This is a genomic window from Lapidilactobacillus concavus DSM 17758, assembly GCF_001435835.1.
GTDB lineage: Bacteria > Bacillota > Bacilli > Lactobacillales > Lactobacillaceae > Lapidilactobacillus > Lapidilactobacillus concavus.
Genome location: NZ_AZFX01000036.1, coordinates 57,672 through 164,938, shown reverse-complemented (window position 1 = coordinate 164,938; position 107,267 = coordinate 57,672). Strand labels below are relative to the sequence as shown.

The 107,267-nt window shown below is 45.0% G+C and carries 89 protein-coding genes, 1 other RNA gene and 1 pseudogene (1 of these 91 only partly in view); 61 read left to right on the top strand and 30 right to left on the bottom strand.

The annotated features are described in order from the left end of the window. Positions 1–63: 63 nt before the first annotated feature. A complete protein-coding gene (locus FC15_RS03775) occupies positions 64–1,401 on the bottom strand; it encodes an N-acetylmuramoyl-L-alanine amidase family protein (protein ID WP_057824111.1) in 1,338 nt (445 codons plus the stop codon). Between the two features lie 617 nt (positions 1,402–2,018). On the opposite strand from FC15_RS03775, the gene hisS reads away from it, so the two are divergent. The 5 genes from hisS to FC15_RS03750 all read left to right on the top strand — a co-directional run bounded on the left by hisS (position 2,019) and on the right by FC15_RS03750 (position 7,739). After that, positions 2,019–3,305, top strand: coding sequence for a histidine--tRNA ligase (gene hisS / locus FC15_RS03770; RefSeq protein WP_057824109.1), 1,287 nt, complete (start codon positions 2,019–2,021; stop codon positions 3,303–3,305). 96 nt (positions 3,306–3,401) lie between these two features. Next, positions 3,402–5,174: an aspartate--tRNA ligase gene (aspS, locus tag FC15_RS03765; protein WP_057824107.1), complete on the top strand. Its 1,773-nt coding sequence runs from the start codon at positions 3,402–3,404 to the stop codon at positions 5,172–5,174. 119 nt (positions 5,175–5,293) lie between these two features. Further along, entirely contained in the window at positions 5,294–5,824 is a 531-nt protein-coding gene (gene msrA, locus FC15_RS03760; RefSeq protein ID WP_057824105.1) for a peptide-methionine (S)-S-oxide reductase MsrA, read from the top strand. 113 nt (positions 5,825–5,937) lie between these two features. Continuing rightward, positions 5,938–6,816 carry a YitT family protein gene (locus FC15_RS03755; protein ID WP_057824104.1) on the top strand — a complete coding sequence of 293 codons (879 nt, stop codon included), beginning with the start codon at positions 5,938–5,940 and terminating at the stop codon, positions 6,814–6,816. Positions 6,817–6,827: 11 nt separating this feature from the next. Further along, the gene (locus tag FC15_RS03750) at positions 6,828–7,739 is read left to right on the top strand and encodes a deoxyribonuclease IV (RefSeq protein WP_268872200.1); all 912 of its coding nucleotides are present in this window, start codon (positions 6,828–6,830) and stop codon (positions 7,737–7,739) included. Positions 7,740–8,430: 691 nt separating this feature from the next. On the opposite strand, the gene FC15_RS03745 is transcribed toward FC15_RS03750, so the two are convergent. Next, positions 8,431–9,249, bottom strand: a complete 819-nt coding sequence (locus tag FC15_RS03745) for a pyruvate, water dikinase regulatory protein (protein WP_057824102.1) — start codon at positions 9,247–9,249, stop codon at positions 8,431–8,433. Between the two features lie 187 nt (positions 9,250–9,436). Between FC15_RS03745 and rpsU the strand changes: the two genes are divergently transcribed. From rpsU to FC15_RS03690, 11 genes are all read left to right on the top strand, one after another. Beyond that, positions 9,437–9,616, top strand: coding sequence for a 30S ribosomal protein S21 (gene rpsU / locus FC15_RS03740; RefSeq protein WP_057824099.1), 180 nt, complete (start codon positions 9,437–9,439; stop codon positions 9,614–9,616). Positions 9,617–9,692: 76 nt separating this feature from the next. Next, a complete protein-coding gene (locus tag FC15_RS03735; RefSeq protein WP_057824097.1) occupies positions 9,693–10,136 on the top strand; it encodes a GatB/YqeY domain-containing protein in 444 nt (147 codons plus the stop codon). Between the two features lie 176 nt (positions 10,137–10,312). Further along, positions 10,313–11,311: a PhoH family protein gene (locus FC15_RS03730; RefSeq protein ID WP_057824122.1), complete on the top strand. Its 999-nt coding sequence runs from the start codon at positions 10,313–10,315 to the stop codon at positions 11,309–11,311. Next, the gene (gene ybeY / locus FC15_RS03725; RefSeq protein ID WP_057824095.1) at positions 11,292–11,771 is read left to right on the top strand and encodes an rRNA maturation RNase YbeY; all 480 of its coding nucleotides are present in this window, start codon (positions 11,292–11,294) and stop codon (positions 11,769–11,771) included. Before FC15_RS03730 ends, ybeY begins: the two co-directional genes overlap by 20 nt. Then, complete coding sequence (locus tag FC15_RS03720; RefSeq protein ID WP_083479075.1) at positions 11,749–12,150, top strand: diacylglycerol kinase family protein; 402 nt, start codon at positions 11,749–11,751, stop codon at positions 12,148–12,150. Before ybeY ends, FC15_RS03720 begins: the two co-directional genes overlap by 23 nt. Positions 12,151–12,162: 12 nt before the next feature. Continuing rightward, positions 12,163–12,573 (top strand): cytidine deaminase, encoded by a 411-nt coding sequence (locus tag FC15_RS03715; protein WP_420835679.1) that lies wholly within the window; start codon positions 12,163–12,165, stop codon positions 12,571–12,573. After that, on the top strand, positions 12,570–13,472 hold the full coding sequence (era, locus tag FC15_RS03710) for a GTPase Era (protein ID WP_057824091.1): 903 nt from the start codon (positions 12,570–12,572) through the stop codon (positions 13,470–13,472). The genes FC15_RS03715 and era overlap by 4 nt, the downstream gene beginning before the upstream one ends. Then, positions 13,472–14,287: a DNA repair protein RecO gene (gene recO, locus FC15_RS03705; protein WP_057824089.1), complete on the top strand. Its 816-nt coding sequence runs from the start codon at positions 13,472–13,474 to the stop codon at positions 14,285–14,287. The genes era and recO overlap by 1 nt, the downstream gene beginning before the upstream one ends. A gap of 342 nt (positions 14,288–14,629) precedes the next feature. Beyond that, positions 14,630–15,538 (top strand): glycine--tRNA ligase subunit alpha, encoded by a 909-nt coding sequence (glyQ, locus tag FC15_RS03700; protein ID WP_057824086.1) that lies wholly within the window; start codon positions 14,630–14,632, stop codon positions 15,536–15,538. Beyond that, the gene (gene glyS / locus FC15_RS03695) at positions 15,538–17,616 is read left to right on the top strand and encodes a glycine--tRNA ligase subunit beta (protein ID WP_057824085.1); all 2,079 of its coding nucleotides are present in this window, start codon (positions 15,538–15,540) and stop codon (positions 17,614–17,616) included. Before glyQ ends, glyS begins: the two co-directional genes overlap by 1 nt. A 291-nt stretch (positions 17,617–17,907) precedes the next feature. Further along, positions 17,908–20,421 (top strand): excinuclease ABC subunit UvrA, encoded by a 2,514-nt coding sequence (locus tag FC15_RS03690; RefSeq protein ID WP_057824083.1) that lies wholly within the window; start codon positions 17,908–17,910, stop codon positions 20,419–20,421. 86 nt (positions 20,422–20,507) lie between these two features. Here the strand turns inward: FC15_RS03690 and FC15_RS03685 are convergent, their stop codons facing one another. Genes FC15_RS03685 through trpX form a run of 3 tightly spaced genes read right to left on the bottom strand, consistent with a single transcriptional unit; the run spans position 20,508 to position 23,174 of the window. Further along, positions 20,508–21,287, bottom strand: a complete 780-nt coding sequence (locus tag FC15_RS03685; RefSeq protein WP_057824081.1) for an ABC transporter ATP-binding protein — start codon at positions 21,285–21,287, stop codon at positions 20,508–20,510. After that, a complete protein-coding gene (locus FC15_RS03680) occupies positions 21,280–22,179 on the bottom strand; it encodes an ABC transporter permease (protein ID WP_057824079.1) in 900 nt (299 codons plus the stop codon). Before FC15_RS03680 ends, FC15_RS03685 begins: the two co-directional genes overlap by 8 nt. Beyond that, positions 22,176–23,174, bottom strand: coding sequence for a tryptophan ABC transporter substrate-binding protein (gene trpX / locus FC15_RS03675; protein WP_057824077.1), 999 nt, complete (start codon positions 23,172–23,174; stop codon positions 22,176–22,178). The genes FC15_RS03680 and trpX overlap by 4 nt, the downstream gene beginning before the upstream one ends. Positions 23,175–23,856: 682 nt before the next feature. Between trpX and dnaG the strand changes: the two genes are divergently transcribed. The 11 genes from dnaG (at position 23,857) to FC15_RS03620 (ending at position 36,008) form a co-directional block, all read left to right on the top strand. Beyond that, positions 23,857–25,692 carry a DNA primase gene (gene dnaG, locus FC15_RS03670; RefSeq protein ID WP_057824075.1) on the top strand — a complete coding sequence of 612 codons (1,836 nt, stop codon included), beginning with the start codon at positions 23,857–23,859 and terminating at the stop codon, positions 25,690–25,692. 20 nt (positions 25,693–25,712) lie between these two features. Continuing rightward, complete coding sequence (gene rpoD, locus FC15_RS03665; protein ID WP_146979088.1) at positions 25,713–26,831, top strand: RNA polymerase sigma factor RpoD; 1,119 nt, start codon at positions 25,713–25,715, stop codon at positions 26,829–26,831. Between the two features lie 192 nt (positions 26,832–27,023). Next, positions 27,024–27,752 carry a tRNA (adenine(22)-N(1))-methyltransferase gene (locus tag FC15_RS03660; protein WP_057824073.1) on the top strand — a complete coding sequence of 243 codons (729 nt, stop codon included), beginning with the start codon at positions 27,024–27,026 and terminating at the stop codon, positions 27,750–27,752. Continuing rightward, on the top strand, positions 27,724–28,539 hold the full coding sequence (locus tag FC15_RS03655) for a Nif3-like dinuclear metal center hexameric protein (RefSeq protein WP_057824071.1): 816 nt from the start codon (positions 27,724–27,726) through the stop codon (positions 28,537–28,539). Before FC15_RS03660 ends, FC15_RS03655 begins: the two co-directional genes overlap by 29 nt. A 41-nt stretch (positions 28,540–28,580) precedes the next feature. Beyond that, positions 28,581–29,822 carry a peptidase T gene (pepT, locus tag FC15_RS03650; RefSeq protein WP_057824069.1) on the top strand — a complete coding sequence of 414 codons (1,242 nt, stop codon included), beginning with the start codon at positions 28,581–28,583 and terminating at the stop codon, positions 29,820–29,822. 2 nt (positions 29,823–29,824) lie between these two features. Beyond that, entirely contained in the window at positions 29,825–30,685 is an 861-nt protein-coding gene (locus FC15_RS03645; RefSeq protein ID WP_083479073.1) for a shikimate dehydrogenase family protein, read from the top strand. Positions 30,686–30,696: 11 nt separating this feature from the next. Next, a complete protein-coding gene (gene aroF / locus FC15_RS03640) occupies positions 30,697–31,785 on the top strand; it encodes a 3-deoxy-7-phosphoheptulonate synthase (protein ID WP_083479072.1) in 1,089 nt (362 codons plus the stop codon). Further along, complete coding sequence (gene aroB / locus FC15_RS03635; protein WP_057824065.1) at positions 31,778–32,860, top strand: 3-dehydroquinate synthase; 1,083 nt, start codon at positions 31,778–31,780, stop codon at positions 32,858–32,860. Before aroF ends, aroB begins: the two co-directional genes overlap by 8 nt. 3 nt (positions 32,861–32,863) lie before the next feature. Next, positions 32,864–34,093, top strand: a complete 1,230-nt coding sequence (gene aroC, locus FC15_RS03630) for a chorismate synthase (RefSeq protein ID WP_057824063.1) — start codon at positions 32,864–32,866, stop codon at positions 34,091–34,093. Next, positions 34,093–35,475, top strand: a complete 1,383-nt coding sequence (gene aroA, locus FC15_RS03625; RefSeq protein ID WP_057824062.1) for a 3-phosphoshikimate 1-carboxyvinyltransferase — start codon at positions 34,093–34,095, stop codon at positions 35,473–35,475. Before aroC ends, aroA begins: the two co-directional genes overlap by 1 nt. Further along, a complete protein-coding gene (locus FC15_RS03620) occupies positions 35,460–36,008 on the top strand; it encodes a shikimate kinase (RefSeq protein ID WP_057824060.1) in 549 nt (182 codons plus the stop codon). Before aroA ends, FC15_RS03620 begins: the two co-directional genes overlap by 16 nt. Before the next feature lie 10 nt (positions 36,009–36,018). On the opposite strand, the gene FC15_RS03615 is transcribed toward FC15_RS03620, so the two are convergent. Continuing rightward, on the bottom strand, positions 36,019–37,440 hold the full coding sequence (locus FC15_RS03615; protein WP_057824058.1) for a C69 family dipeptidase: 1,422 nt from the start codon (positions 37,438–37,440) through the stop codon (positions 36,019–36,021). 81 nt (positions 37,441–37,521) lie between these two features. Here FC15_RS03615 and FC15_RS03610 point away from each other — a divergent pair, with 81 nt between their 5' ends. Then, a complete protein-coding gene (locus FC15_RS03610; protein WP_057824056.1) occupies positions 37,522–37,710 on the top strand; it encodes a 2-hydroxymuconate tautomerase in 189 nt (62 codons plus the stop codon). Between the two features lie 129 nt (positions 37,711–37,839). Here the strand turns inward: FC15_RS03610 and FC15_RS03605 are convergent, their stop codons facing one another. Continuing rightward, positions 37,840–38,643: a Cof-type HAD-IIB family hydrolase gene (locus FC15_RS03605; RefSeq protein WP_057824054.1), complete on the bottom strand. Its 804-nt coding sequence runs from the start codon at positions 38,641–38,643 to the stop codon at positions 37,840–37,842. A gap of 238 nt (positions 38,644–38,881) precedes the next feature. On the opposite strand from FC15_RS03605, the gene FC15_RS03600 reads away from it, so the two are divergent. Continuing rightward, entirely contained in the window at positions 38,882–39,193 is a 312-nt protein-coding gene (locus FC15_RS03600; protein WP_057824052.1) for a metal-sulfur cluster assembly factor, read from the top strand. Positions 39,194–39,320: 127 nt separating this feature from the next. On the opposite strand, the gene FC15_RS03595 is transcribed toward FC15_RS03600, so the two are convergent. Then, positions 39,321–39,506 (bottom strand): LBP_cg2779 family protein, encoded by a 186-nt coding sequence (locus FC15_RS03595; protein WP_057824050.1) that lies wholly within the window; start codon positions 39,504–39,506, stop codon positions 39,321–39,323. Positions 39,507–39,582: 76 nt separating this feature from the next. On the opposite strand from FC15_RS03595, the gene FC15_RS03590 reads away from it, so the two are divergent. Then, positions 39,583–39,903 carry a hypothetical protein gene (locus FC15_RS03590; protein WP_057824049.1) on the top strand — a complete coding sequence of 107 codons (321 nt, stop codon included), beginning with the start codon at positions 39,583–39,585 and terminating at the stop codon, positions 39,901–39,903. Here the strand turns inward: FC15_RS03590 and FC15_RS03585 are convergent. Beyond that, positions 39,900–41,225 (bottom strand): hypothetical protein, encoded by a 1,326-nt coding sequence (locus FC15_RS03585; RefSeq protein ID WP_057824047.1) that lies wholly within the window; start codon positions 41,223–41,225, stop codon positions 39,900–39,902. The genes FC15_RS03590 and FC15_RS03585 overlap by 4 nt on opposite strands. A 176-nt stretch (positions 41,226–41,401) precedes the next feature. On the opposite strand from FC15_RS03585, the gene FC15_RS03580 reads away from it, so the two are divergent. The 5 genes from FC15_RS03580 (at position 41,402) to FC15_RS03560 (ending at position 45,527) form a co-directional block, all read left to right on the top strand. Next, complete coding sequence (locus FC15_RS03580; RefSeq protein WP_057824045.1) at positions 41,402–42,163, top strand: hypothetical protein; 762 nt, start codon at positions 41,402–41,404, stop codon at positions 42,161–42,163. Between the two features lie 22 nt (positions 42,164–42,185). Beyond that, a complete protein-coding gene (locus tag FC15_RS03575; protein WP_057824043.1) occupies positions 42,186–43,196 on the top strand; it encodes a hypothetical protein in 1,011 nt (336 codons plus the stop codon). A gap of 9 nt (positions 43,197–43,205) precedes the next feature. Beyond that, complete coding sequence (locus FC15_RS03570; RefSeq protein ID WP_057824040.1) at positions 43,206–44,681, top strand: RsmB/NOP family class I SAM-dependent RNA methyltransferase; 1,476 nt, start codon at positions 43,206–43,208, stop codon at positions 44,679–44,681. A 141-nt stretch (positions 44,682–44,822) separates the two neighbouring features. Further along, positions 44,823–45,293 (top strand): DUF2975 domain-containing protein, encoded by a 471-nt coding sequence (locus FC15_RS03565; RefSeq protein WP_057824039.1) that lies wholly within the window; start codon positions 44,823–44,825, stop codon positions 45,291–45,293. Positions 45,294–45,308: 15 nt separating this feature from the next. Continuing rightward, on the top strand, positions 45,309–45,527 hold the full coding sequence (locus FC15_RS03560; protein ID WP_057824037.1) for a helix-turn-helix domain-containing protein: 219 nt from the start codon (positions 45,309–45,311) through the stop codon (positions 45,525–45,527). Positions 45,528–45,651: 124 nt separating this feature from the next. On the opposite strand, the gene fni is transcribed toward FC15_RS03560, so the two are convergent. The 4 genes from fni to mvk form a co-directional block, all read right to left on the bottom strand. After that, on the bottom strand, positions 45,652–46,743 hold the full coding sequence (gene fni / locus FC15_RS03555) for a type 2 isopentenyl-diphosphate Delta-isomerase (RefSeq protein ID WP_057824035.1): 1,092 nt from the start codon (positions 46,741–46,743) through the stop codon (positions 45,652–45,654). After that, positions 46,740–47,822 carry a phosphomevalonate kinase gene (locus tag FC15_RS03550; RefSeq protein ID WP_057824033.1) on the bottom strand — a complete coding sequence of 361 codons (1,083 nt, stop codon included), beginning with the start codon at positions 47,820–47,822 and terminating at the stop codon, positions 46,740–46,742. The genes fni and FC15_RS03550 overlap by 4 nt, the downstream gene beginning before the upstream one ends. Positions 47,823–47,845: 23 nt before the next feature. Continuing rightward, positions 47,846–48,817: a diphosphomevalonate decarboxylase gene (gene mvaD / locus FC15_RS03545; protein ID WP_057824030.1), complete on the bottom strand. Its 972-nt coding sequence runs from the start codon at positions 48,815–48,817 to the stop codon at positions 47,846–47,848. An 89-nt stretch (positions 48,818–48,906) separates the two neighbouring features. After that, positions 48,907–49,875, bottom strand: coding sequence for a mevalonate kinase (gene mvk / locus FC15_RS03540; protein ID WP_057824029.1), 969 nt, complete (start codon positions 49,873–49,875; stop codon positions 48,907–48,909). Positions 49,876–50,128: 253 nt separating this feature from the next. On the opposite strand from mvk, the gene FC15_RS03535 reads away from it, so the two are divergent. The 8 genes from FC15_RS03535 to nth all read left to right on the top strand — a co-directional run bounded on the left by FC15_RS03535 (position 50,129) and on the right by nth (position 65,908). Next, positions 50,129–51,928: a DUF262 domain-containing protein gene (locus tag FC15_RS03535; protein WP_057824026.1), complete on the top strand. Its 1,800-nt coding sequence runs from the start codon at positions 50,129–50,131 to the stop codon at positions 51,926–51,928. 194 nt (positions 51,929–52,122) lie between these two features. Next, the gene (locus tag FC15_RS03530) at positions 52,123–55,710 is read left to right on the top strand and encodes a PD-(D/E)XK nuclease family protein (protein ID WP_057824025.1); all 3,588 of its coding nucleotides are present in this window, start codon (positions 52,123–52,125) and stop codon (positions 55,708–55,710) included. Then, positions 55,703–59,488: a helicase-exonuclease AddAB subunit AddA gene (gene addA / locus FC15_RS03525; protein WP_057824023.1), complete on the top strand. Its 3,786-nt coding sequence runs from the start codon at positions 55,703–55,705 to the stop codon at positions 59,486–59,488. Before FC15_RS03530 ends, addA begins: the two co-directional genes overlap by 8 nt. A 386-nt stretch (positions 59,489–59,874) precedes the next feature. Then, on the top strand, positions 59,875–62,628 hold the full coding sequence (locus FC15_RS03520) for a helicase C-terminal domain-containing protein (RefSeq protein WP_162258397.1): 2,754 nt from the start codon (positions 59,875–59,877) through the stop codon (positions 62,626–62,628). Between the two features lie 78 nt (positions 62,629–62,706). Beyond that, positions 62,707–63,183 (top strand): cell wall elongation regulator TseB-like domain-containing protein, encoded by a 477-nt coding sequence (locus FC15_RS03515; RefSeq protein WP_057824019.1) that lies wholly within the window; start codon positions 62,707–62,709, stop codon positions 63,181–63,183. Positions 63,184–63,199: 16 nt separating this feature from the next. Then, a complete protein-coding gene (asnS, locus tag FC15_RS03510; protein WP_057824017.1) occupies positions 63,200–64,498 on the top strand; it encodes an asparagine--tRNA ligase in 1,299 nt (432 codons plus the stop codon). Positions 64,499–64,598: 100 nt separating this feature from the next. Next, positions 64,599–65,219: a DnaD domain-containing protein gene (locus FC15_RS03505; RefSeq protein WP_162258396.1), complete on the top strand. Its 621-nt coding sequence runs from the start codon at positions 64,599–64,601 to the stop codon at positions 65,217–65,219. Between the two features lie 41 nt (positions 65,220–65,260). Continuing rightward, the gene (gene nth, locus FC15_RS03500) at positions 65,261–65,908 is read left to right on the top strand and encodes an endonuclease III (protein WP_057824013.1); all 648 of its coding nucleotides are present in this window, start codon (positions 65,261–65,263) and stop codon (positions 65,906–65,908) included. An 83-nt stretch (positions 65,909–65,991) separates the two neighbouring features. On the opposite strand, the gene FC15_RS03495 is transcribed toward nth, so the two are convergent. After that, positions 65,992–68,283 (bottom strand): PBP1A family penicillin-binding protein, encoded by a 2,292-nt coding sequence (locus FC15_RS03495; RefSeq protein ID WP_057824011.1) that lies wholly within the window; start codon positions 68,281–68,283, stop codon positions 65,992–65,994. A gap of 83 nt (positions 68,284–68,366) precedes the next feature. Continuing rightward, the gene (gene recU, locus FC15_RS03490; protein ID WP_057824009.1) at positions 68,367–68,990 is read right to left on the bottom strand and encodes a Holliday junction resolvase RecU; all 624 of its coding nucleotides are present in this window, start codon (positions 68,988–68,990) and stop codon (positions 68,367–68,369) included. Positions 68,991–69,058: 68 nt separating this feature from the next. Here recU and FC15_RS03485 point away from each other — a divergent pair, with 68 nt between their 5' ends. The 5 genes and pseudogenes from FC15_RS03485 (at position 69,059) to FC15_RS03470 (ending at position 72,318) form a co-directional block, all read left to right on the top strand. After that, a complete protein-coding gene (locus tag FC15_RS03485; RefSeq protein ID WP_057824007.1) occupies positions 69,059–69,625 on the top strand; it encodes an SLOG family protein in 567 nt (188 codons plus the stop codon). Positions 69,626–69,749: 124 nt separating this feature from the next. Next, positions 69,750–70,097, top strand: a pseudogene (gpsB, locus tag FC15_RS03480) (cell division regulator GpsB); the annotation flags it as partial. 161 nt (positions 70,098–70,258) lie between these two features. Next, positions 70,259–70,615: RNase P RNA component class B (gene rnpB, locus FC15_RS08980), an RNA gene on the top strand. Between the two features lie 103 nt (positions 70,616–70,718). Continuing rightward, positions 70,719–71,861 (top strand): THUMP domain-containing class I SAM-dependent RNA methyltransferase, encoded by a 1,143-nt coding sequence (locus FC15_RS03475; protein WP_057824005.1) that lies wholly within the window; start codon positions 70,719–70,721, stop codon positions 71,859–71,861. A gap of 247 nt (positions 71,862–72,108) precedes the next feature. Next, complete coding sequence (locus FC15_RS03470) at positions 72,109–72,318, top strand: hypothetical protein (RefSeq protein ID WP_057824003.1); 210 nt, start codon at positions 72,109–72,111, stop codon at positions 72,316–72,318. A 161-nt stretch (positions 72,319–72,479) separates the two neighbouring features. On the opposite strand, the gene FC15_RS03465 is transcribed toward FC15_RS03470, so the two are convergent. The 3 genes from FC15_RS03465 to FC15_RS03455 form a co-directional block, all read right to left on the bottom strand. Next, a complete protein-coding gene (locus FC15_RS03465) occupies positions 72,480–73,397 on the bottom strand; it encodes a magnesium transporter CorA family protein (protein ID WP_057824001.1) in 918 nt (305 codons plus the stop codon). 101 nt (positions 73,398–73,498) lie between these two features. Then, a complete protein-coding gene (locus FC15_RS03460) occupies positions 73,499–74,374 on the bottom strand; it encodes a DegV family protein (protein ID WP_057823998.1) in 876 nt (291 codons plus the stop codon). A gap of 72 nt (positions 74,375–74,446) precedes the next feature. After that, positions 74,447–74,842, bottom strand: coding sequence for a reverse transcriptase-like protein (locus FC15_RS03455; RefSeq protein WP_057823996.1), 396 nt, complete (start codon positions 74,840–74,842; stop codon positions 74,447–74,449). 178 nt (positions 74,843–75,020) lie between these two features. Here FC15_RS03455 and FC15_RS03450 point away from each other — a divergent pair, with 178 nt between their 5' ends. The 9 genes from FC15_RS03450 (at position 75,021) to FC15_RS03410 (ending at position 85,800) form a co-directional block, all read left to right on the top strand. Next, a complete protein-coding gene (locus FC15_RS03450) occupies positions 75,021–75,416 on the top strand; it encodes an EbsA family protein (RefSeq protein ID WP_057823993.1) in 396 nt (131 codons plus the stop codon). A gap of 3 nt (positions 75,417–75,419) precedes the next feature. Next, a complete protein-coding gene (locus FC15_RS03445; protein ID WP_057823991.1) occupies positions 75,420–77,087 on the top strand; it encodes a formate--tetrahydrofolate ligase in 1,668 nt (555 codons plus the stop codon). A gap of 69 nt (positions 77,088–77,156) precedes the next feature. Then, on the top strand, positions 77,157–77,633 hold the full coding sequence (gene lspA / locus FC15_RS03440; RefSeq protein WP_083479065.1) for a signal peptidase II: 477 nt from the start codon (positions 77,157–77,159) through the stop codon (positions 77,631–77,633). Then, positions 77,630–78,589 (top strand): RluA family pseudouridine synthase, encoded by a 960-nt coding sequence (locus FC15_RS03435; protein ID WP_057823990.1) that lies wholly within the window; start codon positions 77,630–77,632, stop codon positions 78,587–78,589. Before lspA ends, FC15_RS03435 begins: the two co-directional genes overlap by 4 nt. Beyond that, entirely contained in the window at positions 78,579–79,124 is a 546-nt protein-coding gene (locus FC15_RS03430) for a GNAT family N-acetyltransferase (RefSeq protein WP_057823988.1), read from the top strand. Before FC15_RS03435 ends, FC15_RS03430 begins: the two co-directional genes overlap by 11 nt. 298 nt (positions 79,125–79,422) lie before the next feature. Then, positions 79,423–79,938, top strand: coding sequence for a bifunctional pyr operon transcriptional regulator/uracil phosphoribosyltransferase PyrR (gene pyrR, locus FC15_RS03425; RefSeq protein ID WP_057823986.1), 516 nt, complete (start codon positions 79,423–79,425; stop codon positions 79,936–79,938). A 146-nt stretch (positions 79,939–80,084) separates the two neighbouring features. After that, on the top strand, positions 80,085–81,386 hold the full coding sequence (locus tag FC15_RS03420) for a uracil-xanthine permease family protein (RefSeq protein WP_057823984.1): 1,302 nt from the start codon (positions 80,085–80,087) through the stop codon (positions 81,384–81,386). Positions 81,387–81,523: 137 nt separating this feature from the next. Beyond that, a complete protein-coding gene (locus tag FC15_RS03415; RefSeq protein ID WP_057824115.1) occupies positions 81,524–82,606 on the top strand; it encodes a carbamoyl phosphate synthase small subunit in 1,083 nt (360 codons plus the stop codon). Then, positions 82,606–85,800, top strand: coding sequence for a carbamoyl phosphate synthase large subunit (locus FC15_RS03410; RefSeq protein WP_057823982.1), 3,195 nt, complete (start codon positions 82,606–82,608; stop codon positions 85,798–85,800). Before FC15_RS03415 ends, FC15_RS03410 begins: the two co-directional genes overlap by 1 nt. 129 nt (positions 85,801–85,929) lie before the next feature. Here FC15_RS03410 and FC15_RS03405 read toward each other — a convergent pair whose 3' ends face one another. Beyond that, a complete protein-coding gene (locus FC15_RS03405) occupies positions 85,930–87,681 on the bottom strand; it encodes an Rqc2 family fibronectin-binding protein (RefSeq protein WP_057823980.1) in 1,752 nt (583 codons plus the stop codon). Between the two features lie 227 nt (positions 87,682–87,908). On the opposite strand from FC15_RS03405, the gene FC15_RS03400 reads away from it, so the two are divergent. The 3 genes from FC15_RS03400 to FC15_RS03390 all read left to right on the top strand — a co-directional run bounded on the left by FC15_RS03400 (position 87,909) and on the right by FC15_RS03390 (position 90,630). Beyond that, a complete protein-coding gene (locus FC15_RS03400) occupies positions 87,909–88,325 on the top strand; it encodes a MarR family winged helix-turn-helix transcriptional regulator (protein ID WP_057823978.1) in 417 nt (138 codons plus the stop codon). A gap of 212 nt (positions 88,326–88,537) precedes the next feature. Continuing rightward, positions 88,538–89,401: a DegV family protein gene (locus FC15_RS03395; RefSeq protein WP_057823976.1), complete on the top strand. Its 864-nt coding sequence runs from the start codon at positions 88,538–88,540 to the stop codon at positions 89,399–89,401. Positions 89,402–89,622: 221 nt separating this feature from the next. Next, positions 89,623–90,630: a sodium:calcium antiporter gene (locus tag FC15_RS03390; protein ID WP_057823974.1), complete on the top strand. Its 1,008-nt coding sequence runs from the start codon at positions 89,623–89,625 to the stop codon at positions 90,628–90,630. A 380-nt stretch (positions 90,631–91,010) separates the two neighbouring features. Here the strand turns inward: FC15_RS03390 and FC15_RS03385 are convergent, their stop codons facing one another. From FC15_RS03385 to parE, 10 genes are all read right to left on the bottom strand, one after another. Continuing rightward, complete coding sequence (locus FC15_RS03385) at positions 91,011–91,595, bottom strand: GNAT family N-acetyltransferase (RefSeq protein WP_057823973.1); 585 nt, start codon at positions 91,593–91,595, stop codon at positions 91,011–91,013. A 111-nt stretch (positions 91,596–91,706) separates the two neighbouring features. After that, entirely contained in the window at positions 91,707–93,680 is a 1,974-nt protein-coding gene (locus FC15_RS03380; protein ID WP_057823971.1) for an acyltransferase family protein, read from the bottom strand. Next, positions 93,677–94,093, bottom strand: coding sequence for an MORN repeat-containing protein (locus FC15_RS03375; protein WP_057823969.1), 417 nt, complete (start codon positions 94,091–94,093; stop codon positions 93,677–93,679). The genes FC15_RS03380 and FC15_RS03375 overlap by 4 nt, the downstream gene beginning before the upstream one ends. Before the next feature lie 235 nt (positions 94,094–94,328). After that, positions 94,329–95,618 (bottom strand): aminoglycoside 6-adenylyltransferase, encoded by a 1,290-nt coding sequence (locus FC15_RS03370; RefSeq protein ID WP_057823967.1) that lies wholly within the window; start codon positions 95,616–95,618, stop codon positions 94,329–94,331. Between the two features lie 354 nt (positions 95,619–95,972). Beyond that, the gene (locus FC15_RS03365; RefSeq protein ID WP_057823965.1) at positions 95,973–96,902 is read right to left on the bottom strand and encodes a manganese-dependent inorganic pyrophosphatase; all 930 of its coding nucleotides are present in this window, start codon (positions 96,900–96,902) and stop codon (positions 95,973–95,975) included. Between the two features lie 97 nt (positions 96,903–96,999). After that, positions 97,000–97,959: a LysR family transcriptional regulator gene (locus FC15_RS03360; RefSeq protein WP_057823963.1), complete on the bottom strand. Its 960-nt coding sequence runs from the start codon at positions 97,957–97,959 to the stop codon at positions 97,000–97,002. 169 nt (positions 97,960–98,128) lie between these two features. Then, positions 98,129–98,923 carry a pyruvate formate-lyase-activating protein gene (gene pflA / locus FC15_RS03355; RefSeq protein ID WP_057823960.1) on the bottom strand — a complete coding sequence of 265 codons (795 nt, stop codon included), beginning with the start codon at positions 98,921–98,923 and terminating at the stop codon, positions 98,129–98,131. A gap of 206 nt (positions 98,924–99,129) precedes the next feature. Beyond that, complete coding sequence (gene pflB, locus FC15_RS03350) at positions 99,130–101,391, bottom strand: formate C-acetyltransferase (RefSeq protein WP_057823958.1); 2,262 nt, start codon at positions 101,389–101,391, stop codon at positions 99,130–99,132. 421 nt (positions 101,392–101,812) lie between these two features. Continuing rightward, positions 101,813–104,281, bottom strand: a complete 2,469-nt coding sequence (parC, locus tag FC15_RS03345) for a DNA topoisomerase IV subunit A (protein ID WP_057823956.1) — start codon at positions 104,279–104,281, stop codon at positions 101,813–101,815. 5 nt (positions 104,282–104,286) lie between these two features. Continuing rightward, positions 104,287–106,308, bottom strand: a complete 2,022-nt coding sequence (parE, locus tag FC15_RS03340; protein WP_057823953.1) for a DNA topoisomerase IV subunit B — start codon at positions 106,306–106,308, stop codon at positions 104,287–104,289. Between the two features lie 194 nt (positions 106,309–106,502). Between parE and plsY the strand changes: the two genes are divergently transcribed. After that, complete coding sequence (gene plsY, locus FC15_RS03335) at positions 106,503–107,135, top strand: glycerol-3-phosphate 1-O-acyltransferase PlsY (RefSeq protein ID WP_057823951.1); 633 nt, start codon at positions 106,503–106,505, stop codon at positions 107,133–107,135. 63 nt (positions 107,136–107,198) lie between these two features. Here plsY and FC15_RS03330 read toward each other — a convergent pair whose 3' ends face one another. Further along, a protein-coding gene (locus FC15_RS03330) for an aldose 1-epimerase family protein (RefSeq protein ID WP_057823949.1) crosses the window boundary here: on the bottom strand, positions 107,199–107,267 show its final stretch. The gene runs 813 nt beyond the window's last position; the window shows 69 of its 882 coding nt (coding positions 814–882); the start codon falls outside the window, past its right edge — the gene reads right to left on this strand; it ends in the stop codon at positions 107,199–107,201.

Below are 107,267 nucleotides of genomic sequence, written 5' to 3'. Positions count from 1 at the left end.
TTTGACCATTTTTTGATCAATCAACATGGGTGGCTAACTTGATTATAAAATTCGCGTGATTGATTATTTGAAATAAGCCGTCAAGCCATTCACGATTGCGCTAGCAACTTCCGTTTGGTAGGCAGTTGAACGGATATAGCTGAAATCAGAATTGTTATTGATGTAACCCAATTCAAGTAAGACTGAAGGGCGTTGATTATCGCGCAACACTTCGAAATTACCAAACTCGAGGCCACGATTCTTAAGTGGTAATCCAGCTAATTGAGTATTCAGACTTGTCGCAAGTTTCGTATCTCGATTCTTATTATAGTAATAAGTGGTGATTCCGGTGGCACCGCTGTGTGAATCTGCAGAATCAAGGTGAATACTGATAAAGGCATCCGCGTTTTGGTTGTTTGAGACTGTCGCACGACTGGAAAGATTCATGGTACTATCACTACTACGAGTCATGATGACATTTGCGCCAGCAGCACGGAGGTGACTTGCGACAACTTTGGCAATCTGAAGTGTATAGGTCTTTTCGTAATAATCACTCTGTGAAAGTGCCCCAGAGTCCGTGCCACCGTGACCGGCGTCGAGGACGATAGTTGATTCAGCTAAGTTGGAAGCAACTTTTGGCGTCGTGGTGTTATTCGTAGACTTGTTTTGAAGTGACACGACCCAACTTGCCACGTAGCCGGTCTGACCGGTGCTAGTCTTGACTTGATACCACTGGTTGACTGTTTTAACGTAAGTCAGTTTCGTATTCGCGGCTAAATTAGCGACGACTGTGGCACTGGAGTTCGGTTGTTGACGCAGGTGAGTATTGTTCGTCTTGACAAGGACAACTTCACTCGATTTGGTTGCAGTTTGCGTCGTTGTTTGCGTGTTTTGTGGCTCGGTTTGCGCACTCGCGTCGATTGTTCCGGTGACGTGAACCGCGTTACGCTTGACCCAAGCCACGGAATCGTTGTGTTTGATTTGATACCAACTACCATTCGTATAGAGAATCGTGACGGACTTACCCGCTTGCAATAGGCCCATTTTAACTGAAGATTCGCTGTTGGTCAGGTAGATTGGTGTATTATTGCTGTCAACACGCGCAACTTGATAACTCGTCGCACTGACTTCAGTATTCTTGACCAGCCAGCTGGCCACCCAACCAACTTGATTATTGCTGATTCGAACTTGATACCATTCATTTCGTTTACTAATGACCGTCAGCTTTTGCCCACGTTTCACCTGTGCACTCACATCATAAGCCAAGCCGGGTCCCTTGCGGATATTTAAAACACTCGCTTGAACCACAACTTGTTGACTGTATGCTAAAGCCACCGTCGTGCCAATTGAAGTCATGATTGCTAAGGCGATGATAATTAAAATGCGCCAACGCCATAATTTTTTTAAGTAAGTTTTTATCACAGTAATTACCCCTCGTTGCTGAGATAGATGTGAATCTCCATAATTACTGTTAATTATAGTCGTCATTTACCGCTTACAGTGACGTCAGACTTGAATCTTAAATAAATACTAAGAAATGGTCGATTTGAAGACGAATTGAGGTCAAACTTCGTCGATAAAGCTTAATTTAACAGTATTAACAAGATGGCGATGATAGATCTTTGAACTTCCTATTAGGCCATGTTCCTTCAATACTTCGTAGGATTGGTTGACAAACGGCTTGATTTGCAACTTGACTTTTACCATAATTATCGTTATTCTTGAGAAGAATATTTAGCCCGTGATGAATGAGAAGTAATTCCACCCACAGAGACTGTTGGCAGCTGAGAAGACAGACGGAATGAAACGACCATTTTGAGGCCAGGTGTAAAACCTCGTCTATCAGACGTTATCAATCAAGTTATGATAAGGTGGTACCGTGCCTCAAGCACCCTTAGTCGCAATTGCGATTAAGGGTGCTTTTTATATTCGAGTCATCATACAATCGCTGAGGTTTGATTGTGATGACTTTTGGAATCATTGTGGATTGGTCGAGAGACGACTAGCTAAATGATAAACAATTAGTAGGAGGAAATTTCATGCGTTATCAAAAGCCTAAGGGCACAGCAGATATTTTACCAAGCGATTCGAAGAAATGGCAATTTGTTGAACAAACTGCACAGGATGTTTTTGAATCATACAACTTCCACGAAATCAGAACACCCATTTTTGAATCTTACGATGTGTTCGAACGTTCGTCTGGCGAGTCTTCAGACGTTGTTTCTAAGGAAATGTACGATTTTTATGATAAGGGTGAACGCCACATTGCTTTGCGTCCAGAGGGAACTGCCGGTGTTGTCCGCGCCTATGTTGAGAATAAACTCTTTGGGCCAGAGCAAGTTAAGCCGTACAAAGTTTACTATCATGGACCGATGTTCCGTTACGAGCGTCCACAGTCTGGACGTCAGCGCCAATTCCATCAGATTGGCGTGGAAGCATTCGGATCCACATCACCACAATTAGACGTCGAGGTCATGGCGATGGCTGAGCAGCTACTCTCGAAGCTTCAGATCAACGGGATGAAATTGGTCATCAACAGTTTGGGTGATGCGAAGACACGCGAAGACTATCATCAGGCGCTAGTTGATTATTTGACGCCATTTGAGGGCGAATTGAGTGAAGATTCGAAGCGGCGTCTAGGCACGAATCCATTGCGAATTTTGGATAGCAAGGATCAGCACGATCAAGAAATCGTTCAAAACGCACCGACAATTTTGGATTTCTTGACGCCTGAATCAGAAGCTCACTTCGAAGCCGTCAAAGATGGACTGAGTGCGTTGGGGATTGATTTCGATGTTGATCATACGATGGTCCGCGGATTGGATTATTATACAGACACCATCTTTGAAATTATGGTGACTTCGCCCGCATTTAATAATAGTGAAATGACCGTCATTGCCGGTGGCCGTTACGATGGTCTCGTCAAAGAATTTGGTGGCCCTGAAGAAGCCGGCATTGGTTTTGGCATTGGTGTTGAGCGGCTACTGTTGTTATTGGCGCAAGATAACGACGAAGTCACACCGGCACCGTTGGACTGCTACGTTGTCAAAACGAGTGACAACGTCACAACGCCTGCCTTTGAAATTCTTCAGTCGATTCGTCGCGCTGGATTTTCAGCAGACCAGGACTACCTTGATCGCAAGGTAAAGGGCCAGTTTAAGAATGCTGATCGCCTACAAGCACGATTTGTCATTACCGTTGGTGAGAGCGAATTAGCCCAACAACAAGTGCCAATCAAGAATATGGCTACTGGCGTTCAAGTTGATGTCCCCGTTGAAGAAATCAAACATGATTTCAAGGCAGTGATGGCAAAACTTAGCGAATAAAATCAGATTGCACGGATCGAATTGTTGATCATCATGATGAAGAATGACGTTTAGGGTTGCTGGTTTCGATCACAAACGGCATGAGGAGGAAATACAATGGTAAAACGGACAACATATTGTGGGTTAGTCAATGAAACCTACTTGAATCAAGAAGTTGACTTAGCAGGTTGGGTCCAGAAGCGACGCAGTCTGGGAAATTTAGTCTTTGTCGATCTACGTGATCGCGAGGGCATCGTTCAGTTAGTCTTCAGTCAAGAAATCAATGCTGAGGCATTAGCACTTGCGGAAACATTACGTAACGAATACGTGATCAGTGTTCACGGTAAAGTCGTTGCTCGCGATGAAAGGGCAATTAATGAAAGAATGAAGACTGGTAAAATTGAGGTCGAAGTGACTGACATCACTGTCTTGAACGAATCTAAGACACCACCATTCGATATTACTGACAACGTCACCGCTTCCGAAGATACCAAGTTGAAATACCGCTATTTGGACTTACGTCGTCCAGAAATGATGACAGGATTGCGCACGCGTGCCCAAATTGTGAAGTCGGTTCATCATTACCTCGATGACCACGGTTTTATTGAAATTGAAACGCCTGATTTGACGAAATCGACACCTGAGGGCGCTCGTGATTACCTCGTTCCTTCACGTGTTTATCCAGGTAGTTTCTATGCTTTGCCGCAGTCACCGCAATTATTCAAAGAGTTATTGATGGCTTCTGGCTTCGATCGTTATTATCAAATCGCGCGTTGCTTCCGTGATGAAGACCTACGTGGTGATCGTCAACCTGAATTCACACAGATTGATTTAGAGACGAGTTTCTTGTCCGCTGAAGAAATTCAAGACTTGACTGAAGGCGTGATTGCTCAAGTGATGCATGATGAAAAGGGCATCGGCGTCCAATTGCCATTTCCGCGCTTAACGTGGAACGATGCAATGGCTCGTTTTGGCTCGGATAAGCCCGATTTGCGTTTCGGGATGGAATTACAAGACTTGAGCGAATTCTTCAAGGACAGTGCCTTTAAAGTCTTCAAGAGTGCGATTGAAAACGGCGGCCAGGTCAAGGCCATCGTTGCCCCACAAGCTGCAACTAAATATTCCCGTAAGCAAATCGAGGGTCTTCAAGACTACATCAAGCGTTTCGGTGCCAAAGGCCTTGCTTGGTTGAAAGTTGAAAACGGTGAGGTTGCTGGCCCAATTTCTAAATTCGTCAAGGAACAACAGGCAGAATTGTTAGCTCAACTTGATGCTCATGACGGTGATCTCTTATTGTTTGTGGCAGACACTCAAAAGGTCGTGGCGGATAGTTTAGGTTACTTGCGCAATTACTTTGGTAAAGAACTCGATTTGATTCCTGACAACCAATTTGCCTTCACCTGGGTTGTTGACTGGCCATTGTTCGAATACGATGAAGGCGACCAGCGTTGGGTTGCTGCTCACCATCCGTTCACCATGCCTAATGAAGAAGACATCCATTTGTTAGACACGGATCCCCATTCGGCCCACGCACAAAGTTACGATATTGTCTTGAATGGCTATGAAATTGGTGGCGGTTCGATTCGTATTCATACACGTGAAATCCAAGAGAAGATGTTGAAGGCTCTCGATTTCTCGAAGGAAAAAGCACAAGAACAGTTCGGCTTCTTGCTTGATGCTCAAGATTACGGATTTCCACCACTCGGCGGCTTAGCCATCGGACTTGATCGTTTCGCCATGTTACTTGCGGGTCGCGATAATATTCGTGATGTGATTGCCTTTCCTAAGAATTCTAAAGCAACAGAACCAATGACTGAAGCACCATCTCGGGTAGCAACAGCGCAATTAGATGAATTAGGCTTAAACGTTGAGGATGAGTCTGAAAAGTAAGCAGATTTATTCTTGGACATTTCAGAAAAAAACGCCATAATAAACACTAAAGAACATCGCTGACATCATTTTGACTGCGGTGTTTTTTAGTCAGAAAACAATGATGACAAGATAGGAGAATGATAATGAAAAAAGAAACTGCAATATTTGCTGGCGGTTGTTTCTGGTGTATGGTCAGTCCTTTCGATCAGCAGCCCGGGATTATTAAGGTTGTTTCGGGTTACACAGGCGGCCACGTCCCAAATCCGACGTATGAACAAGTCAGCTCGCACACGACGGGCCACACCGAAGCTGTTGAAATCACTTACGATGCAGATGTCATTAGTTATCAAGATCTTGTTGAAATCTATTGGAAAGTTACCGATCCTACCGATGCCATGGGGCAGTTCCAGGATCGCGGGGACAATTATCGACCGGTGATTTTTGTGAACTCTCCAGAACAGCGCGCTGTCGCAGAAGCTTCACGTCAACATCTTGCCGACTCAGGTGTCTTCAAGGATCCCATTGTCACAAAGATTGAGAACGTCCAACCATTCTATGTGGCTGAAGATTATCATCAAGACTTCTATCGTAAGAATCCTGAACGCTATGCTATGGAAGAACGCGGTGGCCGAGAACAATTTATTGCTGACCATTGGCACAAAGCTTAAACTGAAAACTTTTCATATTTATTCGTCTCGCTTACATTTTTTCCTATCCGTGGGTCAATTGCTTGTGTTACAATATGGTCAAATGTTTGGGATAAGAAGGTAGCGGGCAAAAAATGTATAAAAATATCGAGCGTATCATTCAACGACATTCTAACTTCACGAAGTTATCAATGGCGTTTTTCTATGCCATCTGTGTCTCCATTGCGATGAATTTTTTCTGGCAGCCAGGGCATATTTATTCATCGGGAATTACAGGGGCGGCTCAGTTAGTCGCGAGTCTAATTGAGAAGACGGGTATGCCATTGACGACTCCCGTGCTATATTTCGTGTTCAACATTCCCTTATTCATCGTTGCTTGGTTCAAAATTGGGCATCGATTTACCATCTTTACATTCTATGCGGTTATTTTTTCAACGGTCATGATGCATTTAATTCCACCGGTGCGGGTTCATTTTGACCCAATTATCTGCGCAATTTTTGGTGGGTTGATCAACGGGATGGGAACTGGGATGGCCCTGAAGAATAATATTTCGACGGGTGGTCTCGACATTATCGGGATTGTTCTGCGCAAGAAAACGGGTAAAAGTGTCGGTAGTATCAATATCGCCTTCAATTTGTTGATTATCTTTGGCGCCGGTTTCGTCTTCGGATGGGTCCACGCACTGTATAGTGCCATGGGAATCTTCATCAACGGCGCAGTGATCGATGCTGTTTACACGAGCCATCAACGTTTACAGGTGATGATTGTGACTGATCAACCCAAAGAAGTGATCAATTGCGTTCAGAAGTCCTTGCGGCGAGGGATCACGATCGTTCACGATGCCGAAGGTGCCTTCAAACATGAAGAAAAAACAATTTTGTTTACGATTATTTCGCGTTATGAAATGCATGACTTTGAGGAAGCTATTCATTTGTCGGATCCCTATGCATTTGTCAGCATCACCGAAGTTTTCAAACTGATGGGTCATTTTTACGAACCAAAAGTAGAATAGGAGTGGATGATTTGACTGAACCTGAATTATTAATCGGCTCACACGTTAGCATGAGTGGCAAAAAAATGTTGGTTGGCGCCGTCGAAGAGGCACGGGGATATGCTGCCAATGCGATGATGATTTTTACCGGTGCGCCTCAAAACACACGGCGCAAGTCAACGGACGACATGAATATTCCTGCTGGCTTGGCCTTGGCAAAAACAGCTGGGATCAAAAAAATTGTCATCCACGCGCCTTATATTATTAACTTGGGTAACACAATTAAACCGGAATCGCTACCGTTCGCTATCGAGTTCATGCAAGGCGAAGTTCAACGCGCAGATGCAATCGGTGCTGACATGATGAGTTTTCATCCTGGCGCGCATGTTGGCGCCGGTGCAGATGCAGCGCTGACGCAAATTGCACACGCCTTAGACCAAATCATCAGTCAAGATCAACAGGTGAGCATTGCGCTGGAAACCATGGCTGGTAAAGGGACAGAGGTTGGACGCACTTTCGAGGAACTCGCGACGATTATCGATCGAACTCAGCACAATGAGAAACTATCAGTGACCTTTGACACCTGCCACACCAACGATGCTGGTTATGATGTTAAAAACGACTTCGACGGCGTGTTGAACGAGTTTGATCACGTGATCGGTCTCGACCGGTTGAGCGTCATTCATCTCAATGATTCGAAGAATGCCATTGGTGCACACAAAGATCGGCACACAAATATTGGTTTTGGGACGATTGGTTTTGACGCACTCAATGCAGTTGCGCATCATCCACAATTGGCGGAAATTCCGAAGATTCTGGAGACGCCCTATGTCGGTGTGACGGATGATGCCAAGGGGACGATTTCGCCGTATGGTGCGGAGATTGCGATGTTGCGTGCACAGACGTTTGATCCTCTGATGAAGGAGAAATTACGACAAGCGTAGTGGTTGTTTTGTTTTGAGGTGCAGTTGTCTTTAAACTCATCAGTCCACTGCGTGGAAAGTTGTTGCCTTTGCCGTGTAGTCGTCTCCGCCCAAGTTGCTGCGGAAAACAGTCGTTCTTGCTGTGGGGCCGGCTTTCGCCTTTTTGCAGCGCGCTTTGCTTGCTTCACGCTCTCGCAGCCTAACAAAACTTTCACAGCATCACAACCGTTTTCCTCCGCAACTTCTGATTTAATCTTAACAATTGAATAACTGGTTCAGTAATCTATGCTAATTTCTACTTCTTAATTTCACAACCACAGTTTCGCCTTACCGTCTGAGTCAGGGAACGGAGTGGAAAGTTGTTGCTGTGCTGTGAAAATGTTGTTAATCCGCGCGGGCCATGCGGATTTTACAACATTGGACAAACATTAGACTTCGAGAAACGAAGGCTAATGTTTGAGGCGGAAGATTTATTCACCGAGTGCGAAGCACGAGCCGAATAAACCTGAAGCCGGTCCCACAAGCGAAGGCAACAGCTTTCCACGCAGTGGACTGACGGGCCTAATGGTTTGATAGATATGTGAAGCAGCCGGCCCCACATGCAAACATGCCCATTGTCTGTAGCAACTTGGGCGAGACAATGCAGAACCAACCAAAAAAAACACCGATTTGAGTAAAAACTGCTCAAATCGGTGTTTTTAAACTGGGATCATTAATAATGATCCAGGCCCAAGTGCTCTAAGATCAGTGTGGCGGTCTCTTCAATTGAGCGATTGGCAACATTGATCACGTAACAACCTAATTTCTTATAGAGGTCCTGCGCGAAGGCGAGTTCAGATTTAATGGCATCCATATCTGAATAGGTGGTGTCTGGATTTAATCCATAGGCAATCATCCTTTGCCGGCGAATGTTGTTCAGGACTTGTGGGTCGTTGGTTAGCCCGATGATCTTCTTAGGATCAACTTGATACAGTTCTTCTGGAATGTGTGCTTGTGGCACGATCGGAAGATTGGCGACTTTGATGTTGCGGTTAGCGAGGAATAATGAAATTGGCGTCTTCGAGGTCCGTGAGATGCCAAGCAAAATCACATCTGCTTCCAAGAAGCCTCGTGGATCTTTGCCATCATCATAGAGGACGGCGAATTCCATCGCAGATATACGATCAAAGTATTTTTCAGTTAAATGGTGTAAAGCACCGGCTTCATGGGTAGGTTGGAGGTCGAAGCGCTTACTAACGCTGCGAACGACAGGGGTGATGAGATCAATCGCCACAATTCCAAGATTGGCGGCTTGGACTTGTAAATATTCGCTGAGTCCCTGGGTGACCAAGGTGTGGGTGATGATTGCATTTTTTTCTTGGGCAATTTTTAGAAGTTCATCGATTTTATCGGTGGAATTAACGAAGGGGAATCGCTCATAGAACGGTTTGATCTCAGGAAATTGGGCCATGGCCGCCTGTGTGAGCTTAAATGCCGTTTCACCAACGGAATCAGAAATTAAACAGAGATACAATTGTTTGGGTTCAGACATTATTTTTACCTCATTTTTTTCTTTTATCATAGCATATTTGATAAATGATAACTATTTTCTTTAAATAAATTCGCAAACGTTATTGACCCCTTTTTCAAGTTTCGCTATAATGATGAGGAACCACTGTGATGTAGTCGAAAATTTTGCAACAGAGTAGTTACATGGAAACTGGAAGGAGGGAAATCACATGGCTAAGACAATTGTCCGCGACAACGAGTCTCTTGATGATGCTCTTCGACGTTTCAAACGTTCTGTTTCAAAAAGTGGTCAACTCCAAGAATACCGTAAACGTGAGTTCTACGAGAAACCAAGCGTTAAGAAGAAATTAAAGTCTGAAGCAGCACGCAAACGTAAGAAATTTAGATAAATAAATGTCCCTCTTGTTTTTGGATTGCTAAGCAGTCTTTCAGAGCAAGGGGGTATTTTTTCGGGAGGAATCATAAATGTCTCTAAATGAGCAATTAACTGCCGATTTAAAAGCAGCGATGAAAGCCAAAAATAAGACGCAATTAAACGTCATTCGGATGATCAAGTCTGCCTTAATGAATGCCAAAATTCAAAAGGGGAGTGACTTGAGTAATGAGGACGAATTACAGGTCATCACCACCGAAATGAAGCAACGCAAAGATTCTTTGAGTGAATTCGAGAAAGCTGGTCGTGAAGACTTGGTTGCCGAAATCAAGGCAGAGATCGAAGTCGTTGAGAAATACTTACCGGCACAACTTAGTGACGACGAGTTGTCAAACGTTATTCAAGCCACGATTACTGAGATTGGTGCGACTTCAATGAAGGATATGGGCAAAGTGATGTCGACTCTGATGCCAAAAGTAAAAGGTCGTGCTGATGGTGGTAAGGTCAATCAAGTTGTTAAACAGTTATTAAGCTAGTCAGCCGGAAGTTAACTGTTTGGCGTTCATGTCCAAGTGCTAACGGGTCACAAACTTCAGGCACAGTTAACTTAAAATGTTCATCTGAAAAAGCATAGGAATTTCCTATGTTTTTTTCGACCCCCAATTGTGCTAAAATTCAATTAACAGATGCTTTTTTGAATGGAGCGAATTATTTGATAGATCAACCGAAGATCGAAAAATCCTATCTCTTGCCAAATCCGGAACAAGCCGTTAGTTTGTTGGGTGTGAACGATGAATTCTTGAAGCTACTCGAAGAAGGTATGTCGGTCAGCATTCGCGCATTTGGTGACAAAATTGTTGTTGAAGGACCAGCAGTCGCTGTCGATCGCACCATTAATATTTTTGCTGAGCTAGCGACCTTGCTCACACAGGGCGTCTCCATTGGGGCGGCTGATGTTCTCAGTGCAATGAAGATGGCCGATCGTGGGACACTTGCCTATTTCAGTGATTTATACACGGAAGAAATCGTTCGTGATGCGAAAGGCCGCAGCGTGCGGGTCAAGAATTTGGGCCAACGTCAATACGTACAGTCTGTGAAGCACAACGAGATCACTTTTGGTATCGGGCCAGCTGGGACGGGTAAGACTTACCTAGCAGTGGCCTTAGCAGTTGCGGCACTCAAGGCGAATCAGATTTCACGAATTGTCTTGACTCGACCTGCAGTGGAGGCGGGTGAGAATCTTGGTTTCTTGCCGGGGGACCTGAAAGAGAAAATCGATCCCTATCTTCGCCCAATCTATGATGCCCTCTATGCAATTATGGGGACGGAGCATGCGAATCGATTGATGGAACGTGGCATCATCGAAATTGCCCCGTTAGCGTACATGAGAGGCCGTACGCTCGAGGAGGCACTCGTGATCTTGGATGAGGCTCAGAACACCACACCCGCGCAAATGAAGATGTTTCTGACGCGATTAGGTGTCGGCTCGAAGATGATTATCAATGGTGATGTCACCCAAATCGATTTGCCGCGTCACCAACGCAGCGGGTTGATCCAAGCCGCAAACGTCCTGCAACAAGTTCCGCATATCGGGTTTGTAGAGCTTTCTTCTGCAGATGTGGTGCGCCATCCCGTTGTTTCAAGTATTATTGACGCCTATGAAAAATATGATCAGGAGCAATTGAGGAAAAATGAATCTGGAAATCATTAATGATGAACAACTTATTCCCACAGCGCGTGAAACATGGATCGATCAATTAGTCGATTATGCCGCCAAAAAATTAGATTTGCCTGACGACACGGAAATGTCGATCAGCTTGATTACCGATGAGAAGATTCGCGAGATCAATCGTGAGTATCGGCAAAAAGATCGCGTCACCGATGTGATTAGCTTTGCCATCGAAGACGGTGAAGATGATGATCTGCCTAACTTTGAAGAATTGGCTGAAGAGCTGGACATTCCTCGCAATATCGGCGACTTATTTATTGCACCCAATCACGTGGCTGAGCAAGCGAAGGAATATGACCATAGTTTCGATCGTGAATTCGGATACACTGTTGTGCATGGTTTCTTGCATCTTAACGGTTATGATCACATTGAACCTGAGGACGAAAAAGTGATGATCAAACTTCAAGAGGAAATACTAGATGGCTATGGGCTTAAACGATAATTCACACCAAACGAAGAAAAACCGGCGCTTTACCCAGTCGCTTTTCCATGCGCTTGAAGGATTACGCTGGACTTTTCAGGATGAGACGAACTTCAAACGCCATCTGGTCATTGCCGCCATTGTTATCTTGGTTGGCTTCTTATTTCAGGTGAGCAAGCTCGACTGGTTATGGTTGATCGTGGTTATTTTCCTAGTCTTGATCGCCGAATTATGGAATACTGCAGTTGAATATATTGTTGACTTGCTGGTCCAGAAGCATTACGATCCACTCGCAAAAAAAATCAAAGACGTTTCCGCTGCGATTGTGCTGGTTGCCGCTTTGCTGGCTGTCGTCGTTGGTTTGATCATCTTTGCGCCACATTTAATTAAGTTGTTTTAAGCATTTATTGAATTGGAGGTCATGAAGTTGAATGAATTGATCGAGAAAGCAAAGCAAGCACGGGAGCAGGCTTATGTTCCATATTCTAAATTTGCCGTTGGTGCGGCGGTCTTAACTGATGATGGCCATATTTTTCAAGGTTGTAATATTGAGAATGGATCCTTTAGCATGACCATTTGTGCTGAACGTTGCGCTATGTTTGCCGGCGTTTTGGCTGGTTACCATCATTTCAAGGCGATTGCTGTGATTGCTGACACGAAGGGTGGCGTCTCTCCTTGTGGAGCTTGTCGACAAGTGATGACCGAATTTATGAATCCAGACGACCAAGTCATCTTGGCAAACTTGCAAGGTGATCAGATTGACACCACTGTTGAAGGCGTCTTACCATACTCTTTTTCACTGAAGGATGATCCTATTAAATGACAGAATTTAAATCAGGTTTCGTGGCTTTGTTGGGCCGCCCCAATGTGGGAAAATCAACACTCATGAACCGCCTTGTTGGCGAAAAAGTTGCGATTATGTCGCCTAAAGCACAGACCACACGCAATAAAATTCAAGGTGTGATCACCGATTCGGATGCGCAAATCGTCTTTTTGGACACACCAGGTATTCATAAACCGAAAAACGATCTCGATCAATATATGGATAAGGCAGCTTTTTCGTCATTGAATGAAGTTGACATCGCGATCTATATGACGAGTGCCGATGATAAAATTGGCCCTGGAGATCGTTATATTTTAAATGAATTAGCTAGTTTGAAGACACCACTGTTTTTAGTGATCAATAAGATCGACTTGATTCATCCAGATGATCTCTTAACGCAGATTTTGGCTTTTAAAGACGAAGCCAATTTTGCCGAAGTCATTCCGTTGTCCGCAACTCAGGGGAATAATGTCGAAGAATTAATGACCGAAATCAAGTCTTATTTACCCGTTGGTCCGAAATATTATCCAGACGATCAATTGACGGATCATCCGGAATATTTCATCGTTGGCGAGTTGATTCGCGAGAAGATTCTCGAATTTACTCGCGATGAAGTGCCACACTCCACCGCCGTGATTGTCGAAGACATGAATACACATCAACAAGGCAAGCTTGTGATCAACGCGGTAATATACGTGGATCGCGATAGCCAGAAGGGCATTGTCATCGGTAAAGGTGCGGCAATGCTGAAGAAAATTGGCATTGGTGCGCGCCGCGAAATCGAAGCTTTGTTAGGTGAAAAGGTCAATCTGAAGCTACAAGTGAGTGTACAACGCAACTGGCGTGATAATCCGTTATTCTTAGCGAGAGCGGGTTACAACCAAAAGGATTTGAACTGATGTCACTGATTCGCGATGCCGAATTTCGCGGCTTGGTCATGTATCGTCGTGATTATCGCGAACGCGATCTATTGGTTCAGGTTTTGACCGATAAGTATGCCGCTAAAATGTTTATGGTTCGTGGCGCAAAAAAACCGCGATTCAAGATGCAAACGGCAATTTTGCCATTCACAGCAGCGAGTTACGTTGGGCAAATTAATCCAAATGGTCTGTCTTATTTGACCACCACAAAACGGACAACGCTATTGCAACAGATTTCATCGGATTTGGTTTTACAAGCCTATGCGTCATATTTATTAACGTTGACGGCTGCTGCATTCGATGAGAACACGGCGATGGGGCGCTATTTTGACTTGTTGGAAACGACGCTGACTAAAATGAATGAGGGCACAGATCCACAATTGCTGACCAACTTGGTTGAGATCAAGCTGCTAGGACTCTTTGGGGTCGCGCCACATTTGCAAGATTGTGTGATTTGTCATCGTCGCGATTTACCCCTGGATTATTCGGAAACCTATGGCGGATTGCTCTGTCAGAATCATTGGCCACTCGATAGTCATCGTTTGCATGCGCAACCCAAATCAGTTGCTCTCATGCAAGGCCTTGCGCGAATCATGCCAGAACAACTCGGTAAAATTGATCTCCAACCGCGAACGAAGCGGGAATTGCAGCGTATCTTGGACAATATTTATCAGGATCAGGTCGGTCTGCAGCTCAAAAGTAAGAAATACCTGGACGAAATGACGCGCTTGCCAGATTGGTCGCAGTCAAATTCAAACAAGCCCTCTGAATCAGCCTCAACTGAGAATGATTGACATTTTCATTAAAAACGACTAAACTACAAAATGAATTTGAACTTTGCTTCAGGTTGATTGCGGAATAAGAATCTTCAACCCAGCGAGTGTGGTCAGTGGAAGCACACACGAAGATCAGGCACCGCAATTTTAGAAAACAAATTAAAAAACAATGAAGTGCAGATGCAAGCATCTGAATTAGGGTGGAACCGCGACGCGACTAACTCGAATCGTCCCTATGCTAGGCTTATTCAGCTTAGCATAGGGATTTTTTTGTGTTTTTGACAGCGTCTAAGTTTAAATCCAGCATCATTGTCATGATTGATGACTCAAAAGTGAAGTTAAGAAAGGTGTGTTGAATGAATGGTCAAAAAATTAAATGTTCAAGAAATGATTCTGACCTTACAGAAATTCTGGTCTGCTAAAGGCTGTATGTTAATGCAAGCTTACGATACGGAAAAGGGGGCGGGTACCATGAGCCCTTATACGTTCTTGCGTGCCATTGGACCCGAGCCTTGGAACGCCGCTTACGTTGAACCTTCACGTCGTCCTGCAGATGGTCGTTATGGTGAGAATCCTAACCGATTGTTCCAACATCATCAATTCCAAGTCGTTATGAAGCCTTCGCCTAAGAATATTCAAGAGTATTATTTGGATAGCTTGCGTGAATTGGGAATTGAACCCTTGGAGCATGATATTCGCTTTGTCGAAGATAATTGGGAGAACCCTTCAATGGGTTGTGCCGGTGTGGGTTGGGAAGTTTGGCTCGATGGGATGGAAGTCAGTCAGTTCACGTATTTCCAGCAGGTTGGTGGCTTGACTGTTGACCCAGTGACCTCTGAGATCACGTACGGGGTTGAGCGTTTGGCATCTTACATCCAGGATGTTGATTCCGTTTTCGATCTTGAATGGGGTGACGGCGTGCTCTACGGCGATATCTTCCAAGAGCCCGAGTTTGAGCATTCGAAGTACGCATTTGAAGAAAGCAATCAAGAGATGTTGCTCGCATTCTTCAATGATTATGAGAAAGAAGCCCTGCGTCTAATTGGCTTGGGTCTCGTTCATCCTGCCTATGACTACGTCTTGAAGTGCAGCCATACCTTTAATTTGCTCGATGCGCGCGGTGCCGTGTCGGTGACTGAGCGTGCTGGCTACTTATCGCGAATTCGTCGGATGGCTCATCAGATCGCTCAAGCCTTCGTTGCCGAACGTGAAAAACTCGGCTTCCCATTACAACAACATGCCCAAGAACAGAAGGGGGAAGAAGCCTAATGACTGCAACTTATTTATTTGAAATTGGCCTTGAAGAAATGCCCGCACATGTCGTTCGTCCTAGCTTGGATCAATTAATTGAAAAAACAACGGCGTATTTAAAAGAACAACGTTTAGACTTCGAAGAAATCAAACCATTCGCCACGCCAAGAAGATTAGCGTTCTTAATCACAGGTTTGGCTGAGAAACAACTCGATCAAGTTGAAGAGGTCAAAGGCCCCGCAAAGCGGATCGCACAAGATGCCGAAGGTAATTTCACGAAGGCAGCGTTGGGTTTTGCACGTGGCCAGGGTGTCAGTGCTGATGCAATTACCTTTAAAGAATTCAAGGGTGAACCTTATGTCTTCGTTGAGAAGAAGACGATTGGACAATCAGCAGCGACGGTTTTGCAAGGCATTGAAGCAATTGCCAAGGGATTAACTTTCCCAACCCGGATGAAGTGGGGCAGTTATCATTTCGAATATATCCGCCCGATTCACTGGTTAGTCAGTCTGCTTGATGATCAAGTTGTACCGATGCAAATTCTTGATGTTAAAGCGGGACGGACAACTCGCGGTCATCGTTTCTTAGGCCACTCGATCGAATTGGCACAGGCAACTGATTATGAAGCGGCATTAGCCAACGATCACGTTATCGCCGACCTCGACAAACGTCAGGCTAAAATCGAAGAACAGATCAAAGTGATTGCCAGCCAAAATCAGTGGCAAGTCGATTTAGATCCAGATTTACTGGAAGAGGTCGTTAACTTAGTCGAATATCCAACCGCCTTCACGGGCCATTTTGATCCGAAATATTTGTCGGTACCTGAACCTGTCTTGATCACATCGATGAAGGACAATCAACGTTATTTCTACGCGCGCCAACAGGATGGTCGCCTAGCACCTAACTTTATCGGTGTTCGCAACGGGACCGATCACAAATTAGAAAATGTGATCTCTGGTAACGAAAAAGTTCTCGTCGCACGTTTGGAAGATGCTAAATTCTTCTTCGAGGAAGATCAGAAGCATTCACTGGATGCCTACGTTGAAAAGCTGAAGACCGTTAGCTTCCATGATAAAATTGGGACAATGTTTGAAAAGATGCAACGCGTCACTGTGCTGGGTCAAAGCTTAGGCCAATTATTTGGTTTGAATGATTCAGAATTGGCCGATCTTAAACGAGCAAGTCAAATTTATAAATTTGATCTGGTAACGGGTATGGTTGGTGAGTTCCCTGAATTACAAGGTGTGATGGGTGAAATTTATGCGAAGATTTTTGGCGAGAATGCACAAGTCGCTCAAGCTGTTCGCGAACACTACCTCCCAACTTCTGCCAACGGTGAATTACCTGCCTCTCGTGTGGGGGCCACGTTGGCGATTGCCGATAAGATCGATACGATTCTAGCCTTCTTCAGCGTTGGCATGATTCCAAGTGGTTCAAACGATCCTTATGCACTTCGTCGTCAATCCTTTGGTGTTGTGCGGATTCTCGTCGCTAATCACTGGCATCTCTCTTTGCGTTCCCTTCAAGCAAAAGTGGCAGAAACACTCGCAACTCATCGTTTGACGTTCGATTTGAACTGGACGGATCATCGTGATGATTTTCTTCACTTCTTTATGGATCGGCTTCGCCAGTTCTTGAGTGAGCAAGAAGTACGTCATGATTTCATCGATGCGATTACAGATTCAGCGACTGTCGATCCAACGACGGTCCAAGAAATTGCGCAAACTTTGGCTGCTCATCGTGAAGACCAAGATTTCAAATCGACGATCGAAGCTTTGACACGAGTACTTCGTCTAGCGGATCAGGCAGACTTGAAACTTACTGATTTACAAGTTGATCCAGAACTATTCGAGAATCCTTCTGAGCAACAATTAAATGACGCGGTTCAAAAGATTCGTCAAGATTTTACCGCTCAAACGATTGAACAAAATTATCAAGAATTACACGATTTACGTCCGATTATTGAGGCTTATTTCGAGGAGAATATGATCATGGCCGAGGATCAGAACGTACGTCGCAATCGACTGACTCAGTTGTTGATTTTACAAAAATTAATTCGCGTTTTTGGTAATCTAAATGAATTGATCGTGAAGTAACTGTGATCACGGACAGCTTAGAATTTTAAGCGCCCCACCATTGTTGAGATCTTTGTCTCACAATGGTGGGGCGCTTTAGATCTACATTTATTCTTTGATCGGGTCTGTTGAAGGTGTGTTTGACTAGCTTTAGCTGACGTTTGATGACTCTTATCTCAACTGGAACACAATTGTCGGTCAATGTTATACTTGATGTGTCAACTCTCGGCTGATCAAGGTAAAGATGGCCAGCTTTTTTGGTAATCTGTGATGAGTGAGGGAACACTTTTTTGGTAAAAAGGAAGCTAAATGATGACACAATCTAAATTACCCATGCAAATTGAAGTGCGTGGCGCACGCGTTCATAATCTAAAAAATATTGATGTTAACATTCCGCTACATCAATTCGTCGCGATTTCTGGACTGTCTGGTTCAGGCAAAAGTTCACTTGCCATGGGTATTTTGTACGAGGAAGGCTCCCGTCGCTATCTAGAAGCGCTGTCGACTTATACACGCCGCCGTATCAAGCTTGGGGCGCAGGCGGAAGTCACGAGTGTTAAGCATATTCCATCCGCATTGGCACTGAAACAGCGGCCAACTGTGCCATCAGAGCGTGCGACCGTCGGAACAATAAGCGAGATTTTCAACGTGATTCGCCTGATTTTCTCACGATTAGGCTCACCCGTTTGTCCGAATGGTCATCGATTGCCCCCGAGTTTAAAACTTGCACAGGCAATGAGCAAGACCGGTGAACAAATGGGGCGGCTAACTTGTCCAACCTGTGGAATCTCTTTCAACACCTTTAGTGCTGAGGACTTCGCGTTCAACGCCGGTGGTGCTTGTACGAATTGTCAAGGCACTGGCTTAGTCAGATCTCTCGACGAAAGCAAACTCATTCTAGATGAGAACTTAAGCTTAGCAGAAGGTGCAGTGGCGTCATGGCATTTGCCCGGTCGTAATTTTATGCCTAGTGTTGCCGAGCAAGCTGGTGTTCGCATTCACGTGCCTTATCGTTTGTTGTCGGACAAAGAGAAAGACTTCGTTCTGAATGGCCCGCAGCAGAAATTCAAGATGGATTTTCGCTCAGGTACTGGCCGTGTCTTTCATGATTTCAACGCGCTATACGAAAATGCGCATCAAGCCGTCTTGGCTTCTGCCAAGTCGAGCAAGAGTGAACGAGCTCAGCAAAAAATCGGGACCTTTTTTCATTACGCAACTTGTCCAATCTGCCAAGGGACGCGGTTAAAGCCGGAATTGCTTCAACAATTAGCCGGGCAACTAAATATTGCCCAAGTTAACGACTTGAGTCTGCGTGAGCTAGCAGATTGGAAACAGACCGTGTTGGAAACTCTGGCGCCGAATATGACGCAATTAGCCAGGTCGCTTTTTCATGAATTTGATGAGAATTTACGGCCGTTACTCGAATTGGGGTTGGATTATCTCACCTTGTCACGAAATGGAAATTCATTATCCACCGGTGAGCTTCAACGAATCCAATTAGCACGAACATTGCGGACCCAAACAACGGGTGTGCTTTACATCTTGGATGAACCGTCGATAGGGTTACATCCTGACAATATTAGTGGTCTGTTAAACGTCTTCAAAGCGCTAGTGGCACAAGGGAACTCGCTAGTCGTCGTCGATCATGATGTCGATATTATCAAGGCTGCCGATTGGATTATCGAGATTGGACCGGGATCAGGCGAGGCAGGCGGAAAGATTTTAACCGCAGGCACGCCCGCAACCGTCGCACAAGATCCGCAATCAAAAATCGGCCCCTATTTGAACGGGCAAGCAACGTTATTGGCGAGACCGTTGGCGGAGCGAGTTGCCGTCGAAACGATTGATTTTGAAGTGGCTGATTATTATAATTTGAAATCTGTCCATGCTAAGTTGCCGATCAATCAATTAAGCGCGATTACCGGGTTCTCAGGCGCAGGCAAAACGAGCTTGATTCTGAATAGCTTAGTCCCAGCAATTGAGGCGCGGGGTAAGGGGCAGCAATTGCCAACTCAGGTCAAACAACTTCAGACTTCATTGGTTGACGTGGTGAGCGTTGACGCCGCTCCAATTGGCAAAACAGCACGCTCGACCGTTGCGACCTACACGAGTATGATGGATAATTTACGACGCCTCTTTGCGAGTCAATCACTCGCTAAAGAGAAGCATTACACGTCGAGCTATTTCTCTTACAATAATAAACAAGGCGCTTGTCCGAATTGCGGGGGGACTGGTGTAGTTACCCTCGACATCCAATTCTTGCCTGATATGCAGCAAGTCTGTCCTGTTTGCCATGGTGATCGCTATAATCAAGCGGTGCAAACGGTCAAATGGCATGATCAATCTATCGTTGATCTCTTGAAGCTGGACGTCCGATCAGCGTTGCCAATCTTTAAAAGAGTTCCGAAAATTGAGCAAGATCTCAAGTTATTGCAAGAAGTCGGCCTTGATTATTTGCATCTCGGCGAGAGCACCCCTAGTTTATCTGGTGGGGAGGCGCAAAGGCTGAAATTGGTCAAACACTTGAACCATGATCAGGCAACGACGCTGTTTGTTTTTGATGAGCCAACAATTGGTTTGCATCCGCTCGATGTTAAGGTGCTATTAGGCGTCATGCAGCAGCTACTCGATCAAGGCGCAACCATCATCACGATTACGCATGATTTGAATCTCATTATTAACGCCGATTATGTTTTGGATATGGGGCCTGGCGGGGGCAAGAATGGGGGTCAAATCGTTGCAGCTGGTCGGCCAATCGATTTGATCAAACACCCGCGTAGCTTGACCAGTCAATATCTTGCTGGATATTGGCATCAATTTAACTAAATTCAACGCAAAAAAGTATCTCTTCATCGTTACTTTGAGCGGTAAAGAGATACTTTTTTGAGGCGTGGCGCTTCTAGATGCATCGGTTATTCGATCCGTCCGAAAAATTCGAGTAACTTGGTTTTGGTGAGGGCTGACTTCTCTTCGCCACGAACATCAAGCGTAATTTCACCGGCGTTAAGGACAATCAAACGATTACCATATTTGAGCGCGTCATCCAGGTGATGCGTGATCATCAAACAAGTCAAGTGCTGTGACGTGATGGTCTGATTGGTTTGCGTCATTAATTGATCACTCGTTTTTGGATCAAGTGCAGCAGTGTGTTCATCGAGTAGCAGCAGATCGGGGCGCTGTTGAGTTGCCATCAAGAAACTCAAGGCTTGACGCTGACCACCAGAGAGATCTTCCGTCGCCGTATCAAGATGTTCCTCCAGACCGTTACCCATTGTGGCGAGTAATGTTTTGAAGCCGGCTTGATGTTGCTTAAGGCGACGTGGACTGAAGCTGCGGCGTTGACCGCGTTTGAGTGCTAATAATAAGTTTTCGCTGACGGTCATTCTGGGTGCAGTTCCCAATTTAGGGTCTTGGAAAACACGAGCCAAAAATTGAGCACGTTTCTCAGGACTTACTTTTGCCAAGTCATGGCCAAGATGTAGGACCCGTCCGCCATCGATGGGGATCGTTCCAGCAATGACATTGAATAAGGTCGACTTACCCGCACCATTCGTTCCGAGCACTGTCACGAATTCGCCAGCTTCGATCGTTAAATTCAAATTTTTGAGAATAGTGGTCTGATTGGGTGTATGTCGATTGGCATAGGTCACAATGTTTTCTAAAGTTAAAATTGCAGTTGCAGATTCAGTCATGTTTCGCAACTCCTTTCTGGATGACATGGTCGAGTTTCAAAGATTTACTGAGATTTGGCAGCATCAGACAGAGCGCGAGGATGATTGCTGAAATCAGATTCAAGTCGTTAGTGCTGAAGCCGAGTTGTAAGACGATCAAGATGACGAAACGATAGATGATACTACCGAGTGCGACGGCAATTAATCGCTGATTTAGCGTCAATTCGCCGAAGACGACTTCGCCGATAATGATCGAAGCGAGGGCAATCACGATAATCCCGATGCCCATGTTGATATCGGCGTAGCCATTGCTCTGTGCAATCAATGCGCCGCTGAGACCGATCAGACCGTTGGAAATCATCAAACCCACAATCGTCATCCGATCAGTATTAATGCCGATCGATTGAGCCATTGTTGGATTATCGCCGGTCACGATAAAGGCTTGGCCAAGATCGGTTTGCAAGAAATAAATCAGTAGGCCGGTGATGATTGAAATTGTAATCAGACCAACAACGACTGAATCGAAGTAACGTGGCAAATGGGCAAGAAACGCGTGACTAAAAATCGTGCGTTCACCCATCAATGAAATCGTCGAGCTACCCATAATTCGTAAGTTGATCGATAGACAAGCCGTCATCACGAGAATGCCGGCCAGTAAAATTGGAATTTTCCCTTTCGTGTAGAGCAACCCTGTGATCAAACCTGCTGTTGCGCCAGCGAGAAATGCCAAGGTGATCGAAACGCTAGGTGAAAGGTGATGGGTTAAACTGACAACAGCCACGGCCGCCCCTAATGGAAAAGTGCCCTCGACAGTCATATCTGGAAAATCGAGAATCCGGAAGGTCAGGAAGAGTGCAACTCCCAAGATAGCCCATAGTAACCCTTGACCAATACTAGATACAATCATACTCATTTGAAAATCTCTCCTTTAGTTTCGGCATCTTTCATGATGTGTTCGGGAATTTTGACGCTTAAAATCTTGGCTTCTTTTTCGTTGATCACGTAATTGCCCTTTAAGACATAGGCAACGGGGTAAGTCTTCGTTGAACGACCATTGAGGACACGTGCGGCCATTTGTCCCGCCACTTTACCTAAATCGAATTGTTTAATGGCGTATGAAGCGAGGCCACCATCTTTTACCATCGTATCTGCCGAGGCAACGATGACTTTCTTCTCTTTATTTGCGACGTTGGTCAGTGTTTTCATGGCTGAGGCAACACCATTGTCTTGAGGCGCGTAGATAGCATCAACTTCACTGACCATTTTCTGAGCGACCTGTTGCATGTCGTTCGTATTGCTGATCGTATACATTTTGACCTTGACACCGGATTTGATGGCTAATGCTTGGAATTTCTTAGCGTTGTACTCACCACCATGATCACTTGAAGTATAGATGACGCCAATCGTCTTAGCAGTTGGAACGAGCTCGCGTAGCAAGCTGAGAAGCTTTGGCAGCGGGGACTCACCTGAAGTTCCAGTGACATTTGTGCCAGGGCGCTTGTCCGACTTCACAAGTTTGGCACCTTTGGGATCGGTCACGCCGGCGATAATAATCGGTGTTTTACCTTTGGCTGCGTTTGCGGCTGCTTGAGCAGAAGGGGTTGCGATTGCACCAATCAGGTCCGCCTTTTCATTGATAAACTTCGTGCTCATCGTTTTCAGATTACTTTGATCAGCTTGAGCGTTTTGAAAATCAACTTTGATATTTTTGCCGGGTGTGTAACCTTCAGACTTTAAGCCGGCGATGAATCCTTGATGAATTTCATCTAGCGCAGGGTGCGATTGGAGTTGTAAGAGCCCGATGACAGGGATTTGTTTAGCTGCGGGTTTCTTGGGATGTTGGGTGTAAAAAAAGGCGAATCCTAAAAATACGACAAGTGCGGCGATAAATCCAATCATTCTTTTCATTTGAAAAACCTCGATTAATTTTATTAGATTTAGTTAATGGCTAAGACATAAAAAAAGGCAAACCAGCATGCTCTGGTTTGCCATAAAGGTTTTCCGGAAGCCTGCTGTGGAAATAAATCCATGCAGACCTCTTTGTTGAAGGAACACAAAAGTGAGTCGGCACAGATACAAACTGTTTGCCAGATTGTATCCGTGTGATTGCAGGTTACAATCGGCTGTGCCGGCTTTGCCATGAACGATTAACATTGGACATGAACGTTAACTTTTGCATTTCACTCAAACTCCTTTGACTTGAATTAAGGAATTGACATCAGTATAAGCAAAATATAAAACAGTGTCAATCTTTTTTTTAAATCTTTTTTTAACGCATGCGATTGATCCCTCTGTCACAGGTATCAAGCCACTGTTTCTGTGATGAAGCTGGGGTATACATAGACATACTTTGCGGCAGTATTGTCGAGCACCACATCTAAAAGTAATGATTGCGAGTTTTTGCAATCGTCTCACTGATTTTGAACATGATATCATTAGGCCTAAGCGGTCACAAGTGGTGAGTGTCTTTTCATTGTTTTCTTGGTGAAAACGTGGTATATTATATCTTGCATAAATATGTATGATGGGGCTGACTTTGGATACCAACTTGTCAGCCTATTTCTTGCTTATACTGAGGGAAGTGAGAAGCGTGGCCGGAAGAATTCCTACTGAGTTCATCGAAGAAGTCCGGGAGAAGACGAATATTGTTGACGTTGTGAGTCAATATGTCCAGTTGAAGAAACAAGGTAAAAACTTATTTGGCTTGTGTCCCTTCCATGAAGAAAAAACACCTTCTTTCTCGGTTGCGGAAGATAAACAAATTTTTAACTGCTTCAGTTGTCATCGTGGGGGAAATGTCTTCAAGTTTTTAATGGAGATCGAAGATATTTCTTTTCCAGAGGCGGTTCTCAAAGCAGCCGACTTTAGTGATATTGCACTGCCTCAACAGTTGTCTGAGCAAAAATTTGGTGACGTCGAGCACTCACAAGCGCAGCAATTGCGCCAGGTTTATGAGAGTGTGCAGCAGTTATACTCGCACGTGTTACTGAAGACCAAAGTTGGCGAGCCAGCACTCACTTACTTGCAGAAACGTGGGTTAGACGAGTCGGCAATCGATGAGTTTGGGCTAGGCTTTGCGCCAAATGAGACGAATCTGGTCTTGAATTTTCTCGAAAATCGTCATGTTTCACGAGAGTTATTGGTTCGTTCCGGATTGTTCGTGCAGCGGCAAGACGGTCAATTGATGGACCGTTTTCGTGGCCGCGTGATGTTTCCCATTTTAGATCAAGGTGGGCATGTCATCGCGTTCTCAGGTCGCTTATTAGCTAAGTCGGAGACGGAACCAAAATATTTGAATTCGCCTGAGACAGAGCTTTTCCAAAAGCGTGAAGTGCTCTATCATTTTTCTCAGGCGAAACAAACGATACGACAAACTGCGACGGCCTATTTATTCGAAGGATTCATGGATGTCATCAGTGCCTATCGTGCCGGAATCAAAAACGGCGTCGCATCAATGGGAACGAGTTTGACCTCGCAGCAACTCTACTTGTTATCTCGTGTCACGCGTCAGCTGGTTATTTGTTATGATGGTGATGAACCTGGACAAAATGCCATCGCGGATGCACTTGAGTTGGTGAAGGATCGACAGTTCGACGTTGGCGTGGTTATGTTGCCGGATGGACAAGATCCAGATGAATATATCAAGGCACACGGCAATGAGGCATTTCAAAAACAACTGAACGATCATGTCTTGACCCCTTTTGCGTTTCAACTTCAACGAGTTGCCGGGCAATATAATTTTTCTGTAGATAGTGAGCGTTTGGGCTACGTTCAAGCGGCATTGCAGTTATTGGTGACAGTTGAATCGACGGTTGAACAGGATCTCTATTTACGCCAGATTGCTGATCAAGCGACGATTGATTTGACGGCGCTCAAGAGTGAATTTGAGAAGGCACGACGTCAGTATCAGCGCAAGCAACGCGCTGAGAAACGACAAACGCGTTTCGCACAGCCGACTAATGTCCAAACCAGTCATGCACCATCGCCAGTTTTTAGTACCGTCTTGAATCGAACGGAGATTTCCGAGCGACGGTTGCTGAGTCTGGCAATGACGGATCGAACATTGACGCAACAATTGATCGATGATCCTAATTTTGCTTTTAGCAATGCGCATATCCAGGAATTATTCTTGCAGTGGCAGGACTATCTTGAGCAACCAGTTGAACATACTGTCGCGGGATTTACAGATTATTTGACGCCAGAGTTGCAAAAATTACTCTTAGAGATTGAAATGGCAGAATTACCAGATCAAATCAGCGATGATGAAGTTCAAGATTATATTCAAAATATTCAACGTGCACGAATTAATCAACGCATGCAGCAAGCGCAACAACAAGTTAAATTGGCAACTGCACAAGGCGACACGGATGCACAAACAAAGTGGCTCATTGAACTGTTACAACTTAAGCGTCAGTTAAGTCAATAGTAGACACAGGGGGTACAAATATGGTGGCAAAAGAAACTAAGAAACAACACGAAAAAAAATTAGAAACAGCAGTCAAGGCATTGGTTCAGGCACATAAGATCGATAAAGAAATTACCAATGATGAATTAGTCTCGAAAATCGTTCAACCATTTGAACTCGAAGATCAGGCCGTTGATGAACTCATGCAGCGTATGGAAGACCAAGGCTATGCTATCGTCGACGAGAATGGTGATCCAAGTGAGCGTTCCCTCAAAAAGGAAACTAAAGTCACTAAGAAAGACTTAACGAATTTATCCGCACCAACAGGCGTCAAGATCAACGACCCCGTCAGAATGTATCTCAAGGAAATTGGTCGTGTGCCATTGTTGAAAGCCGAAGAGGAAGTCGCACTAGCTTTGAAGATCGAAGAGGGCGACCAAATTGCTAAGCAAAAACTAGCAGAGGCTAACCTACGTCTGGTGGTTTCTATTGCCAAACGTTACGTTGGTCGTGGCATGCAATTCTTAGATTTGATTCAAGAAGGTAATATGGGCTTGATGAAGGCCGTTGAGAAGTTCGATTATCGCAAGGGATTCAAGTTTTCAACGTACGCCACCTGGTGGATCCGTCAGGCAATTACCCGTGCGATAGCCGATCAAGCTCGGACAATTCGGATTCCAGTGCACATGGTCGAAACAATCAATAAGTTGATTCGAATCCAACGTCAATTACTGCAAGATCTTGGCCGTGAACCCACACCCGAAGAGATTGGTGCAGAAATGGATATGCCGACCGAAAAAGTTCGTGAGATTTTGAAAATTGCTCAAGAACCGGTTTCCTTGGAAACACCAATTGGTGAAGAGGACGATTCACATCTTGGCGATTTCATCGAAGATCACGATGCGACGAGTCCCGAAGAGCACGCGTCATACGAGCTGCTCAAGGAACAATTGGAGAGTGTCCTCGATACGCTGACAGATCGCGAGGAGAACGTTTTGCGCTTACGCTTTGGACTTGACGACGGTCGTACTCGGACGTTAGAAGAAGTGGGTAAAGTCTTCGGTGTCACTCGTGAACGAATTCGTCAGATTGAAGCCAAGGCCTTGCGCAAGCTTCGACATCCTTCACGTTCAAATCAATTAAAAGATTTTCTTGAATAGTCGACACAGCAGTTGACGTCATTCAAACCATGGTTGCTCACTGGGCCATGGTTTTTTCTGTGCATGATCTGAGGATCGCACGAATAAACGGCAGATCAATCATTGCGAAGAATGGCAGATTTTTGGTAGAAATTCAGACTTTCTCAGTCGAATATTTGTTATAATTGTGGCATGACTATCTCATCCTGAGGAGTGAAAGTAATCATTAAATTATCCAAACGTTTACAAGCAGTTGCCGCATTAACGACGCCCTGGCGGCGAATTGCGGATATTGGCTCCGACCATGCCCACTTGCCAATCTATTTAAAGGCAACGGATCAAATCGATTATGCGGTTTGCGGAGAAGTTGTTGAGGGCCCTTATCGAATTGCACGCGATCATGTTCAGACCAGCGGTTATGCGGACCAATTGATTGTCCGGCTGGCTGATGGCTTGGCTGCCATTGAACCTGCGGATCAGATTGAATGCGCCGTGATTGCCGGCATGGGTGGCATGTTGATCACTGAAATCTTGAATCAAGGGACGCAACCCTTGCAATCGTTAAAGGCACTTGTGCTACAACCTAATCAAAATGTGGATGTTGTTCGCCAATGGCTAGGGCAACATCGCTGGCGGATCGTGGCAGAAAATTTGGTGTTCGACGAGAATCACTATTACCAAATGATGCTAGCCGTTCCTGATGCCGACCGGATTGATTACCAGCCAATCGAATTATTGATGGGACCGGTGATGCTTCAACAGGTTCATTCGGAAGAGGATTTTCGGGCTTACTGGCAGTTCCAATTGAAGCAGAAACAACAATTATTAGCACAGCTGATGCGTGCGAGCGAACCAATAACGGCCAAGATCCAAAAAGTTCAGACAGAGATTCGTTTCATTAAGGAGGGATTAGATGCGACCGACCGTTCAACAAATCATTGATTTCATGGACACGATTTTCCCACCTGCAAATGCGGAACCTGACGATCCGATTGGTCTGCAGATTGGCAATCGTGCTCAGACTGTTCGACGAATTTTAGTGACGTTAGATGTCCGTCCTGAAGTCGTTCAAGAGGCGATTGAAGTGGGTGCGGATCTAATTATTGCGCATCATCCATTGATGTTTCGACCCGCGCCACAATTGGACTATGCGGATCCACAGCAGCGCATGTACATGGAACTGATCAAACACCAGATTTCTGTTTTTGCAGCACACACGAATCTTGATGAGACGCCAGATGGGATGAATCATTGGTTGGCGGACCAGTTGGGCTTGATTGAACAACAACCCTTTAATCTACGACCAAAATCGTTCCAGCTACCGACGATTTACCTTGGAGTAATCGGCGAGCTACCGCAAATGATGACCGTACATCAATTTGCGGATCATTGTCGAACGGCATTTTCAGTCGATGGCTTGCGTTTGATGACGCAACAGCCTGACCAACTGATTTCTCGTGTTGCAGTGATTGGTGGCGATGGTGGTAAGTTTTATCCAGAGGTTTTGCAGGCAAAGGCACAGGTTTTCGTGACCGGCGATGTTTACTATCACACGGCGCATGACATGTTGGCAAATGGCCTCAGTGTGATCGACCCAGGTCATCACATTGAAGCCATCATCAAGCAGAAATTACCGCCAATTTTGCAAGCAGCTTTTGAACAAGCAGACTGGCAGGTAGATCTCTTGAGCTCGCAATTAAGTACAGATCCCTTTCAATTTATAAACTAAGACACTTTAAAAAAATGATCAACAATTTGGAGGCTTTTACAATGACAAACTATGAAGATCTCATTCCACGCTTTTTAAAGTATGTGAAAACAGAGACACGTTCTGATGAAGAGTCAAACACCGTTCCTTCTGCACCAAACGAAGTCACCTTTCTCCATGAACTTGAACAAGAGTTAAATGACCTAGGACTAGCAGAAGTCAAGTATAACGAGGCCAATGGTTATGTAACTGGATTGTTGCCAAGTAATCTCGATAAGAACGTTCCAACGATTGGCTTCCTCGCCCACGTTGATACGGCTGACTTCAATGCGAATGGTGTCAACCCTCAATTTGTTGAGAATTATGACGGTCAATCAATCATTAAACTCGATCCAGCGGGCGATTTTGTCTTGGATCCCGCAGAATTTCCAAGCCTGAAAAAGTATGCAGGACACACCTTGATTACGACAGATGGTAGTACCTTACTCGGATCTGATGATAAGTCAGGCGTCGCCGAAATCATGGCGATGCTGTCATATTTGTTGGCCCATCCAGAAATTAAACATGGTGATTTGAAGGTTGGTTTCGGCCCAGATGAAGAAATTGGGACGGGTGCCGACCGCTTTGACGTCGCTGATTTCGACGCTGACTTTGCCTATACCGTTGATGGCGGCCCACTTGGCCAACTCGAATACGAAACCTTCAGTGCAGCTGCCTTTAAACTGCATATCCAAGGCAAAAACGTTCATCCAAGTGGTGCAAAGGGTATTATGGTCAACGCGATTCAATTAGGCGTCGACTTCCAATCGGCTTTTCCTGCCAACGAAACACCTGAAACCACGGAAGGACGCGAAGGTTACTATCACTTGCTGAGCTTTAACGGGACCGTCGAAGAGGCTGATCTTGATTACATTATTCGTGATTTTGAAACAACTGGGCTTGAAGCTCGGAAACAATTTGTGACCGACCTGGTTGCCAAAATGAACGCACAATTTGACGAACCACGATTGACACTCAAGATGTGGGATCAATATCAGAATATGATTGACGTCATGAAGGACCACATGTCAGTTGTTCAATTAGCAGAGCGCGCAATGAACGCACTGGGCATTACCCCGGATGAGGAACCCGTTCGCGGCGGCACAGATGGCTCAAAAATCTCGTTCATGGGCTTGCCAACGCCGAATATTTTTGCTGGTGGTGAAAACATGCACGGTCGATATGAGTATGTCTCAACACAAGTGATGTCTCAAGCCGTCGACGTCTTGCTGAAAATCAACGAATTAAATGTCACAGAAAACTAGTCATGTCTGATCTTACACAACAATATACCTTGTTTGCCCATCCAGCCAAGCACAGTCTCTCACCGCAGATTCATAATGAGGGGTTTCGAGTGAATCGTCTAGATGCGGTTTATTTTGTGATCGATACCGAAGCAGCCGGCTCAGAGATTGCGGCGGAGATTCGAACCCGACCATTGGCAGGCTGCAATCTATCGTTACCACTCAAAGAAACGCTGATCCCAGAATTAGACGAGATCAGTCCAACCGCACAATTAATTGGAGCGGTCAATACGGTCAAAAATATAGCCGGTCGCTTGATTGGCACCAATACAGATGGTGAAGGTCTGATTGCAGATATCCAGGCTAACAACGTCAACCTTTCCGGTAAACGAATTTTATTACTAGGTGGGGGCGCCTGTGCTCGCGCCATCCTCGTTGCGTTGGCGGCTCGGCAGCCGCTGGAAGTGACGGTGATTCAGCGTGCAAATCGGCCTCATTTTCAACAGGTCCAGACACTCATCACTATCCTCCAATCGGCATCAGAACCACTAGTTAGCAACTTAACGTGCGTCGATTGGTCGTGGCTCGCGTCCGCTGAATTAGAAAGTTACGACCTGGTGATCAACGCAACTAGCTTAGGATTTGGTGCCCATCACGCACAGGCGCCGCTTTCAATCGAGCAATTACGTCGATTCCAACCAACCACTCAAATTTGGGATGTTATCTATGAACCGCGTGAAACGCACTTCCTACAAGCAAGTCGAGAATTGGGATTAACCACACACAATGGCCTGGGCATGTTGCTACAGCAAGCCGCACGATCATTCGACTTCTGGACCGGTCACAAGTTACCGCTAGCAGTCATTGAAAAAACTTTGAAGTGAGGGAATAATTGATGATCATTCAATTTAAGAAACCTTTAGATCAAGAAATTTTGACAGATATTTTAGCATCACTGAAACAAGCCCATCATCACGGTGTTTTGGTCGAAAATCACCTCGTCGTTTTCGACACCGATACCTTTGATTTTACTGAACGTCAAAAATCCGCTATTGCACGGCTTGAGTCCAAGCAGCCAAGATATGTCTTGAGTAGTCGTGCTTTTAAGCCAAATGACACTATCGTGAAGACACCACATAACCAAATTGGTGGGCACAACTTAACGTTAATGGCTGGACCATGTTCTGTTGAAAATGAGGAAATGATTCATCGTGTTGCCGCGGCAGTTAAAGCTGCTGGCGCGTCTGTTTTGCGTGGCGGTGCTTTCAAACCTCGCACCTCACCATATGACTTTCAAGGCTTGGGCGTTGAAGGCCTAACTTATTTAAGAGAAGCCGCAGATGAAAACGGTCTGGACGTCATCACTGAGGTCATGTCGGTTGAGGAAATTGATGCGGTTGGTCAGTACACCGATATTTTTCAAATTGGAGCGCGCAACATGCAGAACTACGAATTGCTGAAGGCTGTGGGTCGAACCCACCAGCCGGTTGCGTTGAAACGCGGGTTGTCTGCAACCATCGATGAGCTGTTGAACGCAGCAGAATACATCGCAAGCCAGGGAAATTTCAATATCATGTTGGTTGAACGGGGAATTCGTTCATTCGATGGCACATACACCCGTAATGTTTTAGATGTTGGTGCCGTACCGGTTCTCCATCAGTTGACGCATTTCCCTGTGATTATTGATCCAAGCCATGCTACTGGACATGCCGATCTCGTGACGCCATTAGCTGCCGCTGGGGTTGCAGCAGGCGCCCAGGGACTCTTGGTCGAAGTTCACGAAAATCCCGCACAGGCGCTCTCAGACGCCGCACAACAATTGACGCCAGCACAATTTGCGAAGCTGGCCACTCGTGCTCAAAAAATTCATGAGCTAGATGGCGCGATTGCTGAGGAAAAGAAAGCCATCGTCAAAGCGGCTGTGTCAGAGGATAATCACGAGAGTCACCACTCTGCCACGAATCCAGACGAGAACCATGACTGAATGGCAATTGAAGTTGGCTGACCGGCAGACGAACATCCTGATTGAAATCAACGCGAGTCAGCACTTGTTCGATCAACTCGTCTCATTGAAAGGTCACCAAGTTTTGTTGTTGACCGATGAGCACATTGCACCGTTGCATTTGCAACGCATGCAACAACAATTGAGCCAATATTGTCAGGTGGTTCCCGTTGTTCTACCGGCAGGAGAAGCAACGAAAAATTTGGATCAGGTTAAACAACTCTACACCATTTTGATGCAACATCAATTCACACGTACCGATGCGATTGTTGCATTAGGTGGCGGCGTCATTGGCGATTTAGGCGCGCTGATTGCCAGCACCTACATGCGAGGCATGACTTTAGTCCAAGTACCGACCACAATTATTGCCCAGTCTGATAGCAGTATTGGCGGTAAAACGGCGATTGATTTTCAGGGGATCAAGAATTTGATTGGAACCTTCTATCCTGCACAAACAGTGATTGTAGACCCTAAATTATTGTTAACACTGCCAAAACGTGATCTAGCTGCGGGCATGGTCGAGATCATCAAGTGTCTGTTAATCAGTTCGCGGCAACCAGAAGACGCGCAACTTTTGGAACAGTTATTGCTGGCCACTAAGTCGAGTGTGAGACTGTCACTCGATTTGCTTGCAGTTTTGGTGACTCGCGGTTTACAGATTAAGTCGGCGTTAGTCAGCCGTGATTTTTATGATTATAAAGAACGTCGCTATCTGAATTTTGGACATACGATTGGCCACGCGGTCGAAGCTTTGGCTCAGGGTGACCTTCTGCATGGCGAGGCGGTTGGAATTGGAATGATTGCACTGATGCGGGCTGCAGTTGACCATCACGAGTTGCCGCTTAATACACTCGTGATGACAGAAACGTTGTTCAAACAATTAGCGTTGCCAACAGAAATTCCACGGACAATTTCACACGAGGCGATTCTAGCACGCACCAGGCTCGATAAAAAAGCGGATGATCATGGCTTGACACTCGTCAAAATCAATGATGTCGGCCAACCTTTCTTGGTACCCATGACTCACGCCGCGTTTAAAAAATGGTTAGGGTGGTAATCGATGGAATATGTGACAGCAGGGGAATCTCATGGTCCCTATCTATCTGCGATTATTTCTGGCTTTCCGGCGAATGTCCAACTAGATCAACAGCGACTATTGGCTGACTTGCGTCAACGTCAAATTGGTTACGGTCGTGGTGGCCGGATGCAAATTGAAACAGATCAAGTCCAGATTATTTCAGGGGTTCGTTTTGGCAAGACTTTGGGTTCTCCAATTGGGTTGTTGCTGCCCAATCGTGATTTTGAGAATTGGCATGCAGTGATGTCGGTTTGGCCAACCACGACGCAAAACAGCGCGACTGTCACTAAGCGAATCATCACTCGGCCGCGTCCTGGACACGCGGATTTAGTGGGCGGTTTGAAATACGATCAGTTGCGTGATCTTCGCAATGTCCTTGAACGTGCGAGTGCACGTGAGACGGCAATGAGGGTTGCGATTGGCAGCCTCTGTCAGCAATTTCTGGCACAATTCGGAATTGTGATCGCGGGTGTAGTGACTCAAATTGGAGCAGCATCTTTATCACAAGAGTCTTTGCGACAAGCCTCACGCCCCCAATCGCGACGCGACTTCGAACGAGAAGTCATTGCACCGATTCGCCAACAATCAACCCGAACACTTGACGTGGAAACCAACTCACGGATGCAGGCCACAATCGATCAAGCAAAATCAGATCAGACCACACTAGGCGGCCAAATTCGGGTGATCGTTCAAGGTTTACCCTTAGGTTTGGGAAGCTATGTCAGCGCGAATCGCAAGTTAGACGCACGTTTAAGTTCAGCCTTAATGAGTATTAATGCAATCAAAGGTGTCAGTTTCGGCGACGGGTTTGATTTTGGACACGAAACCGGTCGAGCTGCAGTTGATGCCATCTTCTGGCAAAACGACAGCTACCAGCGATCAGAGAACCACCAAGGGGGTCTAGAAGGCGGGATGACCAACGGGATGCCGTTAATTATTGATCTTGTGATGAAACCCATTCCGACCCAACCAACGGGGGCGCCGACCGTTGACATTCGGACTCACGAGTTGACACGTGCGACCGTTGAACGTTCGGATACAACGGCAGTGCCGGCAGCTTCGGTGATTGCAGAGGCGATGACGGCAATAACAGTGATGCAGGCCTTCTGTGAGATGTTTGGTGAAGATGAGAATCAGCGCATTCAGCAAAACTTCGCACGCTATCAACGTTACCTCAAAGGTCAGCGGACTGAAGGACAAGAGCGATCATGATGACCACGAATCTCATTTCACAACAATATCAGATGCAACTTCAAATCAAACCAGGTCAATCGATTCAAGGCACGTATCAAACGCCGGCAGACAAGAGTATTTCTCACCGGGCGTTGATTTTTGGCGCGATTGCTGCTGGCAATACGGTGATCGACAATCTACTGGTTTCTGATGATGTCGAACGCACACAGCAAGCGCTGCAAGCGCTGGGTATTCAGATTGAAACTCGACAACACCAAACCGTCGTGCATGGCCTAGCTGGTTTTAATTTTCAACCTCAGCATTCACTCACACGCTTAAATTTGGGAAATTCTGGCACGACAGCGAGATTATTAATGGGCCTTCTTGCTAAGCAACCTCATACAATCCAACTGAGTGGGGATCTGAGCTTGAACCAACGACCGATGGCACGTGTCATTTCACCGTTGACCACAATGGGTATGCGAGCTGAATATTTAGCAGATCATGGAATGTTGCCGTTGCAAATTTTACCAACGACGCAGCTACGCGGGATCAAGTATACGTTGCCGGTTGCCAGCGCACAGTTGAAATCCGCCTTGATTCTTGGCGCACTACAGGCAGATGCACCTTCACATTTCCGACAACCCGCAGTAAGTCGGGATCATACAGAAAAAATGCTGTGGCAATTTGGTGGGTGCTCAAATCTTCATGTGGAGGGAAATTTGTTGACCGTTTCACCGCTCCAGCGTCCACTACAAGCACAACATGTCGTTGTCCCTGGTGATCCATCGAGCGCCGCCTTCTTGATCAGCGCAGCGTTGTTACTGCCGGGAAGTCAGTTGCTTGTCGAAAATCAAAGCTTGAACGAAACACGAACAGGATTTTTAAGATTGGTGCAACAATTAGCACCGCAAGCGATTGAAGTGTCCGTTTCGCGAGACGACACTGCAGGTGAACCTCGAGGAGATATTTTAGTTAAGCATGCCCATCAACAATTACCAGCTTTTCAAATCAATGGTCGGTTATTGGGATGTTTGATTGATGAAATCCCGATCTTGAGTTTGTTGGCAACGCAATGTCAAGGAACCACCATTATTCGTGAGGCAACTGAATTGCGTTACAAAGAAACCGATCGACTACACGTGATCACCACCGAATTGACCAAGTTAGGGGCAATCATTCGTGAACAACCTGATGGTCTAATCATCGAAGGACCCACAAAGTTGCACGCATCGGATGATGAAGCAACTGTATCTGCACACGCCGATCATCGAATTGCAATGATGTTGGTGATTGCGGCCATCTTGAGTGGTCAACATTTTTCAATTGAGGGATTGGACAGTATTGCAATTTCTAATCCGACTTTCATCACTGATCTTCAACAATTGTTGCGAGTTGAATCGCAATGGGACCAACTTTAGAAATCTATTCATTGGAACAAAGGACAGCTATCGTGGCAATCATCTTAATTGGTTTTATGGGCGCGGGCAAGACAACATTGGCGCGCACACTTGCACAGCAACATCGACTGACTTTTATCGATACGGATGAACTACTCGGTCGCCAATTTCAGACAACAACCGGTAATTTATTTAACCAGGTCGGGGAAGAAAAGTTTCGTCGACTTGAATTTGAAACTTTGCGGCAGACGTTATCGACGGATGTGCCAATTGTGGCAACGGGTGGTGGCATTATTGAGTCATCAGAGAGTCGTCGTTTGCTTCAACAAGCTGCAACTGTTTTCTGGTTAAACGTTGATTACTCAACCTGCTATCGGCGAATTGCAGCAGATACGACCCGTCCACTGGTGACTCAGTCGACCTCAGATGCCCTGTATCAACGATTCTGCCAACGCGAATCCATTTATCGGCAGGTTGCGACTCATGAAATTACGGCCACAAAAAAATCTCCTCGGCAGTTGGCCGAAGAGATCTGGCAGTTGAAGACGTCATGATTATTGCCGTCTATAAATTTGGATCAACTCTGAAATTAAGTGGTGAGGCGGCAGTTTGCGCTGTGATTAAATCAGTCACTAATTTTTGATAGCCTTTGATGGCAATGCTAGCAACTTTCAAGTTAGCTTCATCAATGGCTTTTTGTTTGCCTTCATTTGGAAGTTCGGCAATGACCTGATCACTTTTAACCAGCTGTTGCCACATTCGTTGGTTAACTTGATCTTGAGTAGACATGAGTTGGCGTTGGTAATGCTGCCAATTGCGGTCCAGCAAAACGCTGGCCTGCTTAAAGAGCCAGTAAGCAGAATTGTTGGTGTAAGTTTCCTTACCACGCGTATACATCATTGGCACCTTTACACCGGTTGAATAGAATGGAACGTAGACACTTTGTGCACTGACACCCATCGCTAACCAATGGATTCCTACCAATGACTCATCAACCCCGCTGCGGAGTTGTAGGAGATGTGATTCTTGAGTGGTTGCGACACTAATTGGGCGATATCGAATCGTTGCTTGAGGATTTGCGACGAGGTCAAAATCTGTGCCTTGGAAGTGATCGGATAAGACGCGTTCGGCTTGGGCAATCGAAATCGGATCATCAGGTCGACGGGTGAAGGGAAGTTCGAATGAATGAGGTTGTTGCGTCACGGATGGTGTCAAGAGGCGCTGGCCGCTCCAGACACGAGGCGTGTTGTAGACCAAGTCAGAATCATCGGCGGTTCCGAAGATCCGACGAAAATTAAACGGACGATCAGCTGGCCAGAGGTGATGGTCTTGAACGAATGATTCTAAATTTGGTGATGTGATAAATTGATCCGCATCCTTAAAGTCAACGACTTGAATGGCTAGCTGGTTGGCAACTACCGCGTATTGATCGTCAGGGATCCGTTGTGCGACCCATTGGTGACCGGAACCAACTTCGAAGTACCAAGCCTCATCCTGATCCGCAAACAAAATGCCATTCGCCTCGGCACTGCCGTGTTCGTCGATGATTTTGCCTAAGCGGCGGACACCTTCACGCGCAGTTTTGACGTAGGGGAGCACTACGGTGATGATGGCCTCCTCAAGGAGACCGGTCTCGAGTTCGAATGGATCTACTGCTAGCACACGCTCGTTTGCATAGGCACTCTCTGTGGCGCTGATTGCAACATGATACTCGTTGATGCCATCCTCGGCAAAGATACCATAATGATCCGTCCATTCTGGTGTGGCAGAGTATTGATAGGCAACTTCTGGTAGCGCTAAGCGAAACTTATTCGCTTTGGAAATAAATTCGGCGTTAGGTTGTTGACGGTGTGGATTGAATTGCAAGTGTTTCGGCCAGGCAGTACGGCTGTCTTCGTTACGACCAATGATTACCGTCCCATCTAGACTGGCTTTTTTACCAATGAGAATGGAAGTGCAAGATGATCTAAAAATCGGTTTCGTCATGATTAAGTCTCCTTTGAACGGCTAATTATGCTAAAATAAATTGAATAATAATTCTAACTCACAAGAAAAGGAGCGACACTTATGCCTTTAGTTCATATTGATTTAATTGCAGGTCGTAGTCAAGAACAATTGAAAGCTTTAGTCAAAGACGTTACCGACGCCATTGTAAAAGATACGGGTGCACCTGCAGAACACGTTCACGTGGTACTCAACGAAATGCAGAAAGATCGTTATTCGGTCGGCGGTATTTTAAAGAGTGACGAGCAGTAGTTCATTGGGCATCAACAATTTTGAATGTCACTGATTAAACACACGGTGATCAACCGCTGTGTTTTTTTGATGTCATCAATTGTTTCCAGCAGACCAGAACCGCGCGTCTCAAGAATGCACGAAGGCCGCCTAGATGGCTAGATATTGGGCCAAATAATCGGCTAAGCCATCCTGATTGTTGTTCAACGTCGTAATATCGTTGGCTGCTTTTTTGATGGCGGAGGTCCCGTTAGCCATGGCAACGCCCCAGCCGACATTGGTTAACATTTCCAAGTCATTCGATTCGTCACCAAATGCAATAATATCGGCGTTCGGAATGTTGAAATAGTCAGCAACATATTGGACGCCGGCATATTTGTTGATGCCTTCATGGACGATTTCGATGGCATTCACTTGCCCACCCCAGCTATTCAATTCAATATGTGGATATTTCTGTTTCAAGAAAGTTTTGATGGCAGGTTGATCCTGATTATCAACAAAAATCGTCAACGAAGTTGGATTGGTTTGTAACGACTGCTCACTCAGGATTTGATTGCTCTTCAATGTGGTCGGGAAGAAGCCAATATCAAGATCGACGATTTGATCGGCGAAGAGGAAGTTTTTACCTTCCGCAGCAACCATGTGGATTGGCAAATCTTGCTTCATCTTTAGCACATCAAAGACGAGATCACGTGGGATCGTTGAACTTTTCTCGCCGGCCCATTCTTGATCGGGAACGTGGATCAAACCACCGTTAAAGTTGACCATCGGGCTTTTCAGTCGGAGATCGTGATAATAATTGACGCTAATCCGATTCGGGCGACCGGTCGCAATTGCCACGATATTGCCTGCATCTTCCGCTTTTTTCAGTACTGCAGCCGTTCGTGAACTGATTTGAGATTGATTATTCAAGGTGGTGCCATCTAGATCAAGTGCAATTAATTTTTTTGTCATTTTAAATGTCCTCTGAAATGGTTTAATTTCATTCGACGAGCCAATTTTTAGGGCGAGGTCGAAGCTAAAAATACATATTATCTCATTTTATCAAAAAAACCTCGTGCAATAAAGCCCGACGTCAATAAACTGCTGATCATCTCATGAATTCCAGGGGATGCACTGGTTGAAGCTTTGGACTGATTTCCGTTGCTCTTTGATCCTTTTCTCGGTATAATCGGGGACAGGGAGTGAGTTTATGGCCACTGATGAACAGAAAGAAAAAATATTGACCGCCCTCGAAAACGTGATTGATCCCGAATTGGGTATCGATATCGTTAACTTGGGCCTGGTTTATGACGTTGACTTAGATGAAGATGGTTTGGCGACCGTCAATATGACGTTGACCACGATGGGCTGTCCGTTGACCGATTATTTGTCCGATCAGATCAATACCGCGCTTAAGGTTTTGCCTGAAGTTGATGATGTTGATATCGAATTGGTCTGGTATCCGCAGTGGACGCCGGAGATGATGAGTCGCTATGCTCGCATCTCGCTCGGAATCGGTTGATCCTCGCTTGAGTATGTTCCGCTTCTAGTGAGTACGGGCTTTTCATAATAATCGATCAATCTCGTGATGTTTTTTAGGTGATACAAAAAAACGACCCCCAGTGAGGTCGCTGATGAATTTGGTAAAATTACTTTTTGCTTGCTAAGTATGCAGTCAAATGATCGATGTCTTCTTGACTTGGTTCGAGTTCTCCAGCCTTGATCTGGTGAATCTTCTCGACACTGAAGTGACTTTCAAACGCAATTTGTGTATCGGTTAATTCCTTGCGTTTCTGTAAGTCGATTAATTCTTCTGCAATTTTTGACAATGACATATCAAAACCTCCTTGAGTAGCACAGGTTAATTTTACCATTAATCAGAAAAATAGAGAAAGTAAAACAGGTGAAAAAATGGAAGTTAATGAATTAGCCAATTTTCCAACAACAGAGTTTGCCGCTTTTTCGACCGCTAAAATGACTTATTTCTTGCCATACACGGCCAAGACTAGCAAAGAGACTATCGAACAATTCTTCGGTGAAGATTTCGGTAAGAAGGCCGATATCATTAATCATCAATTGGTTGTTCTTGGGAGCGAAGGCTGGTCCCCAGTACAAGAGGGCCGGATCATCGCTAAGTTCACCAATAACAAATACAAGGTGATTGATGTCAACTATTATCGCCGAAACTTTAATGATCCCATCATCGACGAAAAAGGTCAGGGAATCTATTAATTTAACCAGGTATGAATTTCATCGAGATCTAGGGGTGGAATTGGTGCCAGCTCGATTGATTTGAGTCGTGTCATTGCGCGTGGCGGCTTTGCGTTGATGATCTGGCGTAGAATTTGGATAGATTCAAAATCTCGTTTACCATCATCGCGTCCGGTAATGCTCTCCAGCACAAATTCAGGGGTTAAATAAGCATCAAGTGGGGCGATCACAAGTTGTTTGTGGTCGCTCTTTTTATTTGCGAGAAGGAGCGGGGTGGCAGCAACTGCCGTTGTCACACCTATCGTGTAATTTGTTGCCATTTGAAATTGCTTGATCGTCTGTTTTGCTTGTCCCTTAAAAACGACTTCAAACGTGCAAAAGTCTTGGGCTGTCATTAACCGCTGAAGTTGACCGGCGTCAAATTCAATCGATGGCGTTGCATCTGGCAGTAACTGATGCATGAGCGCGTTCAATAAATGTTGTGTGGCTTGAGGTAGCCGGACTGATTCACCAGCGATTAGTCGTGCAAAGGGCGTCTGGGCCAATGTGCTAACGTTGATATGTCCGAATTGGGTACCGGCGCTATTCAACGTGTTCGCATAACCAGCGGCGACAGCGAGTTCTAAGTGATCAGCGTCGATTGCCAAATCGAGTGGTTGATTGGTAGGCGCGTCGACTAACAATTGTCGTAACGCTGCGACAACAGGCATCAAACTCAGCAACTCATCAACATCAACCACTTGCAAATTTTCATGGCTCGTTAACTCAACGCATGCTGTGGTAGGTGATGAGCTATCGAAAATCTGACAATTCGCTTGGTCGGCGATTGCGTTCAGCTCAATTTGTCTGAAGGTATCTAACTGACTTCCGTCGACAATTCCCAACAACTTCTGCGCCGAGGTCAGTTGATGGCCTAACGCAATCAATAGATCAGGGTTAGTGCTGACGAAGACATGCTGTGTAGTTATTAATTTATCGGCGAAAGTGGTCATCAACAGACTGGCGATATCGGCTAGCGTCATCGTTGCGCCATGAAACATTTCACCAAAGCTTACTTCAGAGGCGGGGTCGTCTTCATGACCAAGCACGTGATCAAAAGTGACCCAGGTCGCCAATTTCTTTTGTTTGAAGGTATTCGCAAGTGCAATTTGGATGGCGTCTTCGACTTGTCCTGGTGATAATTCTGGCATGAAGGCGGCAACAACTGTTTTCAAAATTGAAGCCGTCTCGGCCGTGTCGTCGTTTGAAAGTGGTGGTTGGTCGGCGAGTGTCAGTTGATCAACAGGTTGCCAGAATCGGGATGAACCGTTATTTGTTGATGGTGTTGTCACTTGATCGTTCATTTAATCGCATCCTTCTTATTAGTTAACATTCAGGTTGTGAAGTCAGGTACTCACTCAGGTCCATTGTAACGTAACCGGTTACAAATTTACAGTTGCAATTCATCAAATTCGTATTAATTCCGTAAAATCACGGGGATTTTTTGCTATTTTTGGGCTGGTTCGCTAAAATATAGGCTATGGATTATTTAACACGTTTATCAGAACTGACACAGCCATACGCAGCAGTCCTTAATTTACAGCTGCAACTTGACGAAGTGCATCGCTGTCTGGATGAAATCGGCAACGAACAGCTGCTTTCACGACCATTTCCTCGATTAGGCTTAACCCAAGACGATTGGTGGTTATTCATTGAAACCGCTAGCCAGCAACGATCACAACGCCAAATCGATACGGATTTTGCTGCGATTGATCATTTGCTTCGAAACTTTCGAAAGTTCTTACAATATCGTTTCGGTCAGTGGACGCTTATCAGCCAGCAAGCCCTCGACATTTGGTCTAAATATTGGCCGAGTCGACGTTATCTAGAACTGATGGCGGGCAACGGTGCGTTGTCAAAGGCGCTGCACCAACGAGGACAAGCCGTGATTGCAACGGATAGTTTTTCATGGCAAAGCGAGAACGTGACTGGACGCCATCTCGTCTATCCCGTGGAAAACTTCACGGCGTCTGCAGCAGTCGCCAAGTATGGTCAACAAGTCGACGCCATTATTCTGAGTTGGAGTCCAGATCGTGATCCGCTGGATTGGGCGTTGCTTAATCAGATTCGTCAACTAACACCACAACCGGACTTACTCGTGATTGGCGAGAAATTTGGCGTCACGAATAGTGAACTATTTTGGCGAACACAAGCCCCACGTTTTTCGCCGCAGGTTCAGCTGATCAATCGTTATCTACCGCAACATGATCAGATTGCCGAACGACTTTTTCTTTTTCGTTAACCAGATTTGGAGCGTATTCAGAATGAAAAAAAAGCTTTTCATCGACTTACTTTTAGTGGTCCTCAGCGGACTCATTTTTGTCAGTTTTCGGCAGAATGAGCAACGCAATAATGAGAGTCGTCTCAACCGAAACGACTTGTCTGTCAATAGTTTGATTGTTTCGGGGGCTAAGAACCAATCTGTCGAAACTGCGATTCAAAAACTGGCTAAGCATTCGGTGACTGACTTTCAACTGCAGCTCGTCAGTCGTAAAGATGCTAACCTATCGTATGTTTATGCCAAAGGAAAGACGCGCTATACCTTACCTTTGACTTCCGGACGGACCTTTAACGAGAATGATTATCGTTCCAAGGTGCCATTCGTGATCCTGGGTTCTGACCTGAGTAAAGAGGCCTACCAGCCCCAATCGCAGATGTATTATCATTTACGTGAGACTTATCTGGCGGTCATCGGTGTGACTGGTGATAAAACTGACTCGGCAATTAATCATCACCTCTTCATTTCGTTGTCGCCGAATCAGACAGATCTTGGCAGTTTGCGGACAGCTGATTTTCGGATCATCTATGATCCAACCACGCCTCAGAAGCATGACACCAAGTCGATATTACGATTGTTTAATGCCCATTCGACCAAACGTCTGGTTGATGTCTCAACAGTCAAGCGTGAACGACAAGGGTGGTTCGAGCGTTCAGGGATGATCTTGACCCAGGTGATTTTGATCATGGTTCTAATGATCATCTTGGCATGGATTTTAGGGTATCTGATTATTTACTCGACGAAGAATTTCCAGATGCGGCCGTTTTTCAAAAATCAATTGTCACTTAGCATGGTTGGTCAATACGCGACGCACCTCGTCCTTGCAACCGTCATTGGTTGGCTGATCGGTTGGCGAGTGCAATCAATCGAACAGCCGGCCGTGATTTTCTGGCTATTGGTGGGATTTGATGTCTTCGCCACATTGGTTATTTATCTCTACCTGAGTTATTCGAAGCACTATGCGCATTTACGTGCGGTTATCAAGAAGAAAGATTGAGTTGAAATGATGGAATTACCAGCAGTCTTTATCGAAAAATATCAACGATTACTCGGCTCCGATGAAGCCCCGGCCTTTTTTGAGAGCTTTGAGCAACCGGCAGAAACCGGATTTCGAATCAATCCCAAGAAGACGACCTCAAAACAGCTCGCTGATTATCAGCGGAATTTTGAAGGGATTCCTTGGAGTCCACTGGGCTTTTATGGGAAGAGTCGCGGTCATTCATTGCCACAAGTGTCAGGTGCAGTTTATTCCCAGGAACCTAGTGCTCAGGCGGTGGCTGCATTGGCTGATCCCAAACCGCAGACGCGAGTTCTCGATCTCTGTGCTGCCCCGGGTGGCAAGACGACTCAATTAGCCAGTTTGTTAGCTGAAACCGGCTTATTAGTTGCTAACGAAATCGACGGTCAACGGGTTAAAGTATTGTCAGAAAATGTCGAACGTTTTGGCGATAATCATGTTGTGGTCACGAATCACGATCCTGACCGTCTCGCTGAATTATTACCTCATTTTTTCGACTTGATCGTGATTGACGCGCCCTGTTCGGGTGAGGGCATGTTTCGGAAGGATCCCAACGCGACTCAATACTGGTCACCAGATTATGTTCAGCAGTGTCAAGATCGCCAACGTCTGATTTTAACGGCTGCATTGAAGATGTTGCGTCCAAACGGTCAACTAGTGTATTCGACGTGTACGTTTTCACCAGAGGAAAACGAACAAAATATCAGCTGGCTGCTTGAACAATATCCTGCGCTATCGACAATTGCACCAGAACAGACGTGGCCGAATGTTGACACTGGCCGTCCAGAATGGGCTGACGGCAACGAGCAATTGCGTCATGCGCGCCGTTTCTGGCCACATCATTTACGAGGCGAGGGCCATTTCATGGTCAAGCTTCAAGCACACGACCTGACCATTGCAGTGCAATCCGAAACTGCTAGCACTAACAGCAGTCAGCCCGCACGACGTCAAAAAGGCACGGCTCAAAAGAATCGACGTGGCGGCACTCGTGGACGAGGTAATTCTCAATCACAGACTCAGCAGATCCATTTGAATCGAGTTCAGCAAGATTTATTGTCGCAATTCATCAATGCAACCTTCGTTCAAACACCGGTATGGGCGAGTTTGTCTGATAAGTGGCAACTCGAGCTGCATGGCGATCAACTATTTGCCGTACCTGCTGAACTTGTGGATCATGCAGGACTCAAGTTTGTCCGTCGAGGACTTTGGATCGGAGAGTTTCGTAAACAACGCTTCGTCCCGAATCACGCGCTCGTGATGGCGACGCCTGTGTCTGAGTTTATTCATGTCGTCGAGCTTGCTGATGCAGATCTTGAGCATTATTTGCACGGCGAAGCACTGCGATTGAACACTGAATTGACTAAAGGTTGGTATCCAGTCGCTTCAGAGCAACGAATTTTCAGTTGGGGTTATCTCGTCGATGGCACGTTGAAGAACTTTTATCCAAAAAACTTAAGATTTTAGTGATTTCAAGCAAGCCAAGTGGAAAACTTGGCTTTTTTTAAAAGTTAAATTTTATCGTTTATCGATATATTTTTATTGATAAAGGGAAAACGATTTGGTATGATCTTCTTATCAATTCACTTGAAGGAACGAGGTTTCGTGATGAAAAAAAGATTGTATTTTCTCAAAATTGTTTTAGCCTTAGCCGTGCTTGTGGTGTTGATGATTGAAGGTCTGATCACGACTCAATTTGTCACGAGTCCACAACAAACGATGCATTGGGCGGATTGGTTATTTCTCCTCGTGGTTTGGATTGCGATAGCCTTACTGATTACGGTGGCGTTTTTCTTGAATCGACTCTTAAATCTGATTCAAGGTGATGACGTCTTCTCCCCACAGTCATTACCGATTGTTCGGGCCATTCGCCGATTAATCTACATTATCGGGATTGATGCCATCGGAATCCTGCCATTTTTTTACGAGGGTGCCCAGTTGGATGATGCCCCTGGTCTGATGTTATTTGGATTAGGCGTGGTCTTCATTCCGTTCGCAGTGGGTGTTTTTGCATCTGTATTTGAACAACTGCTGACCACCGCAATTCAACTCAAGACTGAGAACAGTCTGACCATCTAAGGGGGAGGTAGAACAATGGCAATCATCATCAATCTGGATGTTTTACTCGCCGAACGAAAGATGAGTGTGACGGAACTTTCCGAAAAAGTTGGCATCACGATGGCCAATCTCTCGGTGTTAAAAAACGGGAAAGCCAAAGCCATCCGCTTTTCAACGCTTGCTAAGATCTGTGAGGTGTTGCAATGCCAACCGGGAGACTTACTCGCGTATCAGCAGTCACGAACTGCACCGTAAACATCGATCCACGAAAAAATGAACCCGTCATCTTAGTGATCGCGTCAACGATCGACTCACTAAGATGGCGGGTTCATTTTTGTTTGATGCCTGTTTCTAGTCTGACTGAGCCAATTGAGGTTGGTCAGCGACTGGTTCTAATTTGTTGCCAGTCGAGTCCAATTTGGTCGGCAAAACTGATTAAATTGGGGCTGAAAATCAACTCAATCTGTCGAAGATCAGCAACACTTGTGCAGCCGAAGACAGGCAGAAGTTGATTCAGCTCGTCTAACCAAGCTTGGAAAATCGTAATCATTTCTTCGATAGGGTGATGCAGCGCGAGATGGAGGAAATAAGCCGACATGCCCACAAGATCAGCGCCCAATGCAAAGGCTTTGACGGCTTGCCAAGGGGTGCGGATACCACCACTTGCGAAGGTTAACGCGGCCTGCTTCTGAACCGTTTGGCGCAGGCTCAGTCGAGCAAGCAGGCTTTCAATCAGGGTCAGTCCAAAATCCTGATAATCAGAAACCAAATGTGTTGGCCGGCGATGATCTTCGATTGCAATAAAGTTGGTTCGACTGATCCCCGATAGATCAAGATAATTGAAACCAAGGTCAAAAAGAGCGGCTTGACTAGCAGCAGACATCCCAAAACCCACTTCTTTCGCAATCAAGGGGGTCTGCTGACCAACGGTGCTTTGAAGCGCCCGTAAATTATCGATCCAGCGGAAATCTTGATCGCCTTCGGGCATTGCAAATTCTTGTGCGGCATTCAGATGAATTTGTAAGGCATCGGCGTGAATCAAGTCGATCATTTCTTGAGCAAATTCGGGTGCATGATCTGCACCAAGATTGGCAAAAATAACGCCGTTCGGATTCTGCTCGCGAACAATCGTAAACGTGTCAGCTAATTCAGGCTGTTGTTTAAGAATACTCATCGAGCCAACGGCCATCGGCAAGTTAAAGTGAGCCGCTAATTGTGCAAGCTTATCATTGATCACCATGGCATCAGCGGCGCCACCGGTCATCGCGTTGATATAAATCGGGTAGGCGATGGGCCGATTAAAGAGCAGCTGTTCAGGATGAACGGCTGCTTGATTGGTTTCTGGCAGAACGGGATGCAACAGACGCACTTGTGCAAACTGATCACGTTCAAACGCTGACTGCCGATAAAGTCGCTCGGCAATGGCTAAATGTTCCTTTTTTCGTTGTTCTTGTTTAGAGTTTATGGTCATACGATTGCCTCTGAGGCGTCAAAAACGGCGAGTGGTAAGGTTGCAATTTGCTGGCGGCCCCATTCGGATATGAGGCGAGCTTGATCAACATAGCGATCGGTGATTACAATACCGCAATCACCACCACCGGCACCGGAAAACTTGGCAGCTCCACCATAGTTCTCCGCAATTTGACAGAGTTGTTTCAATTCTGGCGTTTCAATATTGACGCCTGAAAAAGCGCCAAGTTGGCGTAGAATGGCACGATTTTCTCGGATGCCACTCTTAACAGCGGCTAAATTCTGACTACGAATTCCCGCAATAATACTTTGGACGCAATTACGGCTCTGGCGGAGAAATTCATGATACTGATCTTTCTTGGCAAACTTGGCAATCGTAATCTTATCGACGAGGCGACTGGTTGAAGCAGGAGAACCTGTCCAACCAATCAACAGCTCTAATTCGGCGGGAACGTGAAGAATCTCAATCTTTAAGCCCGGCCATTCGCTGGCGAGCACTTGAGTCAAGGAGTCATTCTTCAATACTGTTCGCAGCCAATCCTTATCAAACGTGCTAAAAGCAAGCCAACCACCAAAAACGCTGGCAGCGATGTCACCCAAGGAGCCATTACCCTGAATATTGAAGTGGGCGATGGCTGCGAGTTTGAAAATATCGAGACGTGACAGTTCCAACTGATAAAATTCGCTCAGAGCTTTGACTGTAGCGACGGTCACCGCGGCGGAACTGCCAAGTCCAAATTTACGACCACCTTGATCCTCAAGTTCACTGTTGATATTTAAATCATAAATCCGCAAAGGGCGGTCTTGTTCGAGTGCCAACATTTCGACGACTCGAATGCCTTCAAGAATGTAGTGGAAAGGATTATCACGGTTGTCAAAGACCATTTGATCGCCTTGTCGACGCCAATGAAAATCCGTTTCAGCATACTGTTGAGAATTGATCGTCCCTTGATTTTCAGCTTCAAAGACCGTGACCGTGATAAAACGATCTAAGGCGACAAGAATTGCTGGATGGCCTGGCTCAAGTACAGCATATTCGCCTGCAATGTACAATTTACCTGGCGCTTTAACAGTAATCATTTAATCGATTCGACCCTTCGAATTTATTCGTTGACCAGATAGGCACCTGGCCCTGGTCGACAGCTTGTAAATGTTAGATTTGGGAATTCTTTTTGAAATTCATGGATGATTTTTTCAACATCCTGCAGTTGACATATTAATTTAGGATTAGGGCCGGCGTCAAGCGTGACATAACAATTTAACCCTTTCCTACGAATTTCACGTGCTTTCTCCCAGATTTGGAGGGTCTCGGGTTCGAAGTACGTGAAGGGTGGATCGGCGCTCAACGTCGTGGCATGCATTTGCATCGCATTGGTTTCTGCCAAAGCTCCGATTTTATCGACGGCTTTGGCGGCAATCGCGGCAGTCATCTTTGGAATTGCCGCTTCGGCAGTGCGTGCCCAAACAGGATAGAAAGGAGAGGTGGCCACACTGGCTGCCATGCCTGCACTGGAGGAGACTTTTTTCTGTGACTGATCTACGAGTACAGCTAGGATGGCAATAGGGAAGTCAACTTGTTCCGTGTTCGCAATCGCGGGTTCAGCAAAAGATGATTGATCATCCTGGCCAGCGTGCCAAACGACGAAGCCGCCATAAATGGAACGACTCGCAGAACCAGATCCATGTCGCGCTAATATCGATAATTCTCGGCGCGATAACTTTAACCCGGCTGCTGTACTTGCTGCTAGCGCTAATGCCGCAAACGCCGATGCCGAGGAGGCCAATCCAGCCGCATTAGGCACATGGTTGTCCGAACGAATCAGCGCCGCCTTCTGTAAGCCACTCTGTGCACGTACGAGATCAATGACATGCGTGATTTTCGCAGAAACAGGCTGTACTTCACCATCAAGGTAAAATTGATCCGCAACATCATCTACGAACGTGACGCTCGTCTCGGTATAAAATTGATCCAAAGTAAGGGACAGTGAACTGTTAAAAGGCAACATTTGCTGTGGATCACGTTTTCCCCAATACTTGACCAATGCAATGTTCGTATAAGCTCTTGCTCGACTCATATGAACACCTCCGTTTCAAAATTTAGCCATTTTTTAAGCCAACGATAAATTCAATCAATGACGATTAACGATTAATCCTATGATTCAGATTACTCAGAGGACTCGGTAGCTAACTTAGTCAACCAAGTTTTTTCGGTAAACTGTTGCTGAGCAGCTTGGGCGGCTGCTAGGTCAGCAAAATAGCCAAAGACACAACCACCACGACCGCCACCGGTTAACTTTGCACCGAGTGCACCTGCATCATTAAGCTTTTGAATTAATTGATCGAGTTCAGGCGTGCTGACCTGCAATTGTTGAAGGGCTTGCTGATTTTCTGTTAGAAGTCGACCAAATTTGTGTTGCGCACGTGTTGATGCCTGGGTCAATAACGTCTTGACCATTGGTGCCAATAATGAGATCCGGTCCATCTGACGCTGCCATAACTCGGGTTGGTCGACCCGTAATTGGGCAACATCCTTTAAGGCTTCACCCGTCTTACCAGGGATTCCGCTGTCGACGATGACAAAATAACCTGGCAGTTGCAACGACAATGGTTCAAAATGTTGCCCTCGTTGAAAGAAGTAACCCTGATCTGCTTGAACGACAAGGGCATCCAAGCCACTGGGATTGCCGTGCTGAATCGTTTCTTCTAAATCGATTAACTGATTGAAATCGGCAGTTGAAACCGTGATCTCTGAAAAGTCTATCAAACTTTTCAACACTGCCGTCGCAATTGCAGCTGACGAACCCATGCCACGTTCAAAGGGAATCTGACTCTCGACGCGTAATTGTAAAGTTTGCGGCCATTTGAGCGTTTGACCGAACCGTTGTAAAAATTCACGTACTAACGCCGAAATGTTCTGCAAATCGACCGGCGCGTCTGAGAGTAAACCCGTATATAATTCCGAACTGAAGTCTACTTGAGGTAGCTGATTTTGAACGTTACCCAACGCGCTTGTCGTGGCTTGCACACGAATGGCCTTTAACGGGATGGCAATTGCAGTCACACCGTAGACCACAGCGTGCTCACCCACCAAGATCAACTTTGCATGACTCTCGCCGTAACCTGTTTTTTTCATGTTCTCATTCCTTGCTAGATTCTTCTACTATCATACCGTAAGTTGACGAACTTGTCGTATTTTTTAAGAAATGTTGGAGAAAAAACAAAGGGAAAACGGTGAATAAAGTTAATTTTAATTTACTTTGGCTATTCTATGATTGCCGAATAATCTTTCTTCTTAGATTCATTTATTGTAAGACGATTTTTATCACGTTGAAAATGCTGGTCATGATATAATTACAGTGTTTATTTTGACAAAGGAGAAACAACTAATGACCACAACAATTGAAGTTAATAAACAAAGTGTCAAGCAACTTCTTGAATCTGGTAAAAATAAAAAGTTCGTCATTCCGGAATACCAACGCCCTTATGCTTGGACGGACGATCAAATACAAGTTCTATTTGATGATCTCGTTGAGTATACGGCTGATAATAATGAAAGTACATATTTTTTGGGAACCATTGTTTCATACGAGAATGACAATCAAGAACAGGAAATCATTGATGGTCAACAACGGCTCACGACGTTATTTTTGTTGTTACGTGCAATTTATGCAAAGCTTGAAAAAAGTGGTACAGATGCAGCATATTTAAAAAGTCAAATTGAGCCAGCTATTTGGGAGCAAGATGATATCACAGGTGAAGTCAAAACAGACCAAGCACTTATTAGCTCAAGGGTAATGGGGGATGATGGAAATCAGGATTTTAAAGATATATTGGTTCATGGCGTGGTCAATCCAAAATCAAAAAGTAATTATTCTAGAAATTATGTCCAACTTCAGACCCTTATAGATGAGTATGCCACCAGCGATCCGTTATCTTTTTATCGCTTTATTAGTAACATTCTCAATAAGGCAATTCTGTTGCCGATTACGGCCGATTCCCAAGACACTGCATTAACAATTTTCTCTACACTGAATGACCGTGGCTTAGCCTTGTCAGACGCCGACATATTTAAGGCAAAAATTTATAACCAACTTGACGCGTTAGGCAAGAAAACGTTCATTGAAAAATGGCAACAGCTTGACGAAGAGGCAACTAACGCGAACGAGAGTATTCAAAAACTATTTTATTATTACATGTTCTATTTAAGAGCAATTGATAACGACCGAAATACAACAACTCCAGGTATTCGTAAGTTTTATGCGAAAAATCATTTTGAGCGTCTTTATTCAAATGACATCATGAATAACCTGAATCAGATTTTAAATCTCTGGGTTGTGATCAACAATAGAAATGCTTTAGACGACGAACCTTGGTCAGAAAATATTGAAATTCAGCAAGTCTTAGATGGACTGACATCGTATCCCAATGAATTTTGGAAATACCCAGTCGTTATCTATTATTTGAGTTATCATCGGGAAGCTGGATTTGAAGCTAAGTTTCTCGTGTTTTTGCGAAGATTATTGGCTGTTCTCTCCGCGCGCTATATTGTGACACCGACGATTAATGCAATTAAGCGGGGAATTTTAAATTTAAATGCAGAAATTATTAAGTCGCCGAGCCCAAAATTCGATTTCAATCAGATTGATGAACAAGAACTTAAAGATAAAATTAAAAATGCTCACCGCAATACAGTTAGAATGATTCTTAAAATGATTGCTTATCAGCATCAAACAGAACTGTTACCAGAGAAATGGGAAATAGAGCACATTTTCCCTCAGAAATGGCAGCCAAGTTACTTCCAAAGTAATCCAGATAATGAAGTTAAAAATCTAGTCGAACATATTGGCAATAAAATACCATTTGAAAAGAAATTAAATATTACCGCAAGCAATGGTTATTTTACCAAAAAACAAGAGAGCTATCGAAAATCGAAAGTTAAAGTGTTGCTTGAACTTTCGCATGAACATAAGGAGTGGGGACTTGATGAAATACGTGAGCGAGATATCCGTATTTCCGATGAACTTTTCAATCTGCTTGATGACTGGGGCTTGAATAAAGTAGATGTGCTACAAAAAAAGACTCTCGTTGCCATCCCCGATGAGCGAGTTAATGACTATAAACGTTTCACAGAGATGTTTGGAATGGAAGATTCAGAGGAAACACGCCTAAAATTTTTGAACATGTGACGAAAAAAAACACTCAAACAAGTTTGAGTGTTTTTCAGTAAATATCCATTTGAACTCAAACAAGAAATAATTTTGTACCGATTGATTTTTGCAAATCGATTGAAATCAATAACTTCTTTCATTTAATGGGACCCAACCTCACATTCCGTCCCCACCCAAAACATGCTAAACTATCAGTTAAGGAGCGATGTCGTATGGCCATAAAATTTATTGTCGGTAAACAGCAGGATGATCTTGCAGGACAGCTTTTTAAACAGATCAGTGATGATTACGTTGCCACCCCGGAGCAACAGTTTATTTGTCTGGTACCCAATCATATCAAGTTCAATAGCGAAGTACAGATTCTAACGAAACTCGCCGACTACCATCCAGGGTTGGCGACCAAGGGCATCATTGCCAGTAGCCGATTGCAGATCCTTTCTTTCTCGCGATTACTGTGGTATTTTTTGCGCGATGATCCGCGTTACCAACAGCCACAGCTCTCTGCTGCAGCGCAAGCAATGTTTCTGAGTGACTTGCTTCAGCGACATCGTCAGGAATTGCCACTGTTTTATGGCGAGAGTCGACGAATCGGCTTTCTAGAGCAGTTGGGTGAGCAATTAACTGAACTAATGCAGGGGAATTTCACGGTTGCCGATTTGCAAACCTTGATTGAGCAGCTGGCTGTAGAGAAACAAGTTGCTGGCTCTACCTCAGCCAAATTAGCAGAACTCTGCTTTATTTTTGGAAAATATCAAGATGAAATCGCCGAAAAATTTACCAGCAATGAACAATTAATGGCTTATTTGCTTTCAGAAGTTTCTGGTCGCGATTTTTCGCAGTTTCACATTTATTTGTTGGGGTTCCCAGAATTCAACCAACAACAATTGGCGCTGATTCGTGAGCTGAATCAGCAGGGGGCGTCGATTTGTCTGAGTCTCTATCTGGATCCGTCGTTGCGTGAATCACCGAGTGCAGAATCTTATTACTTCAATGCTTCACTCAAAACTCTGCGTCAATTAGGCTTTGACAGCCTTCCAGAGATTCCTACAGCTAGTTGGCAGCCTGTTGTGAAAAAACGCGTCAGCGGCTCATTACAGGCCTTAGAAGACTATTGGATCCAATCGACGAATGGCGAGCCTACGACAACCTTGCCAACTGCTCAGGCAACGATTCCAGAAATAAAACAAAACATTCAAATTTGGCAGGCGGATTCACTGACCAGCGAGGTTCGTGCAGTTGCCAATTATATCCGTCAAATGGTGGCTCTTCAGCATTATCGTTATCGAGATTTCCTCGTGTTGGCGAATAACGTCCCGGATTATGCTGCGACAATCGACGCCTTGTTCAAGCAGAACGAAATTCCTTATTTCAGTGATCAGCAGTTACCCATGGCTAATCATCCTTTTGTGTTGTTTATCAAGGCGTTGCTGGCAATCACCCAGCGGCCACTGCGTCTACAGGATTTATTGATGCTGTTGCGAACAGAATTGTTATTGCCACCGAATCTAGAAATTGAAGACTTCCGTCAGCAACTCGATTGGCTCGAAAATTACGCGATTCGTTTCGGTATTCAGGGTCAAACTTGGTTGAAAGACCGACCATGGACGCTTCAAGGCCCTTATTTAACACATCGTCAGGATGAGACGATACCAGATCCTACGGAACAGCAAGCTCAAAAAATAACCGCGATTGAAAACTTACACCAGTGGTTGGCTGGTATTTTTGGCCGGTGGTTGGAAGACGCGAAAGCTGTCCAAACCGCCACCGATTTTGCGGCGAAGCTATACCAGTTCCTAGACCAAAATGGCACGATCGACCAACTAAAAGTCTGGCAAAAAAACGCCAGTGACCAGGGTGATTTATCGTTAGCACAAGAACCGCAACAAACTTATCAAGCCTTTATTGGTCTATTGGATGATTACGTGACGATTTGGGGAGATCAAGCGTTTGATTTAACGGTATTTATTGATTTGATCACCGCTGGATTCAACAACACCGAATTTTCGCAAATTCCCGCCACGTTAGATGCCGTCTTGCTGTCAAACGTTGGGATGATTCAGGATCAGAGCCACCGGATCACTATTCTGATTGGTGCGACTCGCGATAATTTGCCGGATCAGTCTGAGCAAACGCAATTGATTGACGAACAGGAACGTCGGGTAATCAATCAATATTTATTGAAACAGGCGCGACCAATTCAGCTAGGCGAGACAGCAAATGCGCGTGCGGCAGAACAACCGATGCATTATGGCACTGTTTTTTTGAGTAGCACGCAACGATTGATCTTTACGTACCCACAGCATCATGATGGTCATCCTGAGAATCAACTTTCCCCATATGTTGACCGCATCCAGAAACATTTTAACTTGCCAACGACGAGGATCCATGATTATCCAGAACCAGAAAGTCGGTTACTTGACTTTGCCGCGTCTAAAGCCGGTGTAATTGGACCACTGCTCTTGTTGGCTCGTCGTCATCAGAATGCGCACTTGCCACTACCACGCGCGTGGCAATGGGTCGCAGATCTTCTCGCTGCAGATCCTGATCAGGGCACACATTATCGTCAATTATTGGCGAGTCTGAACTATCATAATGTGCCCGCTCAATTAACGCCAGAAAATGTTGACCAACTTTACGGCCAACATCTATTTAGTTCGGTTTCACAGCTCGAGAACTTCTACATGAATCCTTACGATTATTTCTTGAAATTTGGTTTGAAGTTGCGACCACGCGATGAATACACCGTGGATGCCGCTAATACCGGGACTTTCTTCCATGATTATCTCGATCACTTTGTCAAACTTTTAGCTGAGCAACACCTAGATGCCCAAGCGCTAACTTCGGAGCAACTCGTTCAACTCAACGCTCAGATTACGACCACGTTGCTTGATGAGAACCAGTATCAAATTCTGACAGGACCTGGGCAGATGCATTATTACCGTCGACAGCTTAGCAAGACCAGTGCATTCATGACCTCAATCTTGACCCAACAAGCGGCACACACGATCTTGAAGCCTTATCTAACTGAGGTTCAATTTGGACCGATTGCGGGTAAGCAAGGATTGCCTGGGCTAGAATTTCAGTTGGATGGTGATCAACAACTCTCGGTCCGAGGGAAAATTGACCGGATTGACAAAGGGCAGTTTGATCAGCAACCGGTTTATCAAATCGTTGATTATAAATCTGGCGAGAAGAAGTTTGATTTTACTCGTGCCTATTATGGGTTGTCATTGCAATTATTAACCTATCTCCAAACCGTCGCGGATAACCGCCAATTACTGACGTTAGATCAGGCAGCACCTGTGGGCGCATTTTACCTACACATTGCGGATAAGCCTTTAGACTATAAGCCTAATATCCAGACGCAGGCAGAAATGATCAAGGAACATCAATATAAAGGGCTTCTGATTGATCAAGATTTCCAGGACTACCTGGGGAGCATCGATCCGCAAGCAATTGAGCAAAATTCCTTACTTTATCCGATCGCATTTACCAAGAAAGACGGGTATAAAGTGGCGCGCGGTGCTCAAGGGGTAAGCGAAGAAGAATTAAAGCTGCTTTTGGCACGTAATCGACAATTATTGATCAAAGCCGCAACGGAAATCTTTTCCGGTCAATTGCGAATCGCACCATATAAACTGAGTGATCAGGAAACTGGTCTGAAATATTCGGATTACAAATCGATCATGATGTTCGATGCTATGTTACCCGAGAACCAGTACCGGATACTCCCAACTTTGAATAAAAAAGAGATTCTGGACACACTACGTCATCAAAAGGAGGATGATCCGAATGCCTAAGTTCACCGAACAGCAACAAGCCGCGATCGAACATCACGGACACCATATCTTAGTCTCAGCCTCTGCGGGTTCTGGTAAAACGACGGTGCTCGTCAAACGGATCATTGAAGAAGTGTTACAGGGCGTCGACCTTGATTCGTTATTGGTCGTAACCTTCACCGATGCGGCCGCAGCAGAGATGCGTGAGCGTGTCCGCGATTCACTGATCAGGGCCATCGCAGATACGACGGAACGTGCGGAAGGTCAGCGGTTACGACAGCAACTTAACTTGTTGGCAACTGCGCAGATCAGTACACTGCATTCGTTTTGTTTAAAAGTCATTCGCAAGTTTTACTATCTGCTCGATCTCGATCCAAACTTCCGTCTGTTAACCGATGGAACTGAAAGACAACTAATCAAAGAACAAACCTGGGCCAACCTTCGCGATCGTCATTACGATCAACAAGATGAGGCTTTCTTCGAGCTGGCCGATCAATTCGGCAGCGATCGTTCAGACCAAGGTCTACAGGATGCGGTTTTTCAGCTTTATGCATTTGCAATCACTCGTCCAAACACGATCACGTGGTTAAGTCACCTGGTTTCACAGTATCAGATCGAAGATAATCTTGATTCTAGTCCTTACTATCAAGCATTTATTCGGCCTGAGCTGATGACTCAACTCGCACAATTGCGTCTTGAAATTCAAGCGCTACAAGACTTGCTACCGCAGATTACCGATACGGATGATAAAATTGGTCAGCTTTGCGCGCAGGATCTGGCTGCGTTAGCCCCATTATTCGATGAGCGCACCTCACAAGCAACTTACGCTCAGATCAGCACAGCCCTGGAACAACTCGAATTTCCTAGTCGTTTTGTGATGACTGGCAAGAAGTATGAGCAAGAATTGTCCGAACGAGCAACCTTCAAATTACACTTGAACCAGGTTAAAGACGATTTTAAAGATCTTCAGGCTCATTTCTTCATGGCACCCGAAGAATTACTCGTGGCAACTCAGAAAAAAGCCGCGGGCATCATGACCACCTTGACGAGCATCACTCAAGAATTTATTCATGATTACGCCCAAGACAAGCGCCGAATCAAGGCACTTGATTTCAACGATCTTGAACAGCTAACCTTTGAATTATTCAATCATGAAAAAGACAACGAGCGACCTGTTCAAGTTTATTATCGTCAATTTATTCATGAAGTTCTCGTGGACGAATACCAGGATATTAATCCGCTTCAAGAAGCCATTTTGCAAGCCGTTGCGCAACCAACGCCGGGTAACATGTTCATGGTTGGTGACGTGAAGCAATCGATTTACGGTTTTCGTCAAGCGGATCCCAGCAAGTTTTTGGAGAAGTATCAGCAATTTCGATCCGAGGATAACTCGGGGGAGCGAATCGTCTTAGCGGAGAATTTCCGCTCGACGCCTAATATTAACGAGAGTACTAATTTTCTTTTCCAGCAGTTCATGCATCACGACTTGGCCGAACTCGATTATGGTCAGGATGAAAAGTTGGTCACAGGTGCAAAAGACTATCCAGATGACTTAGAGACAACGACCGAAGTCTTGCTCTATGAATCAAAACCAGCAAGCGATACTCAAGAAACGACGACGGATGCTGACACGCCGACAACCACGTCGTCCACGGCCGTCGTGCCAATGGGAAACGCGGAAGCGCGCATCAAGATTCTCGCTGATCGGATTGAAGCATTGATCCGTGAGCCTTACCTGATTTATGACCGTGATGCGAAAATTAAACGTCCGATTACTTATCGTGACATCGCAATTTTAGTGCCGACTCGTGGTGACAATCTGGCAGTCATCAGTGAAATGCAACAGCGAAGTCTACCAATTTACGTGAAAGATGCCAATGATTATTTCCAAACGACCGAAGTGCAAGTGATGTTGTCGTTAATGGAAATCATCAATAATCCAGAACAGGATATTCCGCTCGTGACGGTTTTAAGGTCACCCATTGGCCAATTCGATGAAAATGATCTGGCTCAGATTCGCAGCACCAATAAGAGCGTTAATTTCTACACTGCTTTAATGCTTACCCAAGCGCCAGAGAACGCTTCTTTACATCAAAAAGTGTCCAAATTTCTAGAACTCTTAGCACATTTGCGGGCGTTTGCCGTTCAACACAGCATTGCCGAACTGGTGTGGGAGTGTTATCAACAGACAGGTTATCTCGATTACGTCGGCGGGATGCCGGGTGGATTGCAGCGGTCTTTGAATCTTTATGCGCTTTATCAACGGGCATTTAGTTATGAACAAACGAGCTTCAGAGGACTCTATCAGTTCATCGATTTCATTAAAGAAATGCAGGCTCATAATCAAGATTTGGCTCAAGCACAAGTGGGGGCGGGGGGCGAAGACGCGCTGCAATTAATGACCATTCACGGGAGCAAAGGTCTGGAATTTCCAGTGGTATTCGTGTTGAATCTCGACCACAAGTTTAATCAAGATGACATCTCTAAATCCAAAATTGTGCTTGACGGCCACTATGGCGCCGGCATCAAATACATTGATTTTGACCGTCGATTAAAATATCCAACACTGATCGACAACTTTATTCGTGCCCGCCGCCAACAAGCCTCAGTCGCTGAAGAAATGCGGTTACTCTACGTGGCAATGACGCGTGCCAAGCAGAAGTTGATCATGATTGGTGCCGTTGATAATTTTGAAAAGACACTCACTGATAATCAAGTGATTGACGAGCACCGTCAGCTCCTGCTACCCGTCAAATTTCGCAAGCCTAACAAAATAAAGAGCTTCTTGCAACTGATTCTACCCGCCTTGTTACGCGCAAATCAGTTGACGATCCTCAGTCAGCATCAATCAAGCGAGGGGACTGATTCGACGCCACTGGTTACAAACGCAAAATTTGCAATTCGCTGCTATCACCAAGAAGAGTTGCTCAAGTCGAGTGTACCGACACCGCAAGACACCACTGAAAAAGTCCCGATGACGCCACTTGATGCTAAATTGAAATCAACAATCGAACAACTTCTGGATTTTGATTATCCGTATCAGACCGCGACGAGAACAACCGCTTATCAATCGGTTTCTGAAATCAAGCAGGCTTTCACCGATCCTGATCAATTTCAGTTGAGTTTTTTACCTTTGTCATTAAACCTGACCCAACCAGCTGCAACAATCAAAGATCAGGCGCCAATTCGCTTACAAACGGAATCGAGTCGCTTGTTTGCGGATGATTTCCCACAGCCTGCATTCTTGACTGAGCAGCAGGAAGTGACCGGCGCCCAAGTCGGAACGGCGACGCATTTATTGTTGCAACGAATCGATCTTAATCAGTATGTCACTCGTGATTATTTAGCTCTCTTGGTGCAACAACTGACCACGCAATCATTGATCCAGCCGGAGGTTGCTGCCAAAATTGATCTCGATGCTGTCCTTGACTTTTTCCAATCATCGCTCGGTCAGCAACTACAAGCGCCCGAAAATAGTGTCTATCGAGAGGTTGCATTTTCACTGTTGCTTCCAGCACAGGCCATCTTTGAAATGCCCGACGAACCTGACGTACAAAATCTACTCGTTCATGGTATTATGGATGGGTATGTGATAAATCGAGATGAATTGATCCTGTTCGATTACAAGACCGATCATTTGGATCGTCACCATGTCAATGAAGCAAGATTACAGCAGTTGATTGAGAAGTATCGTGGGCAGCTCAACTTGTACGAAGAAGCTTTAAGCAACATGTTGCAGCGCCCCGTCACACACAAATTCCTTTACTTCTTGAGCGCTAATCGCTTGGTGGAACTCTGAGGAAGGAATTGTGCTCGAATGAACTGAAGTTTCCGCTTAACACCAATTGCAACTAAATCCATGCTGGATTTAATTTCAATTAATGTTAATGCTCGACTTCACCCGTTCCTTCTCACTACTTGCTTAATTGTGCTCGAAGGTGCTGCCATTTCCGCTTAACCTCAATTGAGACTAAATCCAAAACCAGGATTTTGTCTCAATTAACGTTAGTGTTCAATGGCAATTCGCACCTTCTCACTACTTGCTTAATTGTGCTCGAAGGTGCTGCCATTTCCGCTTAACCTCAATTGAGACTAAATCCAAAACCAGGATTTTGTCTCAATTAACGTTAGTGCTCAATGGCAATTCGCACCTTCTCACTACTTGATATTAAAGGGGCGCTGGCTTTGTCAGATCGAAGTTATGCGGTTGTTGACCTTGAAACAACTGGGACGCAACGGCATGCTGGACATAAAATCATTCAGTTTGGTTGTGCAATCATTCATCACGCACAAATTACTGAGCATATTTCGATCACAATCAATCCTGAGCGTGCAGTTCCTCGTGAGGTTCTGGCGCTGACGGGAATTAGTCAGGCTAGTCTGCGTACTGGTCCGACGTTTGATGAGGTCGCACCGACGTTGCACCAGTTGTTAGCCGATAAGGTTTTCATTGCGCATAACGTCAATTTTGATTTACCATTTTTGAATGAAGCCTTTGAGAACGTCGGCTTGCCACCCATCGAACCGTTGGCTTACGACACCGTCGAGCTGGCACAAGTCATGCTGCCACAAGCGGTGAGTTACCGGCTCAAGGATCTCAGCACCTTTCTGAACATCGTCCATGAGCATCCACATCAGGCCGATAGTGACGCGATTGCGACGGCGAAAATTTTCTTGCTGTTATTGAAGCAGATTGGTCAATTACCTCGGCCGGTCTTACAACAGATGGTGGCATTGAGTCATTATTTAAGCCGACAAACAGGGGAGGTCTTCGAACAAGCCTTACATGAAAAAACCGCGCAGGAACTGCCAAGCTATCTTCAGAAGGTCGGCGAATTCGTGATTCGTCGTCAGAAGCCAACGGACACGACATTAGGCCGTCACGCGCACGACCACTACCCAGCAACGGACCCCGAGAAACGTCAGCAATTTGATCAAGAATTGAAACCGCGCCCGGCACAATTTGCCATGATGGACTTCATTTATCGCTATCAAAACAACGAGGCGTCAGAAAAATTGATCATTGAGGCGCCAACGGGTGTTGGTAAATCACTAGGTTATTTACTGCCGTTGTCTTATACCTTGACTAGTTTAGCCAAACGGCGACTCGTCATTACGACCTCGACAACGGTTTTGCAGGCGCAACTCGATCGCCAAGCCGTACCATTGCTGAATCATCTGCGGGGGGTTAATTTCCGAGTTGCCATGTTGAAGAGTGCGAGCCACTATCTTGATTTTGACCGTTTAGCCGCTTATTTGCGCCATGGTGCGAAAAATAGGGGCACCGCAATCAATGAGATGCGCATTCTTGTTTGGCTCACACAGACACAGACAGGCGACTTAGACGAGTTACAGATTACGAATTACGCGACTGAGTTTTTTCAGAGCATCAATCATCTGCCGACGCTAGTTCCAAGTAGTCAATACTTTGAAGCCGACTTTTGGCGGCGAGTCGTGAGTCGTGCCACGTCCGCGCAAATCGTAATTACAAATAATGCTTATTTAGCCCAACATCTCGATGACTTTACGTCAGATCAAGACATGTTAGTCGTCGATGAAGCCCAGCATTTCGCTGAGGATCTCACGCAGAGTTCACACGGTTATTTCTCAGTCATGCGGTTGCAAAATCGAATCAATCAATTGCTTGAGTTGGTTCGTGTCTTGCAAGATAATAACGATGTCGAACCTGTCTTAGAACGACTGCAATCGCCACTTTTCGCGTGTCAATTATTGTTGAATCAATTAATTCAGCAGACACAAGAACTCAATGACCAAATTGTCTTGTTGGCACACCAAAATTTCATTCGGGAAACTGTTTATTTGCAAGCCGAAGACATTCATCCGCACCAGGAAGCGTTATTGGGTGCCTTGGAGCAGGTCATCGATAGCCTGGATCGTTATCTCGATCAGGCCATTGAACTGGAAGAAACTTTGGACCATGAGGCCTTGAAGTCCGATACCGCGCAGAAAATGATGGCGCTAATTTTCCATAATAATCAATTAGAACGGCTGCAGGAACATCTCTTGACCGCTGTCGACCATCTGCAAGATCGCGAATTCAATCAATACGGCTTCTATTTAAATCTCGATGACGATGGCATCAATTATCAATTGAATTGGTTGGCTATGTCGCATCAATCGTTACGTCAAAAGATTGATCGCCAGTTTTCCTTGCAGATCTACACGGGCGCTTCACTGGCGGTTGGCACGGACTTCTCATATTTCCTTGATCACTTGAATTTCAACGCGCATGATGTTCATTGTCTACGGCTACAATCTCCCTTTTTGTACCAAGAGAAGGCCGAGTTATTGTTACCGCAGGAAACTTATTCACCCAGTGAGAACGGGGCCGATTATGATAATTGGATTTCAAATACAATTTTGCCGGTACTGCGCCAAACAGATAAGCAAACGCTGATTCTGTTCAATTCGCTGTCCAGTATCAAGAATGTCTATGGACGCTTACAATCCGCCTTGGGCTTTGAACGAGAGGTCATGGCGCAAGGAATTACCGGAAGTAATGATAAAATTGCTAAACGCTTCCGGCTCGCAAAAAATGCCATCCTTCTTGGTTCTCAGAGTTTCTGGGAGGGGATCGATTTTCCCGGCGAACAATTATCGCTCTTGATCATCACACGCATTCCATTCGAATCGCCGAAGAATCCGACCACTCATTATCGCAACAGCTTATTAAAGGCAGCTGGTATCTCACCATTTAATGCGGATACCTTACCAAAAGCAATATTGAAATTAAAGCAGGGATTCGGTCGCTTGATTCGTACGGAAACGGATCGCGGCATCGTCTTGATGCTCGACGAACGGGTGGTCAACAGTCCCTACGCCTCCAAAGTGCAACAAGCTTTTCCAGAAAAATTACCCAAATTGATTCTTCCTAATCAGCAATTAGGTCATCATATCCAAGATTTTTTCCGAGATTAAAAAAGTTCTAGCAAGAACTTTAAACCTGTGATTCTTTTGATATAATGAAAGACAGACATTGATTAAAGGAGCAAATAAATGGCACGCAATCATAAACGTGGATGGATCATCGGCATCATTGTTGCCATCTTAGTGCTGGTTGGCGTCTATCTCGTCGCCGTCATGCCGCGAATCAGTGTTCAACAGCAGAGTGAGCAAATTGCGACGAAAGCCGCCAATCTCACGGAAACAACCGATTTTATGACCTTTCATCGCCAACAAACGTATTACACGGTTGCCGGGCGCAATCGCCAGAATCAATCGGTCTATGTTGTGATCAATGGTAAGACGGGTAAAATCAAGACATACTTTGGTAAAGATGGCCTGTCCAAATCGCAGATCAAAGCACGAGTCCAAAAGAATTACCGTTATCGAAAGATTTACGGGATTAATTTAGGCTTATCGCAAGGAAAACCGGTTTGGGAAATTGTCATGAAGAATCAAAATAACAAGTTGAGCTATTTATTGCTTAATTATCATAATGGCAAGCAAGTTAGTTTAATCGATAATTTATAAGTTGGGAGCAAATCAAATGGTACAAAAAATTCGAATTATCGACGCGAAAGATCACGTCGATGAAGAGGTCAAGATCGGCGTTTGGCTAACTGACAAACGTTCGAGTGGCAAGATTTCTTTCTTACAGCTACGTGATGGGAGTGCTTTTTTCCAAGGTGTTGTGGTTAAGAGTCAGGTCTCAGAAGAGGTCTTCGAACTGGCGAAGAGTTTACATCAAGAAAGCAGCTTCTACGTCACAGGGGTGATTCATCGTGATGATCGTTCTCACTTCGGCTACGAAATCGAAGTCAGCAACCTCGAACTAGTCGGGGAGAGCGAAGGTTATCCAATTACACCTAAGGAACACGGCATTGACTTCTTGCTCGACGAGCGCCATCTTTGGTTGCGTTCAAAACGGCCATTTGCAATCATGCAGATTCGTAATGAAATGATTCGTGCCACATATGAATTCTTCAACCAAGAAGGTTTCATCAAGATTGATCCGCCAATTTTGACAGGATCTGCTCCTGAAGGAACAACCGAATTGTTCCACATCGAATATTTCGACAGTGATGCTTATCTTAGCCAGAGTGGGCAGCTCTACATGGAAGCCGGGGCACAAGCTTTCGGTAAAGTCTTCTCATTTGGACCAACTTTCCGTGCTGAAAAATCTAAAACACGTCGCCATCTGACTGAATTCTGGATGATTGAGCCCGAAATGGCCTTCACGACGCAAGAAGAGAGTCTGCAAGTTCAGGAGCGTTATATTGCCTATCTCGTCCAAAGTGTGATCGATAACTGTGCTTATCCATTGCAATTGTTGGGACGCGATATCGAAACGCTCAAGAAATACACCAAGTTACCTTATCCACGGATCAGTTACGATGACGCCATCAAGATGTTGCAGGATCACGGCACCGACATCCAGTGGGGCGCCGACTTTGGTGCACCCGATGAAACTTATATTTCAGATCAATTCGAGCAACCGGTCTTTGTACTCAACTACCCCATTGCAATCAAGCCATTCTACATGAAGCCACATCCGACACGTGATGACGTTTATTTGTGTGCTGACTTGTTGGCGCCTGAAGGTTACGGCGAGATTATCGGTGGTTCCGAACGTGAAACTGACTTTGATGCGCTAGAAGCTCGTACTAAGGCAGCTGGTTTGAACGAAAAAGATTATGAATGGTACTTAGACCTTCGTCGCTTCGGTAGCACGCCACATTCAGGTTTCGGTCTCGGCTTCGAGCGTGCGATTACTTGGATCTGTCACCTTGATCATCTGCGCGAGGCGATTCCATTCCCACGTATGATCAACCGTATTTATCCATAAATTTAAATTAGTTTTACGCTAAAGGACAAGGTCGATCGAAATGACCTTGTCCTTTGAAATTAGATCATTCCTATTAACTCATCAAAAGGACAGTGAACAGATGTCTAAACTGACTTTCAATGACTTCATTGGTGCACCACAAACGGTCATTGCCAATCAAATCTTGGATCATTACGCTGAACTTGGCATGTCGGATACCCAATTGGCTATTTTTTTACAAATTATCAAATATAGCCAACATGGCGAAAAATTTCCGAGTCCCGCAGACCTGGCAGGCGTTGTCAAACATCCAGTCAGTGAAGTTTACCAAGCGTTGCAACAGATGACACAGAAGAGCTTTATCGCGGTAACGACTTCGATTGACCACGATCAACACATCGATCAGTATGATGTGGCGCCCTTCTTTGAACGACTCACCGGTTTGCAAGATGATCAAGAACAAGTCGCTAATTTTCAACAGCAACAGGCAGATATCACCAAACTTTATCAGGAAGTCGAAGTCGAATTTGGTCGTCCTTTGTCACCGATTGAGATGGAAACCATCGATGGTTGGCTGAATCGCGATCACTTTTCAACGGAAATTATTCGTTTAGCCTTACGTGAGGCGGTTCTTAATGATGCGCGGTCGTTTAAATATATTGATCGCATCTTGTTAGACTGGCAGAAGCGACAGATTAAATCTGCGGCAGACTTACAGCACTACAAATCCAAGTTTCAGTAGTCGGTTTTCGGAAACAATATTCAGAAATCGAGGGTGAGAAAATGTTGAATCAAGCTCAGACCAAATGGGCGGTTGAAGCAATCATGAAGCTTTATCCTCACGCACGACCGAGTTTAGATGCGCGAACGCCTTTTCAAATCGCGGTCAGCGTCTTACTCAGCGCCCAGGCAACCGACGTTTCGGTGAACAAGGTGACGCCGATACTCTTTGCTGCGTTCGAAACACCAGCAGACTTTGCAAAGGCGACACCGGAAGCAGTCGAACCTTACATTAAATCAATTGGCTTGTACCACAACAAGGCCAAACATATCGTGGCACTCTCACAAAAATTAGTCAGCGATTTTAATGGCGAAATTCCGCACACAATGGCTGAATTAACCTCATTGCCTGGAATTGGGCGCAAATCCGCCAGTGTGATTCTCGGCGACGCATTTGGTGTACCTGCGTTCGCAGTCGATACACACATCACCCGAATTGCAAAGCGACTGCGGATCGCCAAAGACAAAGATTCCGTCCTACAAATCGAGAAGAACATCACCAAAGCCTTACCAAAATCAGAATGGATCGACGGGCACCACGCCATGATTTATTTCGGTCGGGAAGTCTGTTCGGCCAGACAACCACACTGTGCAACCTGTCCGCTGCTAAAAATTTGCGCACATGGACAAGCTGTGATGGATAGGGACTAATTGATTTATTCTTTTAGATGTAAACAAATAGCCACACACATACGTTTGAAGTATGTGTGTGGCTATTTGTTATCTATTAACTATTATCGGCTGGTCGGTGGCATAACTTCTGTGAAGCTGCTGCTAGACGACGAGGAACTTTTGACGGGCTCGCCCGAACTAGAGGAACTGGATTCGATCTGGCTTGAGCTCGATGATTCACTGCTTGAGCTTGATAAACTTGATGATTCAGTGAGACTTGATTCTGAACTTGATGAGCGACTTACACTCGAAGAGCTGCTTGTTGAGGCGCTGGATGAACTCGACTCATCCTCATCTTCGTCTTCCGGCTGATAGCCGCGAATGTAGAGCTCATTGCCACTTCGGACAACTGAACTAGGCATTGTCCAATCCGTGTTGCTGACATTCTCGCTAAGGTCGCTCATTAGATAACGGTACAAACGTGCGGGGATTGATTGAGAAGTGCCTGAAACACCTTGTTCGCTCGATTTGTCATAGCCTAGCCAAATCGCAATCGCGTAGTGTTTTGTGTAACCTGCAAACCATGAATCTTTGGCAGTTCCGCTCAACATTGGGTTCTTGGCAAGTTCTTCATCAGAATAATCAGTTGTTCCGGTTTTACCCGCTTGGTAGAGGCCTGCAATCTGTGCCCGTGTCCCGGTGCCCGAGCTGATGACATCCTTCAAGATATCGGTGATCATATAGGCAGTCGAACTCTTCATGGCCTGTGAACCCGTCTCTTGGTCATAGTCATGTTTAATATTATCAGGCGTGATAATCTGGGTGATATATTGTGGCTTATAGTAAGTTCCACCGTTGGCAAACGCGCTAAAGGCAGCCGCAACTTGCAGACTAGAAACATCCGAACCAATACCAGCCGACAATCCAGCATTAGCCGGAATCGTAATGCCTAAACGCTGGGCAAATTGACTGGCACGATTCAAACCCACTTCCTCCAGGGTCCGAATCGCAGGGACGTTCCGAGATTGGGTGAGGGCATTGCGCATCGTCATCAGACCGTGGTATTGATGGTCCCAATCGTACAGTTGGATATTGGTGCCGGGGTAAATATATTTAGAATCGTCCAATTTATGGTCGGTTGACCAGTTCAAATATTCAATCGCAGGCCCGTAATCCATAATTGGTTTCATCGTTGAACCATTGCTACGCGTTGTCTGTGTCGCATGATTCAGTGCCATTTGAACGTTACCCACTTTGCGATTTCCCACCATGACCACGACTTTGCCTGAACCGGGCTCAACAATCGTGATCCCAGTTTGAATTTTATCATCAGGAAAAGTGACGTCGGTGCCGTTAACGAGGTTATAAGCTTTTTTCTGAGCCGAGAGATCCAAGGTGGTCTTAACCGTTAAATTATCTTGATAGGGATTGTAGCCCTTCTTCTTGACCGCTTTGATGGCTTCCTGAATATAACCGTCTGCAAGCAAAGCATTATCCGCGGAAGCCGTCTGTGTTGATTTCGGCTTCAGTCCATCGGCAATCGGCGTGTTAATCGCTGTTTGAGCGTCGGTCGCTGAAATCTTCTCGTTTCGTAGCATGGCGTTGATGACAATATCACGACGTTTCTTCGCCAGGTCTGGATGCGCGTAGGGATCGTAGTTAGAAGGCGCATTGGGGATCCCAGCAATCAAGGCCGTCTGTGCGAGTGTCAGATCTTTAGGTGACTTGCCATAGTAGTAACGCGAGGCCGTGCCCATACCATAAACGTTGTTGGCCATGAAGACCATGTTGATATAGTATTCCAGAATCTGTTCCTTCGAATACTTACGTTCTGTTTGAATGGCCAGCCAAGCTTCTTGAGCCTTGCGTCGTAATGTTTGGTCAGACTTAGCAGTTGAGAAATAGGCCAACTTGATTAATTGTTGGGTCAGCGTACTCCCACCTTGTGGATTGGAGTCACGATGAGTCAAATTATAGACAGTAGCGGAAGCAATTCGGATGGGGTCAATCCCAAAGGGTTCCGTGTAAAACCGTCGATCCTCGATAGAAACAACGGCATCCTTCAGTTGTTGCGGAATCTCCGGCCCGGTTAAATTGGTCCGATTCTCGCCTAGACGGGTGATCTGGGTGCCATCGCTGGCAAGAAAAACAGTTGCGCCACCACTGACGAGCTTGGATTCTTTCAATTCGGGCGTATCTTTGACATAGTAGGCGAAAAGGCCGATTCCAAAGGCGAGTGCGGCAACGATGGCAATCATTAACCATTTAAAAATAAGACGCCAGATCGGTTTACGTCGTTTCGGGCCTTTTTTTGAACGTTTGGAACGGCCCGATTTTGATGAAGATGCGGCAGTCTTGGACTGTTTTCTTTGTTGTGCCATTCGAGATTCTCGCGTCATATTATTCTGCGACATGATAATCACCTAAACTTTTAATAGTTTTGTTTGCTTGTATTGCTTAATCTAATCTGTTCAATTCACAACGGTATTACTGTTGATCAACGTTTCGCAGTCGTGATCAACTGATCGACGGCATCCAGATAATTCAGTGCCGGTTGAAAGCCAGCAGGGATTTCGTAACCCGTCTTTTGAATCGTTGTCAGCGGGATTGACTTACGACCTGTGGCTTGTTTACCCCAGTACTCAATCAACAACGAGGCCGGCGTCAGAAAATAACGTTCCAAAGTTGTGAAACGCATGATTGTGAAACAGATGCCGTCTTGTGCCAAGCAGTTACGAAAATGGTTGACCTGGTGTTGATGGAAATTTTTCAAAGGGAATGACGCCTTGTTCGTTGTCTCTTTCGCTTCGAAGTCGAGGTAATAACCGCGATAGACGCCATTATAATCCGTCGTTGAAGCTTGACGAAAATAAGCTTCGCGAATCACGGCTTGACTTCGTTGCGGGTAATCAACTTTTACAATCTGAATCGGCGTGGGTTTCTTATAAATAACCGCGCGTTGATGCAGACGATAATAATCATTACTCGCATTAATCGTTTCTTCGAGGGACATTCCGCGTCCACCGAAAACGACACTGTCACGATGATGAGGCTTTGTGTTAGACTGAAGATGATCGCTAGCAGATAAAAAGCGACGACCATCTGGATAGTTAACTGTCATTTTTTCACTCTCCATGCCCACATTATACCAAATCAATGGTTAATTAACTCATCAGAAAGGTTGATATTATGTTAAGAAGACTCTGGCTGACGGGATATCGCGGTTATGAGCTGAACATTTATCAAGAGAAGGACCCAAAACTTACCGTAATCAACTACGCCTTAAAAAACGCCTTGAAAAGTTATCTAGACGATGGTTTAGAGTGGGTGATCACTGGCGCGCAACTCGGTGTTGAGCAATGGGCGATGGCTGCCGTTAACGACTTAAAGCTAGACTATCCAGAATTGAAAATTGCGGTCATGCTGCCATTCGCGGAATTTGGCAAACAATGGAATGAGAAGAATCAGGCTCAACTGAATCAAGTTTTAGCAAAGGCGGATTTCACAGGGCAGGTTTCTCAACGACCGTATCAAAATCCGAGCCAGCTGAAAAATTATCAAACCTTTATGAGTGAGCACACCGATGGGGCGTTGCTACTCTACGATCCCGAATCACCGGGTAAGCCGAGCTATGATTATGAATTTCTCCAACAAAAGATCGTGCGTGATCCTAATTACCAGTTGCAGTTGATCGACTTCTACCAACTACAGGACGAGGCGGAAAATCTGAGTGAGCAACAACGAGATGATTGGTAGTCAATTCGGTAAAGGTGTAAAAAGTTTTAAAGATTCTAGTAAATTCAAAAACAGTTTTTGCTTTTCTGTCACTTTTTGTTATACTTGATTTAACGCGTTAAAAGTTTAATGAGGTGCTGATGATATGGAAAAATCAGAAGAAACACGCGAACTGGCGCTTAACTTCACACCAGAAGATATCGTTAATAAAGATTTCAAACAAAAATATCGTGGTTACGATGCTGCCGAGGTCGATCCTTTCCTCGACAAAATCATCCAAGATTATGAAGCGTTCAACAACCGCATTAAAACCTTAGAAACTGAGAATCAACGTTTGGTGACAAAGGTAGATGAGACCTCACAACAACCTAGTCCAACGTCGACAACAGTGACAGGGTCAGCCAACAACGTGGTTAAGAATACAACGAACTATGATATTCTTCGCCGACTGAGCAACTTGGAGCGTCATGTCTTTGGTGAGAAGCAAGCCGAGATCATCGCCAACAAACCAGCGAACACAAGCACTATTGCGCGTCGCTCTACTGGTGCTTCTCTGACTGAAGGCGAGCCACAATCAACGAACAAACCCGTTGGTGACTCAACCGAGAACAGTTGGTTGAATCGGTTTTAATTAATTTTAGTGAATCATTGGTAAATTTCGAGTAATCGCGGTCGGTCTTGAACCGGCTGAGGAAAGTCCACGCTCGCACAGGCTGCGATGCCTGTAGTGTTCGCGCTTAGCCCAATAAGCTAAGGTACTTCTTCGGAAGTAACGGCAGCCTATTGACCTAACATCTTTGGATCATGGTCAAGGCTTGAAGGTGCCACAGAGACGAATCATTTGCGAAAGTGAATGAATGGAACGGGTAAACCCCGCGAGCGAGCAACCCAAATTTTGGTAGGGGAGTCCTACGGCGGCAAATGAACCTAAAGTAGGAGCGGTAGCAGATAGATGATTACTGATGATCGAGATTGCCTAGTCTCGGTCGGAACAAAACGTGGCTTATAGAAATTTACCAAGGCAGAGGGTTGAGACATTTCGTCCCAGCCCTCTTTACATATTCAATAGATTCTTTAAACATAGCGACAACAAGAATGGAATGGAGTGGATCAAATGAAATACCAATTGATCGCGACGGTAGCCGCAGGTTTTGAATCAGTTGTTAACACCGAATTAAAGGACCTCGGCTATCGGACCACCGTTGAGAACGGTCGGGTAAACTTTGAGGGGGATGAGCATGACATCATCCGGACGAATCTTTGGTTGCGCGTCGCCGATCGGGTCATGATTGTCGTTGATAGTTTTCGTGCCGACGATTTCACTGCCTTGTTTGATCAGGTGAACGCGATTCCGTGGGAGAATTATTTAGCCATGGACGCACATTTTCCAGTGACTGGCCGTTCCGTCAAGTCGAAGCTCCATAGTGTGCCCGACGTTCAGTCGATTACAAAAAAAGCGATTGTTTCTCGTCTGCAAGACATTTATCATCGGCGCACACGTTTGCCAGAAACAGGTGCCACAACCAAAGTTGATGTGCGGCTGCTGAAGGACCGTGCAGAAATCCTGATCGATACAACCGGTGATAGCTTATTCAAACGAGGCTACCGGATCGATCATGGTGAAGCACCTTTGAAGGAGAACTTTGCCGCTGGATTGATTGCATTGACCCCTTATCGTGCCAACGATCCATTTTTAGATCCAATGACAGGTTCCGGGACCATTGCCATCGAGGCAGCCTTAAAAGCAAGAAATATTGCGCCTGGCATCAAGCGCCATTTTGCCTTCGAACAATTCGCCAGCTTTAATCCACAATGGTTGTTAGATGCTCGTGCTGAGGCTCAAGCCGCAATTAAGCAAGACATTGAGCTGACCATCATGGCTAACGATATCGATCAAAGCATGATCGACTTGGCAAAAGTCAACGCCAACGAAGCAGGGGTTCTTCATGACATCCAGTTCAAGCAACTGGCCGTCAAAGATTTCAAAACCGACCTGAAGAACGGCATCATCATCGCAAATCCACCTTATGGTAAACGACTCAATGATCAGCAAAAAGCTCGCGAAATCTATCGAGATCTCGGCAACGCCTTCAATTCATTGACAACTTGGAGCAAGTACATCCTAACCAGCGACATGGAATTTGAACGTTTCTATGGCCAACAAGCCACGAAACGCCGCAAACTATATAACGGTTACCTTCGAACCGATCTCTTCCAATTCTGGGGCAAACCTGATTACAAATCTTCTAAAAAATAAAGGCCAACCAAAATCACCTCACATTCGCCCAATTCAGGCGGTGTGAGGTGATTTTGGTTAAACAGACTATTTATCCAATAGATCGAGAAAGCTAAGATAAGTTGTGTGCTCAAATCAAAATGATTTTAATAAAAAATACACAAAGAGTTGTTTTAAAAAATATAATGTTAACATTAGTTTTTAATCGATTACAAAAGGGTTTTGTTTTGGATTGTTATCGTGAAAAAATGTTGAAAGGAGGCAAGAAATGATTATTACCATTTTAGGACTTATTTTTGCTGTGGTGGGGGCTTTTGAGATTTATATGGTTTACAAAACGACTCACCAGATCGAGTCTGGTCAAGTCAAAACAAAGAATGCCTTCATGCCAATGGCAATTTGGACAAGTCTAGTTGCTGGAATTCTAATGCTAGTCATTGGATTAGCCGGTGTTGCTGGGCTGTTTGGCCGTTTTTGACCGAGTTAGCATAACTTTGATTTTAGATTCATCACACAAAAACCGATGCTTCGGTCTGATTGCACGATGAAAACTGAACCCCCGATATTGGATTTGGTCCAACATCGGGAGGTTCAGTTCAACGACGCAATCTTTCGGAGGCATCGGTTTTTAATTTGTGGCTAGATAAAGTGATTGTGTTTCAATCGATAAATGATATAAATGCTAGGAATAATTGTGATCACAATTGTGAAAATCCAACCCCAATCCTTGTCGGCGAAGGGGAGGAAGGTGTTCATACCATAAAAGCCGAAAATAATCGGCGGAATCATCAAGACGACTGAATAAATCGTCAAGACTTTCATGACATTGTTCAAGTTGATATTCAGCAAATTATTATAGGTGTTCGAAACTTTATCAACGATGTCAGAATTCAGTTCCAGCATCTCTTGGACCTGTTTGGCTTCGACTTCGATTTCTGCAAGATGCGCAATCGTGCGTTGATCTAACTTCAAACGGGTGCCTTGACCAATCAGCAAGCGCAATTGGGAGATCGTAATCAGATTACCATTGGCGGCGGTCAAAAAGTAAGTTTGGTTTTTACTGAGGTCGGCTAGGTTGAAGATCTGCTTCGAGCTACTATGATGATGCAACTGTTCTTCGATATTAGCCCGTAATTCACCCATTTGTTGAATATAGTCGAAATAATCAGTTGTCACTTGGTAAAGTAGATCGAAAACCGCATCCCAGACGCCCTGTGTTTGATCTGCGGCCGTCAACGAGTTGACTTCATCGAGAATAAAACTGGTTTGATCCGTCACGAAGACAATCAACTGATTGTGATGAATGACTAGGCTGATTGGCTGAATAACTTTATGCGACTCACCCGTAACCGCCAGAGACAAATTATAGACGATCAACCAAGTTTCGGTGAATTCGTTATATTCGACCCGTGCACGTTCAACAGGGTCCGCTACGTAGGCAAGAAATTTATCGGTTAAATGATAATTGACCTTCAGTGCCCGTCGATCTTGGTCATCCATGTTGGTGACAGCAATGACTTGATTGTTTGCTTGTGTCAATGGACTCACTCTAATCATCTGTGCAATCGCGACCTCCTTGAAATGAAGACTAGTGAAATAGCTGTTTACTTCGTGATTAAATTCAACACGAGGAAAACAGCTAAGTCATCTTGATTTAGTTACATTTTGTCCCAATCACGACCCCAGATAAAGGCCATGGCGTTTTCACCCGTGTGGACACCCACGACTGGGCCAATGATACTGCCTTCGAAAGTCACATTAGGGAAGCGTTTAGACAGATCGTCGATCCAAGCTTGTTTGGCTTCAGGCGCGTTGGCATCAAAAATAGTCGCACGGACCGGATAATCGACGTCTTTGATGGCTTCACCAAAATGGCTCGCAATCCATTCATAAGCGCGTTTTGCTTGGCGCTCTTTGGCAATCGCGGAAATTTCACCTTTACCATTGTGATCGACATCCATGCCCAAAATCGGTTTGATTTTCAACAGGCCGGCAACAAAACTCGAGGCATTGCTTAAGCGACCGGTACGGCGTAGATGTTCGAGATCGTCGACCATGAATAAAACATGAGTGGTCTCGCGGAGTTCATACAGTGCTGCCATGATTTCCTCAGGCGTCTTGCCTGCAAGTGCCATTTTACCGGCAAGCAATGCAGCATAAGCGGTGCCAGCACATGTAATATGTGTATCAAATGGATAAATTTTGAGCCGCGTTTCGCGTTGGGCATAGGCGGTTAAATTCTCGTAGAATGAACTTAAACCACTAGAAATTACTGGCATAATCACCGCCTCGTAACCTTCCGCGACTAATTGCGTAACCAGTTCTTCGGTCTCACCAATTGATGGTTGAGAAGTCGTTGGCAAAACTGAGTCGGTTCGTAATCGTTCATAGAATTGGACTTGGTTGATATCAATCATGTCGCGCAGCGTTTCGTCACCCCACAGAATCGGGATAGGCAAGACATGAATATGATATTCTGCTGCTTGTTCAGGTGTAAGATAGGTGGCACTGTCGGTAATAACCGCAACTTTCATAATGTAGACCCCTTTACAATCAAATCTTTTAAATTCTAACATAGATTTCTAAAATCCTCAATTGATGGCGTTTTAGCCATAGATTGCCTGCCGGGCCAATTGATGTGCGGCATGATTGGTTCGATCTGAAATCAATTGTATCAAGAATAAGGATAATTGATCCGTCAGACGTAAGATCTGATCGGTTTCGACCTGATAGTGTTTCGCATAACGTTTCTCTAAACTGTCTTGAACAATCTGACTATCGGTTTGTAAGATCACAGTTTCCTGTGCGACTGCCGGATAATTCGTCACTAGCATTTCAACGGCTGCTAAGACCGCCATGAACTCAGCATGATGATTATCTTGATAGGAGATTTGACGTGCAACGCGATGATCAATCGAACGATTCGTGTTGTGTATGATGAAGCCAATCCCAGCAAGCCTTTTTTTGGCATCCACCGCCGCATCTGTCGTTAACCAAATCATATCTGAACCTCCTGTTTAAAGCTGAAAGTTTTATTAAAGGGACATTGAAGCGCCACCGACCATTTCAAAATTAGGTATACTAGTCAAAGAAAGCTGCTTCAAGCATTCGGCAACATTTTGAAGAACATTCACCAACTTTTACATAAGTCTATGATAAGATAATTAGGTGAGGAAAAACATGTCTAAAAAAAATAAAATTTACTGCCAACCATTAACTTTAAATCGACTCAATCTTTGGCTATGGGTCACTTGTTTATTATTTCTAGCAATCATCTTACAACTTGAAAAGACGGACAGTGTCAGCTGGATCGGAGTTGGCTTAGCCGTTTTATTTGTCGTCTTGACGGGCTATCTTTTCTTGAGCAGCTTCATCCGAATCGATCCAAGAACGAAAATCATCGACGCGCACTATCCGTTTAGCCGCCAACCTCTGGTATTGATGCCGGCTCAAATCGTCTCAATCAAACAATCTCCGCACAGTCTACAAATTGAATTACAACATCAGATCAGTTACCGTTTCTGGATGACCCACAAGAAGCGTCAGCAGCTGATCGACATCTGGGAAGGTCAATAATACATGGAAGATATCGAAATTGCACAACAAAATACTCCTGAACCAATTGAGAAAATCGCCACCAAGATTGGTTTAACTTCGGATTTGATCGAGCCTTATAGTCACGACAAAGCCAAACTCTCGATGGCTGCACTTCAACAACTGAATCAAAATCCGGCAGGCAAATTAGTCCTAGTGACTTCAATCAACCCGACGCCAGCAGGTGAGGGCAAGTCAACCGTCACCGTCGGTTTAGCCGATGCTTTGCAACGACGCGGTCAACATCCTGTCATTGCCTTGCGTGAACCTTCTTTGGGTCCAGTCATGGGAATGAAAGGTGGTGCCACAGGCGGTGGCTATGCTCAAGTCATGCCGATGGCCGATATTAATTTGCATTTTACTGGCGACATGCACGCTTTAACTGCAGCCAACAACACCTTAGCCGCATTGATCGACAATCATTTACACCAAGGGAATGCGCTGAACATCGATCCGAAACGGATCGTTTGGAAGCGTGCCTTAGACATCAATGATCGTGCCTTGCGCGAAACGGTGATCGGATTGGGTAAGCCGGCCAATGGCGAAATGCGCCAAGATGGTTTTGACATTACGGTTGCAAGTGAGATGATGGCCGTCTTGTGTCTAGCCACTGATCTTGAAGACTTGAAAAAGCGCCTCGGTCAAATTTTGATTGCCTACACCAAGGATCGGCAACCTGTTTTCGTTCGCGATTTAAAAGTTGAAGGTGCCTTAACTGTCCTACTGAAGGACGCCATCAAGCCTAATTTGGTTCAGACGCTTGAACACACCCCAACCATCATTCACGGTGGACCATTCGCAAATATTGCCCATGGCTGTAACAGTATTCTGGCAACAGAAGCGGCCATCCATGCGGGAAATTATGCCTTGACTGAGGCTGGCTTCGGTGCCGACTTGGGTGCTGAGAAGTTTCTAGACATCGTGACGCCACACTTATCCAAAGCACCGGACGTGATTGTTGTTGTCGCCACCATCCGCGCTCTGAAGTACAATGGTGGCCAAGCATTGGCAGAACTCAATACCGAAAACACACGTGCCTTAGAAAAGGGATATCTCAACCTACACCGCCATCTGCAGAACATGCAACGTTATGGCATACCTGTCGTTGTTAGCATTAACCGTTTCACCACCGATACCGAGAATGAATTGGCCGTCCTACAAGATTTGATCAGTCAAGAAGGTTTGACCAGTGCTGTTACAGATGTTCATGAACGCGGTGGCGAGGGTGGTCTAGATTTAGCTGATTTTGTCATTGAAGCTGCGACTGAGGAGCAATCAGACTATACGCGACTTTATCAAGATGACCGACCTGTCCTGGATAAACTCACGACCATTGCACAAGAAATTTATGGTGCGAAAGATGTAGAACTCACTAGCAAGGCGAAACAACAACTTCGCTTGATCGAAAAAAACGGCTGGGATGCAATGCCAATTTGTATTGCTAAGACACAGTATTCATTCTCTGATCAACCTAAACTTTTAGGGGCACCGTCTGGTTTCACGTTGACCGTGCGCGATCTGATTCCTAAACTCGGTGCTGGCTTCATTGTCGCCTTAGCTGGCAATATCTTGACCATGCCCGGATTACCGAAACACCCCGCTGCTGAGAAAATTGACATTGATCGTAACGGCCATATTACTGGGCTTTTCTAAATTACAGCCAGACAAAACACCATTCGGCGAAATTTTGTCGGAACAGTGACGTTGGTGAAGGAGAAAATTATGCGTATTTTGATTATCTTGATTGGACTCGCCGTCATGGGTGCCGATCAACTTTTAAAAAATTGGATTACGAACAATGTCAGCTATGGTAGCGCGGATCAACTGCTGCCTGGTGTTATTTCATTGACAAAAATCCATAACTCTGGTGCTGCTTGGAGCATGCTAGAGGGAAAGACTTGGTTTTTCTACCTCGTAGGTGCCGTTGCCTTAGTGATTCTAATTCCGCTGCTCGTTCAAGCCTATCGTAAAAAAATGAGCTTGGTCTATTTCAGCGGTTTAATCTTAATTATCGTCGGCGCGATCGGCAATTTGATTGATCGCGTCATCAATGGCTACGTTGTCGACATGTTTCAGTTAGATTTTATCAACTTCCCAATCTTTAACGTTGCGGATCTTTCATTGACCGTCGGCGTTATTCTCTTATTTATTTACGTGATTTTTTTGGATCGAGAAGAAGAGGTGACGAAGTCGAAATGAGTGATTATCAAGCGACGGTCGAAACGGAAGATCAGCAAGGTCGCGTGGATAAAGTCATTGCGCTGCTGATACCAGAGGTGAGTCGTTCTCAGGCACAGAACGCCATCAAGAACCAGCTAGTCACGGTAAATGGGCAATTAGTCAAGGCCAAGACACTCGTCAAGGTTGGCGATCTGATTTTGGTTCATTTACCTGAACCAGAGCCCATCGAAGCAGCGCCTGAACCGATGAATCTCGATATTGTTTATGAAGACGACCAAGTGATTGTGGTCAATAAGCCTCAGGGAATGGTTGTGCATCCCGCACCGGGGCATACGCATGGCACGTTGGTCAATGGCTTATTAGCACACGGCCAGCTCTCATCGATCAATGGCAAGATTCGTCCTGGCATCGTTCACAGAATTGATCGTGACACGTCTGGGCTATTAATGGTGGCTAAAACCGATGTTGCTCATCAGAGTCTGTCCGCACAATTGAAAGCCAAAACCAATCTGCGCGAATATTTGGCATTGGTACATGGCGTTATCAAAGAAAATCAGGGGACGATCGATGCGCCAATTGCCCGTGATCCTAAGAATCGTCAGAAACAAGCAATCGTCGCCGGTGGTCGACATGCCGTGACCCATTTTGAAGTGGTTGAGCGCTTCGAAGGCTTCACGTTAGTTCGTTGTCGATTGGAGACAGGCCGAACGCATCAGATTCGAGTTCATTTCCAATATATTGAGCATCCGGTCGCTGGTGATCCGCTCTACGGGCCTAAGAAGACATTAGCGGGTAACGGACAATTCTTGCACGCCGCGAAGTTAGGATTCACACATCCGACAACCGGTGAGTGGTTAGCTTTCGAAGCACCGTTACCACCAATCTTCGAAGCAACACTTGCTCGTCTGCGTGCCGAGACTCAACACACAACGAGTGGTGATCACAGTAAACGAGGTGAGCAGGGTGCTCTTTGAAACAAACCGATTGATCATGAGAGATCCACAAAAATCTGACTTCGCAGCTTATTTCCATCTGGTTCAAGACGAACAGGCCACAGCTTGGGGGGCTTTTGGTTATCAGCGGCCACAAACACTGACAGAAGCCAAGTCATCCTTCGAGAAATATTATCTCGATCCGCTTCTAGGATGCGCCGTTCTTGACAAAACTAACCAACAACTGATTGGCGTCTTGACCATGATGTTCAGTGAATTTCTCGGAACATGGGAAGTTGGTTATATTTTCCATTCCGATTATTGGCATCAGGGTTTGGCAACCGAAGCGACTCGCGGTGCGTTGCGCTATCTCTTCGAGGAACAGTCAGCACCCTATGTTTTTGCAGAGTTAGTGGCAGAAAATCAGGCCTCAGAGCACGTCCTTCAACGTTGTCAGTTTACCTACGAAGGTCTAGCTAGGAACGCTTTTAATTTGCGTGGCGTCTTACGCAACCAGAAGCGTTACGGTATGACAGCTGCTGAATTTCAACAACTCCGTGGATCTCACCAGATTTAGCCTCACTTCAAGTCAGTTTGAAGGCATGAAAGTTGCGGATCCAATTAGATCGTCAGCAATCAACAATCAAGATGACTGTCCTCGACCAATTTTTAGATTGACATTCTTAAACGCATTCTCTATACTTAGACTAATCTATCCTTTAACTTGGTCCCGTGAGGCTAAGAAGGTATTCAGACTTGTCGACAATTCAGCTAATTATCGAAACAACGAAGGATAACTCGAACCTCATGATCAGTATTAACACTGATGCATGGGGTTCTTTTTTTAGGATAAAAAAACAAAAGGAGTAAAGGCTATGGCAAAAGTCATCATGGATTCAACGGCAATGCAGCGTGCGTTGACGCGTATTACTTACGAAATTATCGAACAGAATCGGGGGCTCGAAAACTTAGTCATTGTCGGCATCGAAACACGTGGTGCTTATCTGGCGCAGCGAATTGCGCAGCGAATCGCGCAACTCGAGGGCTCGCAATTACCCGTCGCTGACTTGAATATTACGAACTATCGTGATGATCGCCCCAATAAGTCGGCCAGCATTACCGCCAAGATCGATTTACCAATCACAGGCAAAAACATCGTTCTCGTCGACGATGTACTTTACACAGGACGAACGATTCGAGCTGCACTCGACGCTATCATGGATAGTGGCCGACCACAAAAGATCTCACTCGCCGTGTTGATCGATCGTGGTCACCGCGAATTACCTATTCGACCAGACTTTGTCGGTAAAAACATCCCGACATCTCACGAAGAATCAATTAAAGTGATGGTCAATGAAGTCGACTCACTGGATCAAGTCGTTCTGGATTAAAACAACTGACGCATTACGCGGCACGAATCGGAGGATCCGATTTAATTGCGGCCACTTGTTCCCAATGACACGACTTCAAAAATCGGTTAAGGTGACTTTTGCTTTTATATCATTCACAGACAATCATAAAAGGAGAGAATTAATCCATGCCAACAGTCAACAAACATGATGCAGATTTTGTATTAGATATTCAAGATAAGCCTAAATTTGGTGCTTGGGTCGCCTTATCGATTCAACATTTATTCGCCATGTTTGGTTCAACCGTGCTTGTTCCCATTCTTGTTGGTCTCGACCCAGGAATCGCGCTGTTCAGCTCGGGCGTTGGCACGCTGCTCCATATTTTGATCACCAAGCGGAAGATTCCAGCCTACATGGGTTCTAGCTTCGCCTTCATCATTCCGATGCAGGCACTGATGAAAACTGCAGGGTACCCCGCGATTTCTCAAGGTATTATTTCTGTCGGTCTCGTCTATCTCATCGTGGCCCTAATCGTCTCACGCTTTGGAACTGGTTGGATCGATCGTGCGCTACCACCAATCGTTGTCGGTCCAATCGTGATGACCATTGGTTTATCCTTGGCTTCATCTGCTGCCAAGGATGCAACCGTCAATACGCAGGGTCACTATGACTTGAAGGTATTAGCTGTTGCGATGTTAACGCTCTTGATTACCATTGGTTTCAATATGTTCCTCAAGGGGTTCTGGGGTGAGATAGCAATCTTACTGGGTATCATCGTGGGCTATCTGATTGCATTATTTTTCGGACTGGTTAATTTAAAACCCGTGATGACTGCACCGTGGTTCAGATTGCCCAACTTCGAAATTCCATTCGTTAATTATCAACCGAAACCATACTGGGGTGCAATGCTAATGATGGCACCAATTGCCTTCGTGACGATGACCGAACACATGGGGCATATCATGGTCCTCAACGGTTTGACCAAGCGGAACTTCTTCAAGGATCCCGGTCTTCATCGAACATTGACGGGTGATGGGATGGCTTCGATCTTTGCCGGGCTTGTCGGTGGTCCTGCAATTACCAGCTACGGCGAGAATATTGGCGTCATGGCAATTAATCGAATCTACAGCGTGTACGTTCTGATCGGTGCTGCCATTTTTGCAGTCATCTTCAGCTTCATTGGTAAATTAAGCGCACTGATCCAGAGCATTCCCGGAGCGGTCTTAGGCGGCATTAGCTTCCTGCTGTTCGGTGTGATCGCTGCCAGTGGCTTACGCATCTTGATTGAAAACCAGATTGATTTCAATCGGCGCCGCAACTTAATGATTGCTTCCAGTGTCCTAATTATTGGGATTGGCAACGTCACACTACAATTAGGCAGTTTTCAATTCACAGGTGTCGCATTGGCAACCGTCATTGGTATCATCTTGAATCTCGTCTTGCCACAACAAGCAGCTAGTGAACGGCCGAAAGAGTCAACCGCTAATTAACTTCGAGGAAACAATGATTCACGACTTATCGGAAGATTTTAGTTGCGGCACAGCGTTATGATATGCACTCAATTTATTTCATCATCAATTCGACAAGCATCAATAATAATGAGTTTAAGCTCGGAAAGATTGATCATATGAAAAGATATCTCATTCTAGAAGATGGCACCGTATTTGCCGGGGATGCCTTTGGTGCAACCATCAATACCACAGGTGGATTAGCACTCTACACTGGTGCGACTGGCTATCAAGAAGCCATCACTAATTACAGCTATACTGGCCAAATTCTGGCCTTTACTTACCCTCAACAAGGTAACACAGGTATTAATCGCGACGATTACGAGAACATTACCACAGCGCTTAAAGGTGTCGTGATCGGAGAGGGCTATCCATTAACTAGCCACTGGCATGCGCAAATGACGTTGGATGCTTTTTTAAAGGCACAGCGCATCCCTGGATTGATGAACGTGGATGTTCGCCGATTACACCGACACATTGCCGAACATGGCAATATGAAGGCAAGTCTAATGGATACGCATGACGAACATGCACACGATCAGATCAAGGCCTTGGTGATCCCGAATAATCAAGTCAGCCAAGTCTCCACCAAACAGCCTTATCCTAGTCCCAACGTTGGTAAAAACGTTGTTGTTCTCGACTTAGGATTGAAGAATACCGTCTTACGTGAATTATCTAAGCGTCGTTGCAACATTACCGTTTTACCTTTTGACACGCCTAGTTCGCTGATTGAAACACTGGCACCAGATGGGGTGCTGATCAGCGACGGTCCTGGCAAACCCGAGGCGCTGGTTAAAACGATCCAAATCGTTAAAGAAATTCAGGGCCATTATCCAATTTTTGCAATCGGTCTAGGTTTCTCAGTCGTTGCCTTGGCCAATGACGTCTCTGTTGAGACAAGGCCAATTGCACAACATCAAATCAACTTGGCTGTACAAGAAAAGATCACCGGTATCACAAATTTCGTCGCGCAGAACAGTGCTTTTAGCTTGAGCAAAAACGATAACTTGAAAGATTTGCTGGCAACTTTTGTAACGGTCAATGGTGATGAAGTGGTTGGTTTTCGTCATCGTTATTTGCCAATCTACGCGGTTAATTTTGACCCAGAAGCGGCCGCTGGACCGAAAGATGGTGGCCATTTCTTCGACGACTTCATTGAATTAATGGATGCGGCCATTGCTCGTCATAGGAGGGAAATCTGATGGTTAGACGAACTGATATTAATAAGATTCTCGTCATTGGCTCGGGTCCTTTTGTCGTTGGACAAGGCAATGAGTTCGATTACCTTGGTGCCGAGACGGTCATGACTTTGGCGAACGCTGGTTATCAAGTCATCCTCGTTAATTCTAACCCGGCGACGACGATGACTAGCCCACACGCGAATGTCCGCGTCTATCTCGAGCCCTTAACGGAGAAATTCCTGACGGAGATTCTACGTAAGGAACTACCTGATGCGATTCTAGCAACCGCTGGTGGTCAATCTGCGGTTAATTTAATTATGGCACTGCAAGATCAAGGGATCCTCGATCAACTCAAGGTGAATCTGATTGGTTCTAATTTGCAAACCCTGCGTGCTGCCAGCGATAGTCAGGCTTTTGAAACCATTCTCAATCGGTTGCATTTACATGTCAACCCAACCCTAACGCTTTCATCGATCGAGCACATCCCACAAGTTATCGAGCAACTCGGCTGGCCAATCATGGTTCGTCCAATTCAGTCCATCGGCGGAACCGGTGGGGGATTAGCCGATGACGAAAACGCCCTGACCGAAATTGTCGAACGCGCTTTAGCACTATCGCCGACCCATCAAGTCACGGTCACAAAGAGTCTCTCTGGCTTTAAGGAGCTTGAATTTGAAATCTTACGCGACCAAAGCGATCAGGTCAGTGCGATTTTTAATTGCGAACAATTAAATCAAGTTGGCATCCATTCCGGCGATTCAATTGCCTTTGCGCCGATTCAAACACTGACCGACCGCGAATTTCAACGATTGAGAACTGCGGCGATCAACATTACCCGTCAACTCAACGTAATCGGCTCCTGCAACGTCCAGTTTGCCGTGGATCCAGCCACAGGTGAATTCTGGGTATTAAAAGCGACCCCAAGACTCGGCCGAATGAGCGCTTTTACCGCGAAAGCGCTGGGCTATCCTGTCGCAAAAGTTGCCGCCTTATTGGCAGTTGGTCAACAACTCACCGAGATTCCGCATCCCTTCGAAGCTGGGCGCACCGCACTCGTTGAACCTGCCTTTGATTACGTTGCCTGCAAACTCCCACGCTGGCCTTTCGATCGTATCTCTGGTGCTGATCGACGCTTGGGGCCGGAGATGAAATCAACTGGCGAAGTGCTGATCCTTGAGAGCAATATTGAGGCCGCCTTGTTAAAAGGCATTCGCGCCTTGGATCAGGGCATCGATCACCTAGGGCAATCCAAAATTGCCGAGCTGAGTGATGAAGACTTAACGATTGGTTTGATTTATCCGACTGACATGGAGATTTTTTACTTAGCAGAAGCTTTGCGTCGTGGTTACTCGATCGACGACCTACACCATCTGTCTAAAATCGATACGTTCTTCATTCAGAAGATCCAACACATCGTTAGTCTCGAAGCAACCCTCCAGGATAAAAAGGGGGACCTCGAAACACTGGCACTTGCGAAAAAATACGGCTTCTCTGATCAGAAGATCAGTCAACTCTGGGAGATCACACCCACACAATTGGCCGCGCTTCGGCATGAAGCCGATATTCGCGCAGGCTTTCAAGAGCTGAACGCCATTGCTAGTTCGCCACTGGTCAAATCCCATCAATATTTCAGCACATTTGCGACGACCAACGAGGTGACACCAGCGTCGAATAAAGAACGCGTGTTGATCATTGGTTCCGGTCCCGCGAGAATTGGACAGGGGAGCGAAGTGGATCACGAGACCGTCCAAGGCTTATTAACACTTCGTGAGTTAGGTTATGAAACAATTTTATTGAACAATAATCCAGACAATTATTCCACAGACGTTGGTCTTGCAGACACCTTGTACAATGCACCCATCAACCTCGAGGCCGCCTTGGCTGTGGCTCAAGTTGAACAACCGAGCTATGTCATCACTCAGCTTGGCGGTAAATCAGCCAGCAAGTTGACTGATGGCATGATTGAAGCTGGCTATCAGATTTTAGGACCATCTTCAGCCGCCTTAGAACAAGTTCATCAGCCCGCCCAACTACAGCAGTTATTGACGAAGCTTAATTTTCAAGGGCCAAATGTCTGCGAGATTGTCGACCAGGCAATGCTCAAAACCAACTTGGCAACTGAAGACGCCTTGCCATATCCGATTCTGATCCATCCCAACCCGCAACACGTCTTCTCACCAACGGAAGTTTTGAATTCCCGCGAAGATCTTGCGAAATACATGCGTTATTTCCAAAAAGATACGTTGAATTTTCCATTTACCGTTCGTGAATTCTTACGCGGCGATAAATATGAAGTCGATGCGATCTATGATGGTGAGCACGTACTGATTACCGGTGTACTTGAACATTTGGAACATTCCAGCCTGCATTCGGGGGATGCAATGACAATTACACCACCGCAGAATTTGACTGAGGAAACGCTCGTCGCGATGGAACAAGTCTTTCTGAGCGTTGGTCAAGAACTACAGACGTCCGGCTTCATGAACATTCGTTTCTTGGTACGTGACCATCAGCTCTACGTCCTCGCGATCGATCTCAAGGGCAGCCGCAACTTAGCGTTTCTTGACAAAACGACCGCGCAACGCGTCGTTGCAATTGGCGTCAAAGTGCTAACGGGCATCTCACTTAGTCAACAAGGCTTTACACAAAATCAGTCACTGCCGATGCATAATGTGCACGTCAAGATGCCTGTTTTCTCATTTACAAAGCTTAATAAGCGCGAAAAAGTCACCGCGACTCAAATGAAGACAACGGGCGAAGCCATCGGGACTGATCTCACCTTCGAAAAGGCCCTTTATAAGGCTCTAGAAGCTTCCAGACAACCATTGCCAGGATATGGTCGTATCCTCTTCTCTGTGGCCTCACACGACTTGGAAAAGGGGGCTCAGATGGCACAACGATTCAAGCGTCTTGGCTATCAGATCGTCGCCACTGCCAAAACCGCCGCAAGTTTCCAGAAAGCAGGACTCGTCACCGATCTTGTTCATGAAATTGGGGGCAAACGTCCAAACATTGCCACGGAAATTAGCCAAGGTAAAATCCAAATGGTGATTAACACCGCAGAATGGCGTGGCCCTGTGAGCATCTCAGGCGCGATGTTACAAGAAGTCGCCGTCATGCATCACGTTCCGCTGATCACAACAATGGATGAGGCCCATGCAATCCTAGTCGTGCTTGAATCACGAGCATTTGCGATTGAACCGATTGGAGACTAACGACGCTGTAGATTATGACTATTATACCGATCTGATACTTTTTGAATCGATCCTCTCCACACGCCAAATCGCCACATCAAAAAGGCCATCATTTAAAATGATGACCTTTTTATCTCGCTTGAATCTCAGTTATTGATTTGTCTGATCGGTGTTCTTCTGAATCAAAGGGCGTTTTCTCAGTTGTTCCACGAGGTCTGCGTTTGGCGTCACATAAGCGGTTTTTTGGCCGGTGTAGATGACGAATCCCGGCTTAGCGCCATTAGGTTTGCGAATCGCCTTCACCTTCACATAATCTACAGGGACTTGACTCGATTGACGTGCTTTAGAGAAATAAGCCGCTAACTTGGCTGCCTCCATAATCGTTTCTTCGCTAGGATCGGCATCCTCAATGATCACATGGGAGCCAGGGATATTCTTCGTGTGTAACCACAGATCCGATTTACGTGCCTTCTTGAGGGTCAACTGATCATTTTGCAAGTTGTTTTTCCCAACGAGAATTGACGTGCCATCGCTAGCATAAAACTGCTCCGCAGGACTGATCTTGAACTTACGTTTCTTCTTTTTATTATCTGGACGCAAAATACCTTGCTGAATCAATTCGACGCGCACATCCTCGATATCCTTCGGCTCACCCACATCGATTTGCGCCGAAATCCCATTTAGATAATCCAATTCGGCTTGCGTCTCTTCAATTTGTTGGCTCACATAGATCTTGGCGTTCTTATCCTTCTGATAACGCGTAAAATACTTCTGGGCATTTTTGGCGGGCGTCAGCGCAGGGGAGAGGGCAATCGTGATTGGTTGGTTCTCCTCGTAATAATTCGCTAAGGTTACTTTGGCCGCGTGTTCGGGAACCTGTCCAAGATAAGTCGTCAGGATTTCGCCCTTGACCCGATTCTCGTCCGCATTCTGAGCGCTTGCTAGCGTTTGGTTCAGCTTTTTGAGCTTCTTCTCATTCCGTTTGATCACCGTACTTAACCGCTGCATTAACGCGCTCGCAATCTGATGTTTGCGATCAGATTCAGCCTTCTGACCTAAGAAACAGTCTAACATCTCACTCAGATTCGCAAAACCAGTTCGTCGATCGGCGAAAGTTTCATAGGGAATAGCCGCAAATTGCAGTTTTTCGTTTTGCAATCCGATTGTTGGTGTGACTTGATCAAATCGTCGCCAGAATGTCGTTGCCAGTTCCACAAGTTCAGTCGCATCACCCGCGCCGCGAGTTTGGTTGATCAATTCCAGCGCCGTATCAGTTCCCAATCCTTGATAGAAGTGCTGCCAAATCTGTCTTGGTTTATTTTTCAAATCACGGAGTTGCAACCAAACTTGCTCCCAATCCGCAGCTGTAATTTGTGAATCAAATGGATCAAAGCCATCTGCCAATTCAGGCTGTACGTATTGTGCACCTGGCATTAGCAGACGATAGCGGTTCTGATCTGGGGAGACGTGCTTGATCAACTCCAGGATTCGTTGAGAAGATTTCTCAATCAAAAAAATATTGCTGTGACGACCCATGATTTCGGTAATCAACTGTAGATCTTCTTGATCACCCAATTCGTCGCGCGAGCGCAGGTTAATCATCAAAATACGGTCATTCTGCACCTGCTCGATCGATTCGATGCTGGCATTCTCAAGATATTTACGCAACGTCATCACGAAGTTTGGCGCTGTTTGCGGGTTAGCATAAGGGATTGTCGTCACTTGAGCACGTGCCAAACTTGCATTAGCAGACAAGAGTAATGGCAAGTTTTTACGTTGAGAACGAATAGTGAGCACCACTTCAAGTGGATAGGGTTGTTGAATCTTAGAAATACGACCGCCGACGAATTGCTGAGCAAGTTCGGCCGTCATTGCGTGTAAAAAAGTGCCATCAAATGACATGAATTAAAAATCCTTTCTGGAAAACATGATTAAAATCAAAATGACAGGTTCAAGAAAAATAATTTGTTGTATAATACGTATCATAGTGAAAATTTCAGTGATTATTTTGACTGGTTACATCACTTAGCCTCATCAATCACTGTAAATCACTGTATCTTTTCATCATCAGCCTATTTAATCAACACATTTAGTTCGAACAATCGTCATGAGACAAGGAGTTAAACCACATGCGTGATCTCACTCAATTAGTGGTTAGCGTCGCAAAGCAGAGTCATCTGATCGAGCAAGCACTCAGTGAAGAGACCGATTTACCCGTTTCACAAATTCGCCTGCTGCTCGGAATGAATGAGCACTCAGTCAATCTGCAACAATTGAAAGACATCTTGGCCTTGGACATTTCAACGTTAAGTCGACAGCTTGCCCCGTTAGTCAAGCATGGCGAAGTTGCCGTCTTAACCACCAACGATAAGCGACAGCGTCAATATCGTCTAACTGACACAGGTCTAGCACACCATCAGCAACTCTGGCACCGATTAGAACAGTTGCAAGCAAGTTGGACTGAGGATTGGTCAACTACAGACATCGAATCGCTTGCCAAGTTACTACAGCGTCTCTTAAAGAATATGAAGACGTCTGACATCTAACCACACGACTCAATCCCTATTTTATCATAAGCTGAGGTAAAGTACTTGTTGCTTTCACTCATCGATATGGTCGAAAATCGTTTTATGGTATGATAGGAGAGTCATCTTGTTCGTTTTTTACAGCCGCGAATTCAATGCCCGTCTGAAATCAGCAGTGGCGCATTGAATGAGCGAATACAACTAACCTGTTTACTTAAGGGGGAAGCTCAATTTTGTCAGTTGCAATAGTTACCGATAGTTCAGCTTACTTATCGCCAGACGAAATCGAGAAATATCACATCAAAGTGTTATCGATTCCAGTCATTATTGATGGCACCGTTTATCAAGAAGGCATTGATTTGCCGACCGATACATTTTATGAAAAATTGCGCACCGCTAAAACTTTTCCGAGCACCTCTCAACCTGCATTGGGTGACACGTTGAAAGTTTATGAAGATCTAGCTAATGAAGGCTATGACACGGTCTTATCGATTCACTTGTCGAGTACGATCTCTGGCTTCTTCAATACGCTCACAACAATGGCACCAGAGATTCACGCATTAAGAGTCATCCCATATGATTCTGGAATCACCATCCGGCTAATGGGCTATCTTGTTATCGAAGCCGCAATCATGGCTCGTCGGGGGGCAACGGTCGAAGAAATCACGACCAAGCTAGATCAGCTCAAGCAAACAATGAATGAGGTCTTCATCGTCAACGATCTGCAGAACTTAGTCCGCGGCGGTCGCTTGTCAAACACATCGGCGTTCGTAGGCTCCATGTTGAAGATCAAGCCGCTGTTGACCTTTGATGCACAAACAAATCAAATCACCGCCTTTGAAAAGGTGCGGGCACTTCGAAAAGCTTATCATCGCGCCGAAGAAATTTTCGCCGCAGACTTAGCTAAATCGACACAGCCACTACGACTCCTGGTGGTACACGCCAATGACGAACCTGCCGCACAAGCATGGGCAGACGAGCTCACGGAAAAGTTCCCCAACGTGACAATCGAAATCACCTACTTCGGACCGGTTATCGGTGTTCATCTCGGTGAGAAGGCAATCGCGATTGCCTGGATGGCTGATATTTTTGCTTAACAACAACTGGTCGCAACGAGAAGTCGTCCCAGTATCTAAATTTAATGATCAATGTTATGATAATAGTATTCACACATTCGAATATAGCATCACGGTTGAGCATTCGCTTCAAGGTTTAATTCTTCTTAGGGCAGGAAGAATTCTTGGGTGAATGCTCTTTTTACTGCTGAATCATCTGAATCCACGTTATTTTACGTCTGACGTTTAAAGAGGGGAAAGTCATGCACGAATTTTTTGTCAACCTACCATTTTTAATCATTTTGATTAGCTTTCTAGCTGCACTGTGGCTCTTATCAAAATCTGCCGACTATCTAACTGAAAATGCCATTGAACTTTCAGAAATCTTAGGTGTCCCAGAAATGATTATCGGTGCGACCATCGTTTCAATTGGCACCACCTTACCTGAATTTTCGACCAGTTTAGTTGCAATTGCCAACCATGCAACCGAACTTGCACTGGGTAACTCACTAGGCTCGGTAATGACGAATGGCGGTTTGATTTTGGGAATCAGCTCATTGTATGGCAGCATTCCGGTATCGAAAAAATCGCGACTTGCCGTCTGGTCAATTATTGGCGGCATGCTGATGATTGTTTTAGTCCTATTGCCACAACTTTCGGCAAAATCATTAATTTTACCGTCTTGGCTAGGTATTGGCTTCTTAATTTTTCTTCCGCTATATTTATTTCGATCATTTAGGACGCCAAAAGCACCAGCAAGTCCAAATTTGACTGTTGAGAAGACGCCTTCGTCAGCAAAACGATCCAAACACTCGACAAGCCAGCTTATCATCAAGATATTAGTGGCTGCATTGATTGTCACATTTAGTTCGACAATTTTAGTTCAGACTGTTCAAGTCACTGCAGAGCGCTTCAATGTCTCGGCAACGATTATTTCAGCAACCATCGTCGCATTGGGTACCAGCTTACCAGAGTTATCAACCAGCGTTTCAGCAGCCAGAAAAGGATACGGCAGTTTGGCATTCGGTAATTTAATGGGTGCAAGCTTAATGAACGTCTTTCTAGTACTCGGAACCGCCATGGCGTTTTCCAAGCCAGCAATCACTGTACCATTACAATTTCTAGAATTTCATCTACCACTCATTCTGATCACCTTTGCTTATATCATCATCGCCATTTACAACACCAAGAAATTTGAGCTGACCAAAAAAGAAGGCATCCTATTCTTGTTTATTTATCTCGTCTATCTTTTAATCAACATCTTTGGATAAAGTGACGCATGGTAAATAGCAGGGGAGTTACCGAAACAAAAAAGTAAAATCAGCGGAAGATGAAAACGAATCGATTAATTCTAGTTAACATAATATATATTACAGGAAGAATGATTTAGTTTGTTTAAATGCATCTTATTTTCGAACCTGCCAAAAAAACAGTGCTGAATTTTTTGTGTCTCAACGCTGTCATCAGTCTGTTTTATCTTGTCTGTTCATTCATCAATGCTGCATCATTAAGCAAACGAGCTCATTCTATGATCAATTGTCAGCTATCTGGTCATTAATGATTTTCTGCGTCTGCACATACTTTATTCTATGATTGCGTCAATAATTGAAGATGATGCCGGAAGAACTCAATTCATTGGCTGACGCAGTATTTATAAATCAATCCAATAGCGTCTAATCAACTTATCGGCTGGGTCCAGTCGCTTGTCTTCTAAAATTCCACCATTTTTCTCAATGACGCGCGCTGAACCAATATTGGACTCTGCACACGTGATTAGAACGTGTTGTAATTGATAGTCACTTGCTTTGCCTAAACCTAGCGCCAACATTTGGGTGCCATTGCCACGCCGACGCTGGTTAGGATGGATCGCATAGCCAATGTGACCACCAAAGTTCATTAAATAGTCGTTTAATTCGAGCCTTAAATTGAGCATGCCAATGATAACATTGGGTTGCTGATCATCGACGATCACATACTGAATACTGGGCACAAGCTGTGGCGCCGGATCAACTTCATTTTTGCCGATGGCGGTTAGCCAATCATCAATTTGTGAATATTGTGCTAACTCACTAGTTCCAGGGATTTGCGTGCTCATCTTTAGACACGCCTCACGAAAATCGATGAGTGCCATTTTATCTGTCTCTGCGGGTTTACGAATTTGTAAAGTCATCTTGATCATTCCTTCGCTGATTATCGAAACACTCGTTGTTTGAATCAATAGATTGATGATGACCATTATTATAATTCACCACGGGTTCAAAAAACAACCATTGAATTTAGAACGTGATCTCATTGATGCTCGTTAAAATCTTGATTATTATTTAGACATCAAAAAACGACGCCGGACTTATTTGTCCTTCATCGTTGTATTTGTTGCCCTTTTAACTGGCTGCTTTTTTGCTTGTGCGAGTGCGTCGTTGATACATTGTGCGAATAAAATATCACCTTGTCTAACACCACCAAAATGAGTACCATCTGTGCCTTTGAAGACTTCTGGATGCTGCTTTGCTAAACGATTCCAATCCGCAATAGTGATGAAGTCGTACTTGTCAGGCAGCGTGCGCTCAAAGACCGCTAATTTTTCTGAATTATAGCTTGGCGTCGCATGTCCATCGTGTGGTGTCATAAAAATCAGACGGTGGCCAGGATTCAATGAATCGATCACGCGTTGTGTTTGCAGTTGCCAATCATTGAGTGCGTTTGTGCCAATTGCAATGACCACATCACGTCGCAAGGTATGATTCTGTTGCTGTTGCATCATGACATTGTACGCGAGATTCATGGTTCGATTCCCCTCAGCGTCAATTGCATTGTCTGACACGTGTGCGCTTAAGTAGCGGCTCGTTCCCAGTGTCACACTGTCCCCAATGATCGAAACGCCATCTGGAATTGAAGCAGCTGTTGCTTTTTGTTCAGCGGCTGCCTTTTCTGAGGCGGTGGTCGCCGATTTCTTAGCTTGATCTGCCTTTGCGAGAGCCTTCTTTGTTTGAAGCTCAGAGGAGACTTGGTCATGGGCAGTTTGAATCTGGGTCACATCTTGATAGATGCCATTGACCCATAAATTTGTTTCTAACCCCGTCTGTTGCGGTGCTGCTTGAACTGTATAGCCGGTGATGCCAACTAAAGCTGCAATGACCAGCGTGAATGCCAGCTGACCAGTAACCAATAGCCAATGATGTCGAGTATGCTGCAACTCGTGACGCCCCAATCGAACGGGCTTGCCGGCGATCCAAGGCTCCAGTACATAATAAGATAGCGCAGAGAAAATCAGAGATAAGACGACCGTCAAGGCAGCCGCTTCAACCGCTGAAAACAAATGTGAGAACACAACGAACAGCGGCCAGTGAAATAGATAAACGCTATAACTCGTATCCGCCAAAAACGTCACCACTTTTGGTTCATTCGTGTTTGGCGTTTTTTCATGCAGAATACGTGCTGCAATGATCATCATGCCAGCAAGCAAACTGGCAATCAAGAAACCGTAGCGATACGTGCTTAATGCGTCAAACTTGAACACAAAACTCAAGGCGATCAATACGATTGCGCTCATCATCATCGTGGTAATCGCGAGCCACCGTGGGAAATGAGCAACTAAATGCCTGAATCTAGTTGAAGTATTCTTGATCCCCGCCAAAACCCCTAAGCCACTCCCAATAAAGAATGGGAAACTATGTGTCAAGCTTGAGAAATAAACTGGTGAAAATTCTTTGAGTGGTTGTGCCAAGAAGATCATGCTGGCAAGACTAGTTAATGCAAAAATCAGGGCGAAAATGAATAACCAACTCTTGAAAACGACAATATTTTGAGTCGGATCTGATCCGTATAATCCCTGCTTCTTCGTATGATGACGAATCAGCGCAGCAAGTAAAAATGCCATCAATCCCCAAAAAAGGTAGTAATGCATTTCGACTGCTAGTGACCATGTATGCACGAATAAGTGGGGAATGAACTGTGTCTCATAGTTACCACCCGTCGCAATTTCAAAGAAGTTAGTTGTAAATCCGAGTGCCGCTGCAATTTGTTTACCAATATTCGCAACGAAATCCGGACTGACAAGAAACGTAAATGGCATGCTAATTAAAACTGCCAATGCGAGCGGCGGGAAAATACGATAAAACCGGCGACGATAAAACGCAACTAATTTAAAATTTTGACTGCGTGTAAATTCATCCACCATCAACGCGGTGATTAAATAGCCTGAAAACGTAAAGAAGATATCAACGCCGATAAAACCACCCGGCAATTGAATCTTGAAAAAATGGTAGGTCAAGACGAGGATCAGACCTAAAATTCGGACAAAGCTAAACCATTTGATTCTCATTTTTCGATTAATTCCCCATTTTTAAGTGTGGCAATGATTTGATGATTTTCAATCATCTTGCCTGTACCAACCATCTTGCCTGCTTTAAATTCGCCTCGATACTGCCAGCCTTGATGTGAAACAAATGTTCCAGTACCTGAGAAGCGACCATCGACAAATTGACCCGTATAGCGATCTTGATTGTTAATTCGAAGGCTCCCCTGCCCGTCAAACTTTTCTGCAGCGATCCGCCCACGATAGTCGAGTTTCCCCCCATCGAGACTTTTCGTCGAATGACCGACATAACTGGGCCATAAACTGAACGTGGCCAGCACAATAATCAGCAAGACGGCTATTCCTTCAAAGAAATGGCGTGTCTGCCAATGCCGGGCAACGGCTGGCTTCATTTTTAAACTTCTTGTGACGCTAGCCAAGTGAGTTCCTCCTAAACCTGAGCCAATCCATCATTTGATCATCTGTATCAACCAACTGTGATCTCGTTTTACGAAATCATCATACCTATTGATTCAATAAAAATTCGTATTTTCATGAAAAAAGCATTAAAGATATCGTACCATATTGCAAACCAAAAAGCAGCCAAATCTGAGCACGAATTATTGAGCACACAAACTAAATTGAACTTCAAGATAGCAACGATTTCAGTCATCATTATTTTTGAGCTAAATTCAATTTTTTGAAGCTATTATGCTGATCGTAGAGGACTAAGTAACCGTCCTGTAATACTCGCTTCGTGCCATCGTCTAAAGGTTGTGACAACCAATCTGGCGTGACTAAGCCGATTTCTAATTCGGAATTATCTTCATAGGAGGCACGAATCGAAATGTTGGCGCCATAGTACTCTGTTTGTGTTTGTTTCACTTTGCCGAAACGGGTCGTGTAATCCGCATGTTGCAACAAATTTTGACGATCTGAGGTAACGACCACAAGATCAAGATCCGATCCCGGACGTTGCTCATGGCGCGCATAGAATCCAACCACGATCAATGCCTGAATTTTGGGTTCATTTTGTGCCCAAGTCGTTAACTCATCAGACAATTGGTCTAAGAGGTTAGCCTGATCACGGTCGAAATAAAGTGCCAGCTGTTCCTCGTGCTTACGCTTTAAAAAAATAATTGGAACCTGTGATAGACCCACTAAAGGCTTCGAATCAACATGCAACTGTTGTGCAACTTGTTGCGTGAATCGCGTTTCTAAAATCGACATTGCTTTTAACGCCGCATAACAATTCCGAACTGAACTGGTATCAAAGCTTTGCCATAATCGGCGTTGTGTTTTTGGTTCAAGATACTTGACGATTTGATGGCATGACTTACCATAACTACGATCAAAACCATGAGTACCCGCAACAGACCAAGTTAAAAGACGAATCAGCTCATCTCTAGTCAGATTGAGATAGTTTTGTGCCAATAAGTGCTCATTGCGAATCGTTGCCTTCAGTGTATCACAAAATTGCCACCAGAATTCTTTGACTGAGTTCTCAAGTTGTTGTGCGGTTGGACGCGCTAGCCAATACTGCCGGTCGCTTGGATTGACCGCTCGATGAATGCGATTGTCTTTGTCGCCAATAATTCTCGTTAACGTGTCTTCTGACAAGTAATCATCTAATTGTGCCAACGGCCGAAACTGCCAATCGATGCGCAAACCACTTTGATACAAGACCAAATAGACAAAGCGTCCCGCAACATCGGTGGGTTCTGGTGGCGTCAATCCGTCATGTCCAGGTGTTGTGATTAAGATGGGGGCACCAAACTGATGCAAGAATTGCGGATCATGTTGATACTTCGACACCCGATCCGTAAAGAAAACAACATCATAATCTTTGAATTGATCGTCAGCAATATGTGAATTCGTCCGGGAACCATTCATGCCAAACACTCGAATATCATTATTTTGATTGAAAAAACGTTGTAACTGGATCATTGTTTGATCTTGTTTCATATGAGCTCTCCTTCGAACTTGCGAATGGCTTGATCACAGATAGATCGCGTAGATGCGGATGTATAGATTGGATTGTATTCATGTCAAAACCAATTAGAATTAAATGTTTACTACCTAGACAACCAGCTAATAGGATTGACCGATTACCACCAGCCCTCATGCCTAGTTTAACATATTTAGCGAATATCAAGCAGCCGTATCACTGGAAAAACACTGCGATTGTACGCGAATTCGCACGATCGTGGTGGTCCCGCACTTTGAGCTGACTCGATAGAAAAAGAGCACAAAAAAACTACCAGCGAACTGGTAGTTAATCAAAAGACATAAATAAAAACGATGAATTTAGTCGAACAATTAGTAGGCCTCAGTTAATTGTGGGACAACTTGTTTCTTACGTGAAACAACGCCTGGCAAGTTCGCACGATCGTTTACCAATTGTTTATTGAAGGCTTTTTCAAACGCAGCTTTACCCTGGTCGCTTCCTAATACAACTGCTTCGGAATCGCTATTAAGAATATTCGTGATAATCAAAACGAATAAGTCATAATGCTGCTCAGAAATTTCAGCTTGAATTGCTGTTTTAAGTGCCGTCTGACGCGCTAAAACATCATCTAGATCAACTGTATTGATCTGAGCCACACGAACGCTATGACCACTCATATCGAAGCTCTTAGCATCGAGATCAATTAACTCTTGCTCGCTTTTACTTGATAGATCAGTGCCTGCTTTTAACATTTCCAGACCATAAGTTTCGTAGTCAACGTTGGCGATTTTAGCCAACGACTTCACAGCTTGTTGATCAAGCGGCGTTGTGGTTGGTGACTTGAACAATAAGGTATCAGAGATGATTGCAGAAAGCATCAAGCCAGCAATGTCTGCGGGAATTGTCACATTCTCTTCGTTGTATAATTCCCACAAAATCGTACTTGTACAGCCAACCGGCTCTGCGCGATAGTATAGTGGCTCTGAGGTGTCGAAGCCCATGATACGATGATGATCGATCACATGAGTCACTTTGACGTCCGCAATATCACTCACACTTTGTTGAGGTTCGTTATGATCTACCAACATAACTTTTTTAACTTCAACGCTAGCTCGTGTGATGACGCGCGGTGCTTGATGGTTAAAGTGATCTAAAGCATAAGCCGTCTCTTCATTGACCTCGCCTAAAGCCACTGCCTCAGTATCATAGCCACGTTGTTGTTGCAAGTGAGCAAATGCGATTGCAGCAACGATTGCATCTGTGTCCGGATTTTGATGTCCAAATACTAATTCTTCTGCCATTAAAAGATACTCCTTTTTATCCATATGACTTAAATCAAGCCACATACTTCAATCAGACGTGGATCAACACCACGCTTCAATTCTATTCTAACCCAAACTAAAGAATTCTGGTATCTTTAATCACAGATAAATAATCTTTTTCCTGGAAAAATTCATCCCATTCTTTGAAGAAGCGGGCGATTCGAGGAATCTTTGATTTATCGTGACGGTAGACAAAAGCCATGTCAAAACTAATCGCAGGATCGAAATCTGCATGGTACATATTGATTTGATTTTGATGTGACAACCAGAAACTGTATGGTAAAGCGGTAGAGAGCTGGCGCGCCTCAGCAAATTTGATAATTTGATATGGCGAAGTGAACTGAGCCTTCGTCGTTGGTTCGTCGACCATCTTGTTCTTGTAAACTTCTGAAAGCAATTGTGCGATGAAATAATCAGGTGGATAAGTTACCCAATCTGCCACGCTCGTTGCCGGAAGCTTGATGCGCTTGCGATCGGCCAGCTTCTCATCATGATGTAAATAGACCAGATGATCGGTAAAAATCTTCTTAGTCTCATATGAGCGCCAATTTTTAATGCTCTCGTCCGGAACATACATGACGGCTAAATCGATTTGATTACTTTCTAATTTATCCCAAATTTCACGGCGCGTCAACAAGTTAAAGCGGATCTTGATATCGGGATATTTATTCGTAAAGTGGATAAAGAAGTCTTCAAAGGCGCCATCTTCCATCGAAGATAAGAAACCAATGTTAATGGGGCCATTGGTTGGACTCGTCGATTGTTGAACTTGATCCAGCGCCTCATTAACCATCGAGAAGATTTGTTGCGTCGTCGACAACATGGTTCGACCGGCATCGGATAAATACAATTTCTTCCCAATTGAGAAGAAAACAGGCGCGCCAACAGTTCGTTCAAGTTTTTTAATCTGCTGTGTTAACGCAGGTTGTGTGATCCCAAGAATTTGTGCGGCTTGCGTATAATTCATTGTTTCCGCTAACTGCAAGAAATAAGTCAACGTTTTAGAAGCAAATAGGTTCTCCTGTCGCGTTTTCATGAATTGATCTCCCTTTTGTTATTCCAAAAATTAAGATAAAAAAGCGTTCTCAACGAAAGTCAAAGTTAATTTAAACTTTATCATTATAATAATATAAGGCTAAAAAAAGAGCAACCAAAAAGGTTGCTCTTTTTCGGATTATTCATGGTTAATGGCTCACCCATAAATTCTATGAAAATGGAAAATCACGCCAGCCTTGATAATTCTGAATATGGAGATAATTCTCGGCGTTAACCACCCGATCATGCGTTGGTGGCTCGATGCCTCTGAGTGGATAATCAATACCTAGCGTTTCATACTTAACGATTCCCATCGTATGATAAGGTAGGATCTCAACTTTATCAACGTTATGGAGTTTTGAGATATAGTCCCCTAGTTCTTTTAAATTCTCATCGAAATCGGTTCGCTCAGGCACTAGCACATGACGAATCCACATGTGATGTCCATTCTCGGACATATATTGAATCATCGCTAAAACCGTTTCGTTGTTAAAACCGGTTAGGCGCTTATGTCGATCTGTATCAATCTGTTTAATATCTACTAAAGAAACGTCCGTGACGGCCATTAACCGTTTAAATTTATCGAACCAAGGTTGTTTATAAGTAAACGGCTGCCCACAGGTATCGAGACAAGTATTGATTCCCATTGCTTTTGCCTTCGTGAACAGATCAATTAAGAAGTCGATTTGGAGCAAGGATTCTCCACCACTGCAGGTAATACCACCTTGTTTGCCCCAGAAAGCACGATATTTACTGGCATCTTCAAGAATCTCATCAGAGGTCACTTCATCTCCGGTTCCAATGTTCCAAGTATCAGGATTATGGCAAAATTCGCAACGCATCCGGCAACCTTGTAAGAAGGCGACGTAACGAATTCCCGGGCCATCCACCGAACCAAATGTCTCGATAGAATGAACATAGCCCACGACAGGTTGAGTCGTTGTTTTAGTTATGACTGAATCCATTTGTACCATCCTCCTACATCCGTGTCATAAGACCACTCGATCAATGACCGATTCGAGCTAATCATCTGAGTTTTGATTGCTCGACGTGACGTGTCAATCAGTTCCTGCGTCACATTAGCTCAGGATCAAAACTACAAAAAGCAATAAACCGAATTGTTTATTGCCTTTTGTAGGAAGCGTTCATCAACGCTCCCACGATCCTAAGCCTACATTGTTTCGAAGTAAGTTCTTGAAATAACGTCGTCTTGTTGTTCCTTGGTTAAGTCTGCGAAGTAGACACAGTAACCAGAAACACGAACGGTCAACGTTGGGTACTCTTCTGGATGCTTCTGTGCATCAATCAGCGTATCACGGTTGAAGACGTTAATATTCAAGTGCATGCCTTCATTTTCCATATAGCCGTCAACCATGTTGACTAAGGTATCTTTACGAGCCTCATCATCATGGCCTAACGTGTTTGGTGTGACACCAAATGTGTTAGAAATACCATCAGTTGCGTACTCATATGGTAATTTGGCAGTTGAAAGCAACGATGCTAAAGCACCATTCTTTTCTGCACCGTACGCTGGGTTAGCACCAGGTGAGAATGGTTCCCCTGCTTGACGGCCGTTAGGCGTTGTCCCGGTATTTTTACCGTAAACGACATTTGAGGTAATCGTCAAAACAGAAGTTGATAGTTTTGCTCCGCGATACAGATGATGTTTGTTCATCAGTTCATAGAAATGTTGAATCAACCAAACACCGATTTGATCTGCGCGATCATCATTGTTTCCGTAACGAGGATAGTCTTCGGTATCTGCCTTGAAATCAACAGCCAAGCCATTCTCATCGCGAATGACCTTCACATGACCATACTTGATGGCTGAAATTGAATCAATCGCATGAGAAAATCCAGAAATACCAGTTGCAAATGTCCGGTCGAGATTTGTGTCCTTCAAAGCCATTTGAGCTGCTTCATAATAATACTTGTCATGCATGTAATGAATCGCATTTAGTGAGTTAACGTAAATGTCAGCTAACCAACCCAACATTGGATCCAACTTCTTCATGAATTCATCGTAATCAATGTACTCACTCGAAATTGGTGCATAAGCAGGTCCTACTTGAGTCTTGCCGATTTCGTCCACACCACCATTGATCGTGTAAAGGATTGCCTTAGCTAAGTTTGCGCGAGCGCCGAAGAATTGCATGCCACTTGCGATAGGTTGTGCTGACACACAGCAAGCGATGCCATAATAATCAGTTCCCCATTCTTCTTTCAACATCTCATCATTCTCGTATTGAATGGTTGAGCTATTGATTGAAACTTGAGTCGCGTAGCGCTTGAAACCATCAGGTAAGCCATCTGACCATAATAACGTGATGTTAGGCTCTGGCGCAGCGCCCATGTTATCGAGCGTCTTCAAGAAGCGGAAAGCCGTTTTGGTAATATGATGACGACCATCCATCCCTGAACCGCCGAGAGAAAGTGTTGCCCAAATTGGATCGCCGGAGAATAACGAATTATATTCAGGTGTCCGAATGAAACGAACTAACCGTAATTTCATGACAAAATGATCGATGAATTCTTGGGCTTGCTCTTCTGTAATTAGACCGCGTTTCAAGTCGCGATTAATATAAGCTTCAATCGTCGTGTCGATCCGGCCGACAGACATGGCAGCTCCGTTTTGAGTCTTAACAGATGCCAAGTAGCCAAAGTAGATCCATTGAATCGCTTCTTGAGCAGTTGCAGCGGGACGACTAATATCGAAGCCGTATGATTCAGCCATTGCCTTCATATCTGACAAGGCGCGATATTGTTCCTGAACTTCTTCACGCAATTGAATCACGTCATTGGTCAGTTCGCCATCACCAATGTTTTCGAAATCATGCGCCTTGGCTGCCATTAATTTATCAATCCCATAAATGGCAATCCGTGGTAAATCAGGAATGAGACGGCCACGTGCATATGCATCAGGCAAGCCAGTGATAATCTTGTAGTGGCGCGCCTTACGCATATCTGGCGTGTAGACATCGAAGACACCTTGGTTATGAGTTTTGCGATCCTCGGTGAAAATTTTATGCTGTTCAGCGTCGATATCAAATCCATAGGCTTTCAATGCATCCTCGGCCATACGAATCCCACCAAATGGCATGAATGCCCGTTTCAAAGGTTTGTCTGTTTGTAACCCAACGATGGTCTCGAGATCTTTCTCGATATAGCCAGGTTGATGTGACGTAATCGTACTCACAACCTTGTTATCTGCATCCAGAACGCCACCGACCTCACGTTCCTTCTTCTTCAATGCGAGAACTTCGTCATTCAGTTTAGTCGTTGCTGCAGTAGGTGCGGCTAAAAAGCTTTCGTCACCCTCATATTGAACTAAGTTTTTATTTATAAAATCGCGAACGTTGATTGAGTTTTGCCAGTCGCCAGCAACAAACCCATCCCAATAACTAGGCGTTGCTTTTCTTTCCATCTGTTTCATTGTTATGCCTCCATCAATGTAATGTTTTGCAACACTTTTTACTCTTGTAGTATAACATATCACAAAATTAATGCAAGGGTTTTATTTGCCGTTTTAAAAGAAATGTAAGTGCTTAACAAATCAACTCATTAAATGAATCGTGTTATTAAATTTAGTAGTTTGTTTTTTCAATCACGAAAAACTATGTGTATTTATGCAATTGTTTTATAACAGATTAGACGTTCTGTTTTGTAACAGGAAACGCTTTATTTAATCACTTCTATTCAACTTTGAGACCTACAAAAAAAGTCACATTTAGTCAGAGCGACTAAATGCGGCAAATTAAGTTTGTAAAAAATAATCAAAGTCTGCGTAACCTCACCCGCTTGGGATCATGGAGAGCATGATTAGCTAGTAAGCCAAGCCCAACAGGCATTCAAGCTTAGGCTTCAGCGTCATTTTCAAGTTTAGTCATGCGAATTGGTAACCCGCTTTGTTCAGGATCGAGAATAAAACTCCCATTCGAATAACGATCATTCAATGGTACGTCGTCGATGGTGACCGTGACTTTTTGATTTTGATCTGTGGTGACTTCAAGCGCTTGTTCACCTGGCGTCAGCAAACTTGCGGCCACAATTTCATGTGGTTGACGTTTCAAGATGCGTAGCATTAAGAGGCCACGGCGCGCACGATTGCCCAGTGGAATCTCGCTAAGTGGCATTTTTTTGAACGCACCACGCTGGGTCAAGATACCGACAGCATTGTCTGTGGACTCCTCGGCGACTGTCGTAAAGATGGCTGCCACTAACTCATCATCATCTTTCAAATTAGCCGCTTTGACGCCGGCTGCCTTAGCACCAACAACAGGCACTTCACTCAGGCTGAAATGAATGCCGAGCGCGTTCTTCGTAAACAAATAAGTGTCCGCAAATGTTGCCTCATCTGGCAAAAGATAACGCATCCCAATCACCTGTGAAGCTTCATCTTTCAGTTTGATTGCTTGTTGTGGACGTGTGCGATAAGTCCGTCCAGGCAATAAACTCTCGAAAGCGACTTGTTTGATATAACCATCTGAGGTCACTAAAACAAATTGACCGACTTGTTTCAGATCTTTGAAGACGTAGGCTGCCAAAACAGATTCGTCACTGGCTAAACCAACATCCTGCGATAAATGCTGTCCCATATCTTTCCACTTACTCTCATCGATCTCATGAATCGGCCGATAAATGAGATTACCCTTAGTGGTAAAGATAAACAAGTGGTCCAACGTATTAACAGTCGCCATAAAAACGGGATAATCTTCATCTTTCAATCCGTTATCCGAAGCATCTGTGGCTTGGAACGAGCGTAAACTACTCCGTTTCAAGTAACCATCATGACTGACCATGACTTGCACGTCTTCGGCAGTAACCATGACACTCGTATCGATATCCAATGATTCGACTTCGCGCTCAACCGTTGTCAGGCGCTCACCAGGGAAATCGCGCTTAATACGTTTAAGATCTTTAATAATGACTCGATCCAACGTTTTGGCATCATTTAGAATATTTTGAAATTCTGCGATTTTATCTGAGAGTTCATGATGTTCGGCCTCTAATGCGGTCACGTCTGTATTGGTCAACCGATATAATTGCAGGGAAACGATTGCTTCGGCTTGAATCTCACTGAATTGATACTCGCTCATCAAATTTTGTTTAGCATCGCCTTTATTCTTGCTACCGCGAATGATGCGAATCACTTCATCTAAAATTGACAACGCACGAATCAAACCTTCAACAATATGCTGACGTTTCTGTGCTTTAGCCAAGTCAAATTTCGTGCGACGAGTCATCACATCGCGTTGATGAGCTAAATAAGCGGTCAGCGCCTGTTTCAGGCCAATCTGTTGTGGACGTAAATCAGCAATTGCAACCATGTTGAAATTATACGAAATTTGTAAGTCGGTATTTTTGAACAAATAATTCGAAATTCCTTGGGCATCCGCATTCCGTTTCAGCTCGATCACGACTCTGAGGCCAGTCCGATCAGTTTCATCACGGACTTCAGAAATGCCATCCACTTTTTTCATCAGACGTAATTCGTCAATTTTTTTGACTAAGAGCGCTTTGTTAACCTCATAAGGTAATTCGGTGATCACGATCTGTTCACGCTGGCTTCGCAATTCTTCGATTGCCGTCTTTGAACGTAGCACCACACGACCGCGACCTGTTTGATAAGCTTGCTTAATGCCATCGATTCCTTGCAAGATTCCTCCAGTTGGAAAATCAGGCCCGGGCACAAACTTCATCAACTCGTCCAGGGTTGCATCTGGATGATCCATCAAATAGATCACCGTATCGATGACTTCACCCAAGTTATGTGGTGGAATTTCCGTTGCGTAACCCGCTGAGATTCCCGACGAACCATTGACTAATAGATTAGGAAAATGCGCAGGTAAAACAGTCGGTTCTTCCGTGGTGTCATCGAAGTTCAGCACCATATTGACCGTATCTTTGTCAATATCACGTAACAACTCTGTCGAGATATGACTTAAACGCGCCTCAGTATAACGCATGGCAGCAGGTGGATCACCATCCATTGAGCCGTTGTTACCGTGCATCTCGATCAGCGGTTGACGCAACTTCCAGTCTTGACTCATCCGCACCATGGATTCATAGATCGAGCTATCACCGTGAGGATGGAAATTACCCATGATATTTCCGACTGACTTTGCTGACTTGCGAAATGCATGATCGTACGTGTTACCATCCTGATTCATCGCAAAGAGAATCCGTCGCTGCACAGGTTTGAGGCCGTCCCGAATATCTGGCAAGGCCCGTTCCTGAATAATATATTTAGAATAGCGGCTGAAACGCTCGCCCATCACTGTTTCTAGCGATAATTCTTCAATTTTTTGTGTGTCTTCAGCCATTAACTTCACTCACCTTTGTTGTGTTCAACTTGTTTCAGTAAGTCTTGTTCACCCGTCGTGCTTTGATAAGCTTTATCGGCGGCCGTAGTGTCTAGAATGCTACCATCTTCCGCCAAAGTGAATTTTACATTTTGCTCAATCCAACGACGACGAGGTTCGACTTTATCGCCCATTAATGTGGTCACCCGCTTTTCGGCTAGCGTCGCATCATCAATTTTCACACGAATCAGCGTTCGGGTTTCAGGATTCATTGTCGTTTCCCACAACTGGTCTGCGTTCATTTCACCCAAACCTTTAAAGCGTTGCAGACTGTAACCTTTGCCCATGATTTTGACTTCGTCTGCGAGTTGATTTTCGGTCCAAGCATAGTGGATCATTGTCTTAGCCCCACTGCCCTTTTGTAACTTGTATAACGGCGGTAAGGCAATGTAGACTTTGCCTGCTTCAATCAAGGGGCGCATGTAACGATAGAAGAACGTCAATAATAAGATCTGAATATGAGCACCGTCATCGTCGGCATCGGTCATGATAATAATCTTGTCGTAATTACTCTCAGCCTCTTTAAACTCAGAACCAACGCCAGCACCAATCGTGTAAATCATCGTGTTGATTTCTTCATTCTTGATAATGTCCTGCAACTTAGCCTTCTGTGTATTCAAGACTTTACCACGCAGCGGTAGAATCGCCTGGAATCGACGATCTCGTCCTTGTTTTGCAGAACCACCGGCAGAATCACCCTCGACTAAATAAAGTTCATTCTTCTTGGGATTGCGCGACTGCGCCGGCGTCAATTTACCAGACAATAGGCCTTCGTTTTTCTTTTTCTTCTTGCCATTACGACTCTCATCACGTGCCTTACGTGCCGCATTCCGTGCCTCACGAGCCTTCAGTGCTTTCTGAACCAGCATCTGTGCGAGATCGCCATTCTCTAGCAAGTAAAAAGAAAGTTGCTCATAAATCAGGTTATCAACAGCTGAACGAGCCTGTGTGGTCCCCAAACGACCTTTCGTCTGACCTTCAAACTGTAAGATCTCTTCAGGAATACGCACCGAAAGGACAGCACTTAAGCCTTCACGAACATCGCTACCTTCAAGATTTTTATCCTTATCTTTCAACAAACCAACTTTACGAGCATAGTCATTGAACGCCTTGGTCCAACCAGACTTCAAACCCACTTCATGCGTTCCACCATCGCCAGTACGCACGTTATTAACAAATGAGATGATGTTTTCAGAATAGCCATCGTTAAATTGACCAGCAAATTCGATCTCGATATCGTCTTTCTTGCCTTCAATGCTAATCACATCGGTTAAAACGTCTTTATCCTCGTTCAAGTAGCGGACAAATGACTGTAACCCATCATCGAACTTAAATTGATCCGAGTGTTCAGTCTCTCCACGTAAGTCGGTCAACGTGATCTCGACGCCCTTGATCAGAAAGGCAGACTCACGTAAGCGTTCGGCCAACGTGTCGTAGTTAAATGTTGTTGTCGAGAATATTTCAGGGTCCGGCATAAACGTCAATGTCGTGCCAGACTTTAGTTTGGTATGACCTATTGATTTAAGCGTCCCTTCCGGATGACCACCGTTCACGAATTTTTCTCGGTAGCCCTGATGATCACGAGCAACTTCGATGATCAACCATGAAGACAAGGCGTTTACGACTGAGGCACCAACACCATGCAACCCACCAGAAGTTTTATAATTATTTTCAGTAAATTTCCCGCCTGCATGTAAAACGGTCAGAATGACTTCAATCGTCGGGCGTCCCGAAGCGTGCATCCCCGTGGGCATCCCCCGACCCTCATCCTGGACCGTTAAACTGCCATCCGCATTGATTGTCACTGCAATTTTCTGACCAAAACCAGCCAATGCTTCATCGACGGCGTTATCAACAATTTCATAAACGAGATGATGGAGACCGCGTGCATCCGTGGAACCGATGTACATCCCCGGGCGTTTACGCACCGCCTCTAATCCCTCAAGAATCTGAATGGAACTATCATCATATTGATTTGATTTCTTCATGTTATCCCCCATTTGTCTGATCCAGACGAATGTATGTTCATATCTCAATTACCTTAAATGATTTTCCTAGTTCTGTCAAACTAGCTCGGTCTGGTCAACTTTTGGCAATCCAGTCGAAAGTTAGCCCTAGGGACTACCCGTGAGCAAATGAATCATGGTACAATAATATCGCTTGACTTATCGGAGGAATCATATTGAAATTTACGATCTTACTTATTCTGGCATATCTTTTCGGCTCATTTCCGTCTGGTGTCGTGATTGGCCAACTCTTCTATCACAAAGACATCCGCGACTATGGTAGTGGCAATATTGGTACCACCAACACTTTTCGAGTCTTAGGCAAAACAGCCGGCGTCATCGTGTTAATTCTAGATATTCTCAAGGGAGCTTTGGCGGCCGCGCTGCCCATCTGGGGTCAGTTAACCCCACCACATTACTTAGTACTCGTCTTTGGACTTGCCGCCATCCTTGGCCATTCTTTTTCAATTTTTATCAAATTTAAAGGCGGTAAGGCGGTTGCGACGAGTGCCGGCATTCTACTCACGTATAATCCCGGCTTCTTTGCAATTGCGGTCACGATCTTTCTGCTCATCCTTATCACCTCTAGCATGGTCAGTGTCGCAAGCATGTTGGGGATGATCATCATTACGATCTGGTCCTTGTATTATCACGATCTCTTCCTGAGTTGTGTCGCACTGGGATTGACCTTCTTCATCTTCTATCGCCATCGCGAGAATATCAAGCGAATTCGCCAACACACCGAAAATCTCGTCCCGTTTGGCTGGTATTATCGTCGTCATCAATCTGCTCACAAAAATAAGAAATGATCAGCTGTTGATCATTTCTTATTTGTTTGCGCTCATCAGACGCCTGCGAATCATCTTGCAAATTTACATAAAACTGATTGAATACTTGGCCTTGAAAGTCTCGTTTGGTTCGAGACGATTGATGCCCTTTTT

Bases quoted from the DNA above. Each gene is read 5' to 3' on its own strand.
- hisS (WP_057824109.1), top strand. From the start codon at position 2,019: ATGCGTTATCAAAAGCCTAAGGGCACAGCAGATATTTTACCAAGCGAT.
- aspS (WP_057824107.1), top strand. From the start codon at position 3,402: ATGGTAAAACGGACAACATATTGTGGGTTAGTCAATGAAACCTACTTG.
- msrA (WP_057824105.1), top strand. From the start codon at position 5,294: ATGATAATGAAAAAAGAAACTGCAATATTTGCTGGCGGTTGTTTCTGG.
- FC15_RS03755 (WP_057824104.1), top strand. From the start codon at position 5,938: ATGTATAAAAATATCGAGCGTATCATTCAACGACATTCTAACTTCACG.
- FC15_RS03745 (WP_057824102.1), bottom strand. From the start codon at position 9,249: ATGTCTGAACCCAAACAATTGTATCTCTGTTTAATTTCTGATTCCGTT.
- rpsU (WP_057824099.1), top strand. From the start codon at position 9,437: ATGGCTAAGACAATTGTCCGCGACAACGAGTCTCTTGATGATGCTCTT.
- FC15_RS03735 (WP_057824097.1), top strand. From the start codon at position 9,693: ATGTCTCTAAATGAGCAATTAACTGCCGATTTAAAAGCAGCGATGAAA.
- ybeY (WP_057824095.1), top strand. From the start codon at position 11,292: ATGAATCTGGAAATCATTAATGATGAACAACTTATTCCCACAGCGCGT.
- FC15_RS03720 (WP_083479075.1), top strand. From the start codon at position 11,749: ATGGCTATGGGCTTAAACGATAATTCACACCAAACGAAGAAAAACCGG.
- era (WP_057824091.1), top strand. From the start codon at position 12,570: ATGACAGAATTTAAATCAGGTTTCGTGGCTTTGTTGGGCCGCCCCAAT.
- recO (WP_057824089.1), top strand. From the start codon at position 13,472: ATGTCACTGATTCGCGATGCCGAATTTCGCGGCTTGGTCATGTATCGT.
- glyQ (WP_057824086.1), top strand. From the start codon at position 14,630: ATGGTCAAAAAATTAAATGTTCAAGAAATGATTCTGACCTTACAGAAA.
- glyS (WP_057824085.1), top strand. From the start codon at position 15,538: ATGACTGCAACTTATTTATTTGAAATTGGCCTTGAAGAAATGCCCGCA.
- FC15_RS03690 (WP_057824083.1), top strand. From the start codon at position 17,908: ATGACACAATCTAAATTACCCATGCAAATTGAAGTGCGTGGCGCACGC.
- FC15_RS03685 (WP_057824081.1), bottom strand. From the start codon at position 21,287: ATGACTGAATCTGCAACTGCAATTTTAACTTTAGAAAACATTGTGACC.
- FC15_RS03680 (WP_057824079.1), bottom strand. From the start codon at position 22,179: ATGAGTATGATTGTATCTAGTATTGGTCAAGGGTTACTATGGGCTATC.
- trpX (WP_057824077.1), bottom strand. From the start codon at position 23,174: ATGAAAAGAATGATTGGATTTATCGCCGCACTTGTCGTATTTTTAGGA.
- rpoD (WP_146979088.1), top strand. From the start codon at position 25,713: ATGGTGGCAAAAGAAACTAAGAAACAACACGAAAAAAAATTAGAAACA.
- FC15_RS03655 (WP_057824071.1), top strand. From the start codon at position 27,724: ATGCGACCGACCGTTCAACAAATCATTGATTTCATGGACACGATTTTC.
- pepT (WP_057824069.1), top strand. From the start codon at position 28,581: ATGACAAACTATGAAGATCTCATTCCACGCTTTTTAAAGTATGTGAAA.
- FC15_RS03645 (WP_083479073.1), top strand. From the start codon at position 29,825: ATGTCTGATCTTACACAACAATATACCTTGTTTGCCCATCCAGCCAAG.
- aroF (WP_083479072.1), top strand. From the start codon at position 30,697: ATGATCATTCAATTTAAGAAACCTTTAGATCAAGAAATTTTGACAGAT.
- aroB (WP_057824065.1), top strand. From the start codon at position 31,778: ATGACTGAATGGCAATTGAAGTTGGCTGACCGGCAGACGAACATCCTG.
- aroC (WP_057824063.1), top strand. From the start codon at position 32,864: ATGGAATATGTGACAGCAGGGGAATCTCATGGTCCCTATCTATCTGCG.
- aroA (WP_057824062.1), top strand. From the start codon at position 34,093: ATGACCACGAATCTCATTTCACAACAATATCAGATGCAACTTCAAATC.
- FC15_RS03620 (WP_057824060.1), top strand. From the start codon at position 35,460: ATGGGACCAACTTTAGAAATCTATTCATTGGAACAAAGGACAGCTATC.
- FC15_RS03615 (WP_057824058.1), bottom strand. From the start codon at position 37,440: ATGACGAAACCGATTTTTAGATCATCTTGCACTTCCATTCTCATTGGT.
- FC15_RS03610 (WP_057824056.1), top strand. From the start codon at position 37,522: ATGCCTTTAGTTCATATTGATTTAATTGCAGGTCGTAGTCAAGAACAA.
- FC15_RS03605 (WP_057824054.1), bottom strand. From the start codon at position 38,643: ATGACAAAAAAATTAATTGCACTTGATCTAGATGGCACCACCTTGAAT.
- FC15_RS03600 (WP_057824052.1), top strand. From the start codon at position 38,882: ATGGCCACTGATGAACAGAAAGAAAAAATATTGACCGCCCTCGAAAAC.
- FC15_RS03595 (WP_057824050.1), bottom strand. From the start codon at position 39,506: ATGTCATTGTCAAAAATTGCAGAAGAATTAATCGACTTACAGAAACGC.
- FC15_RS03590 (WP_057824049.1), top strand. From the start codon at position 39,583: ATGGAAGTTAATGAATTAGCCAATTTTCCAACAACAGAGTTTGCCGCT.
- FC15_RS03585 (WP_057824047.1), bottom strand. From the start codon at position 41,225: ATGAACGATCAAGTGACAACACCATCAACAAATAACGGTTCATCCCGA.
- FC15_RS03580 (WP_057824045.1), top strand. From the start codon at position 41,402: ATGGATTATTTAACACGTTTATCAGAACTGACACAGCCATACGCAGCA.
- FC15_RS03575 (WP_057824043.1), top strand. From the start codon at position 42,186: ATGAAAAAAAAGCTTTTCATCGACTTACTTTTAGTGGTCCTCAGCGGA.
- FC15_RS03570 (WP_057824040.1), top strand. From the start codon at position 43,206: ATGGAATTACCAGCAGTCTTTATCGAAAAATATCAACGATTACTCGGC.
- FC15_RS03565 (WP_057824039.1), top strand. From the start codon at position 44,823: ATGAAAAAAAGATTGTATTTTCTCAAAATTGTTTTAGCCTTAGCCGTG.
- FC15_RS03560 (WP_057824037.1), top strand. From the start codon at position 45,309: ATGGCAATCATCATCAATCTGGATGTTTTACTCGCCGAACGAAAGATG.
- fni (WP_057824035.1), bottom strand. From the start codon at position 46,743: ATGACCATAAACTCTAAACAAGAACAACGAAAAAAGGAACATTTAGCC.
- FC15_RS03550 (WP_057824033.1), bottom strand. From the start codon at position 47,822: ATGATTACTGTTAAAGCGCCAGGTAAATTGTACATTGCAGGCGAATAT.
- mvaD (WP_057824030.1), bottom strand. From the start codon at position 48,817: ATGAGTCGAGCAAGAGCTTATACGAACATTGCATTGGTCAAGTATTGG.
- mvk (WP_057824029.1), bottom strand. From the start codon at position 49,875: ATGAAAAAAACAGGTTACGGCGAGAGTCATGCAAAGTTGATCTTGGTG.
- FC15_RS03535 (WP_057824026.1), top strand. From the start codon at position 50,129: ATGACCACAACAATTGAAGTTAATAAACAAAGTGTCAAGCAACTTCTT.
- FC15_RS03530 (WP_057824025.1), top strand. From the start codon at position 52,123: ATGGCCATAAAATTTATTGTCGGTAAACAGCAGGATGATCTTGCAGGA.
- addA (WP_057824023.1), top strand. From the start codon at position 55,703: ATGCCTAAGTTCACCGAACAGCAACAAGCCGCGATCGAACATCACGGA.
- FC15_RS03515 (WP_057824019.1), top strand. From the start codon at position 62,707: ATGGCACGCAATCATAAACGTGGATGGATCATCGGCATCATTGTTGCC.
- asnS (WP_057824017.1), top strand. From the start codon at position 63,200: ATGGTACAAAAAATTCGAATTATCGACGCGAAAGATCACGTCGATGAA.
- FC15_RS03505 (WP_162258396.1), top strand. From the start codon at position 64,599: ATGTCTAAACTGACTTTCAATGACTTCATTGGTGCACCACAAACGGTC.
- nth (WP_057824013.1), top strand. From the start codon at position 65,261: ATGTTGAATCAAGCTCAGACCAAATGGGCGGTTGAAGCAATCATGAAG.
- FC15_RS03495 (WP_057824011.1), bottom strand. From the start codon at position 68,283: ATGTCGCAGAATAATATGACGCGAGAATCTCGAATGGCACAACAAAGA.
- recU (WP_057824009.1), bottom strand. From the start codon at position 68,990: ATGACAGTTAACTATCCAGATGGTCGTCGCTTTTTATCTGCTAGCGAT.
- FC15_RS03485 (WP_057824007.1), top strand. From the start codon at position 69,059: ATGTTAAGAAGACTCTGGCTGACGGGATATCGCGGTTATGAGCTGAAC.
- FC15_RS03475 (WP_057824005.1), top strand. From the start codon at position 70,719: ATGAAATACCAATTGATCGCGACGGTAGCCGCAGGTTTTGAATCAGTT.
- FC15_RS03470 (WP_057824003.1), top strand. From the start codon at position 72,109: ATGATTATTACCATTTTAGGACTTATTTTTGCTGTGGTGGGGGCTTTT.
- FC15_RS03465 (WP_057824001.1), bottom strand. From the start codon at position 73,397: ATGATTAGAGTGAGTCCATTGACACAAGCAAACAATCAAGTCATTGCT.
- FC15_RS03460 (WP_057823998.1), bottom strand. From the start codon at position 74,374: ATGAAAGTTGCGGTTATTACCGACAGTGCCACCTATCTTACACCTGAA.
- FC15_RS03455 (WP_057823996.1), bottom strand. From the start codon at position 74,842: ATGATTTGGTTAACGACAGATGCGGCGGTGGATGCCAAAAAAAGGCTT.
- FC15_RS03450 (WP_057823993.1), top strand. From the start codon at position 75,021: ATGTCTAAAAAAAATAAAATTTACTGCCAACCATTAACTTTAAATCGA.
- FC15_RS03445 (WP_057823991.1), top strand. From the start codon at position 75,420: ATGGAAGATATCGAAATTGCACAACAAAATACTCCTGAACCAATTGAG.
- lspA (WP_083479065.1), top strand. From the start codon at position 77,157: ATGCGTATTTTGATTATCTTGATTGGACTCGCCGTCATGGGTGCCGAT.
- FC15_RS03435 (WP_057823990.1), top strand. From the start codon at position 77,630: ATGAGTGATTATCAAGCGACGGTCGAAACGGAAGATCAGCAAGGTCGC.
- pyrR (WP_057823986.1), top strand. From the start codon at position 79,423: ATGGCAAAAGTCATCATGGATTCAACGGCAATGCAGCGTGCGTTGACG.
- FC15_RS03420 (WP_057823984.1), top strand. From the start codon at position 80,085: ATGCCAACAGTCAACAAACATGATGCAGATTTTGTATTAGATATTCAA.
- FC15_RS03415 (WP_057824115.1), top strand. From the start codon at position 81,524: ATGAAAAGATATCTCATTCTAGAAGATGGCACCGTATTTGCCGGGGAT.
- FC15_RS03410 (WP_057823982.1), top strand. From the start codon at position 82,606: ATGGTTAGACGAACTGATATTAATAAGATTCTCGTCATTGGCTCGGGT.
- FC15_RS03405 (WP_057823980.1), bottom strand. From the start codon at position 87,681: ATGTCATTTGATGGCACTTTTTTACACGCAATGACGGCCGAACTTGCT.
- FC15_RS03400 (WP_057823978.1), top strand. From the start codon at position 87,909: ATGCGTGATCTCACTCAATTAGTGGTTAGCGTCGCAAAGCAGAGTCAT.
- FC15_RS03390 (WP_057823974.1), top strand. From the start codon at position 89,623: ATGCACGAATTTTTTGTCAACCTACCATTTTTAATCATTTTGATTAGC.
- FC15_RS03385 (WP_057823973.1), bottom strand. From the start codon at position 91,595: ATGGTCATCATCAATCTATTGATTCAAACAACGAGTGTTTCGATAATC.
- FC15_RS03380 (WP_057823971.1), bottom strand. From the start codon at position 93,680: ATGAGAATCAAATGGTTTAGCTTTGTCCGAATTTTAGGTCTGATCCTC.
- FC15_RS03370 (WP_057823967.1), bottom strand. From the start codon at position 95,618: ATGAAACAAGATCAAACAATGATCCAGTTACAACGTTTTTTCAATCAA.
- FC15_RS03365 (WP_057823965.1), bottom strand. From the start codon at position 96,902: ATGGCAGAAGAATTAGTATTTGGACATCAAAATCCGGACACAGATGCA.
- FC15_RS03360 (WP_057823963.1), bottom strand. From the start codon at position 97,959: ATGAAAACGCGACAGGAGAACCTATTTGCTTCTAAAACGTTGACTTAT.
- pflA (WP_057823960.1), bottom strand. From the start codon at position 98,923: ATGGATTCAGTCATAACTAAAACAACGACTCAACCTGTCGTGGGCTAT.
- pflB (WP_057823958.1), bottom strand. From the start codon at position 101,391: ATGAAACAGATGGAAAGAAAAGCAACGCCTAGTTATTGGGATGGGTTT.
- parC (WP_057823956.1), bottom strand. From the start codon at position 104,281: ATGGCTGAAGACACACAAAAAATTGAAGAATTATCGCTAGAAACAGTG.
- parE (WP_057823953.1), bottom strand. From the start codon at position 106,308: ATGAAGAAATCAAATCAATATGATGATAGTTCCATTCAGATTCTTGAG.